Origin of the sequence: Kitasatospora sp. NPDC001261, from assembly GCF_042896795.1 — a bacterium.
GTDB lineage: Bacteria > Actinomycetota > Actinomycetes > Streptomycetales > Streptomycetaceae > Kitasatospora.
Window position 1 is genome coordinate 56,797 of the sequence record NZ_JBIAXP010000011.1, and the last position, 111,358, is coordinate 168,154.

The following is a 111,358-nucleotide window of genomic DNA, read 5'->3' on the forward strand; positions in this document are numbered from 1 at the left end:
GGCCGTCGGTCAAGCCCCCCTAGGGAATCGGCCGACCGTCCCAGCGGGCCCGCTTGAGGTCGACCCGGGGCGGGTCGGCGAGTTCGCGCAGCGGGGTGCCCTCCTCGCCGTAGTGGTCGAGGGCGCGGTGCTCGTGCCCGGGCAGCAGCCGGCCGTCCGCGCGGACGACCCGCCACCAGGGCACCGGGCCGCCGTACAGGGCCATCACCCGGCCGACCTGTCGGGGGCCGCCCTGGCCGAGGTACTCGGCGACGTCGCCGTAGGTCATCACCCGGCCGGGTGGAATCCGCTCGGTCAGGTCGAGCACCAGTTCGGCGAACGGCGGCAGGGCGTCCGGAGGGCCGTCGTGTGTTGCGTCCGTCACCTGCGGCATTCTTCCCTACGGGGGCGCGCCCGCGGCCCCGTCCGTACGATCCGCCGCGCCCGATCCGCCCCCTGTCCCGCACGGGGCGCCGGGGCATGCCACCATCTTCCGGGGCGGTGAGTGGTGATACGAGGACAAGACCAGATGACCGGGACGGCTGACGTGGGCGTGGACAAGGACTCCGACGAGTCCGCTGCCGCCGTGCCGTCGGCGCCCGGGAGCGGGGGCGAGGGCCGGCCCGAACCCGGGCCGACGCCGGAAGTCTCCCTGATCAAGGACCGGACGATCAAGACCCCCGCACCCGCGAAGACCCCCGAGCAGCCCGGCCCGCCCCCGGCCGAGACCACCGGCGCCCCGGCGCCCGCGGCCCCCGCCGCCCCGCCCGGGGAGCCCGAGCCGCCGGACGAGGCCCCGCACCTGGACGTCGACGAGCCGCTGCTCGCCGCCCGCGCGCACCGCCCGTCCGACCTGATCCGCTTCCTGGCCGGCGTCCTCGGGATCGTCGCCGTCTTCGTGCTGGCCGGCATCGCCACCTCGACCACCACCGGCATCGAGCAGGACATCGCCTCCAACGCACCGCACTTCTCCGCGGTGTTCTCCACCATCACCGGCCTGCTCTCCAGCGTCGCGGTGCTCGCCGTGCCGCTGGCCTTCGCGGTCGAGCGGCTGATCAAACGCGACGGCCTGCGGGTCGCCGACGGCGTGCTCGCCTCGGTGCTGGCGTACGGCGTCTCGCTCGGCATCGACTGGTGGGTGGCCGAAGGCGCCTCCGACCACATCCGGGACGCGCTGACCCAGCTGCCGCTGGACAGCACCGGCACCCTCACCGACCCGGTGCACGGCTACCTCGCCCCGGTGATCGCCTACATGACCGCCGTCGGCATGTCGAGCAGACCGCGCTGGCGGGTCGCCCTGTGGGTGGTGGTGGTCTTCAGCGGGGTCACCGAGCTGCTCGGCGGCTACACCACCCCGCTGTCGCTGCTGCTCACCGTGCTGACCGGCTGGTCCGTCGCGTACGGCACGCTGTACGCGATCGGCTCGCCCAACATCCGGCCCACCGGCCAGCACCTGATGATCGGCCTGCGCAAGGTCGGCTTCACCCCGGCCGGTGCCATGCGCGCCCCCGACGCCCCCGGCGGCACCCGCCGCTACCAGGTCACCCAGCAGGGCGGCCCCCCGCTGGACGTGCACATCATCGACCGCGAGCAGCAGGCCTCCGGCTTCTTCTACCGGGCCTGGCGGCGGCTGCGGCTGCGCTCGGTGGCGGTGCGCCGCAGCCCCCAGTCGCTGCGCCAGGCGCTGGAGCAGGAGGCCCTGATCGCGTACGCGGCGGCCGCCTCGGGCGCCCGCGCGCCGCAGCTGGTCGCCACCTCCGAGCTCGGCCCGGACGCCGCGATCCTGGTCTACGAGAACGTCGAGGGCCGCACCCTGGACGAGCTGGCCGACGAGGAGGTCACCGACCCGGTGATGGCCTCGATCTGGCAGTCGGTGACCGCCCTGCACGAGCGCCGGATCGCCCACCGCCGGCTCACCGGCGAGTCCCTGCTGGTGGTGGACGGGCGGACCGGCTGCCTGGTCAACCTCTCCGGCGGCGACATCGCCGCCACCGACCTGACCCTGCGGATCGACGTCGCCCAGCTGCTCACCACCTTCGCCCTGCGGATCGGCCCGGAGCGCGCCGTCGCCACCGCCAACGCGGTGCTCGGCGCCGAGCGGGTGGCGCAGGCGCTGCCGCTGCTCCAGCCGGTCGGGATGAGCCGCTCCACCCGGGTCGACCTCGCCAAGCTCACCAAGGAGCGCAAGGCCGCCGCCCGGGCCAGGGCGCTGGAGCAGGTCGCGGCCGGCGAGCGCACCCAGGAGCAGGCCGAGGAGGACATCGCGGCGGCTGGCGAGGACCTGCTGAGCCGCATCCGCGGCCAGATCCTCCAGATCGCCCCCGAGGCCCCGATGGCCCCGGCCAAGCTGGAACGGCTGAAGCCGAAGAGCCTGATCATGGTGATCGCGCTCACCTTCGCCGCCTACCTGGCCCTGACCACCATCAAGCCGGCCCAGCTGAAGCTCTCCCAGATGAACTGGGCCTGGGCCGCGGCCGCCCTGCTCGCCGCCGCCTTCAGCTACGTCGCCGCCGCGATGAGCCTGACCGGCTTCGTGCCCGAGAAGCTGCCGTTCCGGCGCACCGTCGCCGCCCAGCTGGCCGGCTCCTTCGTCAAGCTGGTCGCCCCGGCCGCGATCGGCGGCATCGCGCTCAACACCCGCTACCTGCAGAAGGCCGGCATCCGCTCCGGCCAGGCGGTGGCCTCGGTCGGCGCCTCCCAGCTGGCCGGCCTGGCCGGGCACCTGCTGCTGCTGTTCAGCTTCGGCCTGATCACCGGCAGCCAGACCAACGGGGACCTCTCCGCCTCCCGCGCGGTGATCATCGGCGTGCTGACCGCCGCCGTGCTCGCCCTGGTGGTGGCCGCCGTCGCGCCGCTGCGCCGGTTCGTGCTGGGCCGGCTGCGCTCGCTGTTCTTCGGCGTGGTGCCGCGGATGCTCGACCTGATGCAGACGCCCAGCAAGCTGGTCACCGGCTTCGGCGGCATCCTGCTGCTGACCCTCTCCTTCACCGCCTGCCTGGACTTCTCGGTGCAGGCCTTCGGCGGCGACGTCAGCTTCTCGGCCGTCGCGGTGGTCTTCCTGACCGCCAACGCGGCCGGCTCGGCGATCCCCACCCCCGGCGGCATCGGCCCGGTCGAGGTCGCCCTGATCGGCGCCCTGACCGTCGCGGACGTCTCCCCCGCGGTCGCCACCCCGGCGGTCTTCCTCTACCGGGCGCTCACCTTCTGGCTACCGGTGCTGCCGGGCTGGATCTCCTACAACGTGCTCCAGCGCAGGAACGCGCTCTGAGCCGCCCCCGGACATGTGGAAGGGCCCGCCGGTCACCTTGGGAATCCAAGGCGCGGCGGGCCCTTCCCCGTGCGCGTCCTAGTAGACCGGCTTGTGCGGCTCGATCTGGTTCACCCAGCCGAGCACGCCGCCGCCCAGGTGGACGGCGTTGCCGAAGCCCGCGGCCTTGACCACGGCCAGCACCTCGGCCGAGCGCACGCCCGACTTGCAGTGCAGCACGATCTTCCGGTCCTGCGGCAGCTTCTCCAGCGCGTCGCCCATCAGGAACTCGTTCTTCGGGATCAGCACCGCGCCGGGGATGTTGACGATCTCGTACTCGCCGGGCTCGCGGACGTCGATGAGGTAGATGTCCTCCTTGTCGTCCTGCCACTGCTTGAGCTGCTGCGAGGTGATGGTCGAACCGGCGGCGGCGGCCTGCGCCTCCTCCGACACGACGCCGCAGAAGGCCTCGTAGTCGATCAGCTCGGTGACCGTCGGGTTCTCGCCGCAGACGGCGCAGTTCGGGTCCTTGCGGACCTTCACCTGGCGGTAGTTCATCTCCAGGGCGTCGTAGATCATCAGCCGGCCGAGCAGCGGCTCGCCGATGCCGGCCAGCAGCTTGATCGCCTCGTTGACCTGGATCGAGCCGATGGACGCGCACAGCACGCCCAGCACGCCGCCCTCGGCGCAGGAGGGGACCATGCCCGGCGGCGGGGCCTCCGGGTACAGGCAGCGGTAGCAGGGGCCGTGCTCGGCCCAGAACACGCTGGCCTGGCCGTCGAAGCGGTAGATCGAGCCCCACACGTACGGCTTGCCCAGCAGCACCGCGGCGTCGTTCACCAGGTAGCGGGTGGCGAAGTTGTCGGTGCCGTCGACGATCAGGTCGTAGCCGGCGAAGATCTCCATGACGTTGGAGTTGTCGAGGCGCTCCTCGTGCAGCACCACGTTCACGTACGGGTTGATCTCCTTGACCGAGTCGCGGGCCGACTCCGCCTTGGAGCGGCCGACGTCCGACTGCCCGTGGATCACCTGGCGCTGCAGGTTCGACTCGTCGACCACGTCGAACTCGACGATGCCCAGCGTGCCGACACCAGCGGCGGCCAGGTACAGCAGGGCCGGCGAGCCGAGTCCGCCGGCGCCGACGCACAGCACCTTGGCGTTCTTCAGCCGCTTCTGCCCCGCCATGCCCACGTCCGGGATGATCAGGTGGCGGGAGTACCGGCGGACCTCGTCAACGGTGAGCTCGGCGGCCGGCTCGACCAGGGGTGGCAACGACACGGGGACTCCGATGGGTCTTGTTCGGGTGGCCAGGGCCAGCCTCGCTGCGGGTTGCTGCTCCGCCACTCGGGTGGCTGTCTAGGCCAACAGTGTCACGCGCCCCCGGTATTCCGAGACAGCCCGTCCGATGGGCGAGACGGGCGGCACCGGATCGTGGAACCCGCGGCCGGACCCCCGGAAGGCGCCCCGAACCCGTGGTTGACGGGCCCGGGGCGCCGCGCGGGAGGCGCTCACACCCGGCAGGCCGTCTCCAGCCAGACGTCGCCCAGCGACTCCTCCAGCGGCACCTGCGTCCGCCATCCGAGACGGTCCCGGGCGGTGCGCACGTCCGCCTGCCGCCACGGCACCGGCTCGCCCGGCACCGCCCGGCCCTCCGGCCGGTGCCCCTCCGGCCGGTGCCCGGGCAGGTGGTGGCCCGGCAGGTGGTCGCCGCCCGCCCCGACGGCCTGCGCGGGCAGCAGGACCGGCCGGTTCTCCTCGACGATCTGCCCCTCGAAGCCCGAGGCCCGCACCAGCAGCTGGGCCGCGTCCCGGGCCCGGACGGCGTGCCCGCTGCCGATGTTGACCACCCCGGTGGCGGCCGACACCGCGGCCGCCTGGATGGCCCGCGCGACGTCCCGGACGTCCACGAAGTCCCGGAACCCGGACAGGTCCGGCATCCGCACCTGGTGCTCGTCCCGCTCCAGCGCCCGCCGCAGGCCCTCGGCCAGCCGCCCGAACAGCGAGGCGGTCGGCGCCCCCGGGCCCACCACGTCGAAGACCCGCAGCACCGCCGCGTCCAGCCCGGAGGCCAGCACCAGCTCCGTCCCGGCCAGCTTGGACACCCCGTACGGGCCGACCGGCCGCGGCTCGGCCTGCTCGGAGACCGGCACCCCGCCGGGCACCGGCCCGTACTCGGCGGCCGAGCCGACGTGCACCAGCCTGGCCGGCTCCCGGCAGCGCCGGATGGCCTCGCAGACCGTCGCGACGGCCAGCGTGTTCGACCGGATCAGGGTGCGCGAGCTGCCGTAGGTGGCGCCCGCGCAGTTGATCACCACCTGCGGCGCGACCGCGTCCAGGAACCGGGCCAGCGCGCCCGGGCTCCCGGTGGTCAGGTCGAAGCGGATGTCGGCCGAGTCGCGTCGGCCGAGCACCGTCACCTGCAACTCCTGGTCCATCAGCAGACGATCGGTGACCCGGCGGCCGATGAAGCCGTCGGCGCCCAGCAGCAGCACCCTCATCGGGGGCGTCCTTCCACGAAGCCAGCTCGGGACGACCTGGCGGAACGGATTCAACGAAGTTCAACGAACGGGACGGGAGCGGGAACCGTGAACCGGGCCCCGACAAACGTCGAACAGGGGGTGGCGAACGGGCGGACGGCGCTCACCGGTGCGAGCCGGCCCGGCCGAGCACCGCCCCGGCGTACGCCAGCAGCGCCGCCGCGACGGTGCCGCCGCCGAGCAGCCAGGCCTCCGGGCCGGAGCGCCCCAGGGCGAGCGGGCCGAGCACCGCGGCGGCCCCGGCCGACGCCCCCGCCGCGGCCGACGCCGGCCGGCCGCACCGCGCCAGCAGCACCGGCAGCACCACCAGCAGGCCCAGCACGCCCTGCGCCGCCCACTGGGCGGGGCCGGCCCGCTCGGCCGCCAGGTGCAGCAGCCCGCCGCCGTGGCCCGGCCCGGGGCGCGGGGCGACGACGGCCAGCACCGCCAGCGCGGCGAAGCTCAGCACCCCGAGCACCGCCAGGTGCAGGGCCAGCGCGACCGGGAGCACCGGCCGCATCCGGGCCCGGAACTCCGCCAGGGTGCCCGCCGCGCCCAGGTGGCCGCGGCCGAGCTGCCGGTACCAGCGGGCCGTCCGCTCGGCCGACCCGGCCGACACCGCCGCCGCCAGCACCAGCGCGACGGCCAGCGGGCGGTCCCCGCCCGGCAGGGCCGGCGGGAGCAGCAGCAGCGCGGCCAGGCCCAGCCCGTGGCCCAGCGCCGCCGGCCGCAGCCGGGAGCCGGGGTACGGCCGGGGCGCCGGCCCGGGCCCCAGCACCCCGGGCCCGGCGCAGGGCGGGCCGGGCTCGGCCGGGGCCGGTGCGGTCAGCGCGGGCAGCAGCACCAGCGGGACGGCGGCGGGCAGCAGCACCGGCCAGCGCGGGCCGAGCGCGGCCGCCCCCGCGCAGGGCAGCGCGGCCAGCGCGGCGGCGGTCAGCGCGGCCCGGGCCGCGGCCCCGCCCGACCGCGGCTGCGCGGGCCCGGGCTGCGGCGGTCGGCGCGGCACCCGGGCGTACAGCTCCTCGGCCAGCGAGAACAGGTCGGCGTGCCGGCAGCGGGCGGCGGCGTCCTGGCCGAGCCCGGCCTCCTCCAGCCCGGCGGTGATCTCCAGCGGGTCGACGGCGCGCTCGCACAGCTCCCGGTGCTCCGCCATCACCTCGCGCACCGGGTCCGCGCTGCCGCCGGGCAGGGGGCCGCCGGACATCAGCGGGCCTCCGCGAGTTCGGCCGGCCGCACGCCCTCGGCCGCCGTGTCCGCGTCCCGCGCGCCGCCGTCCGGCGGGGTGCCGCCGCGCGGGCCGTCGGCCAGCCAGTACTCGGCGGGGCGGGCGAAGGGGCGCGGCGCCGGGACGCCCTCGCCGCCGCCCCCGCCGCCGGGGAAGGCCGGGTACTGCGAGACCAGCTCCAGGTAGATCTCCCGGAAGGCGCCGATCACCGGCTCCACGGCGAAGCGTTCCTGCGCCCGCAGCCGCCCGGCCAGACCGAGCCGGCCCCGCCGCTCCTCGTCGCGCAGCAGTGCCAGGCAGGCGCCGGCCAGGGCGCGCGGATCGCGGGCGGGCACCAGCAGCCCGGTCGGCCCGACCACCTCGCGGGCCACCCCGACGTCGGTGGCGACCACCGCCCGGCCGCTGAGCAGCGCGTCGGCGAGCAGCCGGGGGCTGCGCTGGGAGAGTCCCGAGAAGACCGCCACCGTGCCCGACTCCCAGGCCCCGGCCAGCGAGCGGGGCCGTCCGGCGAACTCCACCGCCGGGGCCACTCCCAGCCGCTCGGCCACCGCCGCGCAGTGCGCCCGGTAGCCGGGCGCCGCTTCCTCCCCGTACACCACCAGCCGGGCGCCGGGCAGGTCGGCGCGGACCCGGGCGAAGGCGTGCAGCGCCAGCTCCGGGTCCCGGCCCGGCTCCAGCGCGCCCGCCCACACCAGGGTCGGCGCCGCGGGTTCCGGCCCGGCGGCCGGGCGGTCCACCGCCGGGGTGCCCTCGTACACCACCCGGGTGCGCGCCGGATCGGCCCCGCAGCGGCGCTGCCACTGCTGGTCGTGGGCGCTGCCCGGGGTGAGTATCGCGGCCCGCCGGTACGTCTCCTCGGTGAGCGCCCGGAAGAAGGACAGCAGCAGGGCGCGGACCGGCCACCGGTACGGCGCCTCGCGGTAGCCGAGGTACTGCTCGCGCAGGTGCAGTCCGTGCTCGGTGACCACGAACGGCACCCCGTGCAGGTGCCGGGCTACCAGGGCGGGCAGCGCGGCCGGGCCGCCGCCGACCACGTGGCACAGGTCGACCGCGCCGAGGCCGCCGGGGCCGGTGCCGTACCAGGGCGCGGACAGCGGGCGCAGGCACTGTTCCAGCAGGTCGGCCGCGACCAGCACGTCGCAGACCAGCGACTGCCCGGCCGAGGTGTCCGCGCCGGGCAGCCGCCAGGTCCGCTCCAGCAGCCGGCGGGCGTGCGCGGAGGCCAGGAAGGCGGGCAGCGTGCCGTCCTCCCGGGCGAGCGCGGCCAGCCGGTACAGCCCGGGCCCGAAGCCCGCTCTCTCCCCGGGCAGCACCAGGGCCCGCACCAGCTGTTCGTACGCCCCGGCGTACCGGCGTCTGCGCGGCGCGCGCGGTGCCCGGCCGCCCGGCCGGCGCCCCCACAGCGCCAGCTCGTACGCGCCGCGCCAGGCGGGCGACAGCCGCTCCGCCGCGCCCGGCTGTTCCGGGCCGGTGAGCAGGTACCGCTCGAACCCGTGCTCCGGCAGGCCCTCGGCGAGCCGGTCGCACCAGCCTCCGGTACCACGGCGGGGATGCGGACGGGCACCCTCGGTGAGCAGGGCAACGCGCACGGGAGACCTCCGGGGCAGAGCGGATTCGCTGGGCGGGACCACGGACGGACCGACGGGTGCCCGGGCGGCCCGGGCAGTGGCCCGGGGTGCCCCCGTACGGCGGCGGGGACGGTCGGGGCCGGGGAGTCCGGTCGGCCGGGGCCGGCGCCGCGGTGCCTCCGGGCGGCCCGGTCGCGGACGCGCCGCGTTCCGTTCCCCCGGGCGCCCGCTCCGGCGGTCGGGCCCGACCCGCCGGGACCTCGGCCGCGACCGCCCTCCGGTTCCTCCGGCGGCCGCGACTCCCCCACACCTGTTCGGTCCGACAGCAGAAAGGTAGGACCGGCCCGGGCCGATCCATCGGTCACATGCCTGCCTGCCACCTGATCGAGTGAACCGACGTGACCTCGACCGGGACCAGGGCGTTACCGGGCGGTATGCGCGGCCGCCCGCGCGGCCCCGCCCGGGCGCGCGGTCGGCCCGCCACGGCACGCGCTCAGCCCCTGGTCCGCGCCCGGCCCGCCGTGTGCGCCCGGGCCGTGGTCCGCGCTCAGCCCGCGGTGTGCGCGATCAGCTCCCGCACCGCGCGGGCGACCTCGTCGGGGTGCTCCATCATCGCCACGTGCCCGGACTCCGGCAGCACCAGCAGCCGGGCGTCCGGGAAGGCCGCGCAGGCGCGGCGGGCCGAGCGGTAGGAGACCAGCTTGTCGCGCAGCCCGTACACCAGCAGCACCGGCGCCTCGACCCGCTCGGCCTGCCGCCACAGCGCCTGGTCGCCGCGCTCGGTGTACGCCGAGACGATGCCGCGGGCCGAGCCGACCAGCGCCTGCATCGCGTGCGGCACCTCCAGCCGGCGCCGGTACTCGGCCACCGCCTCGGCCCGGGCCGCCGGGCTCAGGCTGCCCGGGTCGCCGTAGACCAGCCGCAGCAGGTCCTCGGTGGCCGCCTCGGCGTCGCGCCCGCCCGCGGACAGCCGGCGCAGCACCGCGGGCACCCCGGGCACCGCGAGCAGGGCGGTCGGCCAGGCGGAGTGCTGCGGGGGCAGCTCGGGCAGGGCCGGGGAGACCAGGGTGAGGCTGCGCACCAGGTCCGGGCGCAGCGCCGCCAGCCGGACGGCGACCGCGCCGCCCAGCGAGTTGCCGAACAGGTGGACCGGGCCGCGGCCGGAGGCCTCCAGGTAGCCGATCACCGCGCGGACGTGGCCGGAGACGGTGAGGTTGCCGTCGGTGGGCGGGTGGGAGCGGCCGAAGCCGGGCAGGTCCACGGCCTCGCCGTCGACCTGCTCGCCGAGCCGGTCCATCAGGGCCTCCCAGTTGGCGGCCGAGCCGCCGAGGCCGTGCACGAAGAGCCCGGGCTCGCGCCCGTCGGCGGCGCCGTCGACGGCGGGTCGGTGCACCGCGAGCACCGCGCCGGGGACCTCGACCGTACGTACCTGCTGCTCAGCGCTGCTCATGGTGGACGATGGTAATGAGCCCGCCCCGGGAACCCCGGGGTGGTCCGGCCGCCGGCCGCCTCCGTTCCACCACTGCCGAGGCCGAGGTCAGCGCCGTATTGTGGGCTCCTGACAACCAGGCCGATCGTCTTTTCTCGCCTTCGCCGAACGCGGACGCGGTTACCGAAAAGTAGAATCGGCCATCTTGCCAGCCGCGAACAGACCCCGAAGTGAGGAGCGCCGTGACGGCCATCCAGGAGGCGCAGGAGCGCCCGCGCGGTGCCCGCCTGCCGCGAAGCGCCCGCCGTGAACAACTGCTCGGTGCCGCCCAGGAGGTGTTCGTCGCGCAGGGCTACCACGCGGCCGCCATGGACGACATCGCCGACCGCGCCGGGGTGAGCAAGCCGGTGCTCTACCAGCACTTCCCCGGGAAGCTGGAGCTGTACCTGGCGCTGCTGGACAAGCACTGCGACGCCCTGGTCGAGTCGACCCGCGAGGCGCTGTCGGCGACCACCGACAACAAGCAGCGGGTGGCCAACACCATGGAGGCGTACTTCAACTACGTCTCCAGCGAGTCCGGCGCCTTCCGGCTGGTCTTCGAGTCGGACCTGACCAACGAGCCGGCCGTGCGCGAGCGGGTCGAGCGGGCCTCCGAGGCGAGCGCGACGCTCGTCAGCAAGGTGATCCAGGAGGACACCGACCTGCCGGAGGCGGAGTCCAAGCTGCTCGCCGCCGGGGTCTGCGGCCTGGCCCAGATCACCGCCCGGTACTGGCTGTCGCAGGGCCTGGCGATCCCCCGCGACGAGGCGGTCCGGCTGGTCGCCAGCCTGTCCTGGCGCGGTCTGAAGGGCTTCCCGATGCACCCGGGCGAGCAGTCCGGCGAGGGCACCGCCCACCAGGGCTGATCCGCCGACCTTCGCCGGGCCGGGGATCCGGTGCTCTATGGTGAAGCCGTACGGCACGGTCGCCGCGAACGCTTGTCCCAGGCGGTCCGGTGCCCGTGCGTGGAGGCTGCAACCCCGGAGGGACGGAAGCCGTGGAGGTCAAGATCGGCGTGCAGAACGCGCCCCGCGAGATCGTGATCGAGAGCTCGCAGACTGCCGATGAGGTCCAGAGCGCGGTCGCGAAGGCGCTGGAGGGCTCGGAGAAGATCTTCGCGCTGTCCGACGAGCACGGCCGTCGCATCATCGTCCCGGCCGAGCGCCTGGCGTACGTGGAGATCGGCGAGTCGGCCGCCCGCAAGGTCGGCTTCGGCACCGCCTGAGGCGCCGCAGCACAGCATCGTCCGGTGCCCCGTTCCCGCGAGGGAGCGGGGCACCGTCGTGTCCGGGGGCCGCTGTGGCCCGTGGGGCTCCGTCGCGTGTACGAGCGGGTGGGGCGGGGTACGGCGAGGGTGCGGCGCCGGTGCCGCACGCCCGTCCCCCCGGGAGGCAGCCTTGCTGGTCGAGTCGATCGTCTTCGCCCTCGTCGGCCTGGTCACGGGCGGCACGGCCCTGCTGGCCCGGCCGGCGTACTTCCGGGCCGCCCGGGCCCTGGTCCTGGGCACCGCGCTGGCGGCGGCGCTGGTCGGCGGGGTGGTCGCGCACTTCAGCGTGGACGGCCGCCAGCCCGCGGTGTCCGTCGCGGCCGCGGCGGTGGCCTCGGGCGTGCTCACCTCGGTGCTGGCCCGGCCGGACCTCGCCGCGGGGCGCGCCCCGGCCCACCGGCACCACCCGCACCGGCCCGGCGCCCACCGCGCGGCGCGGCGGCACCGGGCGGCCTGAGCACCCCCGGTAGGTCGCGGGCCGCTAGGAGGCCAGGCCGAGGGCGGCCATCCGCTTGGTGTGCGCCTCGGTGATCCGGTTGAACATCTTGCCGACCTCGACCAGGTCGAAGCCCTGCACCTGGACGCCGCCGACCAGCAGGTTGGACAGCGCGTCGCGCTCGGCGACCACCCGCTGGGCCTGGCTGAGCGCCTCGCCCATCAGCCGCCGGCCCCACAGGGCGAGCCGGCCGCCGGCCCGCGGGTCGGCCTCGATCGCCTGGCGGACCTTGTCGACGGCGAACTGGGCGTGGCCGGTGTCGGACATGACGCTCAGCACCAGGTCGCGGGTGTCGTCGTCCAGCCGGACGGCCACCTCGCGGTAGAAGTCGGTCGCGATGGCGTCGCCGACGTAGGCCTTGACCAGGCCCTCCAGCCAGTCCGAGGGCGCCGTCATCCGGTGGAACAGCTCCAGCGGCTCGACGAACGGCCGCATCGCCTCCTGCGGGTCGGCGCCGACCTCGGCGAGCCGGTCGTGCAGCCGCTGGTAGTGCTGGAACTCGGCGGAGGCCATCCGGGCCAGCGCCGCCTTGTCGGCGAGGTCGGGCGCCAGCTTGGCGTCCTCGGCGAGCCGCTCGAAGGCGCTCAGCTCGCCGTACGCGAGCGCGCCGAGCAGGTCGAGCACCGCCGCCCGGTAGCCGGGGTCGGCCGAGCACGCGGCCCAGTCCCCGATCGAGCCGGCCGCCGCGTCCTGCGTCTCACCATGGGTCTCCATGACCCGCAACTTTAGTCCCGCCCGCCTGTCCGCCCCACCACCAGGCACGCCCGGGTGACCGCCCGGACCGGCCGCTCCGGTGGCAGTTGCCGGGGGCAATGTCAGACGCGTCACGTGTTCGAGTCGTCGCCTGACTGTATGGTGGTACGGAGCCCGTCGTGTTCGCATGGTGTCACCGCCGTCTCGGTACCCCGCGCGAACCCTCCGTAGCGGCACCGTCCAACCGGACGTGTCCGCACCGGTGGCACGGGTACTCACGTACGCGGATGCCCGGTCGGAGAGCCGATCGGCTCCGACCATGGCTTGGACCTCAAGCCTTGGCACCGCATCAGTGGCCGAGCGAGGGCCGCCGAGACCACGCCCCGAGGCGGAGGTCCCGCGCAGGTCCCTCACGGGAATCCTCCCCGACGCCGCCGGCGACGCGCCCCGCACCGGGCAGCGCGCACCGGCCGGCCGCAGGGACCGGCGCGGTTGTGCGTCCGCGCAGCTGTACCAGGGCCGTCCAGGCCCGTAGACAGCCGCGCGGCTGCCCGCCCGCCGCTCGCTCTCGGCCCTTTCGAAAACGGAAGAGGCAGCACCCTGTCCACCACCGCTGAACCCATCAAGACGACCTTCCGGGACCTGGGGATCCTCCCGGAGACCGCCGAGGCACTCGAGTCCGTCGGCATCGTCCACCCCTTCCCCATCCAGGAGATGACCCTCCCGGTCGCGCTGACCGGCCACGACGTCATCGGCCAGGCCAAGACCGGCACCGGCAAGACCCTCGGCTTCGGCCTCCCGCTGATCGAGCGGGCCATCGTGCGCGCCGACGTGGACGCGGGCCGGGCGACCGAGGAGCAGCTCTCCGACTTCCCGCAGGCGCTGATCGTCGTCCCGACGCGCGAGCTCTGCACCCAGGTCACCAACGACCTGCAGACCGCCGGCAAGGTCCGCAACGTCCGCGTGCTCGCGGTCTACGGCGGCCGGGCGTACGAGCCGCAGGTCGAGGCGCTCAACAAGGGCGTCGACATCGTGGTCGGCACCCCGGGCCGTCTGCTGGACCTCGCCGGGCAGAAGAAGCTGAACCTGTCGAAGGTCCGCGCGCTGGTCCTGGACGAGGCCGACGAGATGCTCGACCTGGGCTTCCTGCCCGACGTCGAGAAGATCATCACCATGCTGCCGGCCAAGCGGCAGACCCTGCTGTTCTCGGCCACCATGCCGGGCCAGGTCATCAGCCTCGCCCGCCGGTACATGAGCCAGCCGACCCACATCCGGGCCGCCGCCCCGGACGACACCGGCGCAACCGTCGCCAACATCGAGCAGCACATCTTCCGTGCGCACTCGCTGGACAAGGTCGAGATGGTCTCGCGCATCCTGCAGGCCGACGGCCGCGGGCTGGCGATGATCTTCTGCCGCACCAAGCGCACCGCCGCCGACGTCTCCGACCAGCTGACCCAGCGCGGCTTCGCGGCCGGCGCGGTCCACGGCGACCTCGGCCAGGGCGCCCGCGAGCAGGCCCTGCGGGCCTTCCGCAACGGCAAGGTCGACGTGCTGGTCTGCACCGACGTCGCGGCCCGCGGCATCGACGTCGAGGGCGTCACCCACGTCATCAACTACCAGTGCCCCGAGGACGAGAAGACCTACCTGCACCGGATCGGCCGCACCGGCCGGGCCGGCGCCTCCGGCACCGCCGTCACCCTGGTCGACTGGGACGACATCCCGCGCTGGCAGCTCATCAACAAGGCGCTGGACCTGTCGTTCAACGACCCGGAGGAGACCTACTCCACCTCGGCGCACCTGTACGAGCTGCTGAAGATCGCGCCGGGCACCAAGGGCATCCTGCCGCGCTCGGAGCGCACCCGCGCCGGGCTGAACGCGGAGGAGGTCGAGGACCTCGGCGAGACCGGTGGACGCGGTGCCCGCGCACCCCGCGGCGGTCGCGGTGGACGCGGCGGCCAGGGCGGCTCGGACCGTCCGGGCTCCGGCTCCGACCGTCCGGGCTCCGACCGTCCGGGCTCCGGCGCGGCCGAGGCCGAGGAGCAGAAGCCGCGCCGCAACCGTGAGCGCCGCCGCACCCGTCGGGGCGCGGCGGTCGGCACCGAGGGCGAGGCCGTCGCCGGCGTGACCGAGGCCGCCGCGGCGGCTCCGGCCGTCGAGGGCGCCGAGGGCGAGGCCGCGCCGCGCCGTCGCCGCCGCCGCTCGCGCGGCGGTGCCGCCGCTGCCGAGGCCGTGGCGGCGGTCGAGGCGACTCCGGTCGCCGAGGCCGTCGTGGCCGAGGCCGTGGCGGTCGTGGAGGCCGCCGTCGAGGCGATCGCGGAGGCTCCGGCCCCGGCGAAGAAGGCCACCCGCACCCGGACCCGCAAGCCGAAGGCGGAGGCCGTCGAGGCCGTCGAGACCGCTGCTCCGGTCGTCGAGGCGGCTCCGGTCGCCGAGGCGGTCGTCGAGGCTCCGGCCCCGGCCAAGAAGGCCACCCGGGCCCGCAAGCCGAAGGCGGAGGCCGTCGAGGCCGCCGCCCCGGCCGCCGAGGCCACCGAGGCTCCCGCCCCGGTGAAGAAGGCCACCCGCGCCCGGAAGCCGAAGGCCGAGGCCGTCGAGGCGGCTCCGGTCGCCGAGGCCGCCGCCGAGGCTCCGGCCCCGGCCAAGAAGGCGACCCGGGCCCGCAAGCCGAAGGCCGTCGCCGAGACCGCCCCGGAGGCCCCGGCCGCCGAGGCCGCCACCGAGGTCCCGGCCCCGCGCAAGCGCACCCGCACCCGCAAGGCGGCGGCGCCCGTGGAGGCCACCCCGGAGAGCTGACACCCCCGTGTCTCCCCCGAGGGGGCGGGCCAGGCCACCCGGCCCGGCCCGCCCCCTCGGGCGTTCCGCCCGCCTCCTAAGCTCGGGGGCGTCGGGGAGCGCCGACAGGACAGCAGGGAGAGCAGCCCATGAGCACGCCGCCGTTTCTGACGCTGCCCGGGTGCGCGCGGGCCGAGCGGCTGGTGACCGGGCGCGGGGAGTTCGCGGCGCTGCGGGCGGAGCCGGCCGGGCCGGTGCGCGGCTCGGCGCTGCTGGTGCCGGGGTTCACCGGCAGCAAGGAGGACTTCATCGCGCTGCTGGAGCCGCTGGCGGACGCCGGGTACCGGGTGACGGCCGTGGACCAGCGCGGGCAGTACCAGACCGGCGGTCCGGACGATCCGGCGGCGTACGCCGTCGGGGCGCTCGGCGCGGACGTACGGGCGCTCACCGGGGTGCTGGCGGCCGAGGCCGGGGGCGCCCCGCCGCACCTGCTGGGGCACTCCTTCGGCGGCCAGGTGGTGCGCGAGGCGGTGCTCGCCGCGGCCGCGGAGGGCCCGCTGCCCTGGCGGTCGCTGACCCTGGTGTCCACCGGCCCGGGCGCGATCGACCCGGCCGAGGCGGCCCGCACCGGGCTGCTGCTGGACGCCCTGCGGGGGATGGACCTGGAGCAGATCTGGCAGGTCATGCGGCAGCTGGAGGCGGAGAGCGGGCAGCCGCGGCCGAGCCTGGAGCCGGCCGTCGCGGAGTTCCTGCACCGCCGCTGGCTGGCCAACGTGCCGCGGGCGCTGTCCGTCACCGGCGCTCACCTGGTGGCCGCGCCGGACCGGGTGGCGGAGCTGGCCGCCGCCACCGCCGGGCTGCCGGTGCTGGTGCTGTCCGGGGTGCGGGACCACGCCTGGCCGGTCCCGGAGCAGACCGCGATGGCCGAGCGCCTGGGCGCCCGCCGGGTGGTGGTCGCGGACGCCGGCCACTCCCCCAACGCCGAGCAGCCGGCCGCCACGGCCGGGGCGCTGGCCGCGTTCTGGGCCTGACCGACGCGGTCGGGGCCGCGCCGGTTCCCCCGGTCCGCCGAAAGTGGTCTGTACCACTTCTTCAAGTTCGATCGGCTTCAACACAGGACAAAATTCGTTAGTTACGGTAATCTTTGATTCTGTCCGGGAATCATCGCCGGCCTCCACCGCGGCACCGATCACCCGAAACCTGGGCTTTACGGACGGGCAACGGCCCGGTAGCACCGCCACGACACCGTGGTGCACGAGGCACTGGACGCACCAGGCAAGCAGGGGGAGCCCTTGCCGCAGCAGACCGCCACACGCGCGACGACCCGCCCGATCCGGCCTCACCTCCGGATCCGCAAGACCCCGAGAGAGCTGATACCGACTCAGCCGCCCCCGCCCCGCCCCGCGGGGCCAGGAAAGGAGACGCCCATGACGAAGACCATGCGCTTCGAGATCGTCCGACTCGACGAGACCAACGGCTCCGCCGCCGACCGCCAGATCGCCGACGCCGCCACCGTGCGCGAGGTCGTCCAGGCCGCCGCCCGCACCGGCGAGCGCCTGCTCATCCGTCCGTGCCCGACCGTCTGACCCGGCGCGGCGCCTCCGACCGGGAGGCCTCACCCGCCCCCGACGAGCCGGGAGCGTCCGATCCGGACGTTCCGATACCCGACTGACGCCCCGTCACCGCATTCGCCGATGACGGGGCGTCAGTGTTTCCGGGGTCGGCACCCCGGACGTTTGCCGCCGCCCGGGACGGGACATCCCCCAACGGGAACCGCCCGTGCCACGCCCACCCGGCGCCGGTCCGGGCGCCCGCCACCGACAGGTGCCGCCGAGCCCTCCGTACGGGTGATCGTCCTTGACGCGGCGGTCCGGAGGGAGGAGCGTTGACGGCTATGAGGGGCGAGCCCAGCTGCCCGAGGTGCGCCGGTCGGGTCCGCGCCCCCGGTCTGTTCTCAGACACCTGGCAGTGCGACCGGCACGGAGCCGTGCACCCGATGCAGCCCGTGCTGCCCCCGAGTGTGGAGGCCCTCGGCGTCGCCGTCGCCCGCTCCCAGGTCCCGGTCTGGCTGCCCTGGCCGCTCCCGGTCGGCTGGCTCTACACCGGCATCGCCCACGTCGGCGACGACGTCTCGGGCGCCCGGGCCACCGCCGTCGCCTGCTCCGGGCCCGCGCCGCTCGGCGGCTTCGGCGAGCTGGTGCTGGTCGCCGAAGAGCTGGGGGTCGGCCTCGGCGCCCGCTACGCGGGCCTGTCCGGGCCCGACCCGGGCGACTCCGTCGGCCTCTACAAGCCCGCCGACGCCAAGCTGCTGGCCGCCGGCCGGCCCACCCCGATGTTCCACGTCCCGGACGCCCCGGCCGACCGCGCGGTGTTCGTCGGCGAGGCCCGCGGGCTCTGGCTCTGGGCGGTCGCCTGGCCCGAGCAGTCCGCGCTGGTGATGTACGACGAGCTGGTGCTGACCGACCTGCGCGAGGCCGGCGCCGAACTGGACCTGCTGCCCTGCGGGGCGCTCTCCCCCCGGCTCCTCGGCTGACGACCGGCCCTAGGCCTATCCTGGGCGGCACCCACGAGCCTCCAGGAGCCCGATCCGTGCGCATCGACCTGCACGCCCACAGCAACGCCTCCGACGGCACCGACAGCCCGGCCGAGCTGGTCGCGGCGGCCGTCGCCGCGGGCCTCGACGTGGTGGCGCTGACCGACCACGACACCGTGGCCGGCCACGCCGAGGCCGCCGGGGCGGTGCGCGCACTGCCCGCGGGCAGCCGGCTGACCGTCGTCCCGGGCGCCGAGCTGTCCTGCGCCGTGGACGGGATCAGCCTGCACCTGCTGGCGTACCTGTTCGACCCGGAGGAGCCGGAGTTCGCGCGCGAGCGGGACCTGGTGCGCACCGACCGGTTCCGGCGCGGGCGGGCGATCGTGGAGCGCTGCCGGGAGCTCGGCGCGGAGATCAGCTGGGAGCAGGTGCGGCGGATCGCCGGGGCCGGCTCGGTCGGCCGGCCGCACATCGCCAGCGCGCTGGTCGAGGCCGGCGTGGTCGCCACCGTCTCGGACGCCTTCACCGCCGACTGGCTGGCCAACGGCGGGCGGGCGGACGTCCGCAAGCACGAGACCGACCCGGTCACGGCGGTCCGGCTGGTCCGGGTGGCCGGCGGGGTGCCGGTGTTCGCCCACCCGGGCGCGGTCAAGCGCGGCCGGACGGTCTCCGACCAGGTGATCGCCGACCTCGCGGCGGCCGGACTGGCCGGGCTGGAGGTCGACCACACCGACCACGACGAGGAGACCAGGGAGCGGCTGCGCGGCCTGGCCGGCGAACTCGGCCTGCTGGTCACCGGCTCCAGCGACTACCACGGCACCCGCAAGACCGTACGGCTCGGCGAGCACACCACCGACCCGGAGGTGTACGGGGCGCTGCTGGCGCAGGCGACCGGCGCGAAGCCGATCGAGCGCTGAGCGGACGCGAACGAACGCGAACGCCGGGCCAGGGGATCATGAGTCCCTTGGCCCGGCGTTCGGAGTTCGGAGTACGGCCGGGCGGCGGTCAGTCCAGCCGGACGCCGCGTCGGCCCGGGTCGCGCAGGTCGGCGCCCTGGTCGAGCCAGCGCTCCTGGAGCGCGGCCGCGCCGTGCACCCGCTTCCAGCCCGCCTCGTTGGGCGTCATCGGCAGCAGCGGCAGGAAGCGGACCGGGTCGGCCGGCTCGGCCAGCTCCAGGTCCTCGACCAGGCCGCCCGGTTCGGCCGCGAGCACCGAGGTGAAGGGCGCGCCGTCCCAGAGCGGCGAGCCGAGGTCCAGCGAGCCGCCCGGGGCCACCACCAGGCCCTCGACCTGCGGGGTGGCCGCGAAGGTGGCCAGGGTGCGCAGCACGCTGTCGCGCCCGCCCCGGACCGTCAGCACCAGTTCGACGCGCGGGCCGCGGACCTGGTCGGCGACCGGCGCGGTCGGGTCGGCCATCGGTGCGGCGGACATGCCGAGCGTCGCGTACCGCACCAAGCCTTCGGCGTCCGGGCCGAAGCGCAGCACCTCGATCCGGTCGGCGCCGAGGAAGGTGACCGCGGCGCGGCCGCCCGGTTCGCCGAAGGTGGAGATCAGCCGGGCCTCGACGGCGGCCAGCACCGCCTCCCGGGTGAGCTCCGGGGAGCTGCCGCCGTGGGGGTCGCCGAAGAGCGGGAAGTCGTGCGCCATGCCGGTGAGCGTAACCCCCGGGGGTTCGCGGGCCGCGTGCGGGCGGGCCGGAGGCGGTGCGGCGGGGCGCCGTGGCGGGGCAACGGCCGGGCGGGGCAAGGATCCCGTAAAGCCTTCGGAAACCTCCGGGAACCCCTCGGCCTCGACGCCCGGTCAGATGTTAGGGTGAGCGACTGGCCACCGGGATCGTTCGTCCCGGGGCGGCGGCGCGAAGGAGGTGGTTGCGGTGGATACCGGCCGACCATGCAGTACCGGCAGCTCTGCCCGGCCCCGACTTCCCCGTACCCCGCGCCCCGCAGGCCCAACCGGCTGAATCAGCCGCGGTAGCCCCGGGCACAGGCCCCACGGCGGACGGACCGGCCGGGAGAGCACTTTCATCCCCCGTTTCACCGGTGTTCTCCGCCGTCGTACCGCGGCCGAACGTTTTTCCTTCCGCGCGGCCGCGCGACGGTTCCTGCCTCTGGGAGCCTGCCATGTCGATGATCAACAGCCTGCGCGCCGCCGTCCGCACCAACCGCCGCCGGGGCGCGGCCGGCGTCTACGCCGTCCTGCCCGAGGACGCCGGTTCGGCGGTCGTGGACTGCGCGGTCTACCAGCACGGCAAGCGCAGGGGCGAGACGTGCAGCCCGCGCGAGGCCGCCCACCGGGTCAAGGCCGCCCACCAACTCCCCGAGGGCGAGGGCTCGTTCAGCTGGATCGGGCTGCACGAGCCGACCGAGGCCGAGTTCGAGGGGATCGCCCAGCGCTTCGGCCTGCACCCGCTCGCGGTCGAGGACGCGGTGCACGCGCACCAGCGGCCCAAGGTCGAGCGCTACGACGACGTGCTGTTCGCCGTCTTCAAGACCATCCGCTACGTCGAGCACGACCAGCTGACGCCCACCAGCGAGGTGGTGGAGACCGGCGAGCTGATGGTCTTCGCCGGCCGGGACTTCGTGATCACCGTCCGGCACGGCGGCCACGGCTCGTTGCAGGAGCTGCGCCACCGGCTGGAGGCCGACGCGGACGAGGCCGGGCTGCTCTCCAAGGGCCCGGCGGCGGTGCTGCACGCGATCGCCGACCACGTCGTGGACAACTACCTGCTGGTCGCCGAGCGGCTCCAGAACGACGTGGACGAGATCGAGTACGGCGTCTTCTCGGCCAAGGGCGGGCGCAGCGCCGACGTCGGCCGGGTCTACCAACTCAAGCGCGAGGTCCTGGAGTTCAAGCGTGCCGTGGCGCCGCTGCTGCGCCCGATGCAGCAGCTGTCCGAGCCGCTCCAGCGGCTGGTCGACCCGGACATCCAGAAGTACTTCCGGGACGTCGCCGACCACCTGGCCCGGGTCGCCGAGCAGGTGCACGGCTTCGACGAGCTGCTGAACTCGCTGCTCCAGGCGAACCTGGCGCAGGTCTCGGTGGCGCAGAACGAGGACATGCGCAAGATCACCGCCTGGGCGGCGATCTTCGCGGTGCCCACCATGATCACCGGCGTCTACGGCATGAACTTCGAGTACATGCCGGAGCTGCACCACAAGTACGGCTACCCGACGGTGCTCGGCGCGATCGTGCTGATCTGCTTCGGGATGTACCGGGGCTTCCGCCGCAACGGCTGGCTCTGACCGCGCCGGCGTCGGCACCCGGGCCCCGCCGAGGGCGGTACCCCCGGCCGGGGTCGGCGGTCAGCGCCGCCCGCCGCGGGCCACCAGGACCAGCCCGAGCAGGATCAGCACCACCGCCGGGTAGGCGGCCGCCGGCGGCCACTGGCCCAGCCAGAGGGCGGCGATCAGCGCCGCGCCCGGCGTCTCCAGCAGGATCGCGGTCGAGGTGACGGACGGCCCGAGGCTGCGCACCACGCGGTTGCTCAGCGAGTGGCCGAGCAGCTGGGCGGCGACCATCAGCAGCACGATCTGCCACCACACCCCGGCCGGCCACCCGGCCAGCGGCGTGCCGGCGACCAGGCAGATCCCCAGCAGCACCACGGCCGTGGTGGCGTAGCAGACCAGGGTGTACGCGGTGGTGCTGACGGTCTTGCGGACCTCGGCGCCCAGCAGCATGTACCCGGCCGCGGCCAGGCCGGCGGCGAGCGCGAGCGCGTCGCCGAGCAGCGCGCGCGGGGAGAGCGAGAGGTCGACGCCGGTCAGCACCAGCACGCCGGCGAAGGCGACGACCGTGCCGAGCCAGACCAGCCGCGGCGCCCGGACGCCCATCAGCCGCATCAGCAGGATGGTCCACAGCGGGGTGGTGGTGACCAGGGCGGTGGCCGAGGCCACCGAGGTCATCCGCAGGCTGGGCATCCAGAGCGCGAAGTGCACGGCGAGCAGCGCCCCGGCGGCCACCGCGAGCAGCAGCGCCCGCCGGCCGATCCCGCGCAGTTCGGCGCGGTGGCGCAGCAGCGCGTACGGGCCGAGGACGCCGACCGACATGACGTTGCGCCAGAGGGCGATCGCCAGCGCGGGCGCGGCGGTGGCGCTGATCAGCGGGCCGGACAGCGAGATGCCGCCGATCGAGACGGCGAGCAGCAGCAGGTCGAGGGTGGGCAGCGGGTGCGCCGGCCCCGGGTCGGCGGTCGCGGGGGCGGCGGAGGGGGCGGTCGCGGGCCGGGCGGCGGGCACGGCGCTCCTTGCTGGTCGCGGGGGTGGGGCGGTCATACGGTAAGGCCCGTGGCGGCGCAATGGAACTGTCGCCCGGAGGCTGAGACACCCGGTGGACGCCGAAAGCCGTACGCTGTCCGCCATGGACCGTACGCCCGCCGCCGCGACCGCCGACGACTTCCTCGACCGGGCCCTGCTGGAGGAGGCCGCGAAGAAGTCCGGCCTGCTCTGGGTGCGCGCGGACGGGCAGGAGCAGGCCCGGCCGCTGTGGCACGCCTGGCACGACGGCGCGGTCGTGGTGGTCGGCGGGGGCGCCGAGCAGCCGCTGCACGGCCTGGAGCCCGGCGCCGGGGCCGTGGTCACCGTCCGCAGCAAGGACAAGGGCGGCCGGCTGACCGGCTGGAGCGCCCGGGTGGTCGAACCCGCCCCGGGCAGCGAGGCCTGGCTGGGCGCCGTCGAGGAGCTCAAGGGCAAGCGGCTGAACGCGCCCGACACCGACGCCATCACCGAGCGCTGGGCCCGCGAGTGCCGGGTGCTGCGGCTGGAGCCGACCGGCCCGCTCACCGAGCACCCCGGGGCGATGCCGGACGGCTCGCACGCCGCCCAGCCGATGCCCACCCCGGCCACCACCCGGCTGCCGATCCCGGCCGGCCTGCCCAAACTGCTGTTCAAGCGCCGTTAAAGCCCCCCTAAACCTTTAAGAGATCTGGCGCCCAGGACGTGTCCGGCGGCTACCGTGCCTCCCGGCCGGGCCCGGAGCACGCGGGTAGCCTTGGCCGCGAGTGCGCCCCCGGCGCACCCGGTACGGCGTCGAGCGAGTCGAGGGAGTCCATGGCAGGGCCAGGCACCCGGGTCTTCATCTCCCATCTGTCCGCCATCGCGGTGTTCGACCCGAACGGCGACCAGGTCGGGCGGGTCCGGGACGTGGTCGTGTCGCTGCGGCTCGGCGGCCGCCCGCCGCGCGTCCTCGGCCTGGTGGTCGAGGTGGTCGGCCGGCGCCGGATCTTCCTGCCGATGACCCGGGTGACCAGCCTGGAGTCCGGCCAGGTGCTCACCACCGGCGTGATCAACCTGCGCCGCTTCGAGCAGCGCCCGTCCGAGACCCTGGTGCTCGCCGAGCTGCTGGACCGCACCGTCACCTGGTCCAAGACCGCCGAGGACGTCACCGTGCTGGACGTCGGCATGGTGCAGACCCGGCTGCGCGAGTGGGAGATCAGCAAGGTCTTCGTCCAGGTCGGCCGGGCCGGCCGGCTGCGCAAGGGCAAGGGCGAGCGGCTCACCCTGGACTGGCAGGACGTCACCGGCTTCTCGCTGCCCGAACAGGACCAGGGCGCGGCCAACCTGCTCGCCACCTTCGAGCAGCTGCGCCCCGCCGACCTCGCCAGCGTGCTGCACCACCTGTCCGCCAAGCGCCGGGCCGAGGTCGCCGCCGCCCTCGACGACGAGCGGCTGGCCGACGTCCTGGAGGAGCTGCCCGAGGACGACCAGGTCGAGATCATCGGCAAGCTCCAGGAGGAGCGCGCCGCCGACGTCCTGGAGGCGATGGACCCGGACGACGCCGCCGACCTGCTCTCCGAGCTGCCCGGCGACGAGGCCGAGCGGCTGCTCCAGCTGATGGAGCCGGACGAGGCCGCGCCGGTGCGCCGCCTGCTGACGTACGAGGAGGACACCGCCGGCGGTCTGATGACCACCGAGCCGATCGTGCTGGAGCCGGACGCGACGGTCGCCGAGGCGCTGGCCCGGGTCCGGGTCAGCGACCACAAGCCCGCGCTGGCCGCGCAGGTCTTCGTCTGCCGCCCGCCGAACGAGACCCCGACCGGCCGCTACCTGGGCACCGTGCACTTCCAGCGGCTGCTGCGCGAGCCCCCGTACGTCCTGGTCGGCTCGCTGGTCGACGACGACCTGGACCCGCTGCCGCCGGACACCCCGCTGTCGCTGATCACCAGCTACCTGGCGACCTACAACCTGGTCGCCGCGCCGGTCGTCGACGACGCGGACCACCTGCTCGGCGCGGTGACCGTCGACGACGTGCTCGACCACCTGCTGCCGGACGACTGGCGCGACGCCGCGCTGCACGCCCACGACGAGGTCCGCGACGACGAGACGGAAGGGGTGACCGATGGACGGTGACCGCAGCGGACGGTCGAACGACTCCGCACGCCGGCGCCTCCAGGGCGAACTGCGCCAGCTGCGGCAGCTGCGCGAGCTGCGCACCCGCGAGGGCGCCCGGGACCGGCGCGCGGAGACCGCGCCGATCACCGGCACCGGCCGCGCCCGGCTCGACCAGCCGCGCACCGCCCGGCCCGGCCTGCTCACGCTGCCCTCCTACGACCCGGAGGCCTTCGGCGTCCTGTCCGAGCGGATCGCCCGCTTCCTCGGCACCGGGCGGTTCATCGTCTGGATGACGGTGGTGGTCGTCGTCTGGATAGCGTGGAACACCCTGCTGCCGATGTCCGTGCGCTTCGACGAGTACCCGTTCATCTTCCTGACCCTGGCGCTGTCCCTGCAGGCCTCGTACGCGGCCCCGCTGATCCTGCTGGCGCAGAACCGGCAGGACAACCGGGACCGCGTCAACATGGAGCAGGACCGCGCCCGCAGCGACCGCAACATCGCCGACACCGAGTACCTGACCCGCGAGGTCGCGGCCCTCCGGCACGGGCTCGGCGAGGTCGCCACCCGGGCCTTCATCACTTCTGAACTGGGCAGCATCCGGTCCGAACTCCAGTCCCTGCTCAAGGAGATCGACGAACGCCGGGAAGCCCCCGAGCCGCTGTGACCCGCGGCACGCTACCGACCGGTTAACGACTTCGCCGGGCGCCGTACCATCAAGGCATGGCCAACGAGACAGAGGTCGCGGCCGGCGTCACGGAGGAGTCCGTACGCCAGGCGCTGGCGACCGTCAACGACCCGGAGATCAACCGCCCGATCACCGAGATCGGCATGGTGAAATCGGTCGGGATCGCCGAGGGCGGCGTGGTGAGCGTCGCGGTCTACCTGACGGTCTCCGGCTGCCCGATGCGCGACACCATCGTCACCCGGGTGCGCGAGGCGGTCGGGAAGGTCCCCGGCGTGACCGGCGTCGAGGTCGAGCTCGACGTGATGAGCGACGAGCAGCGCAAGGAACTGTCCCAGCTGCTGCGCGGCGGCGCCCCCGAGCGGGAGATCCCGTTCGCCAAGCCGGGCACGCTGACCCGGGTCTACGCCGTCGCCTCCGGCAAGGGCGGCGTCGGCAAGTCCTCGGTGACCGTCAACCTGGCGGCCGCGATGGCCGCCGACGGCCTGAAGGTCGCCGTGGTGGACGCCGACATCTACGGCCACAGCGTGCCGCGCATGCTGGGCGTCGAGGGCCGGCCGACCCAGGTCCAGGACATGATCATGCCGCCGCAGGCGAACGGCGTGAAGGTCATCTCGATCGGCATGTTCACCCCGGGCAACGCCCCGGTGGTCTGGCGCGGCCCGATGCTGCACCGCGCGCTCCAGCAGTTCCTCGCCGACGTGTACTGGGGCGACCTGGACGTGCTGCTGCTGGACCTGCCGCCCGGCACCGGCGACATCGCCATCTCGGTGGCCCAGCTGGTCCCCAACGCGGAGATCCTGATCGTCACCACCCCGCAGATGGCCGCCGCCGAGGTGGCCGAGCGGGCCGGCACCATCGCGGTGCAGACCCACCAGAAGATCGTCGGCGTGATCGAGAACATGTCCGGCATGCCGTGCCCGCACTGCGACGAGATGATCGACGTCTTCGGCACCGGCGGCGGCCAGACCGTCGCGGACGCGCTCACCCGCACCGTCGGCGCGACCGTCCCGGTGCTCGGCTCGATCCCGATCGACGTGCGGCTGCGCGAGGGCGGCGACGACGGCCGCCCGGTCGTGCTCGCCGCGCCCGACTCCCCGGCCGGCGTCGCCCTGCGCGCGGTGGCCGGCAAGCTCGGCGGCCGCCAGCGCGGGCTGTCCGGGATGTCGCTGGGCCTGACGCCCAGGAACAAGTTCTGAGACGGTGACGACGAAGGGCCGGGTGGTCGGACCAGACCACCCGGCCCTTCGCCGTACCGCCGCGGGCCCTACGGCCGGGTGTAGGCGGTCAGGTCCGGGACGGTGGAGAAGCCGAGGCCGTACGCGCTGACGCCGCGGCCGTAGGCGCCGAGCAGGACGCCGGGGGCCTCGCCGGCCAGCACCCAGCCGTACTCGGACTCGCGGTAGCGGAAGGGCTGCGGCAGGCCGTTGACCGGCAGGCTGAGGGTGGACCAGCCCGGGCCGGCCAGGTCGTCGGCGAGGTCCCAGGCGAGGCTGCTCTGCTGGTCCAGCCAGTCCTGGCGCAGCGCCCGGTCCAGCTGCCCGGGCCAGGTGCCGGCGAGCAGGCCGGAGCCGGCCAGCCAGGCGGCGGAGGAGGCGGAGGTCGCCTCCAGGGTGCCGGTGTTGTCGGCGCTGCGGCGGCTGTCCCGGCGGGCCACGGTGACCACGACGGCGAACTTCCGCACGTCGCGCGGCTCGTACCGCTGGGCCGGCTCCTCGCCGTGGCCGAGCGAGCCGTAGTCGACGCTGCCCGCGGTGCGGGGGCCGGCGCCGGCCTGCACCAGGAAGCGACGGCCGGTCCAGCCCTCGTCCAGCCCGTACCAGGGGAAGTCTGCGGACAGGTAGGGCACCAGCGGGTCCGCCGGGCCCGCCTGTCCGCCGACCACCGGGCCGCCGGCCGTGGCCGTCGCCCCTCCCGCCTGACTCGTCGCGTCCATCCCCGGGCCTCCTCAAACACACGTTTGCCTGCCGTGGCGCGCTCCCATGGTGGCGTACCGCGGCGCTCCCCGGGGCCGTTACCGGTCCGCGACGGGGCGCGGTGTGACGGACGGCTCAGCGGGAGCAATCAGCACAATAGCGGCGCACACGCCACCGCCCCGCTCAGCCGGGTGGCCGGGCGGGGCGGTGGCGCGGCGCCGGGGCGCCGTACGCGGGGTCGGTCAGGTGGCGTCGGGGTCGAACGGGGGGCGCTCGCCGGGGGCCAGCGGGGCGCCGGCGGAGGCGGGGGCCGGCGCGGACTTCTCGAAGCTGACGCTGCCGCTGCGGCCGTTGACCGGGGCCGCGGGCTTGTCGTCCAGGACGGAGCGGATGTCCAGCGAGTCCTTCATCCCCTTGAGGCCCAGCGGGTCCTCCTCGCCGCCCATGAGCTGCTTGCGGACGAAGGTCTTGGGGTTCAGGTCCTCGAACTCGAAGTCCTGGAAATCGGGGCCCAGCTCGCTGCGGATGTCCTCCTTCGCGTTGTCGGCGAAGGAACGGATCTTCCGGACGACGTTCATGGTGTCCTGGATCAGCTTCGGCAGTTTGTCCGGACCGAAGATGATGATGGCCATCACGACGAGGGTCAGCACCTCCAGCCCGCTCACGTCGCTGAACACCTTTGGCTCCCTAGCTCGTCGGACGACGGTTCCTACAGGGTAATGGCCACCGGCGAGTCCCTGGTCCACGCTGGGATGAAGCCGTGGTAAAGACCTGCCGGTGGCCGAGGCCGTCCGGACGGGGGATCGAGCGTGCGTCCCGGGTCCGTCGAGGGTTGTTCTAGCGGGTCTGCTGGCGCTGTGCCACGGCGCCCCCGGGGTAGCGCTCCGGGGAGCCCGGCGGGGTCGCGTCGCGGGTCGCGGCGACCGGGCGGCCGGGGAAGTCCACCGGGACCTGGGCGTTCATCGGGACGAGGCCGCCGCCGCGTCCGGAGCCGGAGCCGGGCGGGCTGACGGTGGTGCCGTGGCGCTCCTCGCCCTGCGTGCTGAGCCCGCCGACACCGCCGAGCGTCACCGCGGCGACGGAGAAGGCGCCCGCGGCGGCGAACACCAGCCGGCGGCCCCGCGCGGGCGGGCGGACGACGGCCGCGGAGGACTGCGGACGGGCGGGGGCGGCGGTGGGCTCGGGGCGGGCGGAGCGCCGGCCCATCAGCGGCCGCAGCACCGCGCCGCGCCCGAAGGCGCGCGGGTCGACCCCGGGCAGCGGCGTGTCCGCGCCGAGCGCGCCGGCGCCGAAGGAGGCCCCGGCACCGCGGCCGAAGGAGCCGCCGTCGAGCCGGCTGCCGCCGAGCGTCCCGGCGGCGGCGACCCCGCCGCCGGGCAGGTCGTCGTCGTCATCGCGGCGGCCGCGGCCGGCCGGCCAGTCGCCGTCCGCCGGGGCGTCCTCGGGAAGGCCGCCGACGGCCATCAGGCGGGCCATCAGCGCGGAGGACGGGCCGGGCGTGCCGGTGCGGGTCAGCATGTGCTTGACGGCGCGGGCCTCGTCGACCTCGGCGAGGCAGTGCGGGCAGGTCGCCAGGTGGGCCTGGACGCGGTCGCGCGAGTCGTGGCCGAGCTCGCCGTCCAGGAAGGCGGAGAGGCGCTCGCCGAGGTGGTGGTCCTCGGCGGGTGCGGCGGGGCGGACGGGAAGCGCGTGCAGCGCCGTGTCCGCGGGCAGTGCCACCGCGGGCAGCACGGGCTCACCGGGTTCGTCGCCTCCGCGACGGCCCGGCAGGGCCCAGCCCCGTCGGTTCGGGGACCGGTCGGAGGCGTCCGACCGACCCGAACCGGACCGGCTGGTTCCGCTCACGACCGCCTCCGTCCGCGCCCACCGGGCGCGACCGCGGCCTCGACCGCGCCGACGCCGACCGGCACCGGCTCCTCCGAGCCGCCGCGGCGCTCCCGGCCGGGGGCCGAGCCGGGGGCGCGGTGCTTGAGCGCGGCGCGCAGGTGCGAGCGGCCGCGGTGGATGCGGCTGCGGACGGTGCCGAGCTTGACGCCCAGCGTGGCGGCGATCTCCTCGTAGGACAGGCCCTCGATGTCGCAGAGCACCACCGCGGCGCGGAACTCCGGCGCCAGGGTGTCCAGCGCCTGCTGCACGTCGGCGTCGAAGTGGGTGTCGCTGAAGTGCTGGGCCGGGCTCGGCTCGCGGGAGGCGAGCCGCTCGGCCGCGTCCTCGCCGAGCGCGTCGAAGCGGATGCGCTGGCGGCGGCGGACCATGTCCAGGAAGAGGTTGGTGGTGATCCGGTGCAGCCAGCCCTCGAACGTGCCGGGGGTGTACGTGGACAGCGAACGGAACACCCGGACGAAGACCTCCTGGGTGAGGTCCTCGGCGTCGTGCTGGTTGCCCGTCAGGCGGTAGGCGAGCCGGTAGACGCGGGCGCTGTGCGCCTCGACGATCTCCTCCCAGCTGGGCGGAGTCCAGGTCTGCGCGTCGGGACCCTCGGTGAAGGTCGCGAGGGCGGGGGCCTCGGTGGCGCCGCCGGCCGGCGTCGCGGCCACGGGCTGGTCCAGGTCGGAGTGCGCAGGCTGGTTCATCACGGGCTTCGGCGTACGGGCTGACGCGGTGCCGCGGGAGTGCCGCCGCACAGGGACGTCGCCCTCGGCCACACCTCCTCGGTCGGCTCTTCTGCCCAGCAGGGCCACCACCATATCCACCTCACCCGTCAAGCCCGGATAAAAGTGCCCGGGAGGTCTTCCGCACCCGGTCCGTCCTGACAACGGCCCGCCGCCGTACGCGGTTCCCGGTCGGCCAGTAATCTGTGCCAGGAAATATCGACATCCTTCGGCACCGGGCCTCGCCCGGGGCTCCGAAAGAGGCAGCCATCAGCGAGTTCGGGCCCGCGCACGCGGCCCTCGCCGACACCTACGTGAGCGAGGACGCCGTGCTGACCTACGCCCGGGCGCAGTCCGCGCGGACCGGGATACGGGCGATCGGACCGAGCGGCGGGGCCTGCCTGCGGCTGCTGGCCGCCGCGCTGGACGCCAAGGCGGTGGCCGAGATCGGCACCGGCACCGGGGTGTCCGGGGTCTACCTGCTGCGCGGAATGCGGCCGGACGGCGTGCTCACCACGGTCGACTCCGAGCCGGTGCGCCAGCAGCTGGCCCGCGAGGCGTACCAGGCGGCCGGGTTCGCGGCCAACCGCTCCCGGTTCATACCGGGCCGGGCGCTGGAGGTGCTGCCCCGGCTCGCCGACGGCCAGTACGACCTGGTGTTCTGCGACGGCGACCCGGTCGAGTCCTGCGAGTACCTGCGGGAGGCGCTGCGGCTGCTGCGGCCGGGCGGGATGGTCTGCTTCGAGGGCGTCTTCCAGGAGGGCCGGCTGGCCGAGCCGGAGCTCCAGGACCCGCAGACCGGCGCGGTCCGGGACCTGGTCCGGGACGTGCGGGAGAGCGAGGCCCTGCTGCCGGCGCTGCTGCCGGTGTCGGACGGGCTGCTCTGCGCCGTCAAGCGCTGAACGTCAAGCGCTGAGCGTCACGCGCCGAGCCCGGCGCCCCTTCGGGCCCGGGCCCGGGAAAACGTGCGGACCCGGGCCGACATGACGTCGAACCCGGGCCCGGCAGCACATCTCCAGGAGATGGCGAGCACCTGCTGCGGTCAGCCGCAGGCCTTCTTCAGGGCCTCGCCGAGGGCCTGGGCCTCGTCCGGCGTGAGCTCCACCACAAGGCGTCCGCCGCCTTCGAGCGGAACGCGCATGATGATGCCCCGTCCCTCTTTGGTGACTTCGAGCGGGCCGTCACCCGTCCGCGGCTTCATGGCCGCCATGCTCGTTCCCCTTCCTGCAACCGCTCAGCTACGCACCGGCAGTCCGTCCACCGCCGGTATCGAACGCATTGATCGGAAGCCATTATCCCGCATGCCACGGGCTGATGACCAACATCACTCTCGGTGCAACCACGACCGGACCGCCCCCAACCGCCGCAAACCACGTCATAAGCCCCGGCGTGGCGGTGGTGCGGACACCGCCCGAAGGTGCGATACCTCACACTCCCCAGGCCCCCGCGTGCTCCGGCATCCTGACACACACGACCGACAACGCCTCGATCCCGGGAGCCCTCACCCATGTCCGATTCCGTGCTGTACGAGCTGGACGGCGGCCTGGCCGTCATCACCATCAACCGCCCGGAGGCGATGAACGCGCTCGACGTCGCCACCAAGGTCGCGCTGCGCGACGCCGTGACCGCCGCGGCCGCGGACCCGGCGGTGCGGGCCGTCCTGCTCACCGGAGCGGGCGAGCGGGCGTTCTGCGTCGGACAGGACCTGAACGAGCACCTGGCCATGCTGAAGCGGGCCGAGGAGACCGGCGAGGGCGCGCTGCGGACCGTCGGCGAGCACTACAACCCGCTGGTGCGGGCGCTGGCCGGGATGCGCAAGCCGACCGTCGCCGCGGTCGGCGGGGTGGCGGCCGGGGCCGGCGCCTCGCTCGCCTTCGCCTGCGACTTCCGCGTCCTGTCCGACCGGGCCGGCTTCAACACCGCCTTCGCCGGGATCGGGCTGACCGCCGACTCGGGCGCCTCCTGGACGCTGCCCCGGCTGGTCGGGCACGCCAGGGCCACCGAGCTGCTGATGCTGCCCCGCACGGTCAAGGCCGCCGAGGCCGCCGAGCTGGGCCTGGCCACCAGGGTGGTGCCGGCCGGGGAACTCGCCGCCACCGCACGGGCCTTCGCCCGTGAGCTGGCCGAGGGCCCGACCGTCGCCTACGGCGCCATCAAGGAGTCGCTGGCGTACGGCGCCTCCCACTCGCTGGACGAACTCCTCGACAAGGAGGACGAGTTGCAGACGCTGGCCGGCGACAGCGAGGACCACCGGATCGCGGTGCGCGCCTTCATCGCCAAGGAGAAGCCGACGTACCTGGGCCGCTAGGGCCGGTGTCCGGGTCCGGGCCGGCCGGCCCGGACCCGCCGGTCAGCCCTTGGCGCCGGTGCGGACGTGGCAGTCCGCCAGGTGGTCGTCGACCAGCCCGCAGGCCTGCATCAGGGCGTACGCGGTGGTCGGGCCGACGAAGCGGAAGCCCGCCTTCTTCAGCGCCTTCGCCAGCGCCGTCGACTCCGGCGTGACGGCCGGCACCTCGCCCATCGTGCGGGGGGCCGGCCGGCCCGGTTCGGCGGCGAACTGCCAGATCAGCGCGTCCAGGCCGCCCGCCAGGTCGCGGGCGACCCGCGCGTTGGCGATCGCCGCCTCGATCTTGGCCCGGTTGCGGATGATGCCGGCGTCGGCGAGCAGGCGCTCCTTGTCCGCCTCGCCGAACTCGGCGACCTCGGCGATCCGGAAGCCCGCGAACGCGGCCCGGAAGCCCTCGCGGCGGCGCAGGATGGTCAGCCAGGACAGGCCGGACTGGAAGGCCTCCAGGCAGACCCGCTCGAACAGCGCGTCGTCGCCGTGCACCGGGCGGCCCCACTCGGTGTCGTGGTAGACCCGGTAGTCGTCGGTGGAGTCGCCCCAGCCGCAGCGGCGCAGGCCGTCCGCGCCGAGCACCGCGCCCCCGGTCGGGTCGGTCACTTCTCCGTCCCCGGCTTCGCGTCCTCGGGGGCGTGCTCCCCGGCCGGCTGCTTGGCGAGCACCACGGCCGGCTCGACCACCTGGGCGAACTGCTCCAGGCCGGGCAGCGGTTCGGCCGCCGGGTCGGGGGCGCTGGTCGCCTCGACGGCGCCGCGCAGGTGGGCGGCGGCCTCCAGCTCGGCGATCCGCGCGTCGCGGTAGGCGAGTTCGGCGCCGAGGCGGTCCAGGACGTCGTCCACCTCGTCCATCCGGTAGCCGCGCAGCGCCATCGGCAGGCGCAGCTCGTCCACGTCCGCCCGGCCCAGCGGGCGGTCCTGCGGCAGCCGCGCGGAGATCCGGTCCGGTGCCGCCTCCGGCATCGAGCCGCCCCCGCCGAGCGCCACCAGGGCGGCACCGCCGACCACCACGGCCATGGCGACCACGATCACCCAGAACACGAGCTGTCCTCCCGAACTCCCGGCCGGTCCGCTATGTGGTGGCAGGCAACCACACTGATCATGACAGCATGGTCCCTTAGTGAGGCCGGGGGCCATCATCGCACCCGCAGGAGCTCTGGAGGAGACATCGGTGGCACTGCGCCTGGGACCGCGGGAATTCGGTGACGACGAGCTGGTGATCATGGCGATCGTCAACCGGACGCCGGACTCGTTCTTCGACAAGGGCGCGACCTTCGCCGACGAGGCCGCCTTCGCCGCCGCGGACCGCGCGATGGCCGAGGGCGCGGCGATCCTGGACATCGGCGGGGTGAAGGCCGGGCCCGGCGACGAGGTCACGGTCGAGGAGGAGCTGCGGCGCACCGTGCCCTTCGTGGCCGAGCTGCGCAAGCGCCACCCCGAGGCGGTGATCAGCGTGGACACCTGGCGGCACGAGGTCGGCGAGGCGGTCTGCGAGGTGGGCGCGGACCTGCTGAACGACGCCTGGGGCGGCGTGGACCCGAGGCTCGCCGAGGTGGCCGCCCGGTACGACGCCGGGCTGGTCTGCACCCACGCGGGCGGCGCCGAGCCCCGTACCCGGCCGCACCGGGTCGGGTACGAGGACGTGATGGCGGACATCCTGCGGGTGACCGTGGGGCTCGCCGAGCGCGCGGTGGAGCTGGGCGTGCGGCGGGACGCGGTGGTCATCGACCCTGGGCACGACTTCGGCAAGAACACCCGGCACTCGCTGGAGGCCACCCGGCGGCTGCCGGAGATGACCGCGACCGGCTTCCCGGTGCTGGTCTCGCTCTCCAACAAGGACTTCGTCGGCGAGACCCTGGACCGGCCGGTGAACGAGCGGCTGCTCGGCACCCTGGCCACCACCGCCGTCTCGGCCTGGCTGGGCGCGCGGGTCTACCGGGTGCACCAGGTCGCGGAGACCCGCCAGGTGCTGGACATGGTCGCCTCGATCCGGGGCACCCGCCCCCCGGCGGTCGCCCGCCGGGGGCTGGCGTGAACCCTCCTGTCGGCGCTCGGCTCGCCTCCGGGGCGCTCGGACCCGGTGCCGACGTTCGTCGCTCCGGCGCTCGTCCCTCGCTTGTCGCTCCTCGCTTTCGGCACCGGCGCGACCCTTCGGCTCGCTCGCGCTAGATCTCGTTCGCGGGCCGGCGGGCGTCGGCGAGGATCTTCATGACCTCGTCGATCTCGTCGGTGATGTGGAACAGCTCCAGGTCGTGCGGGGCCGCCTTGCCCTGCGCGACCAGGGTGTCCTTCAGCCACTCGTAGAGGCCGCCCCAGTAGGCGCTGCCGTAGAGGATCACCGGGAAGCGGGTGACCTTCTTCGTCTGCACCAGGGTGAGCGCCTCGAACAGCTCGTCCAGCGTGCCGAGGCCGCCGGGCAGGACCACGAAGCCCTGCGCGTACTTCACGAACATCGTCTTGCGGACGAAGAAGTAGCGGAAGTTCAGCCCGAGGTCGACGAACTCGTTGAGGCCCTGCTCGAAGGGCAGCTCGATGCCGAGCCCGACGCTGAGGCCGCCCGCCTCGGAGGCGCCGCGGTTGGCGGCCTCCATCGCGCCCGGGCCGCCGCCGGTGATCACCGCGTAGCCGGCCTCGGCGAGGGCCCGGCCGATGGCCACGCCCGCCTGGTACTCGGGCGAGTCGACCGGGGTCCGGGCGGAGCCGAAGACACTGATCGCGGGAGGGAGTTCGGCGAGGGCGCCGAAGCCCTCGACGAACTCCGAGGTGATCCGCAGGACCCGCCACGGGTCGGTGTGCAGCCAGTCGGTCGGACCGGTGGTGTCCAGCAGGCGCTGGTCCGTGGTGCTCGTACCGACCTGGTCCCGGCGCACCAGCACCGGGCCCTTCTGCTTCTCGGGCCAGGCCTTCTTCTTCCGCGGCGCACCGACCTGCTCGGGGCCGTGGCCGTAGTGCTTCTCGTCTCCTGTGCCTGTCATGACGAAACCCTACGCCCGCCCTCCCCCGTTTTCAGGCAACGGGGGAAGGTCGGTTGAGCATCCGGAAGGTGGCGTTCGACTGCTGATCGGACGAGCGTCGCCGGCGTCGGCTCAGCTGGTCAGCCAGGCGCGCATCCGGTCCTCGACCTCGGCGATGGCGCTCAGCGAGCAGTACTCCTCGCGCTTGTGCGCCAGGTTCGGGTCGCCGGGGCCGTAGTTGACCGCCGGGACGCCGAGCGCGCTGAACCGGGCGACGTCGGTCCAGCCGAACTTGGCCCGGGCCTGGCCGCCGGTGGCCTCCAGGAAGGCCTGGGCGGCCGGCTGGGAGAGCCCGGGCAGGGCGCCCACGGCGAAGTCGGTGACGGTCAGCTCGAAGCCGTCGAAGACCTCGCGCACGTGCTTCTCCGCGTCCACCTCGTCGCGGTCCGGCGCGTAGCGGAAGTTGACCGTGACGACGCACTCGTCCGGGATCACGTTGCCGGCCACGCCGCCGTCGACCCGGACCGCGTTCAGGCCCTCGCGGTACTCCAGGCCGTCGATCTCCACCCGGCGCGGCTGGTAGTCCTCCAGCCGGGTGAGCACCTCGGCGGCGTGGTGGATGGCGTTGTCCCCGAGCCAGCTGCGGGCCGAGTGGGCGCGCACGCCGGTCAGCCGCACCTGCGCCCGCAGGGTGCCCTGGCAGCCGCCCTCGACCATGCCGCCGCTGGGCTCCATCAGCACCGCGAAGTCGCCGGCCAGCCACTCCGGGTGGTCCTTGGCCAGGTGGCCGAGGCCGTTGCGGGAGGCCTCCACCTCCTCGCAGTCGTAGAAGACGAAGGTGAGGTCGCGGTTGGGCTCGGGCACCGTGGCGGCGAGGCGCAGCTGCACGGCCACGCCGGACTTCATGTCCGTGGTGCCGCAGCCGTGGAGCAGGTCGCCCTCGACCCACGAGGGGAGGTTGTCGGCGATCGGCACGGTGTCCAGGTGGCCGGCCAGGACGACGCGCTCGGCCCGGCCCAGGTTCGTCCGGGCCACCACGTTGTTGCCGTGGCGGTCCACGGTGAGGTGCGGGTAGCCGCGCAGCGCGGTCTCGATGGCGTCGGCGAGCGCCTGCTCGTCGCCGCTCACCGAGGGGATGTCGACGAGCCGGGCGGTCAGCGTGCCGCCGTCGAGAGTGAGGTCCAGGGGCGTCGGGTTCGAGCTGCTCATGGGAGCCAGCCTAATCCGCGGCCCGGTCCGGTCGGAGGCGGGTGACGGCAACCGGAAGGCGCCGCACATCCGTCCGAGTGGGTACGGTGTCGGATCAAGGTGCAGGCGCGAGAGGGGCGACGGTGGCCAGGAGAAGGAGCAGCGAAGAGCTGGGCGACGAAGAGGAGCCCACTCGCCGCCGCGGGCCGCTTCGCGCCCTGCTGATGGTGATCGTCGGGCTGCTCGGCCTGGCCATGGTCGCCGGCCTGGCCGTGGTCGGGATCTGGTGGTTCGGTTTCAAGCCCGGCGCGTCCGAGGAGTGCTCGGTGAAGACGGCGGCCGGGAACGGCACGCTGGAGCTGCCGCAGGCCGCCAACGCCGCGACGATCGCCGCGGTGGCGCGTTCGCGCGGGCTGCCGGACCGGGCCACCACGATCTCGCTGGCGACCGCCATGCAGGAGTCCAAGCTGCGCAACCTCGCGGGCGGCGACCGGGACTCGATCGGCCTCTTCCAGCAGCGGCCGTCGATGGGCTGGGGCACCCCGGCGCAGATCTCGGACCCGGTGTACGCGACCAACAAGTTCCTGGACGGCCTGGTCAAGGTCCCGGGCTACACCCGGATGCCGCTGACCGACGCCGCGCAGACGGTGCAGAAGAGCGGTTACCCGCAGGCCTACGCCAAGCACGAGACCAAGGCGACCCTGCTCACCTCGGCGCTGGCCGGCCGGGAGCCCGCCTCGTTCTCCTGCGTGGTGCACGACTACGCCAAGCCGGACCCGGCGGACTCCGCCTCGGCCGCGCCGGGCGCCACCCCGGGCGCCACCGCGGCCCCGGCCGCCGCGCCGGACCGGGCCCAGGTGCTGTCCGACCGGGTGCGCCGGGAGTTCGGCCGCACGGTGACCCCGGCGACCGGCTACACCTCGACCATCAAGGGCGCCGAGAACGCCGTCTCGCTGACCCCGGACCCGGCCACCGCCGCCCTGACCTCCTCGCCGGACGCGGGGGCGGCGGACGGCGGGGTGAGCGCCGAGCGGGCGAGCGGCTGGGAGGTCGCCCACTGGGCGGTCGCCCAGGCCCAGCAGCTGGGCATCGCGACGGTCGCCTACGACGGGAAGATCTGGCGCAAGTCCAAGTCCGAGGACGGCTGGCAGAACCAGACCTCGGGCACCTCGACCAAGCTCGTCCAGGTCACGCTGGCCCCGGCCGACAAGAGTTGACGCACTGGTGTTCGGGTTGCCGCCGGACGGGTGATTCCGGTCAACCCCGATGGACCGGCCGGCCGCTCCGGCGAACCCGGTTGGAGAACCGTCACTCCCCTTGACCGGGGCGGTTCGACGGCGTCCGACCGGGCCGGTCGGGCAGCGCTGTTGTGGTCGTACGATCCGATGGTCGGCCAGGAAGATTCCTTGCGTCGGCCGAAACCTTCTGGCTTCTCAAGCGGTAACAACGTCGTCCGCCCGGTCGTCCACGCCCGGTCCTTTGGCGGACGGGACGGACCCAGACCCCTTCGAGGAGCCCCATGTCTCACCCCCTCACGCGCCGGATCGCCCAGGCCGCGCTCGTCGTGGCCGCCGGAGCGACCCCGCTTCTCGCGGCCGGCTCCGCGTCCGCCCTGGGCGGGGACGCCCTGCTGCCCAAGAGCGACCTCGCGGCACCGCTGGGCCAGCTGGCCAACACCGACACCGGTTCCACCCTCCAGCACACCACCCACCAGCTCGGCCAGGCCGCCGGGACCACGGGTGCGGCCACCGTCGCCGCCGGCGTACCGGCCTCCGCCGACGCCGCCGGAAACATCGTCGCCCAGCAGCTGCCCGAGGCCAACGAGAAGGCCGGCTCGCTGACCGCCCCGGTCGACCAGACCGCGGCGACCGCGGGCCAGCTCTCCTCGGTCACCCCGAAGGTCGCCTCGTCCCTGGCCGGCAAGCTCGGCGAGGCCGTCACCGGCAAGAGCGCGGAGACCCGCAGCGCCACCGCCGGCACCGGCCCGCTCGGCGGACTCACCCAGACGGGCTCGGTCACCCAGGCCGTGCCCGGCGCCGAGACGCTCACCGGCGCCGTCCCCGGCGGCACCGCCGTCGCCGACGCGCTGCCGGTCGGCGCGGTGCAGCGCGCGCTGCCGCTCGGCTCGGTCGAGCACGCCCTGCCCGCCGACCTGCCCGCCACCGACGTGCTCGGCCTGGCCGAGCACGGGTCGGCCAACCGCCTCGGCGGTGCCGACCTCGGCGCGAACAGCCCGCTGTCCGGCCTCACCGGCGCGCTCGGCCCGCTCGGCGGCCTGCTGGGCGGCCTGGGCGGCGGCAACCTGAGCGGCGGCAGCCTCAGCGGCCTGCCGCTGTAACCCCCGCCGCCGCACAACCCCCGGCTCGGGGAGAACCCCGAAGGGGGCCGGTGTCCGTGACACCGGCCCCCTTCGCCGTACGGTCGCCCGCTACGGTCGGCGCGCCGAGCTCGGCGCGGTCGCGGTCAGCTCGCCGCGCCCAGCCGCTCCACGGCCGCGGCGACCCGCTCGTCGGTCGCCGTGAACGCGACCCGCACGAAGCGGTCGCCGGCCGGCCCGTAGAAGTCGCCGGGCGCCACCAGGATGCCCAGCCCGGCCAGTTCGGCCACGGTCTCCCAGCACGGGCGGTCCTGGGTCGCCCACAGGTAGAGGCTCGCCTCGGAGTGCTCGATCCGGAAGCCGTACGCCTCCAGCGCCGCCCGCAGCGCCGAGCGCCGGGCCGCGTACCGCTCGCGCTGCTCGGCCACGTGGGCGTCGTCCGCGAGCGCGGCGACCGTCGCCGCCTGGACCGGCGCCGGCACGATCATGCCGCCGTGCTTGCGCACCTCCAGCAGCTCCCTGACCACCACCGGGTCGCCCGCCACGAAGGAGGCGCGGTAGCCGGCCAGGTTGGAGCGCTTGGAGAGCGAGTGGACGGCCAGCAGGCCCTCGTGGCCGTCGCCGCAGACGTCCGGGTGCAGGACGGAGACCGGCTCGGCCTCCCAGCCCAGCTCCAGGTAGCACTCGTCGCTGACCAGCAGCGCCCCGTGCTCCCTGGCCCACTCGACGGCCCGGCGCAGCTCGTCCGCGCCCAGCACCCGGCCGGTCGGGTTGGACGGCGAGTTCACCCAGAGCAGGCGCACCCGGGAGCCGTCCAGCTCGTCCACCGAGTCGTACTCGACCGGCTCGGCGCCGCACAGCCGGGCGCCCACCTCGTAGGTCGGGTAGGCCAGGCGCGGGTAGGCGACCTGGTCGCCGGGGCCGAGGCCGAGCTGGGTCGGCAGCCAGGCCACCAGCTCCTTGGAGCCGACGGTCGGGAGCACGGCCTGCGGGCCGGTCTCCGCGCCGAGGCGGCGGTGCAGCCAGCCGGCGATCGCCTCGCGCAGCTCCAGCGGGCCCCAGACGGTCGGGTAGCCGGGGGTGTCGGTGTGCGCGGCCAGCGCCTTCTGGATCACCTCGGGGACCGGGTCCACCGGGGTGCCGACGGAGAAGTCGCAGAGCCCGCCGGGGTGGGCCAGGGCGGTCGCCTTGTACGGCTCCAGCTTGTCCCAGGGGAAGACGGGGAGCTTGTCCGAAACGCGGCGCGCCGCCCCCGGGTGACCCGGGAACGGCGCGCGCGTGCTGTTGGTACTCACAGCTGTTGTGCCACCGATCGTCAGTGGTCGGCGTTCTGCGGCGGCAGAGCGGCGATGAACGGGTGGTCACGCTCGATCAGACCGAGCTTGGAGGCGCCGCCGGGGGAACCCAGGTCGTCGAAGAACTCGACGTTCGCCTTGTAGTAGTCCTTCCACTCCTCCGGAGTGTCGTCCTCGTAGAAGATCGCCTCGACCGGGCAGACCGGCTCGCACGCGCCACAGTCGACACACTCATCCGGGTGGATGTAGAGCGATCGCTCGCCCTCGTAGATGCAGTCAACCGGGCACTCTTCGATGCACGCCTTGTCCTTCACGTCGACACAAGGCTGCGCGATGACGTAGGTCACGCTGTCGTTCCTCCTCGGAAGGGCCTGGTGGCCCGTTCTGTTCTGCTGCCGTGCGCGGTGAGCGCGGCGTCGTCGATGCCCGCCCCTAGTATCGCGGGTCGGAGACCGCAAATGCACAGGAGGTGGCCAGATGGCGACGCACGACCCGGTCGGCGACCGTCCGGAAGTCCGGATAGACCGCTCTGACGTGGGACGACGCGTGTCCGTCCGCCGCCTCGCGGAGTTCGTGGACGACCGGCCGGTGTTCCGGGATTCGATCGGCGTGCTCACATCGTGGGACGATCATGGGTTGACGATCGCCCCTCGAACCGGCGATCCGGTGTTCTTGCCGGAGAAGCTGCTGGTCGCAGGCAAGACCGTGCCGCCGTTCCCGGCCCGGCGCGTCCCGTTGCCGGTCACAGAGCCGGTCGAACTGCAGCGGATCGCGGGCCGCGGCTGGCCGGCCGTCGAGCAGGAGCCGCTCGGCGAGTGGACGCTGCGCGCCGCCGCCGGGTTCACCCGGCGGGCCAACTCCGTCCAGGCGCTCGGGGACCCGGGACTGCCGCTGCCCCGGGCGCTGGCGGCCGTCCGCGCCTGGTACGCGGCGCGCGGACTGCCCGCGTACGTCGAGGTGATCTCCCCCGGCTCGCCCCCGGCGCTGGTCGCCGAACTCGACCGGCTCGGCGCCGGGTACGCGCCCACCCTGGTCCGCACCGCCCCGCTGGCCGGGCTCGCCCGGGCCGGCGCCGGGCACGACAGGGTGCGCCTCGCGCGGACCGCGGACGACCGGTGGCTGTCGGTGTACCGGCGGGTGAGCGGCGACCCGGCGGTGGAGGAGGCGGCCCGGCGGGTGCTGCACGGCGGGCCCTCGGTCTGGTTCGCCACCGTGCCGGGCGCCCCCGGGCAGCCGCCGCCGGCGATCGGACGCTGCGTCATCGAGGGCGCCTGGGCCTGCTTCGGCGCGATCGAGGTCCAGCCGTACGCCCGGCGGGCCGGACTGGCGACGACGGTCATGGCGGTGCTCGCCTCGCGCGCGGCCGAGGAGGGGGCGAGCGGCGGCTACCTCCAGGTCGAGGCGGAGAACGCGGGGGCGATCGCGCTCTATGACGGACTCGGCTTCACGACCAGTCACACTTACCACTACGCGCTCCTCCCCCAGGGGTAGCCGCCAGGCCGTACCGTCCGTCCGTTCGTCCGATCGCCCGCCCGATCGTCCGTCCGCCGCCTTGTCCGTCCGCCGTACGAAAGCCGTCGCCGTCACCGTGACCGAGCAGAGCAGAGACCGCTTCCGGACCGCCGCCCGCGCCGAGCAGCCCGACCCGGTGCTGCTGTGCCTGCTCGCCGCCGCCGAGCACGGCATGGTGCCCGACCCCGGCGACCCCGGCGAACCGCCGGGCGTGGACGCGCTGCTCGCCGCCTGCGAGGCCGCGTTCGAGCGGCACGCGGCGGCGGTCCGGACGGCCGTCGCCGAGCGGGCGCCGACCGGGCCGGAGGAGACCGCCGCCCTGCTCGCCGCGGTGCTCGGCGGGCGGGAGCGCTTCCACGGGCGGCAGTCGGACTACCGGCGGCTGGAGTCCTCGCTGCTGCCCGAGGTGCTGCGGCGCCGGCGCGGGCTGCCGATCACGCTCTCCCTGGTGTGGATGGCGGTCGGCCGGCGGGCCGGGCTGACCGTCCACGGCATCGCGCTGCCCGGCCACTTCATCGTCGCGGTGGGCGGCCCGGCCGGCGGCGAGGACTACGTCCTGGCCGACCCGTTCCACGGCGGGCGGCTGCTCGACCCGGCGGACGTCGAACGGCTGGTCGCCGCCGCCGGGGCGGAGTTCACCCCCGCCCTGCTCACCCCGGCCCAGCCGCTGGAGGTCGTGCTGCGGGTGCTCGGCAACATCCGGCTCTGGGCCGCCGACCGCCCCGAGCACGCCCGCACCCAGCTCTGGGCCACCGAACTCGCCCTGCTGCTGCCCCGACACCCGGCCCAGCTGCGCCTGGAACGGGCCGAACTCCTCGTCCGCACCGGGGACTTCCTCGGCGGCTCGGCGGAGATGGACGCCTACGCGCAGATCCTCGACGCCTTCGACCCGGACACCGCCGCCAAGGTCCGGCAGGAGGCCCGGGCGGCCCGGCACCGGCTCAACTGACCCCCGTCTGCGGGCCGACGCCGGGGGCTTGAAGACGGGCCCTACAGCCAGCCCTTCTCCCGGGCGATCCGGACCGCCTCGGTGCGGTTGCGGGCCTCGGTCTTCTGGATCGCCATCGACAGGTAGTTGCGCACCGTCCCCTCGGAGAGGTGCAGCCGCCGGGCGATGTCCGCGTTCACCGCGCCGTCGGCCGCCGCGCCCAGCACGTCCCGCTCACGCGGGGTCAGCGGGTTGGCGCCCTCGGCCAGCGCGGCGGCGGCCAGCACCGGGTCGATCACCCGCTCGCCGCGCAGCACCCGGCGGATCGCCTCCGCCAGCTCGGCGGCCGGCGCGTCCTTCACCAGGAACGCGTCCGCGCCCGACTCCATCGCCCGGCGCAGGTAGCCGGGCCGGCCGAAGGTCGTCGCGATGACCACCTTGGTCCGGGGCGCCCGGTCGCGCAGCTCGGCGGCCGCCTCGATACCCGTCATCCCCGGCATCTCGATGTCCAGCACGGCGACCTGCACGTCGTTCGCGAGCACCGCCGCCACCACCTCGTCCCCGCGGCCGACCTGCGCGACGACGTCGATGTCCCCCTCCAGCCCGAGCAGCGCGGCCAGCGCCTCCCGGACCATCCCCTGGTCCTCGGCGAGCAGCACGCGGATCGAGGCCCCGTTGTCAGTGTCGTTCATGGCCACGACCTTAGAGGGCCGCGGGCTTGCGTCTCCGGTAAGGGGAGAGTCCAGAGTGGTCCCCATGGACGGCAGCGAAACGCTCTACCCGATCGGCGACCTCGCCCGGCGCACCGGACTCACCGTCAAGACCATCCGGTTCTACGCCGACACCGGCCTCGTCCCGCCCACCGGGCGCAGCGCCGCCGGCTACCGGCTGTACGACGTGCACGCCCTCGCCCGGCTGGACCTCGTCCGCACCCTGCGCGAACTCGGGCTCGACCTGCCCGCGATCCGCCGGGTGCTGGAACGGGAGGCCCCGCTGCACGAGGTGGCCGCCGCACACGCCGAGGCGCTGGAGGTGCAGATCCGCACCCTCCGGCTGCGCCGGGCCGTGCTGCTCGCCGTCGCCCAACGCGCTTCCACACCCGAGGAGATGGGACTCATGCACAAGCTCGCCAAACTCTCCGACGCCGAACGCCGGCGCCTGGTCCACGACTTCGTCGACGAGGCCTTCGGCGGCCTGGACGCCAACCCCGAGTTCGTCGCCATGATGCGCTCCGCCATGCCCGAACTGCCGGACGAGCCGCGGACGGAGCAGGTCGAGGCCTGGGTCGAACTCGGCGAACTCGTCCAGGACCCGGACTTCCGCGCGGCCGTCCGGCGGATGGCCGAACAGCAGGCCGCCGAACGGGCCGAGGGCGACCGCGGCGGGCTGCACCACGCGCTCACCGAGACCGTACGGTCCCTGGTCGGTGCGGCACTGGCCGCCGGCACCGACCCCGCCTCCCCCGCGGCCGACCCCGTCCTCGACGCCCTCACCGCCGCCTACGCCGAGACCTTCGGCCGCCCCGACGACGCCGGGTTGCGGCGCTGGCTGCTCGACCGCCTGGAGAGCGCCGACGACCCGCGCGCCGAGCGCTACTGGCAGCTGCTGGCGGTCATCAACGGCTGGCCCGTCCCGGAGAGCCTCACCGGGGTATTCCGGTGGTTCACCGGGGCGCTGCGGGCCAGACTGGCGCAATGATCACCCTGGAACCCCTGCGCCCCGACCACGCCGAGGCCCTGCTGGCCTTCGAACGCGCCAACCGCGCGTACTTCGCCCGCAGCATCCCGGACCGCGGCGACGCCTACTTCGCCGGCTTCGCGGACCGCCACGCCGCCCTCCTCGCCGAACAGGCCGAGGGCACCTGCCGGTTCCACGTGGTGCTCGACGCGGCCGGCGGGCTGGTCGGCCGCGCCAACCTCGTCGACCTCGCCGACGGCAGCGCCGAACTCGGCTACCGGATCGCCGAGTCGGCCGCCGGCCGCGGCGTCGCGAAGGCCGCCGTCGCCGAGGCCTGCCGCCTCGCGGCCACCGCCTACGGCCTGACCGTCCTGACCGCCGTCACCACCGTCGACAACCCCGCCTCCCAGGCCGTCCTCGCCCGCAACGGCTTCGCGCTCAGCCACCGGTTCCTCCTCGCCGACCGCCCCGCCCTCGCCTACCGCCGCCCCCTGGGCGACCTCGGCTGAGCGCGGGCCCGGCGCGGGCCCGGCGCGGGCTGAAGGCCGGGCCGGCGCCCCGCTACGGCAGCCAGCGGCGGGCGGCCTCGACGCTGTCGGCGGGGCTGGTGTTGAAGGCGACGGCCGCCTGCGGGGCGTGACGGCGGACCAGGTTGACGACCGCCTCGAAGAACGGCAGCGCCGGTTCGGGCTTGCGGATGCCGCCGCCGATGACGACGACGTCCCAGCGGCGCCCGGCGAGGGCCGCCACGACGGCGGGTTCGGCGGTGTCGTCGGGGGCGACCAGGGTCACGGCGGCGTCGATGCCGTGCTCGGTGAAGCGGGCGAGTTCGGCGTCGAGGAGGGCCCGCACCGCGTCGCCGTCCACGCCGGGGACGGTGTGCGGGTCGAAGCCGAGGATGAGAACGGTGGGCATGCCCGGTACGACGCTCACTCCGGCCGCCCGGGTTCCCCGCCGAGGTAGCGGGCGGCGTCGACGAGGGTGAGCTTGGGGTCGGTCCAGGAGCAGACCTCCAGCCAGGAGAGCCGGCCGTCCTCGGCGAAGAGCAGGATCTCGCCGTCGGAGCCGATCGCCGCCTCGGCGACCACCTCCGAGCGGGCGCCGTCCTGGACGCCGGCGAACAGGGCGGTGCTGCAGCCGCACCGGCAGCGGGACTCGACGCGCAGGTGCGGGACCTGGGCGCGCAGGGGGTGGCCCTCGGGGAGGAGGAAGTCGAGGACCCGGGCGACGTCGCTGGGGAGGAGGGTCATGGGCGCCTGCGCAATCGTGTGGTGAGGACGGACAGTTCTTCGATCCGGAGGAGGTGGGCGAGCAGGAGGTAGCCGACGGCGAGGGCGGCGGCGGCCGGCAGGAGGCCGTACCGGGTGGCCCACCAGGCGCCCGCGGCGGCCGGCAGGGCCGCCAGCAGCGGCTTCCCGTGGGCTCCCAGGACCCGCAGCGGCCCGAGCCGCCGGCGCAGCAGCAGGGCGGCGGCCGCGCAGGTGAGCAGGAACGACGCCCCGTAGCAGCCGGCCATCCCGGTGACGGCCCAGCGCAGCGGCAGCAGCCGGTGGCAGAGCACCGCCCCCAGCGCCGTGGCGGCGACCGGCAGCAGGTTGAGCAGGAAGGGCGTACGGCTGTCGCCGAGCGCGTAGAAGACGCGGGTCAGCGCGTAGCCGGCGGAGTACAGGACCAGGCCGGGCGCGAAGGCGGTCAGCATCCCGGCGATGGCCCGCACGTCGTCGGCGCCGGTGCTCCCGTGTCCGAAGGCGAGCGCGCAGAGCTGCGGTGCGAGGACCGCGAACGCGCAGGCCGCCGGGACGGTGACCACCGCGATGGTGCGGACGGTGCGGGCGAGCAGCGCGCGGACGGCCCGCGGGGAGTCGGCGGCGGCGGTGAGCGCGGGAACGACCGCCGTCACCACCGACACCGTGACCACCCCGTGCGGCACGATCCACAGCAGGTACGCGCTGCTGTACGCGGTGTACCCGACGCCCGGCAGCCCGGCCTCGGCGGCCCGCGCGCCGACGGAGGTCGACAGCCGGGTCACCACCCAGTAGCCCACCTGGTCGCCGAGCACCAGCAGCAGCGTCCACCCGGCGGCCCGCAGCGGCTCGCCGAGCCCGGCCTGCCGCCAGTCCCAGCGCGGCCGGGGCCGCACGCCGGCGGCCCGCAGGCAGGGCAGCAGCACCAGGCTCTGCGCCACCACCCCGGCCGTCGTACCGGCCCCGAGCACGGTCACGTCGGCCGTGGAGAAGGACCGTTGGCCGAGGTACCCGGCGAACACCCCGATCACCACCAGGTTGTTGAGCACCGGCGCCCAGGCCATCGGCGCGAACCGCTGCCGGGCGTTGAGGAGTTGGCCGAGCACGGTGAACAGCCCGTAGAAGAACACCTGCGGCAGGCACAGGTACGCCAGCAGCACCGTCCGGTCCAACTGCGCACCGCCGTAAGCGGTGTAGGCCCGCACGAGGTACGGCGCGCCCGGCACCACCACCGCCGTCAGCACCAGCAGGGTGACCACCAGCACCGTCACCAGCCGGTCGACGTGCGCCGCCCCGCCGTCCGCCGACTCCTTGGCGGCGCGCACCAGGTGGGGCACCAGCGCGGTGTTCAGCGCGCCGCCGATCAGCAGCACGAACAGCAGATTGGGCACCGTGTTGGCCACGTTGTACCCGTCCGCGAGCAGCCCCGAGCCGAGGACCGCCACCAGCAGCGCCGAGCGGACGAAGCCGGTGGCCCGGGAGACCACCGTCCCGGCCGCCATCACCAGGCTGGGCGGCGGCGTGCGGCGCGGCCGCCGGTGGCGGGCGGGCCGCGGCGGACCGGGCAGCGGAGGGCGGGGCAACGGAGGACCCTCCAGTACGGTCATCCGCCGGCACCTCCCGTGTCAGGCACCGACTCGAACTGATCGGCGGAAACGGCGAGAGCATGCACCCGCGCCCCTGAAGCGGGGCTGAGAAAGCTGAAGACGGCTTAAGGAACGGATCCGGCGCCGGTGGCATCCTGATCCGCATGGAGATTCTGGTGGTGGAGGACGACGCCCAGGTCGCGGCGGCCGTACGGCGCGGCCTGGAGGTCGAGGGCTACACCGTCGACCTCGCCCCGGACGGCCTCACCGGCCTGCGGCTGGCCCAGCGGCACGCCTACCGGGCGATCGTGCTCGACATCATGCTGCCCGGCCTGAACGGCTACAAGGTGTGCGAGGCACTGCGCGCCGACGGCGTCACCACCCCGATCCTGATGCTGACCGCCAAGGACGGCGAGTACGACGAGGCCGAGGGCCTGGACACCGGCGCCGACGACTACCTCACCAAGCCGTTCTCCTACCTGGTCTTCCTGGCCCGGCTGCGCGCGCTGATCCGCCGCAGCCAGACGCCGGGCCCGCTGCTGCGGGTCGGCGACCTCTGGCTGGACCCTGCGGGCCGCCGCTGCGGCCGGGGCGGCGCCGAGATCACCCTCACCGAGCGGGAGTTCGCCGTCCTGCGCTGCCTGGCCGAGCACCCCGGCGAGGTGCTGTCCAAGCGCCGGATCGTCGACGAGGTGTGGGACATCGCCTTCGACGGCGAGGAGTCCATCGTCGAGGTGTACGTCAGCATGCTGCGCCGCAAGGTGGACGCGCCGTTCGGCGTCCGTTCGATCACCACCGTGCGCGGCGTCGGCTACCGGCTGGAGGCCTGACCGGTGCCCGGCAGGCTCTCCACCCGGCTGCGCACCTCGCTGGCGGCCGGCCTGGCCGCGCTGCTGCTGCTCGGCGTCGGCGCCTGGTGGCTGCGCGGCCACATGTACGACGCCCAGCTGGAGGCGGCCGAGGCGGACGCCCAGGCCCAGGCCCGCGAGATCAGCAGCGGCTACAAGCACGGCCAGCAGCTGGCGGACTACGGGCGGCTGCCGTACCTCGTGCTGGACAGCGACGGCCGGGTGCTGACCATGGGCGGCCCGCTGACCACCCAGCACCTGGCCGGGGACCCGCCCGCCGCCGTACCGAAGCTCGCGCCGGACGACTGGCAGTCGGTCCAGCGGGTCGCCATCGGCCCGGCCGGGGAGGCCGCCGCCAACCGCTACTCGGGGCGCACCTTCACCGCGCTGGGCAGCTGGAGCCCGCTGCTGCGGCAGAACGACGAGAACGGCCAGCCGGTCAAGCCGGTGGTCGGCCCGTTCACGGTGTACGTGCTGGCCACCCCGTTCGCCGCCGAGGCCTCGCTGCACACCATCGACCCGGTGCTGCAGGTGGGCGTGCCGGCCGCCGCGCTGCTGGTCGCGCTGACGGCCTGGGCGGCGACCAGCCGGGCGCTGCGCCCGGTGGAGGCGATCCGCGCCGAACTGGCCGAGATCGGCGAGCACCGGCTGGACCGCCGCGTCCCGGTGCCGCCCGCCGGCGACGAGCTCACCCGGATGGCCCGGACCACCAACGCCACCCTGGACCGGCTGGAACGCTCGGCCGTGCAGCAGCAGCGCTTCGTCGCGGACGCCTCGCACGAGCTGCGCAGCCCGATCGCCGCGCTGCGCACCAATCTGGAGGTGTCGCTGGCGCACCCCGACCGCACCGACTGGCCGGCCACCACCCGGGAGGCGCTCACCTCGGTCGAGCGGCTCCAGCAGCTCACCGAGGACCTGCTGTTCCTGGCCCGGGGCGCGCACCCGGCGACGGCCGGCCGGCTCACCACCGTCGACCTGTCCGCCGTGCTGCGCGAGCTCGCCGACCAGTACCGCCCCGGCCTCGGCGCCCGGCTCGCCCTGCGGGTGGACGCGCCCGAGGCGGTGCCGGTGCGCGGCAGCCGCATCCGGCTGCACCGGCTGGTGCGCAACCTGCTGGACAACGCCCGGCGGCACGCGTCCGCCGAGGTGGTGCTGTCCGCGCGGCGGACCGCGCACGGCTGCGTCCTGGAGGTCCGGGACGACGGCCCGGGCGTGCCGCCGGAAGACCGCGAGCGGATCTTCGAGCCGTTCACCCGGCTCGACGAGGCCCGCAGCCGGGACTCCGGCGGCAGCGGCCTGGGCCTGGCCATCGCCGCGGACATCGCCACGCGGCACGGCGGCACCCTGCGGGTCGCCCACGCCCCGCGCGGCGCCCGCTTCGTGCTGGAGCTCCCCCTGGCCTGACGGCCTGCGCGGCAGCCCTAAAGAGGCTTCGGCACGGGCGCCGGCGCCGCAGTGGGCGCCGTCCGCAGCGGCACCGAGGCCCGCAGCCGGAAGCCCCGCCCGCGCTCCCCCGGCCCGGTCTCCAGCCGCCCGCCGACCAGCGCCAGCCGCTCCTCCAGCCCGGACAGCCCGTTGCCCGGCTGGGACTTGCCCGGCCCGCGCCCGTTGTCGACGATCTCCAGGACGGCGTAGCGCTCGCCGCTCGCCTCCCAGCTCTCGTCCGCCGTGACCGTGCAGACGGTGGCGCCCTCGCCGTGCCGGACGACGTTGGTCACGGCCTCGCGCAGCGCCCAGGCCAGCGCGCCCGTCTCCTCCTCGGCCAGCGACGGCCAGGCGTCCACCAGCTCCGGCGCGGCCTCCAGCCGGACCTGCGCGGCGGCCAGCGCGGTACGGGCGGCGGCCAGTTCCACCGGCAGGGTCGGCCGGCGGAAGCCGGTCACCGCCTCCCGGACGTCGATCAGCGACTGCCGGGCGACCTGCTCGATGTCGGCGACCTGCGCCCGCGCCGCCTCGTCCTTGCCCGCGTCCATGAACCGCCCGGCCAGCTCGCTCTTCAGGGTGATCAGCGACAGCGAGTGCCCGAGCAGGTCGTGCAGGTCGCGGGCCATCCGCAGCCGCTCCTCGGAGGCGGCCAGGTGCGCGACGGCGGCCCGGGCCTCGCGCAGCTCCTTCATGGTGGCGACCAGCCGCTGCAGCCCGGTCATCGCGACGCCGGAGAGGAAGGCGCTGAGCGCGAAGGTGGTGATGTTGTCGTTGCCCGCCCCGATCGCCGCCCCGACCACGGCGGTGAGCACGGCCATGGCGATCAGCACCCGCAGCGCGTACCGGGCCGGCGTGATGATGGCGACGCACACCGAGGCGTAGATGAACAGCGTCAGGAAGGCGGAGCCGAGGACGACCGAGGTGGCGACGGCCAGCGCGACCATCGTCGTGACGATCGCCAGGCAGGCCCGCGGCCGCATCCCGGCCTGCGAGCGGAAGATCACCAGCAGCACGTAGGCGCCCACGAACCCGGCCAGGCAGCACCAGCCGAGCACCGTCCCGGCCGTGTTGTGGGCGCCGCTCAGCAGGTCGCCGGCCGGGTAGGCCAGGTAGAGCATCCACAACAGCATCCAGGCGACCTTGACCAGCAGCTGCCGCCTGGTCTCCACCGGGGAGCCGGGCACGTTCATGAAGGAGGCGCGCGCCGCTCCCGCCTCCGGCGGTTCGTCGGTGCGGTGGGTCCGGCGCGCGTCACTCATGCCGGTCATCATGCCTGGCGGGTGTCGCGGCGGTACAGCGCCGCCGCGGCGGCGGCGAACACCACGAGGAAGCCGGCCAGACCGGCGACCGCGACGGTGTCCAGGGAGTGCCCGGGCCGGGTGAAGCCGGCCAGTTGGTTGTACAGGTACACCGGGTTGAACCGGGCGAACTTCTCCAGCGAGCCGCTCACCGGGAACCAGGTGCCGCCGAGCAGGGCCATCGCCATGTAGGTGATCATCACGATCGGCTGCACCGCGTCCGGCGCGGCCGCGTACCCGAGCGCCACCCCGAGCGCGGCGAAGACGAAGCTGCCCAGCCAGAGCGCGGCCGTCAGTCCGGCCCACTGCGGCACGGTCAGCGAGACCCCCTGGCTCGCGCCGACCGCGAAGACCACCAGGATCGCCGGCAGCGTGGTGACCGCGGTCGCCGCGATCTTGCCGACGGTGTACGCCCGGCCGGGCAGCGCGGTCAGCCGCAGCTGGCGCACCCAGCCGCTCTTGCGCTCCAGCGAGATCCGCTGCGCGCTGCCGGTCAGCACCGCGCCGACGGCGCCGAAGGTGGCCATCGAGACCATGAAGTAGGTCTTCACCGGCAGGCCGCCGGCCAGCTGGGTGGAGCCGTAGGCGTTGATGAAGAAGAAGTACATCAGCGCCGGGTAGGCGATGGTGAAGAGCAGGTAGCGCCGGTTGCGCAGGGTCCGCAGGATCTCCAGCTTGATCAGGGTGGTCATCGCACGCTCTCCTTGTCGGCGCTCCGCTCGTCGGTGCTCTGCTCGTCGGTGCTCTGCTCGTCGGTGCTCTGCTCGTCGGCGCGCCGGGCGCCGTCCTGGCGGTCCAGTTCGCCGGTGATGGTCAGGAAGGCCTGCTCCAGGCCCACGCCGGCCACCTCCAGCCCGCGCGGGTACAGCCCCGCCCGGTAGATCCCGGCCGCGGTGGCGTCGGCGTCCGCGGTCCGGATCCGCACCGTCCGCACCCCCGGGACCCGCGCGGTGACGTCCAGCGACTGCACGCCGGGCAGGGTGCGCAGCACGGACTCCTCGAACCCGCCGTCCGCGTCGTGGAGTTCGAAGGCGATCCGGCGGGCGCCGGCCCGTGCCTTGATCTCCGCCGAGCTGCCGTCGGCGATCAGCCGGCCGCGGTGCAGTACCAGGACGCGGTCGGCGATCGAGTCGGCCTCCTCCAGGTAGTGGGTGGCGAACAGCACCGTGCGCCCGGCGTCGGCCTGGGCGCGCATGCTCGCCCAGAACGACTGCCGCACGCTGACGTCCATGCCGGTGGTGGGCTCGTCCAGCACGATCAGGTCGTTGTCGCCCGCGATGGCCAGGGCGAAGCGGACCCGCTGCTCCTGGCCGCCGGACAGCTTGTCGACCCGGCGCTCCGCGAACTCGGTGATCCCGGCGTCGGTCAGCACCTCCGTGACCGACCGGCCGCGCGGGTGCACGTCACAGGCGAGCCGGACCAGCTCGCGCACCTTGACGTCGGACATCAGCCCGCCGCTCTGCAGCATCGCGCCGACCCGGCCGTCCTCGATCGCCGCCCGCGGGGCGCCGCCGAACAGGGTCACGCTGCCCCGGTCGGGCTCGCGCAGGCCGAGCAGCAGGTCCAGGCTGGTGGACTTCCCGGCGCCGTTCGGCCCGAGCAGGGCGACGGTCTCGCCCGGTCGGAGCACGAGGTCCAGTCCGTCCACGGCGCGCACCCGCCCGTAGCTCTTGCCCACGCCGCGGAAGGCGGCCACCTCGGTAACCATTGCCCGGCTCCTCTTCCCTGACGGTGTCACGCTCGTGGTGTCACGACCGGTGCTGTTCGCACCACCTCAGAGTCCCGCGCGGGCGGGTGGCGGCGGCAGTGTCCGCCGTCGTGCCTTCGGCATGACGGATGTCATGCCGGCGGCCGGTACCCCCGTCAGGGGCACCGGCCGCCGAAAGCGCTGGTCAGACGGGTGTCACACGCCCAGCGAGCGCTTCACGAAGTCGACCTGGAGCAGCAGCAGGTTCTCCGCGACCTCCTCCTGCGGGGTCATGTGGGTGACGCCGGACAGCGGCAGCACGGTGTGCGGACGCCCGGCGGCGAGCAGCGCCGAGGACAGCCGCAGGGTGTGCGCGGCCACCACGTTGTCGTCCGCCAGCCCGTGGATGATCATCAGCGGGCGCTCCAGCCCGGCCGCGTACCCGCTCAGCGAGTTGGCGGCGTACACCTCGGGCCGCTCGGCCGGGTCGCCCAGGTAGCGCTCGGTGTAGTGGGTGTCGTACAGCTCCCAGTCGGTCACCGGCGCCCCGGCCACCGCCGCGTGGAAGACGTCCGGGCGGCGCAGCACGGCGAGCGCGGAGAGGTAGCCGCCGTACGACCAGCCGCGGACGGCGACCCGGTCGAGGTCCAGCGGGAACTCCTCGGCGAGCGCCCGCAGCGCCTCCACCTGGTCGTCCAGGGTGGCCCCGGCGAAGTCGAAGGCGATCGACTTCTCCCAGGCCGGCCCGCGCCCGGGGGTGCCGCGCCCGTCGGCGACCACCACCGCGAAGCCCTGGTCGGCGAACCACTGCGAGTTGAGGTGCGGGTTGTGCGCCTGGAGGACGCGCTGGCCGTGCGGGCCGCCGTACGGGTCCATCAGGACGGGCAGCAGGCCGTCCCGCTCGCGGTCGTAGCCGGTGGGCAGGAAGACGGCGGACGGGATGCGGCGCTCGCCGGCGAAGCGGAAGACCGGGCGGGCGGTGATGGCCGGGGTCTCGGCGTACGAGGCGATGGTGGCGACGTCGTCGACCGCCAGGCCCTCGGGCAGGTCCCGGGCGACGGTGACCAGGGTGCCGGGCAGGTCGGGCTCGGCGGTGGCCCGGACGGTGATCCCGCCGCCGTGCACCGCGCTGGTGACGGAGGTGAACGGCCGGCCGTTGGCGGACTCCCAGCCCAGCCGCGTGCCGTCGTGGCTGATCCGGCCGACGCCGATCCAGCCCGGCTCGGGGTCGGTCTCCTCGGCGCCGCCGGCGGCGCTGAAGAACACCTCCCGCTCGGTGACCGCGACGACCGAGCGGACGTGCAGGTCGGCCCCGGTCACGGCGCGGTCGCCGATCACCAGCGCCCGCACTCCCCCCTCGTCGGAGATCCGGACCAGCTTGCCGTCCGGGGTCCAGGCCGGTGCGCCCTGGAACAGCTCCAGCCAGGCGCCGTCCTTCTCCTCGTGCAGCACCTCGGTGGCGCCGGTGGCCGTGTCCAGGCCGAGGATCCGCTGGCCGCGCTGGTCGCGGGTCTGGACCAGGAGCAGCGGCACGCCGCCCTTCGACCAGTGCACCCGGCCCAGGTACGGGTAGGCCTCGCGGTCCCAGACCACCTCGGTGCGCCCGCCGTACAGGTCGAGCAGCCAGAGCCCGACCTCGGCGTTGGCGCCGCCGGCCGCCGGGTAGGCGACCTCGGCGGGCTCGCGGTCCGGGTTCGCCGGGTCGGCGATCCACCAGCGGCGCACCGGGCTGTCGTCGGCGCGCTCGACCAGCAGCCGGTCGCTGTCCGGGGACCACCAGAAGCCGCGGTCGCGGTCCATCTCCTCCTGGGCGATGAACTCGGCCTGGCCCCAGGTGACGTTCGGGCCGTCCGGCTCGGCGAGCACCCGGTCGCCGCCGCCGTCGGTGCGGGTCAGCCGCAGCTCGCCGGCCGCGTTGGCGTACGCGACGTGGGCGCCGTCCGGGGCCGGGCGCGGGTCCAACAGCGGTCCCTCGGCGGGCAGTTCGGCGGTGGCGCCGGTGCCGAGGTCGGCGGTGAACAGTCGGCCGGAGAGGGCGAAGGCGGCCAGCGCGCCGGCCGCGTCCAGGGCGTAGCCGACGATGCCGGCCGAGCCCTCGCGGCTGCGCTCGCGGCGGGCCTTCTCGGCCGGCGACAGGTCCTCCCCGCCGCCGCCGAGCAGCGCGGCCGGGTCGGCGGCGACCCGCTCCTCGCCGGTGGCGGTGTCGAGGGTCCAGAGCAGGTTGGCCCGGTCGCGGCCCGAGCCGGAGCGGAGGAAGACGACCCGCGAGCCGTCGGGCGCGACGGAGAAGGAGCGGGGCGCGCCGACGGTGTAGCGCAGGGTCCGCGCGTACTGCCGTGGGAAGGTGTCGGCAGGGGTGTGGGAGGTCATGGCACCAGACCCTATGACGCCGGACCACCACCCCCGGGCGTGCACTGATCACTCGTTCGGAGCATCGTCGGCAAGTACGCCCCAAAGGGGTCCAAACCGCCTCCGACCGGCCCATGCGCCCCTCGGATGCCACGATGCCCCGGCGCGCGTGGCCTCACCGAGGGTAATGCCACCCTTACCCATCGGGTATGACTTGTCGCGCGAGCGGCCGTCCGGCCCCGTCCCGGACCGCGGTCGCCCGCAGCCCCCAGTCCCGCACCGTCCCTCGCCGCCTCCCCGGAGGCGGCGTGCCCGAGAAGGGGTGTGAGCCGACATGGCCATGAACATCTCCGCCGCCGTGCTGATGCTGGTCATCGTGGTGATCCTGATCCGCCGGTCCGGCCTGAAGCTGGCGCACGCGATCGTCTGCGCGCTGCTCGGCTTCTACCTGGCCTCCAGCTCGATCGCCCCGTCGATCAGCCAGGTCACCAGCAACCTCGCCGGAATGATCAACGGCCTGAGGCTCTGACCCCCACCGGCCGGTGGTTAGGCTTCCTCCCATGACCGCGACTACCGGCCGCCGCCTCCTCCTGGTCCACGCGCACCCCGACGACGAGTCGATCGGCAACGGCGCCACCATGGCCCGGTACGCCGCCGAGGGCGCCCGGGTCACGCTGGTGACCTGCACCCTCGGCGAGGGCGGCGAGGTGATCCCCCCGGAGCTGGCCCACCTGACGGCCGATCGGGACGACACCCTCGGCGCGTACCGGATCGGCGAGCTGACCGAGGCGATGAGCGCCCTCGGCGTGTCCGACTTCCGCTTCCTCGGCGGCCCGGGGCGCTACCGCGACTCCGGGATGATGGGCGTGCCCGAGAACGACGTGCCCGGCTGCTTCTGGCAGGCGGACGTCGACGAGGCGGCCGGCCACCTGGTCGCGGTGGTCCGCGAGGTGCGCCCGCAGGTGCTGGTCACGTACGACCCGGACGGCGGCTACGGGCACCCGGACCACATCCAGGCGCACCGGGTCGCGATGCGCGCGTACGAGCTGGCCGCCGACCCGGCGCACCGGCCGGAGCTGGGCCCGGCCTGGCGGATCGCCAAGGTGTACTGGAACCGGATGCCCTGCTCGGTGATCGAGGCCGGGCTCGCCGAGGCCGCCGCCAAGGCGTCCTTCCCGGGTGTCGCGCAGCCCGCCGACGTCCCCGGCGTGGTCGACGACGAGGTGGTCACCACCGTGCTGGACGGCGCCGCGCAGGCGGGGCGCAAGACCGCCGCGATGACCGCCCACGCCACCCAGATCACCGTGGACGGCGCCTTCTTCGCGCTCTCCAACGACCTGGCCCAGCCGCTGTTCACCACCGAGTACTACCAGTTGGTGCGCGGCCAGGCCGGGCCGGGCGAGCCGGAGGACGACCTGTTCGCCGGCCTCGCGCCCGACGCCGCGCCCGCCGAGGAGGGCACCCGATGAGCAAGCCCGCCGCCCGGCCGACCCGCCGCCCGCTCGCCGCCGCCGTGCTCGGCACCCGCGAGGAGCGGCTGGCCGAGCCCCAGCCCCCGCGCGCCGCCCGGATCGCCGCCTACGCCCTGTTCTTCCTGCTGGGCGTCGCGGTGTCGGTCTGCGGATCCTTTGTGCAGGCCCTGTGGCCGCCGGTGGGGGTCCTGTTGGCGCTCGCCGCGACCGCCGCCACCTTCTACGCCGGCCTGCGGGTCACCGGCACCCGGCTCGGCGCGGGCGCGCCCGCGGCCGGCTGGTTCCTGGCGATGCTGCTGCTGATGGTGCCCCGGCCCGAGGGCGACAACGTGCTGTGGTCCAACGCCACCTCGCTGGCCTGGCTGTTCGCCGGCTCGGTGCTGGGCGTGATCTGCGCCACCCTGCCCACCCGCACCAGCTGGTTCCCCGGGGTGCCCGGCCCCCCGCGCTGACCCCGGTCGTGCACGGCGTACCGTACCGCGTACGACGCGCAGTCAGGAGCGTACGGCCTTACTCTCATACCGGAGGAACCGGACGTATCAGGATCTGTCCGAAGCCGTTCGCCGCTCTGTTCTTCCCAGTATGGTGGTCCCGCAGAACGCCGTACCCGACCGCCGCCCGCCCCCGTCAAGGCCCGGCGACCACGAACCGCGGTCGCGCCGCACGGCCCGCCCGCGAACCCGGAGCAGAGCAGCATTGAGCAGCCGCGAATCTGACAACGCCCACCCGACGCCCCGGCGCACGGGTCCGGACGCCTACCCGTCGGGCACCCCGCCCTACGGCACACCGGGGCTCCCCGGCGGCGACCGGGCGGACGCCGGACCGGGCGCCGCGTCGGGCGGCGAGGACGACGGTCCGAAGACCGAGACCACCCTGACCACCCGGGTCCGGATCAACATCCCCGGCTCGCGTCCGATCCCGCCGGTCGTCGTCCGCAGCGCCGTCAAGAACGAGGACGGCCCCGGCGATGACGCCCCGGCGGCGGCCGCCGCCGAACCGGGCGGCCCGCGGCACCGGTCCGCGCCGACCTCGCCCGTCCTCGGTGTGATGGAGGACGGCGGCCGCCAGGCCGCCCCGCCGAACCTGCCGCCGGAGTGGCAGATCCCGCCGATCCCGCCGGCCACCTCCGAGTCGGAGTCCACCGGCGCCTGGTTCCGGCCGCGTCAGAAGAAGGCCACGGTCGCCGAGCCCGCCCCGGCCGCCGTGCCCGCGGCCGTGCCGGCCGGTGCCGCCGGAGCGGCGGAGGCCCTGGCCGTGCCGGGCGCCGTCGCCGAGCCGCGCCCGCAGGGTGCCCACCCGGCCGCGGGCCAGGCCGCCCGCGCCAACGGCGCCCCGAACGGCCGCCCGGTGCCCGCCCAGGGCAAGCAGCCGCGCCCGGCCGCGCCCGCCGCGCCGTTCCAGGCCGAGGCCCCGGTGGAGGAGCCCGGCGTGTACGAGGCCGCCGCCCCCTTCACGCCGGTCGCCGATCCCTTCGCCCCGGTCGCCGACCCGTTCGTCGCACCGGTCGCCGACCCGTTCGGCACCTCCGTCCCCGACGCCGGCCAGCAGGGCGGCCTCCCCCGGCGGGGCGGCGGCCAGCGGAACCGTCAGCAGCCGGGCGGGCAGCAGCTCGACGACCGGGCGGGCGGCCCGCGCCAGTCCGGTCCGCGCAACGACTTCCAGGCGAACGGCCACCCGGCCCCCGCACCGCACCCGCAGGCCGGACCGGCCGGCGAGCCGGGCCCGGAGGACACCTCGGTCGACGGCTTCGCGCCGATCCGCGACACCACCCCGCCGCCCGCCGCGATACCCGGCCTGCCCCGGAACGGCGCCCCGCACGGCGCCGACGGCCGTCCGCAGCCGGGCCTGTTCGCCTCGGCCCCGACCGGCACCGACCCGTTCGCGGCCCAGCGCCCGGCCGCTCCCGGCCAGGACGCCCCCGCCACCCCGGCGGGCCCCGGCGCCCTCTTCCCGGGCGCTCCCGGCGGCGCCCCGCAGCCCGGCGACCCGGAGGCCACCGCGGTCACCCCGCTGCCGGCCCCCGGCCCCCGGCCCGAGGTCGCCACGGACACCAAGGGCGGCAAGGGCAAGGGCGGCAAGGGTGGAAAGGGCAGCAAGGACGCCAAGGGCGACAAGGCCGCCCCCGCGCCGGCCCCCGCCAAGGCGAAGGCCGAGCCCGCCGCCCCCGCCAAGGCCAAGCGCGGCGGAGCCGGCAAGAAGCTGGTCAAGCTGGGCGTCTACGGCGGCGTCGCGGTGCTGTTCCTCGGCGCGGCCGCGTACGGCACCGGCCTGATGCTCAACCAGTCCGACGTCCCCAAGGGCACCGTGGTGCTCGGCGCCGAGATCGGCGGCAGCAGCCGCGACCAGGCGATCCACCAGCTGGACGAGTCGGTCGGCAAGGCCGGCCAGCAGCCGCTCAAGCTGAAGATCGGCGACCAGGCCGTGGACCTCGACCCGGCGGTCGCCGGGCTGAGCTTCGACACCACCGCCACCGTGGACGGCCTGGCCCAGCACAGCTACAACCCGGTCGACGTCATCAAGTCGCTCCAGGGCGGCACCAAGGCCGTCGCCCCGGAGGTCAAGGTCGACAAGGCCAAGCTCCGGGCCGCCCTGGACACCCTCGCGGGCGGCTCCGGCCAGGGCCTCCAGGAGGGCTACATCAAGTTCGGCGACGTCAACGGCGAGCCGATCGTCGTGCCCGGCCGGGCCGGGCAGGCGGTGGACTCGGCGAGCGCCCTGGAGGCGATCGAGCAGGCCTACCGCGACCGCGCCGACGGCAAGCCCGACCAGCCGATCGCCCTCGCCGTCACGGCCGCCCAGCCGAAGATCTCCACCCAGGCCCTCCAGGCCGCCGCCGACAGCCTCGGCAAGCAGATCGCCGCGGGCAAGGTGCACGTCGTGGCCGGCGCGAAGACCTGGGACTTCGGCCCCAAGACCGCGGCCAAGGCGCTCACGCTCGTCCCGGACGCCTCCGGCAAGATCGTGCCCAAGTGGGACCTCGACGCGCTCGCCGCCCAGCTGGGCACCGCGTTCGACAAGGTGAAGGTCAAGAAGAACGGCCAGGTCGCCGCGATCACCCCGCAGGACGTCGCGGACGGCATCACCTCGGTGTTCGACAAGACCGGCGACAAGGACCGCACCTTCAAGTTCGTGGTCTGACCCGTCCGCGATCGGACACCCGCACGGTCGGGCGCGTCCGTCCCCGACGAACCCGCGCCCACGGGGGGCGGGCCCGCATCCGGGCCCGCCCCTCGACAACGCCCCCTCCCGGTCAGCAAGATGTGACGCCACACCATCCGCCACATCCACCCCGGGAGCACGCCGATGCACCGCCGCCTCCAGCGCCACGGGACGGCCCTGCTCGCCGGTCTCACCGCCCTCACGCTCTCGCTGGCGCTCTGCTCCTGCACCGCCGGCCAGGGCGGCGGCGACGCGCTGCCCTCCGGCACCACAGCGCCCAAGCTGACCGCGATCGACATCAACCCGCACGACCGGGCCCGACTGCGCCAGGGCGGCACCCTGAACCTGGCGATCGCCCAGTTCTCCCGCCAGTGGTCGCCGATCCACGCCGACGGCAGCGAGTCCTCGACCGTCATGGTCAGCAAGCCGCTGCTGCCGACCTTCTTCCGCTCGGACGCCGCCGGCACCCAGACGCCCAACCCCGCCTACCTGCAGGAGGCGCACGCCGAGCTCAGGGACGGCCGGCAGGTGGTCACCTGGACGCTCAACCCGAAGGCCCACTGGTCCGACGGCACCCCGATCACCTGGCGCGACATCGAGGCCAACTGGCGTGCCCTGAACGGGAAGGACCCGGCCTACAAGGCCTCCAGCAGCACCGGCTTCGAGCTGGTCTCGGCGGTCGAGCGCGGCAAGGACGACTACCAGGCCGTGATGACCTTCGACCGCCCGTTCTCCGAGTGGCAGTCGATGTTCAACAGCGCCGGCAACGCCCCGCTGCTGCCGGCCAGTAGGGTCTCCACCCCGGAGCTGTTCAACAGCTCCTACCTGGACGGGTTCCCGGTCAGCGCCGGCCCGTTCAAGGTCGAGCAGCTGGACCGCGCCACCCAGACCGTCACGCTGGTCGCCGACCCCTCCTGGTGGGGCGACAAGCCCGTGCTGGACCGGATCGTCTTCCACGCGATGCTGCCCGACGCGATGCCCGCCGCCTTCGCCCAGGGCCGGATCGACCTCGTCAACAACGGCCCGGACGTGGCCGGTTACCAGGTCATCAGGAACACCAAGGGCGCCGTGGTGCGCCGGGCCGGCGGCCCGGACTTCCGCCAGCTCACCCTGAACGCCCGCACCCCGGCGCTCAGCGACGCGACCGTGCGCCAGGCCGTCTTCCAGGCGATCAACCGGGACGTGGTGATCCGCGCCGACCTCAACGGCCTGGACTGGCCCGCCGTCCCGCTCAACAACCACCTGCTGGTCACCAACCAGAACGGCTACCGCGACAACTCCCTGGGCCTGGCCCGCTACGACCCCGCCGAGGCCGCCCGCAAGCTGGACGCGGCCGGCTGGAAGCTGGACGGCGACGTACGGAAGAAGGACGGCCGCGAGCTGAACCTGCGGATGGTCGTCCCGGCCGGCGTCACCCCGGCCCAGAGCGAGGCCGCCAACGCCACCGCCATGCTCAAGGACGTCGGCATCAAGGTGACCACGGTGACCGCCCCCGCCAACGAGTTCTTCGACCGGTACGTCAACCGCGACGACTTCGACATCGCCGCCTACTCGCTGATCGGCACCCCCTTCCCGGCCAGCGGCAACCGCGCCAACTTCGTCCAGAGCGGCGGCACCAACCACGTCGGCGCGGGCAGCCCGGCGGTGGACGCCGCACTCGACCGGGCCGCCGCCGCGGCCGACGCGGGCACCGCCTCCGAGGCGATCAACCAGGCCGACGGCGAGCTCTGGAAGGTGGCCGGCGTCCTGCCGCTCTACCAGCGCCCGCAGCTGTACGGGGCCCGCGCCGACCTCGCCAACATCGGCGCGCAGGGCCTGTCCGACATCGTCTGGGAGAACGTCGGCTTCGTGAAGTAGCGGGTGGACGGGCTCAGCCGTGCAGCGTCTCGCGCCAGTAGTGGCAGGCGCTGCGGCGGCCCGCCAGCTCCGTCCCGTACTCGCTGGTGACCGGCGTCAGCGCCGGGAGTTCGGTGCGGCAGCGGTCCTGCGCCCGGTCGCAGCGCGGGTTGAAGGCGCAGCCCTCCGGCAGGCTCAGCAGGCTCGGCGGCAGGCCCTTGATGGCGTGCAGGTTCTGGCCCTTCTGGTCGAGCCGGGGGATCGAGTCCAGCAGGCCCCTGGTGTACGGGTGCGCGGGCCGGGCGTACAACTCCCTTACGGGGGCGGTCTCCACGATCCGGCCCGCGTACATCACCGCGATCTTGTCCGCGACGTCCGCGACCACGCCCAGGTCGTGGGTGATCAGGATCAGCCCCATGTTGTACTCGGCCTGCAAGTCGGCCAGCAGGTCCATCACCTGCGCCTGAACCGTCACGTCCAGCGCCGTGGTCGGCTCGTCCGCGATGATCAGGTCCGGCTCCAGCGCCAGCGCCATCGCGATCATGATCCGCTGCCGCATCCCGCCGGAGAACTGGTGCGGGAAGTCCCCGACGCGCTGCCTGGCGGCCGGGATGCGCACCCGGTCCATCAGCTCGACGGCCTTCTCCTTCGCCTCCTTGCGGGAGACCCCCCGGTGCGCCCGGAACATCTCGCCGAGCTGGTAGCCCACGCTGAGCACCGGGTTCAGCGCCGACAGCGCGTCCTGGAAGATCATCGCGATGCGCCCGCCCCGGATGGACCGCCGGGCGGCCGTGCCCATGGTCAGCAGGTCCTCGCCGCGGAACAGGATCCGCCCCGCGGTGATCCGCCCCGGCGGCATGTCCAGGATGCCCATGACCGCCTGCGCCGTCACCGACTTGCCCGAGCCGGACTCCCCCAGCACCGCCAGCGTCTCCCCCGCCGCGACGGAGTAGCTCACCCCGTTCACCGCCTTGGCGACCCCGTCCCGGGTGTGGAACTCCACGTGCAGGTCGTCGACCTCCAGCAGTGGCGTCCCGGGCTCCACGCTCCCCCGGCCACCGCCGATCACCTCCACCGCGTCCATCAGAGCCGCCCTCCTCAGCACCGCGGCACCCACCGCTGGGCGCAGAGCAACTATCAGGGAAGGGAGGGTACTTGGCGAGCCCGCGGCAGATCTCTTTTCCGTCACGGGAAAGGGCGCGCCCCCACCTGCGAGGACGCGCCCTGGTAGGGGGCCGGTGTCAGCCGGTCTCCCGCTCGGCACCCCGCTCCGCGGCGAAATGACACGCCGAGTCGTGCCGCGCCGCGTCGCCCAGCCAGGACGGCGCGACCAGCAGCGGCTCCTCGACCTCGCACCGCTGCTGCGCCTTCCAGCAGCGGGTGCGGAAGCGGCAGCCGGACGGCGGGTTGGCCGGCGAGGGCACGTCGCCGGTGAGCACGATCCGGTCCCGTGTCTCGCGCGCCGTCGGGTCCGGCACCGGCACCGCCGAGAGCAGCGCCTGGGTGTACGGGTGGGTCGCGTGGTCGTAGATCTCCGCGTCGCTGCCGATCTCGACCATCTTCCCCAGGTACATCACCCCGACCCGGTCGGAGATGTGCCGGACGATCGAGAGGTCGTGCGCGATGAACATGTACGACAGGTTGAAGTCGCCCTGCAGCTGCTCCAGCAGGTTGATCACCTGCGCCTGCACCGAGACGTCCAGCGCGGAGACCGGCTCGTCGCAGATGATGACCTCCGGCTTGAGCGCCAACCCCCGGGCGATGCCGATGCGTTGGCGCTGCCCGCCGGAGAACTGGTGCGGGTAGCGGTTGATGTACTCGGGGTTGAGCCCGACCACGTCCAGCAGGTCCTGGACGGCCTTGCGGCGGTCCCCCTTGGGCGCCACCTCGGGGTGGATCTCGAACGGTTCGCCGATGATGTCGCCGACCGTCATGCGCGGGTTGAGCGAGGTGTACGGGTCCTGGAACACCATCTGGATGTTCCGCCGGACGGCCTTCAGCCCCGCCCCGGAGAGCCGGGAGATCTCCTCCCCCTTGTAGCGGACCGATCCCGAGGTAGCCGGCTCCAGGTTCATCAGCACCTTGGCCAGCGTGGACTTCCCGCAGCCGGACTCGCCGACGATCCCGAGCGTCTCACCGTGCATCAGGTCGAAGGTGACCCCGTCGACCGCCTTCACCGCCCCGACCTGCCGCCGGAGGATGATGCCCTTGGTGAGCGGGAAGTGCTTGACCAGGTCCCGGACTTCGAGGATCGGCTCGCCGCGCGGCACCTCCCGCGCGAGGGCGACCTCCTCTGGCACCACCGCGCCCAGTGCGCTGGACCCGTTAACGGTCATGGAGGGTCTCCTTCCAGAAGAAGCAGGCGCTGCCGCGCCCCTCCAATGGCGTCCCGTCCTCCTCGGCGACCGGGAACAGCTCCGGCACCTCGGCCCGGCAGACGTCCTGGGCGCGCGGGCAGCGCGGGTTGAAGGCGCAGCCCGGGGGGATGCGCAGCAGGTTGGGCGGCAGGCCCTTGATCGCGTAGAGCTCCTGGCCCTTCTGGTCGAGCCGGGGGATCGAGTCCAGCAGGCCCCTGGTGTACGGGTGCGCGGGCCGGGCGTACAGCTCGTGCACCGGGGCGGTCTCCACGATCCGGCCCGCGTACATCACCGCGATCTTGTCCGCGACGTCCGCGACCACACCGAGGTCGTGGGTGATCAGGATCAGCCCCATGTTGTACTCGGCCTGCAACTCGGCGAGCAGGTCCATCACCTGCGCCTGCACTGTCACGTCCAGTGCCGTGGTCGGCTCGTCCGCGATGATCAGGTCCGGCTCCAGCGCCAGCGCCATCGCGATCATGATCCGCTGCCGCATGCCCCCGGAGAACTGGTGCGGATAGTCGTTCACCCGCTCCTTGGCGGCCGGGATGCGCACCCGGTCCATCAGCTCGACGGCCTTGTCCCGCGCCTCCTTGCGGGACACCCCCCGGTGCGCCCGGAACATCTCGCCGAGCTGGTAGCCCACGCTGAGCACCGGGTTCAGCGCCGACAGCGCGTCCTGGAAGATCATCGCGATCTTCTGGCCTCGGATCCGCCGCCGCTCCTCCTTGCCCATCCTGAGCATGTCCTGGCCCCGGTAGAGGATCTCGCCGCGCGGGATCCGGGCCGGCGGCATGTCCAGGATGCCCATGACCGCCTGCGCCGTCACCGACTTGCCCGAGCCGGACTCCCCCAGCACCGCCAGCGTCTCCCCCGCCGCGACGGAGTAGCTCACCCCGTTCACCGCCTTGGCGACCCCGTCCCGGGTGGCGAACTCGACGTGCAGGTCCCGGACGTCGAGCAGCGGCCCCTGGTACGGCGCCTTCCGCTCGTGCCCGGTGGTGTCCACCGCTGTACTCACGATGCGCTCCCCTCGCTCAGCGAAGCTTCGGATCGAGGGCGTCGCGCACCGCGTCGCCCAGCATGATGAAGGCCAGCACGGTGATCGAGAGCGCCGCGGCCGGGAAGAACAGCACGTACGGCGCCGTCCGGATCACCTTCTGGGCGGAGGAGATGTCGATGCCCCAGGAGATGGTCGGGTCCTGCAGACCGATGCCGAGGAAGCTCAGCGTCGCCTCGGTGGCGATGTAGCCGCCGAGCGCGATCGTGGCCACCACGATCACCGGGGCGATCGCGTTCGGCAGGATGTGCCGGAACATCAGCCGGCCCGTCCCGGCGCCGAGCGCCCGGCCGGCCACCACGTAGTCGGCCTGCTTGACGGTCAGCACCGCCCCGCGCATCACGCGGGCGATCTGGGTCCAGCCGAGCACGCCCAGCGCGATGACCACGCTCCACACCGTGCGGGTGGCGAAGGCGTTCAGCAGCACCAGCGCGCCGAGCAGCAGCGGGATGCCGAAGAAGATGTCGGTGATCCGGGAGAGCAGCGCGTCGACCCAGCCGCCGAAGAAGCCGGCCACCATCCCGGTCAGCCCGCCGAGCAGGGTGACGGCGGCGGTCACGAAGATGCCGACGGTGATCGAGGCGCGGGCGCCGTACACCACCCGGGCGTAGATGGACCGGCCCTGGGCGTCGTACCCGAACCAGCCGGCCCCGAAGACGTCGCCCCAGTTCGGCCGCCTGAGGTAGTCGTTCACCAGGTCGGCCTTGCGCGGGTCCGCGGAGGTGAACGCCCAGGGGAAGACCGCCATCACCACCAGCAGCACGATCAGCACCGCCGAGATCAGGAAGATCGGCCGCCGGCGCAGGTCCCGCCAGGCGTCGGCCCACAGGCTGCGGGCCTCCTCCCGCTTCACCACGTCCGGTTCGACTAACGTCTCCTGCTCGACCGCCATGCCCTGCTCGCCCGCGTAGTCGAGGCGCGAGACCCCGGGCTTGGGGTGCGGCTCGTACGAGTCCTCGTCGTGGATGTCAGGCATAGCGGATCCTCGGGTCCAGGACCGCGTAGAGCAGGTCGACGAGCAGGCTGGCGACCAGGTAGATGATCACCAGGACGGTCACGATGCCGACCACGGTGGGGCCCTCCTTCTGGTTGACCGCCCGGTACAGGACGTTGCCGATGCCCTGCACGTTGAAGACGCCCTCGGTGACGATCGCCCCGCCCATCAGCGCGCCGAGGTCGGTGCCGAGGAAGGTGATCACCGGGATCAGCGAGTTGCGCAGCAGGTGGCGGGAGATGATGGTGCGCCGGGGCAGGCCCTTGGCGACCGCGGTGCGCATGTAGTCGGCCCGCAGGTTCTCGCCGATCGACGTCCGGGTGAGCCGGGCCACGTACGCGAGCGAGAGCGAGCCCAGGACGACGGCCGGCAGCACCAGTTGGGTCAGGTCGTAGCTGTCCTGCACCGTCGGGGTGACCCAGCCCAGGTTGGTGGCGAACACCGTCTGGGCGATGTAGGCCAGCACGAAGACCGGGATCGAGATCACCACCAGGGTGAAGACCAGCACCAGGGTGTCCGCGACGCTGCCGCGCCGCAGGCCGGAGACCAGGCCGAGGGCCAGGCCCGCGATCATCTCGAAGACGAAGGCCATCAGGGCGAGCCGGATGGTGACCGGGAAGGCGTCCGCCATGATGTCGGTGACCGGACGGCCGGTGAAGCTGGTGCCGAAGTCCCCCTGGAAGAGGTTCCCCATGTAGTGCAGGTACTGCTTCCAGAGCGGCTGGTCCAGGTAGTACGTGTGCTTGATGCTGGCGACCACGGCCGGGTCGGCGGCCTTCTCCCCGAACAGCGCCGCCACCGGGTCGCCGGGCAGCGTGTAGACCATCAGGAAGATCAGCAGCGTGGTGCCGAAGAACACCGGGATCATCTGCAGCACCCGACGCAGCACGTAACTGCCCATCCGAGCCTCCTTCCTAGGTGTCCGACTGGGTGCCCGGCCGACCGGACCGGTCGGCCGAGAGACCGCGCCCCGCCCTCCGTGCGGGGAGGGCGGGGCCGGCGCGAGGGCTCGGGGCTCAGCCCTTGACCTCGACCTGGGTCCAGGCCGGGTTGCCGAAGGAGTCGAACTTCACGTTCTGCACCTTGGTCGAGTAGCCCGAGTTGGTGCGGTAGTACCAGAGCGGGATGGCGGGCATCCCGCTCGGCAGCACCGCCTCGGCCTGCTGGTAGCCGGTCACCGTGTCGGCGACGCTGGCGGCCTCGTCGGCCCTGGTGGCCGCGTCGTCGAACTGCGGGTTGCTGTAGCCGAAGTCGTTGGACGCGGCACCGGTGCGGTAGACGTCGGCCAGGAAGTTGGCGTTCAGCGGGTAGTCCTGCACCCAGCCGGTGCGGAAGGCGCCGTTGAGGGTGTGCCCGGTGATCGCGGCCCGCGCGGTCTTGAAGTCGGGCTTCGGGTCGCCCAGGCAGTCGACCCCGGTGTTCTGCCGGATCGAGTTGCAGACCGCGTCGACCCACTCCTTGTGGCCGCCGTCCGCGTTGTAGGTGATCAGCAGCTTGTTGCCGGGGACGCCGCCGCCCTCCTGGATCAGCTGCTTGGCCTTGGCCGCGTCGAACGTGCAGAACTCGCCGCAGGCGCCGTCCTTGTAACCCTCGACGCCCTCGGCCACCCAGGCGGTGGCGGGCTTGCGGGAGCCCTGGAGCACCGTCTTGGTGATGGTGGCGCGGTCGATCGCCATCGACAGGCCCTGGCGCACCTTCGCCTTGTCCGGCGACGCCCAGTCGGCCTGGTAGAGCGTGAAGCCGATGTTCTGGATGGCGCCCTGCGGCGCGTCCACCGCCCGGTCCCCGAGGTCGCTCTTGTAGGTGGCCAGCGCGGACGGCGGCACCTGGTCCATCACGTCCAGGTTGTTGGACTGGAGGTCCGCGTAGGCGGCCTCGGACGTGGTGTACATCTTGAAGACGATGCCGCCGTTCTTCGGCTTGTCCACGCCCTGGTAGTCCGGGAAGGACTTGGTCACCACGTTGTTGTTGTGCGACCAGCTGACGAACTGGTACGGGCCGTTGCCCACCGGCTTCTGCCCGTACCCGGCCGGGTCCTTGAAGAAGCCCTCGGGCAGCGGCGAGAAGGCGATGTAGCCGAGCTTGTACTCGAAGTACGAGACCTTGTGGCTCAGCTTGACGGTGAAGTGCAGCTCGTCGGTGACGGTCAGCCCGGACATCTTGTCCGCGGTGGGCTGGCCGGAGGTCGGGTGGACGTCCTGGTAGCCCTCGATGTCGGAGAACCAGGAGCTGTTGATCTGGTTGTTGGCCGGGCTGGCGCCCCAGTTCCAGGCGTCGACGAAGTTCTGGGCGTGCACCGGGGTGCCGTCGTGGAACTTCCAGCCGTCCTTCAGCGTGATGTCGAAGGTCTGCGAGTCACTGGTGTCGATCTTGTCGGCGACCTGCATCCGGATCTTGGCGTTGCTCGGGTCGTAGTCGACCAGCCCCTTGAAGAGGTTCTGGATGATGCGACCGCCGCCGACCTCGTTCGCGTTGGCCGGCTGCAACGGGTTCTGCGGCTCGTTGCTCTGGTAGCTGAAGGACTTGCCGGCGTCCGACGAACCGCTGCCCCCTCCGCCGCTACTGCTGCTGCAGCCGGTGGCCACCAGGGCCACGGAGGTCGCAACGGCGAGGACCCAACGAGCACGGGCGGCTACGGGCATGGAGGTCCCTCCTCAGGGTGTGTTTCGCATCACACCCCATGAGAAGCGCGCCCCGGCGACGGCGCGCGTCAGGTGCACCCGGACGGGTGCGGTGACCCCCTGTCGAGTTGACGCGGCGCCGGATCGACGCGGCGTGGGACCGGCGGAACGCGGAAAGGGCCCGCGGCGCGAACGCCACGGGCCCTTCCTGCGACTACCGGGGGATCAGGCCGCGGCCTGCTCCCGGACCTCGGGGAAGTGGCAGGCCGACTCGTGGGCGGCCGCGCCCTCCAGCAGCGAGGGGACCGCGAGCAGCGGGACCTCCTCGGAGCACCGCTCCTCCGCCTTCCAGCAGCGGGTGCGGAAGCGGCAGCCGGACGGCGGGTTGGCCGGCGAGGGGATGTCCCCGGTGAGGATGATCCGCTCGCGGGACTCGCGCGCCGTCGGGTCCGGCACCGGCACCGCGGAGAGCAGCGCCTGGGTGTACGGGTGGGTGGCGTTCTCGTAGATCTCCTCGTCCGAGCCGATCTCGACCATCTTGCCCAGGTACATCACGCCGACGCGGTCGGAGATGTGCCGGACGATGGAGAGGTCGTGCGCGATGAACATGTAGGAGAGGCCGAACTCGCCCTGCAGCTGCTCCAGCAGGTTGATCACCTGCGCCTGGACGGACACGTCCAGCGCGGAAACCGGCTCGTCGCAGATGATGATCTCGGGCTTGAGCGCGAGGCCGCGGGCGATGCCGATGCGCTGGCGCTGGCCGCCGGAGAACTGGTGCGGGTACCGGTTGATGTACTCCGGGTTCAGACCCACGACGTCCAGCAGGTCCTGGACGGCCTTGCGGCGGTCGCCCTTGGGCGCCACCTCGGGGTGGATCTCGAACGGCTCGCCGATGATGTCGCCGACCGTCATGCGCGGGTTGAGCGAGGTGTAGGGGTCCTGGAACACCATCTGGATGTTCCGGCGGACGGCCTTCAGGGCGGCGCCCTGCAGGGTGGAGATGTCCTCGCCCTTGAACAGCACCTGGCCGGAGGTGGCCCGCTCCAGGTTCATCAGCACCTTGGCCAGCGTGGACTTGCCACAGCCGGACTCGCCGACGATCCCGAGCGTCTCGCCCTTCTTCAGCTCGAAGGAGATGCCGTCGACCGCCTTGACCGCGCCGACCTGCTTCTTGAAGAGGATGCCCTGGCTCAGCGGGTAGTGCTTGACCAGGTCCTTGACCTCCAGGATGTTCTCAGCCATGGAGGGTCTCCTTCCAGAGGTGGCACGCGCTGCGGCGGCCGGTGAGCTCCTTGCCGTCCTTGTCCGTGACGTGGTGCAGCGCCGGGATCTCGGTGCGGCACAGGTCGGTGGCGACGTCGCAGCGGGGGTTGAACGCGCAGCCGGTCGGAACCTTCAGCAGGTTCGGGGGCAGGCCCTTGATCGCGTACAGCTCCTGGCCCTTCTGGTCCAGGCGCGGGATGGAGCGGAGCAGGCCCTTGGTGTACGGGTGCGCGGGGTTCGCGTACAGCTCGTGCACCGGGGCGGTCTCCACGATCCGGCCCGCGTACATCACGGCGATCTTGTCCGCGACGTCGGCGACCACGCCGAGGTCGTGGGTGATCAGGATCAGGCCCATGTTGTACTCGGCCTGCAGCTCGGCCAGCAGGTCCATCACCTGGGCCTGGACGGTCACGTCCAGGGCGGTGGTGGGCTCGTCCGCGATGATCAGGTCGGGCTGGAGCGACAGCGCCATCGCGATCATGATGCGCTGGCGCATGCCGCCGGAGAACTGGTGCGGGTAGTCGTTCACCCGCTGCCGGGCGGCGGGGATGCGCACCCGGTCCATCAGCTCGATGGCCTTCTCCTTCGCCTCCTTGCGGGAGGCGCCCTGGTGCACGCGGAACATCTCGCCGAGCTGGTAGCCGACGGAGAGCACCGGGTTCAGCGCGGACAGCGCGTCCTGGAAGATCATCGCGATCTTCTGGCCGCGGATCCGCCGCCGCTCCTCGTTGCTCATCGTGAGCATGTCCTGGCCGCGGTACAGGATCTCGCCCTGGGTCACCTTGCCCGGGGGCATGTCCAGGATGCCCATGATGGTCTGCGCCGTCACGGACTTGCCGGAGCCGGACTCGCCGAGCACGGCGAGCGTCTCGCCGGCCGCGACGGAGTAGTTGACGCCGTTCACGGCCTTGGCGACACCGTCCCGGGTGTGGAACTCCACGTGGAGGTCCTTCACCTCGAGAAGAGGAGTGCCAACTTCGAGACGGTCGTTCTTCTGGTCGTTCTCGATCACGGTGGTCATCGGGGTCGTCACCTCTTCTCTCAACGGAGCTTCGGGTCGAGGGCGTCGCGCACCGCGTCGCCGAGCATGATGAACGCCAGAACGGTGAGGCTCAGCATTCCGGCGGGGAAGAACAGCGCGAACGGCGCCGTCCGGATCACCTTCTGGGCGGAGGAGATGTCGATGCCCCAGGAGATGGTCGGGTCCTGCAGACCGATGCCGAGGAAGCTCAGCGTCGCCTCGGCGGCGATGTAGCCGCCGAGCGCGATGGTGGCGACGACGATCACCGGGGCGACCGCGTTCGGCAGGATGTGCTTGAACATGATCCGCCAGGTGCCGGCGCCGAGCGCCTTGGCGGCCGTCACGAAGTCGGCCTGCTTGACCGTGATCACCGAACCGCGCATGACACGGGTCATCTGGGTCCAGCCCAGGGCGACCAGCGCGAAGACCACGCTCCAGACGGTGCGCGAGGTGAAGGCGTTCAGGACCACCAGCGAGCCGAGCAGCAGCGGGATGCCGAAGAAGATGTCGGTGATCCGGGAGATGATCGTGTCGACCCAGCCGCCGAAGTAGCCGGCCAGCATGCCGGTGAGGCCGCCGATGATGGTCACACCGGCGGTGACGCAGATGCCGACGATGATCGAGGCGCGGGCGCCGTGGACGACGCGGGCGTAGATGCTGCGGCCCTGGAGGTCGTAGCCGAACCAGTCCGCCTGGAAGAGGTGGCCGTAGTTCGGCTTCGTCAGGTAGTGGTTGCGCAGGTCGCCGGCCCGCGGGTCCACCGAGGTGAACAGACCGGGCGCGATCGCGATGACGATCAGCAGCAGGATCAGCAGCGCGGAGATCACGAAGATCGGCTTGCGCCGCAGGTCGTGCCAGGCGTCGGAGCCGAGGCTGCGGGGCTTCTCGGGCTTGGCGGCCGCGGTGGCGGCGCCGCCCTGGGCCGGGATCTTCCCGGCGGTCTTCTTCTCGGTCAGGTCAGGCATAACGGATCCTCGGGTCCAGGACCGCGTAAAGCAGGTCGACGATCAGGCCGGCGGCCAGGTAGACGATCACCAGGAAGGCCACGAAGCCGGAGACCGTCGAGCCCTCCTTCATGTTGATCGCTTGGTAGAGCGCGTGGCCCACACCCTGGACGTTGAAGATGCCCTCGGTGACGATGGCGCCGCCCATCAGGGCGCCGAGGTCGGTACCGAGGAAGGTGACCACCGGGATCATCGAGTTGCGCAGCAGGTGGGTGCCGATCACCTTGCGCCGCGGCAGGCCCTTGGCCACCGCGGTGCGGACGTAGTCGGCCTTGATGTTCTCGGCGATGGAGGTGCGGGTGAGGCGCGCGACGTAGGCCAGCGAGAGCGAGCCGAGCACGACGGCCGGCAGCACCATCTGGGTGATGTCGTTGCTGTCCTGGACGGTCGGGGTGACCCACTTCAGGTTCTGCCCGAAGACCGTCTGAACGATGAAGCCCAGCACCGGGACCGGGATCGAGATCAGCAGCAGGGTCATGACCAGGGCGCCCTTGTCGAAGAGCTTGCCGCGGCGCAGACCGGCGTACAGGCCGATCCCGATGCCGAGCACGATCTCGATGGCGAACGCGAACAGCGCCAGCTGGACCGTGACCGGCAGCGCCTCGGTGATCTTGTCGAGCACCGGGCGTCCGTCCAGGCCGGTGCCGAAGTCACCGGTGAACAGCTTCCCCATGTAGTCGAGGTACTGCTGGACCAGCGGCTTGTCGAAGCCTTGCTGGTGCCTCAGCGCGGCGAGCTGCACCGGGTCCGGCGCCTTGTCGCCCCACAGCGCTGCCAGCGGGTCACCGGGCAGCAAGTGCACCATGAAAAAGATGAGTGCGGTCGTTCCGAGGAACACCGGGATCATCTGGAGCAGTCGCCTTGCGACAAAGCGCCCCATCGTGCCTCCATGTATGACTCTGCCGGGCCCGTCAACCCGGCAAGAGATAAGTCGGCGTGCCAACGGCCGGTGCCAGTCCTCGCCCTTGTGGGGATGGACGGGCACCGGCCGTTGTCACCGGGTCAGGCGGTGCCGACCGATTACTTCTTCTTCTTGACCTCGACGTCGGTGTAGACCGGGTCGCCGAAGGAGTTGAACTTCACGTTCTGGACGTTCTTGGAGTAGCCGGAGCTGGTCTTGTAGTACCAGAGCGGGATGGCCGGCATGTCCTTGGCCAGAACGGCCTCGGCCTGCTGGTAGTACTCCGCGGTCTTCTCGACCGTGGTGGCGGCGTCCGCCTCCTTCGACAGCTTGTCGAACTCGGAGCTGGAGTAGCTGCCGTCGTTGGCCGCGGCACCGGTGCCGTAGACGTCGCGCAGGAAGTTGGCGTTCAGCGGGTAGTCCTGCACCCAGCCGGTACGCATCATGCTCTGGACCTGCTTGCTGGTGACCAGGTCACGCGAGGTCTTGAAGTCCGGCTTCGGGTCACCGAGGCACTCGACGCCGACCGACTGGCGGATCGAGTTGCAGACCGCGTCCACCCACTCCTTGTGGCTGCCGTCGGAGTTGTACAGGATGGTGATCTTGCCGCCGGGAACGCCGCCGCCCTCGGTGATGAGCTGCTTGGCCTTCTCCGGGTTGAACTTGCAGGCGTCGCCGCAGGTGCCGGCCTTGTAGCCCATGACGCCGGGCGCCACGAACGAGTCGGCGGGGATGCGGTTGCCGTTCAGCACGGTCTTGGTGATGGTGTCGCGGTCGATCGCCATCGAGAGGCCCTGACGGACCTTCTCCTTGCCCGGGGCGTTCCAGTCGCCCTGGTACAGCGCGAAGGAGATGTTCTGGATGGCGCCCTGCGGCTGGTCGACCGCGCGCTTGCCCAGGTCGTCCTTGTACTTCGGCAGGTCGGTCGAGTCGACCTGGTCCAGGACGTCCAGGGTGTCGGACATCAGGTCCTTGTACGCGGCCTCACCGGCGGTGTAGTTCCGGAAGACGACGCCGCCGTTCTTCGGCTTGTCGATGCCCGTGTACTTGTCGTAGGCGGCCAGCGTGATGGCCTTGTTGTGCTCCCACGAGACGAACTTGTAGGGGCCGTTGCCGACCGGCTTCTGGCCGTAGCCGGCCGGGTCGGTGAAGAAGCCCTCGGGCAGCGGGAAGAAGGCCGAGTAGCCGAGCTTGTACGTGAAGTACGAGACCGGGGTGGACAGTTCGATCGTGAAGTGGGTGTCGTCGACGACCTTCAGACCGGACATCTCGGTGGCCGTCGGGTCACCCTTGTCCTTGTCCGGGTGGACCGCGTCGTAGCCGACGATGTCGGAGAACCAGTCCGAGTTGATCTGGTTGTTCTTCGGGTTGGCCGACCAGTTCCAGGAGCTCACGAAGGACTTGGCGGTGACCGGGGTGCCGTCGTGGAAGGTCCAGCCGGACTTCAGCGTGACGGTGTAGTTCTTGGCGTCGGTGGTCTCGATCTTGTCGGCCACCTGGTTGCGCAGCGCACCGGTCGCGGGGTCGTAGTCGACGAGGCCCTTGAAGAGCTGCTTGACGATACGGCCGCCCTGGTTCTCCATGGCGTTGGCCGGCTGGAGCGGGCGCTGCGGCTCCGCGCTCTGGTAGCTGAAGCTGGCGCCCGGGTCGACCGCAGCGCTGTCGGAGCTGCCCCCGGAGGAGTCGCTGCTGCTGCACGCAGTCGCAGCGAGGGCGACAGCAACAGCTGCGACAACCCACTTGGCCTGGCTCGCACCGCGCATCGGTGTGCCTCCTGAATTCGACGTTGCAACGAGGAGGGCACTGCGGAACGGTTCCCACCGGACCCGCTGTGCCGTCCGCGCTCGTGGTTTCGGCGCGCACCCCTGCGCGTTCACCCTTGACCCGAGCCTGACTGCACCCACTATCCGTCACGCACGGACACGAAAGTGACCAGTGACGATCTCAATTAGGTCACATGAACAGTCGGTAAGTTTCGAAAACCGGACATTTGAGACATAGCCAGACAGGCACCAAACGGACAGTCGTCACGGATGACGAACTGTCACGTCCGCTCAGCGGACACCTGGGTGTGATGAGCGCTATTCCGTGAATAGCGGCCCCGACAACTTGGAGTAGTTGAAAAAGTTCGCCCCCCTCTCCATGGGAAAGGGGGGCGAATCATTCCGGCCAATGGCCGTTCAGTGCGTCCGGATCACGCCTTCTTGGCGCGCGAGGCGGTGCGACCGCGGTCCTTCTGGTCGAGGACGACCTTACGGATGCGAACCGTCTCCGGGGTCACCTCGATGCACTCGTCCTCGCGGCAGAACTCCAGCGACTGCTCCAGCGAGAGCTTGCGCGGCGGGACGATCGACTCGGCCACGTCGGCGTTCGCCGAGCGCATGTTGGTGAGCTTCTTCTCCTTGGTGATGTTCACGTCCATGTCGTCGGCACGCGAGTTCTCACCGACGATCATGCCCTCGTACACCTCGGTGCCCGGCTCGCAGAAGAGCACGCCGCGCTCCTGCAGGTTGGTCATCGCGAAGGCGGTGACCACACCGGCCCGGTCGGCGACCAGCGAACCGTTGTTGCGGGTGGTCAGGTTGCCGAACCACGGCTCGTGACCCTCGTGGATCGAGTGCGCGATGCCGGTGCCGCGGGTGTTGGTGAGGAACTCGGTACGGAAGCCGATCAGGCCGCGGGACGGCACGACGAACTCCATCCGGACCCAGCCCGAGCCGTGGTTGGACATGTTGTCCATCCGGCCCTTGCGGATGCCCATGAGCTGGGTGACGGCACCCATGTGCTCCTCGGGCACGTCCACCGTGAGGCGCTCGACGGGCTCGTGGGTCTTGCCGTTGACCTGCTTGGTGACCACCTGCGGCTTGCCGACGGTCAGCTCGAAGCCCTCGCGGCGCATGGTCTCGATCAGGATGGCCAGCGCCAGCTCACCGCGGCCCTGCACCTCCCAGGCGTCCGGACGCTCGGTGTCGAGCACGCGCAGCGAGACGTTACCGATCAGCTCGCGGTCCAGGCGGTCCTTCACCTGGCGGGCGGTGACCTTGCGGTCCACCTTGACGCCGGCCTTGGCGTCCGCGCCCTTGCCGCTGCCGCCACGGCCGACCAGCGGCGAGGTGTTGGTGCCGATGGTCATCGAGATGGCCGGCTCGTCCACCGTGATCAGCGGCAGCGCGATCGGGTTCTCCGGGTCGGCCAGGGTCTCGCCGATCATGATCTCGCCGATGCCGGCGACGGCGCAGATGTCACCGGGGCCGGCCACCTCGGCCGGCTTGCGGGTGAGCGCCTCGGTCATCAGCAGCTCGGAGATGCGGACGTTCTGGATCGAGCCGTCACGCTTGATCCAGGCCACGGTCTGGCCCTTGCGCAGCTCACCCTGCTCGACGCGGAGCAGCGCGATGCGGCCGAGGAAGTTGTCGGCGTCCAGGTTGGTGACGTGGGCCTGGAGCGGGGCGTCCTCGTCGTAGCCGGGGGCCGGGACGTGCTCCAGCAGGGTGGAGAAGAACGGCTCCAGGCTGGTGCTGTCGGCCGGGACGGTGCCGTTCTCCGGCTTGGTCAGCGAGGCGACGCCGTCACGGGCGCAGGCGTAGACGATCGGGAACTCGATCTGGTCCTCGTCCGCGTCCAGGTCCAGGAACAGGTCGTAGGTCTCGTTGATGACCTCGTCGATCCGGGAGTCCGGACGGTCGGTCTTGTTGATGCAGAGGATGACGGGCAGGCGGGCGGTGAGCGCCTTGCGGAGCACGAACCGGGTCTGCGGCAGCGGGCCTTCGGAGGCGTCGACCAGGAGGACGACCGCGTCCACCATCGACAGACCGCGCTCGACCTCGCCACCGAAGTCGGCGTGGCCCGGGGTGTCGATGATGTTGATGGTGATCGGCGCGCCACCATCCTTGGGGTGGTACTTGACCGCGGTGTTCTTCGCGAGAATGGTGATGCCCTTCTCGCGCTCCAGGTCGTTGGAGTCCATCATCCGGTCATCGAGCTGCTGGTGGGCTGCGAAGGCGCCGGCCTGCTTGAGCATGGCGTCGACCAGCGTGGTCTTGCCGTGGTCGACGTGGGCGACGATGGCGACGTTACGGATGTCGTTGCGCGTGGGCATGCCTAGCGGATTCTCCCGGAATCGTGGGTTACGGCGCCCGGCCGCGAGACGCGCACTTGCGGCCCTTTCGGCCGCTGCCACCCGTTCCGCCTGCTACTACCGGTCCACCCGCCGGGCATATCGACATGCCTCGGCTTCCTCCTATCGTACGGGGAAGCGCCCAGGTGAGCAGAAACGAGCAGGTCGCAGGGGATCAAGATCACAGGCGGATCACACGGCGGCCACCCGGCGACCGGGCTCCGGCCCCCTTCCGTTCGTGCTCCGACGGCCCGGCCGACGCACCGGGCGGACGCCCCCGGAGCGGTCTCCGGGAGGCGTCCGCCGACGCCGTGCGCCGCCCCGCCGGGGAAGCCCTACCCGCCCCAGCCCACGTCCTGGAAGCGCGGCCACCCGAAGCCGTACGCGCCGGCGCCGACCACCCCGGTCCGGACCCCGACCAGCTCCGGCCGCTGGTAGAGCGGCACCGAGTGCCCGAGCTGCCAGATCCGTACGTCCGCCTCCTGGAGCAGGTCGAGCCGGGCCGCCGGGTCCGGTTCGGCGGCCGCCCGGTCGAACAGCCGGTCGATCTCCTCGGTGCCGCCGCGGCCGAAGTTGCCGCCCGGGTCCGGCACGCCGTCGGGGTCCGGCCGGGGCTTGGCGTAGGCGGGGCGCTGTTCGCTCGCCGGGCTGGGGCCGACCGGCCGGGAGAAGAGCGCGAGGTCGTAGTCCCCGGCCGCCAGGTGCTCCCCGACGAAGGACTCGGCGGGCACGGGCACCTGCCGCACCGCGATCCCGGCGTCCCCGAGGCCGGCGGTGAGCGCGTCGGCGGTGCGCTTGGCGGTCGCCGAACCGGCCGGGAGCAGCAGCGAGAGGGAGAGCGGCTTGCCGCCCCTGCTCCGGACGCCCCCGCCGGTGGGCCGCATCCAGCCCGCCTCGTCCAGCAGCAGGCCCGGGTCCGCCTGGTCGACCGCGCCGCTGTTGTCCCGGTAGCCCTCCTGGTCGCCGGCGAGCAGGTGGCTGCCGAGCGGTGCGGCGGGCAGGCCGAGCGGGGTGAGCGCGGCGGCGGCGATCCGCTGCCGGTCGACGGCCCGGGTGAGGGCCCGGCGCACCAGCGGGTCGGTCAGCGGGGCGCGCTCGGCGTTGAGGGTGAGCTGGGTGAGCGAGGCCGCGGCGGCCCGGTGCACGGTGACGCCGGGCAGCGACTCGGCCCGCCGCAGCGCCAGCGCCGCCGACTCGGGCGCGGCCTCGGGCGGCGGCGCGACGGAGGGTGAGGCGGAGGCGGGAGCGGAGGAGGCATCGGCGGCCGGGGCCGGCACCGCCCGGTCCACCGCCGCGGTGAGCGGGGCGACGTCCAGCCGGTCCTGGTCCAGCGCGTCCAGCCGCTGCTCGGGCGGCGAGGCGAGGAAGTCGATCCGGTCGGCCTTCGCCGGCTCGCCCCACCAGAGCGGGTTGCGCACCACGGTGACCGTCCCGCCCTCGGCGTCGTACCGGGAGAGGGTGTACGGCCCGGCGCTCGGCCGGTCGCCGCCGGTCAGCGCCCGGTCGAAGTCGGCCGGGGTGGCCGTCTCGGCGGCCGGGTAGAGCGGCCCGAACAACGAGCGCCACTCCGCGTACGGCCGCCGGAAGGTCACCCGCACCTCGTGCGGGTCGGCGCCCGGGGCGACCGACTCGACGGCGTCGTACCCGGCCGCCCGCCCGCCCCGGTACGCGGGGTCCAGGCCGGACAGCGCGGTCCGCTGGGCGTCGAGGTCGGCGGCCGAGACCGGGGTGCCGTCGCTCCAGACGGCGCGCGGGTTCAGCCGGTACGTCACCACCTGCGGCGACTGCCCGGGCGGGGTGGACTCGGCGCCCTCCAGGTAGTCCGGGTCGGGGGCGAGCCGGCCGTGCTCGTCGGGCCGGAACAGCGAGGGGTACAGCGCGTGGGCGAGCAGCGCCGAGTCGGCGGTCGCCGCGCCCTGGTAGACGTTCAGCGTGGCCGGGACGCGGTCGAGGGCCCAGCGCAGCGTGCCGCCGTCCCGGACGGCGGCGCGGTCGACCGGCCCGACGTCCCCGGTGGTGGCGGTGGGCTCGGCCGGGGCGGGCACGGCGGCGGGGGTGCGGGCGGGGCCCGGGTCGTCGGAGCAGCCGCCGAGACCGGCGGCGAGCAGCAGCGCGGCGGCTGCGGCGGTGAGCTGGCGGACGCGCATGGCGGCCATCGAACGCCGCCCCGGGCGCCCGGCCCGTGCCGACACGGCGGGCGGCCGGACGACTGCACCCGTCCGGCCCACCGATCCGGGCCGTTACAGCCCGAGTTCGAACCAGACGATCTTGCCCTTGGGCGTGCGCCGGCTGCCCCAGCGCTCGGCCAGCAGGCTGACCAGCTGCAGGCCGCGCCCGCCCTCGTCGGTCTCCTGCGCGCGCCGCTGCCGGGGCTGCGCGTAGCCGTCGTCCCAGACCTCGCAGACCAGGCCGCGCTCGCGCAGCAGCCGCAGCCGGATCTCGCCCCGCCCGTGCTTGAGCGCGTTGGTGACCAGCTCGCTGACCAGCAGCTCGGTGGTGTCGACCAGCTCGTCCAGCCCCCGGGCGAGCAGCCAGCTGCACGCCAGCTCGCGGGCCTTGGCCACCGAGGTGGGCTCGGGCGGCAGGAACCAGTTGCCGACGGCGTCCTCGGGGAAGGCGTGCACCTTGGCCATCAGCAGGGCGATGTCGTCCTCGCCGTGGTGCGGGTTGAGCTCGCCGAGCACGTGGTCGCAGAGGTCCTCCAGCCCCTTGCCCCCGTCGGAGAGCGCGGAGCGGAAGGCCCGCAGGCCCTCGTCCAGCTGGTGCTTGCGGCTCTCCACCAGGCCGTCGGTGTAGAGCGCGAGCACGGCGCCGTCCGGGAGGGTCAGCTCGACCTCCTCGAAGGGCTCGCCGCCGACGCCGAGCGGCAGGCCGGGCGGCACGTCGAGCATCCGGGAGCTCTCGCCGGGGCTGAGCAGGACGGGCGGCAGGTGGCCGGCGTTGGCGAAGACGCAGCGGCGGGTGACGGCGTCGTAGACCGCGTAGACGCAGGTCGCCAGGTAGACCTCGCGGGCCTCCTCGTCGGCCGTCGAGGTGAGCCGCCCGTACGGGGTGGGCGGGCCGGCCGGCACCGAGTCGTCGCCGAGGCCGCGGGCGATCTCGTCCAGGGCGCCGAGCACCTCGGCGGGGTCGAGGTCGAGCATCGCCAGGGTGCGGACGGCGGTGCGCAGCTGGCCCATCGCGACGGCGGCGCGCAGTCCGCGGCCCATCACGTCGCCGATGACCAGCGCGGTGCGGTTGCCGGGCAGCGGGATGACGTCGAACCAGTCGCCGCCGACCTCGGTGTTGTTGTTGCTGGGCAGGTAGCGGCAGGCGATCTCCAGGCCGCTGGCGGCCGGGTTGCCCGGGGGCAGCAGGCTGCGCTGGAGGATCAGCGCCCGCTCGTGCTCGCGCCGGTAGAGCCGGGCGTTGTCGATGCAGACGGCGGCGCGGGCGACCAGTTCCTCCGCGATCGCGACGTCGCGGGCGTCGAAGGGCTCGCTGCCGATCGCCCGGGAGAGCTGGACGAGGCCGAGCACCTGGTCGCGGGCGACCAGCGGGACGATCAGGGTGGAGCGCAGCAGCGGGTCGCGCCCGGGCTCGGGGACGACGCTGCGGCCGGTGCGCAGCGCCCGGGCGTGCGGGGAGCGGCGCGGGTAGCAGAGGGTGCCGCCGGCCTCGGCGATCGGCAGGCCGGTGACCGAGCCGAGCACCGAGGAGGCGCCGCCGACGACGCTGGAGACGGCGACCCGGCGCAGTTCGCCGCTGCCGTCGGTGAGCACGGTGTCGCCGAGCCGGCCGGCGCTGGGCACGGTCTCGCCGGAGAGCAGCGCGGTGTAGAGGTCGACGGTCGCGAGGTCGCAGAACGGCGGGACGACGACGTCCAGCAGTTCCTTGGCGGTGGTCTCCAGGTCGAGCGTGGAGCCGATGTGCGCGCTGGCCTCGTTGAGCAGGGCCAGGTTGCGGCGCACCCCGTCGGCCTCGCGCTCGGCGACGTGCCGGCTGGTGACGTCGGAGACCTGCCCGGCGACGCCCATGGTCTGCCCGGCGGAGCCGTTCAGGCGGTACAGCGAGACGGCCCAGAGCCGGTTGCCCTCGCGGGTCGGGACGGCGCCGTGGAAGCGCAGGTCGAAGACGGGCTCGCCGGTGGCCACGACCTTGCGCAGGGCGGCGGTGAGCCGGTCCGCCTCGGACGGCGGGAAGAGGTCGTGCGGGGTGAGGCCCTCCAGGTCGGTGGGGACCAGTCCCATCCCGGAGGCGAAGGCGTCGTTGACCCGCTGCAGCCGCAGCCGGTCGTCGAACAGCACGAAGCCGGTGGGCGTCTGCCCGAAGACGGCCTCGGAGGCGGCCAGGTCGGTCTCGATCCGGCGCAGCCGCCCGAGGTCGACGGCCAGGCAGGTGGCGCCCGCGGTGGGCAGGGCGCTGTCGGGCATCAGGTAGAGCTCGGCGAGGCCCTCGCCGCCGTCGGCGTCCCGGTACGGGGTGGTGCCGACCCACTCCTCGCCCGCCAGGGTGCGCTCCAGCCGGGCCCGGCCGCGCTGCCAGAGCTCGCGGGGGACGAAGGTGGTGACCGGGTCGGCGCCGACGGCCTCGGCGGCCGGGATGCCGAAGAACTCGGCGGCGCGCTCGCTCCACTGGCTGATCCGCCCGTCGGGGCCGATCGCGAAGGTGGCGACCCGGATGTAGTCGTAGATCGAGCCGGGGTCGCCGGCGCCCCAGGCGCGGTCCTCGGCGACGGGGTGGTGGCCGCGCCCGGCGACCGCGCCGTCCGGTACGGACAGGTGCGCGGAACCGGCCTGCCCGGGTACAGCGGCATGACCGCTGCTGCTCGGCGACACGCTCCGCGCCGGAGTGCTGTTCAACGGACCGACCCCTCCAACCCGCGACCGTCCGGATGTCGAGAAGACCGAGTATTCATCATCGAGGGGTACGTTCACACGCCCTCAACATCACAACATCAGATCGGGCGAAGGTTTTTGTCCTACCGCCCGCGCAACCACAATGCCACGCTCGCGCCCCCTTCCGGAGCGCGCGCTCCCCCTGAGCGCCCGATGGCATATGCGACCCCGCTCCCCTGCTGTTCGTTCCGCTCACGATCCATCGGGCTCACTACCCGGCAGCGCCTGCTCGAACCAGACCACCTTGCCGATGCCCTCGGCCCGGGCGCCCCAGCGCAGTGCCAGCCGGTGGACCAGCTCCAGACCGCGCCCGCCCTCGTCGGCCTCGGCCGCGTGCCGCTCCCGGGGCGGGTCGGGCAGCGGGTCGGAGATCTCGACCAGCAGCGTCTCACCGAGCGTCAGCCGCACCCCGATGGGGGCGCTGGCGTACCGGATGGCGTTCGTGACCAGCTCGCTGACCAGCAGCTCGGCGGTGTCGGTGAGCTCCTCGACGCCCCACTCGACGAGGGTGGCGCGGACCAGCCGGCGGGCCCGGGAGACGGCGGTGGGCTCGGCCGGCAGGGTCCAGCCCACCGTCGGGGTGCCGGCCTGGCCGTGGCCGAGCCGGGCCAGCAGCAGCGCGACGTCGTCCGGCTCCCGGCCCTGCTCCATGGTGTCCAGCACCGCCTCGCAGGCGGCCTGGATGGAGGCGTGCGGCCCCTGGAGCACGGTGACCAGCCGGCCGAGGCCGACGTCCAGGTCCTTGTCCCGGGACTCGACCAGGCCGTCGGTGCACAGCGCCAGCAGGCTGCCCTCGGGGATCTTCAGTTCGACCGACTCGAACGGGACTCCGCCCACCCCGAGCGGGGCGCCGGAGGGCAGGTCGAGGATGCGGCCGGCGCCGCCGGGCAGCGGGCCGCCGGTGCGGGTCGGCTCCGCGGCGTCCTCGCCCGGCACCACCAGCACCGGCGGGATGTGCCCGGCCTTCGCGACGGTGAGCCGGGCCGTCGCCGGGTCGAAGACCGCGTAGACGCAGGTGGCCAGCAGCGCCTCGTCCGGGCCCTGGGCGAGGTCGTCGGCCAGCTCGTGGACGTGCCGCAGCAGGACGTCCGGCGGCAGGTCGAGGGCGGCCAGCACCCGGACGGCGGTGCGCAGCCGTCCCATCGTGGCGGCGGCCCGCAGGCCGTGGCCCATCACGTCGCCGACCACCAGCGCGGTGCGGTCGCCGGGCAGCGGGATGACGTCGAACCAGTCGCCGCCGACCTCGGTGCCGCTGCTGCCGGGCACGTACCGGTAGGCGACCTCGACGCCGGTGGGCTGCGGGACCTGCTGCGGGAGCAGGGTGCGCTGGAGGGTGAGCGCGGCGGTGCGCTCGCGGGCGTAGAGGCGGGCGTTGTCCAGCGAGCTGCCGGCCCGGTCGGCCAGTTCGACGGTGAAGGCCAGGTCGTCCCGGTCGAAGCCCTCGCGGTAGCCGGCCCGGCTGACCAGCAGCAGGCCGATCACGATGCCGCGGGCGCGCAGCGGCACGACCAGCATCGAGTGCACGCCCAGGTCCCGGGCGGCCTGCATCTTCGGGTCTCCGGGGTAGGTGACGTCGTCCAGCTGGTCGGCGCCGGACAGCAGCTCGGGCACGCCGGTGCGCAGCACCCGGCCGCAGACCGACTCCTCGGCGAAGGTGATCCGGGCGCCGCGGCGCAGCATCACGTCCACCTCGGGGCCGTCCTGGACGGAGGCGGTGCCGAGCTGGAGCAGCGAGGTGCGCCGGTCGTGGCCGTGCCGGGGCAGGTCGTCACCGTGCGCGACGGCCTGGAGCAGGACCACCGCCGAGTGGTCGGTCAGCCGGGGGACGACCGAGCCGGCCAGCTCCTGGGCGATCCGGGAGGCGTCCAGCAGGTCGCCGACCCGGGAGCCGAACTCGTTGAGCAGCGAGAGCCGGCGCCGGGCGTGCTCGACCTTGGCGACCGCCCGGTAGCGCTCGGTCACGTCCATCACGGTGCCGGAGATGCCGAGCACCCGGCCGGAGCGGTCCGTCATCCGGCTGTAGGAGATCGAGCGGTAGCCGGCCCGGGTGGTGACCGGGGAGGCCAGGGTGACGTCGATGACCGGCTCGCCGGTGGCCAGCACCTGGCGCTGGATGGCGGTGATCTCGTCGGCGGCCCGCTCCGGCAGGGTCTCGCCGGTGGTGCGGCCGACGTGGTCGTCCGGGGCGACGCCGTTCATCTCGGCGAGGGTCCGGTTGACGGCCGTGTAGCGCAGGCCGGTGTCCATGATGGCGATGCCCAGCGGGGACTGCTCGAACAGCGCGTCGCGCACCGCGAGGTCCCGTTCGACGGCCTGGACGGCGGCCGCCTCGGCCATGTTGACCTGGAGGAACGGGGTGCCGTCGCCGTCCACCAGGAGGGAGATCCGGGCGTCCACGGCGACCGGGGCGCCGTCCCGGTCGCGCAGCTCGGCGTAGCCGGCCCAGCGGCCGTGCCGCAGGGTGTCCTGGATCGCGCCCCGGATCCGGGCGACCTGCTCCCGGTCGGGGATCAGCTCGTCGATCCGGCGGCCGACCAACAGCTCGTTCGGCCAGCCGAGCAGCTCCTCGGCGGCGGGGCTCCAGAGCACCACCCGGCCCGCGGTGTCCAGGATCGCGATGGCGACCTTGAGCATGTCCAGCAGGCTGCCGCCGGCGGGCGTGCCGGGGGTGCCCGTGGCATCGGCCGGACCGCCGGGGAAGGGCCGGGCGGGGCGTCCGCGCAGGCCGCCCCGGGTACCCGGTTCGGCCACCGCCAGGGTCGGCGCCAGCTGGTCGGGCCGCGCGGTGTCGGGCCGCGCGGTGTCGGGGGCCTCGACGGTGCCCCGGCGGCGGGCGGCCGGCGACTGGGGGGCGGCCTGACGGGCGGCGCGGCGCAGTCGGGCGCGGGCGGCGGCGCTCCCCGCGGAGCCTGCCCGCCGCTCTCCCCCGCCGCCGTTCCCGGTACTCGACACCGACGGGGCCTCCGGCTCTGGTCGGGATCGGCGTCGCCGGCTGGGGACGGCTCACCGATGGTGACGAATAGTGCCGAAAAGTGACATACCCAGCAGCATCCAGGCTATCCCGGCCCCCGGGTCGTCTTGTCCGATTGACCTACCCGGCGGACTGCGCGTCGCCCACCGCCGACGCGCTGTCGGCGGCGCCCGCCGGGGCGCCCGCGAGCAGCCGGGCGACGTGCGGCAGCACGTCACGGTCGTGGTCGATCCAGTCCACGGCGTCCAGCTCGTCCGGGCCCAGCCAGCGCAGCGCGTCGTGGTCCTGCAGTGCGCGCGGCTCGCCGGACAGCAATTCGGCGGCCCAGAAGCGCAGCTCCAGGCCGGGGCGCACGGCCCACGCGCCCGGCAGCCGGACCAGCGCACGCGCCCGGACGCCGAGCTCCTCCAGCAGCTCCCGCTCCAGCGCCTGCGCCTCGGTCTCCCCCGGCTCGGCCTTCCCGCCGGGGAACTCCCACCGGCCGGCCACCGCCTCGGGCGCGCTGCGCCGGGCGGCGAGCACCCGGCCGCGGTGGACCAGCGCACCGCCGACCACGATCCGGGGCGGAGCGGCGGGGGCGTCGGGGGCGGGGTCGTGGGTCGCGTCCATGGGCCCGACCCTACGGTCTGCCGTCGGGCCCGGGCGTCCGCGGAGGGCCCAGGTGTTGCGGAGGGTTCGGGGCCGCGGAGGGCTCAGGCGCTGCGGAGGGCTCGGGGCCGCAGAGGCTCAGGCGTTGCGGACCGTCCCGTCCTCCGGTTCGGGCCGGGCCGCCTCCCCGTCCTCCTCGACCCAGTACAGCTGCTTGTGGCCGCGGGCCTCGAACTCGGCGGCCAGCCGCCGGGCCTCCGCCCGGTCGAGGTCCTTGGCGACCAGGAAGCGGTTGCCGTTGTCGTCCTGCCGCATCACCCGGTGGGTACCCATGGCCGGAGGGTACCGGGGGCTCCCGCGGGTCGGCCCGCCCCGGGGCGGACGGGCTGGTCCCCGGCTCGCGTGGGGGTCGGGCCGGGGACGTGCCCACGACCGTACGGCCGGCGGGTTACCGGCAGGTACGGGCCCGGTCAACGGCCGGTAACCGCGCCTCCGGACGGCTCAGACCCGCAGGTCGGGCGCCTGCTCCCCGGTCGACAGGTCCAGCCCGCGGCGGATCTCCAGAGCCGTCGGCGTCGTCCTGGCCTCCAGGGCCCTGGCCTTGCGGAGGTCGCCCGCCAGGTCGGCGCCGGAGGCCGCGGCGTCCCAGGCGGCGGCCGCCTGCGACTTGGCCTCGGCCAGCTTGGCGATCCTCGGCTGGACGTCGGCCGGCCAGGCCACCCCCGTCCTGGCCAGCACCGCCGCCTGGGTCCGGGAGGCGGAGGCCACCCGGCGCGCCCAGGCCCGGTAGTCGGCCTCGGCCTCGGCGACCTCCCGCTCCGGCTGGTCCAGGTAGTCGTCGTTGAAGGTCCGGGCGGCCTCCAGGTAGGCCAGCTGGGGCGCGGTCAGGTGGCTGCGGTCGGTGCGGACGGTGCCCCGGTGCCGGTCCTCGCGGTCCTCGTAGGCGCAGGTCACGTACCGCGAGCCGGACGCCCAGTTCTTCTCGGTCGGGTAGAGGTAGACGTCCTCCATGCCGTCGGGGACGGCCCACTGGTCGAGCGCGTAGCCGCTCAGCACCTGGCGGCACAGCCGGCCGGCCGACTCGCGGGCCGCGCGCTCGCCCGGGTAGGCGCCGGCGCCGAGCAGGAGGTCGGCGGTGCCCGCCACCTCGCCGTGGTGCGGCTCGGTGCAGGCCACCCGGTGCACCCAGTACACCGTCTCGTCGCCGCCCCCGTCCGCCGTCGACCCGCCCTGGGGGGAGTCGTAGCAGTCGCCGGCCTTGAGGTCGGACCAGTGCACCGAACCGGCCGGCGCCTTCGGGGGCAGGCCGGAGCGGCCGGCCCGCGCCGAGCTGAAGTCGGCCGCGCCGAGCAGCAGGGCCATCAGCACCGTGCCGATCGTGCCGAGCACCAGGCCGGTCACCGCCATGCCGGAGCCGCGCTCCTTGCGGCGGTTGATCTGGACCAGCGCGAGGACGCCGAACACCAGGGCCACCGGGGCCACCAAGAGCAGGCCGGTGACCAGGGAGCCGACGGCGAAGCCGTTGGTGGGGGCGGGGCCGGGGACGAACCCGGGGCCGACGAACCCGGGGCCGGGCGCGCCGGCCGGGCCCTGGCCGGGGGCCGGGGCGTACGGGTGGCCGGGCTGGAAGCCGGACTGGGCGGCGGGGGTGACGGAGGCCCAGCCCCCGGCGGGCAGCGGGTGCGGCGGCTGGGGCGGGGCGGCCGACGGCGGGACGGCCTGCGGGGCCGGGGCCGGGGCGGCGGACGGGCCGGCGGAGAGGTCGGGGGCGGCCCAGGGGTCTGTGGGGGCGGTGGGGGCCACCGGCTCGGCGGCGCTCGCGGGCTCGGCCGGGTTCGTCGGCTCGGCCGGGCTCGTGGGCTCGACCGGCCCCGCTGGCTCGGCGGCGGCCTTGCGGAAGTCCACCCGGGGGTCCTGACCGGCCGTCGGCGCCTCCGTCGCGTCCGTACCACCCGCGCCAGCATCCGCGCCCGTACCCGCGTCGGTTCCCGTGGCCGCGGACGGCTCCGGCTCCGGCCCCGGGACGGGCGGCTCGGACTCAGGCTTGGACACGTGGACTCCCCCAACCCACCGGGGCGGGCATCGGCTCGGCGCTCGGCACCATGGCTCCGCGCCACGGCTCGGACCCGAACGGACCCTCACGGGCCCGATCTGAACGGTCGCGCGACTTTACCCGATCTTTCCGAACACCTGCCCGACCTTTCCGGGCCGCCCTCCGCCCGCTCAGCCGCGGGCCAGCACCTCCCCGTGCAGCATCGAGAACCAGCCGTCCCCGGCGGCGCTCCACTCCCGCCAGCCGTCCGCGATCCGCTCCGGCTCGTCCTGCTCCGCGAAGCCCAGCCCGACCGCCGTCCGGCCCAGCGCGGTGCCCGTCACCCGGTCCGCCCACATCCCGCCCCACCAGGCGCGCTGCTCGGGCGTCGCGAACGTCCAGGTGGAGGAGCTCGCGGTGACCTCGGTGAAGCCGGCCGCGCGGGCCCAGGACAGCAGCCGCCGGCCGGCGTCCGGCTCGCCGCCGTTGGCGCGGGCGGTCCGCCGGTACAGCTCCAGCCACCGGTCCAGCGCGGGCGCCTCCGGGAACCAGGTCATGGAGGCGTAGTCGACATCGCGGACCGCGACCACGCCGCCCGGCGCCGTCACCCTCCGCAGCTCGCGCAGCGCGGCCACCGGGTCGGCCACGTGCTGGAGCACCTGGTGGGCGTGCACCACGTCGAACTCGCCGTCCCGGTACGGCAGCCGGTGCACGTCGGCGCACTCGAAGGCGACGTTGGACAGCCCCCGCCCGGCGACGTGTCCGGCGGCCTGCTCCAGCACCTCGGCGGAGGCGTCCACCGCGACCACCCGCCCCTGCGGGCCGACCAGCGCGGCCAGGTCCGCGGTGATCGTGCCGGGACCGCAGCCGACGTCCAACAGGGCCTGGCCGGGCCGCAGTTCGGGCAGCAGGTAGCCGGCCGAGTCGGCGGCGGTGCGGGAGCGGTGCGAGCGCAGCACGGCCTCCTGGTGGCCGTGGGTGTAGACGGCGGCGGGCTGCGGTCCGGTCATGAGGTCCCCCTGGGCGCGGTCGGCCGCGGTGCTCCGCGACACCCCCGACGCTACTCCTCGTCCCGGATGGCGAGAAGATCCGTCTCGCATTCCGGTCGCCGTGGGCCGGGGCCGCACCCGGCCGCCGTACCGTGGAGGCGCCCCCGACAGAACGGTCCCCGCCCATGCCCGGCCCGCGCCCCTACGTCCTGCTGAGCGCTGCCGTCTCGCTCGACGGCCACCTCGACGACGCCTCCCCCGACCGGCTGCTGCTCTCCAACGCCGCCGACTTCGACCGGGTCGACGAGGAGCGCGCCGCCGCCGACGCCGTCCTGGTCGGCGGCAACACGCTGCGCGCCGACAACCCCCGGCTGCTGGTCAACGACCCCGGGCGCCGGGCCGCCCGGCTGGCGGCCGGCCGGCCCGAGTACCCGCTGAAGGTGACGCTCAGCGCGAGCGGCGAACTCGACGCCGGCCTGCGGTTCTGGCACACCGGCGGCGCCCGGCTCGCCTACACCACGGAGGCCGGGGCGGCGGTGCTGCGCCCCCGGCTGGACGGGCTGGCCGAGGTGGTCGCGCTGGGCGACGCGGTGGACCTCGGCGCGGTGCTGGACGACTTGGGCGCCCGCGGGGTGCGCCGGCTGATGGTCGAGGGCGGCGGGGGCGTGCACACCCAGTTCCTGGCCCAGGGCCTGGCGGACGAGCTCCAGCTGGCCGTCGCCCCGCTGCTTGTCGGCCAGGCCGACGCGCCCCGGTTCGTCCGCCCGGCCGCGTTCCCGGGCGGTCCGGCCCGACGGATGCGACTGCTGGAGGCACGTACCGTGGGCGACGTCGTCCTGCTCAGGTACGCCCCGAAGGAGCCCGCGCCGTGACCCAGTCCGCCCCCACCGACCTCGACCACCTGCGCCGGGCCGTCGAGCTCTCCCGCCGCTGCCCGCCGTCCGAGACGGCCTTCTCGGTCGGCGCGGTGATCGTCGGCGCCGACGGCACGGTGCTGGCGGAGGGCTACAGCCGGGAGGCGGACCCGCACGACCACGCCGAGGAGGCGGCACTGGCCAAGCTCCCGGCGGGCGACCCGCGGCTGCGCGGGGCGACCGTCTACAGCTCGCTGGAGCCCTGCGGGCAGCGCGCCTCGCGGCCGATGCCGTGCGCCCGGCTGCTCCTCGCGGCGGGCGTGCCGCGGGTGGTGGTCGCCTGGCGCGAGCCGGACCTGTTCGTCACCGACTGCCAGGGCACCGCGCTGCTGACGGCGGCCGGGGTCGAGGTGGTGGAGCTGTCGGAGCTGGCCGAGGAGGCCCGGGCGGTCAATGCCCACCTGCTCGGATGATCTTTTGTATCATCGAGAAACAAAGAGCTCGCATTCTCCGGCTCTCCCGTCGCCACACTCCCCGAGGAGCCGCCCCATGACCGCTGCCCCCGTCCGGCTGACCGCCCGCGCCCTCCTCCTGGACATGGACGGCACCCTCGTCAACTCCGACGCCGTGGTCGAGCGCTGCTTCAGCCGCTGGGCCGAGCGGAACGGCCTGGACCCCGCCGAGGTGCTCGCCGTCGCCCACGGCCGCCAGGGCCACGCGACCATGGCCCTCCTGCTGCCCGACCGCCCGGCCGAGCTCAACCTGGCCGACAACGAGCGGATCCTCGCCGAGGAGCGCGCCGACACCGAGGGCGTCGTCCCGGTGCCCGGCGCCGCCGCCTTCCTCGCCTCACTGACCGGCCTCCCGCACGCCCTGGTCACCTCCGCCGACCTGCCGCTCGCCCGGATCCGGATGACCGCCGCCGGGCTCCCGATGCCGTCCGTCCTGGTCACCGCCGAGTCCGTCGGCGCCAGCAAGCCCGACCCCGAGGGATTCCTCAAGGGCGCCGCCGACCTCGGCTTCGCCCCCGCCGACTGCCTCGCCTTCGAGGACTCCGGCGCCGGCATCGCCGCCGCCAAGGCCGCCGGCGTCCGCGTCGTCGGCGTCGGCCCGCGCGCCCTCCCCCACCACCCGGACGCCCACGCCGACACCCTCACCACCGTCACCGTCACCGCCGCCCCCGACGGCCTCCTCACCGTCACCGTCGGCTGACCCCGGAAACACCGCACCGCCCGGGCCCCGTACGAACACGGGGCCCGGGCGGTCCGGGTACGCGGCGACGGCCGGCCGTCAGACATTGAAGCGGAATGCTCACCATGCGGCTGTGACCTGCGAAGATGCTGATCCCGGCGACCCAAGTCAGCACAGAATCAGCACGGTGACTCGAACTCGACGCCGGCCATCAGTAGTGGTAGCGGGCGGCCAGAACGATGATCTCCCGGTCCGTCACCAGGTAGACGAGGCGGTGCTCGTCGTCGATCCGCCGCGACCAGGCCCCGGGCAAGTGGTACTTCAGTGGCTCGGGCTTGCCGATGCCAGTGAACGGGTCGCGCAACACGTCCTCGATGAGCTTGTTGATCCGGGCAAGCATCTTGCGGTCGCTCTTGAGCCAGGAGGTGTAGTCCTCCCAGCCGGTCTCCTCGAAGACGAGCCTCACGCGGCACCCTTCTCGGGACCCGCCACATCCGGGTCGATCAGCTCCCGCTCGGAAAGCCCCGCGCCGCCGAGGGCGTTCTCGTAGGCCTTGAGCAGCCGCCGGGCGTTGGCGGGTGAGCGCAGCAGGTACGAGCCTTCGCGCAGGGCCGCGTAGTCCTCGGCCGAGACGAGTACGGCATTCCCGTGCCTGGAGACGATCTCGATGGCGTCGTGGTCCTCGTTGACCTTCTTGATCAACGGGAAGAGGTCCCGGCGGGCCTCGCTCGCGGTGATGGACATGATGGGAACCCCTTCCGCAAGTGGTACGAAAAAGCGTACCACTCGGGGGCATCGTCGAGCCGGACGGACACATGCCGAAGGGGTCGGACTTCCCCTGGAAGTCCGACCCCTTGTGCGGGAGTTGCGCTACCCGGTCAGACGTTGAAGCGGAACTCCACGACGTCGCCGTCCTGCATGACGTACTCCTTGCCCTCGATGCGGGCCTTGCCCTTGGCGCGGGCCTCGGCGATGGAGCCGGTCTCGACCAGGTCGGCGAAGGAGATCACCTCGGCCTTGATGAAGCCCTTCTGGAAGTCGGTGTGGATGACTCCGGCGGCCTCGGGGGCGGTGGCGCCCTTCTTGATGGTCCAGGCGCGGGTTTCCTTGGGGCCGGCCGTCAGGTAGGTCTGGAGGCCGAGGGTGTTGAAGCCGACCCGGGCGAGGGTGGCGAGGCCGGGCTCCTCCTGGCCCATGGACTGGAGCAGCTCCAGGGCCTCGGCGTCGTCCAGCTCGATCAGCTCGGACTCGATCTTGGCGTTCAGGAAGATCGCCTCGGCCGGGGCGACCAGCTCGCGCTGGGCGTCCTTGAAGTCCTCGTCGGCCAGCTCGGCCTCGTCCACGTTGAAGACGTAGAGGAAGGGCTTGGCGGTCAGCAGGTGGAGGTCGCGGATCGGGGCGGTGTCGAAGCCGGCCTCGAAGAGGGTCTTGCCGGTCTCCAGGATCGCCTGCGCGGCCTCGGCGGCGGCCAGCACGGGGGCGGTGTCCTTCTTGAGGCGCGCCTCCTTCTGGAGCCGCGGCAGGACCTTCTCGATGGTCTGGAGGTCGGCCAGGATCAGCTCGGTGTGGATGGTCTCGATGTCGTCCTTGGGCGACACCTTGCCGTCCACGTGCACCACGTCCGGGTCGGTGAAGGCGCGCACGACCTGGCAGATCGCGTCGGACTCGCGGATGTTGGCGAGGAACTTGTTGCCCAGGCCCTCGCCCTCGCTGGCGCCGCGCACGATGCCGGCGATGTCGACGAAGTCGACGGTGGCCGGGAGGATGCGCTGGGAGCCGAAGATCTCGGCGAGCTTGGCCAGCCGAGCGTCCGGGACGCCCACCACGCCGACGTTCGGCTCGATGGTGGCGAACGGGTAGTTGGCCGCCAGCACGTCGTTCTTGGTCAGGGCGTTGAACAGGGTCGACTTGCCGACGTTCGGCAGGCCGACGATTCCGATCGTGAGCGACATGAAGCGCAGTCCCGTGGGCTTGGAGGAGTTGGGTCGGCACCGTACGGGCCGACCCCCAAGTCTACGGGCAGCCCCCGCTCCGCCTCACTCCTCGGTCGGCGCCGCCCGGGGCTCCAGGAACTCCAGCCGGTTGCCCAGCTTGTCGTCGGCGTAGAAGCGCCGGTGGCCGGGCAGGTTGTCGTCCCAGGTCACCGGGTGGCCGTGCGCGGCGAGGCGGTCGGCGAGGGCGTCCAGCGAACGGACCAGGATGCCCGGGTGCCCCTTGCGGGACGGGCGGAAGTCCGGGGCCACGCCCAGGTGCACCTCGACCCCGCCGCCGCGGAACCAGCAGCCGCCGCGGGCGGCCAGCACCGGCGGCTTCGCCAGCTCGGTCATGCCGAGCACTCCGGACCAGAAGGCGCGGCACTCGTCCTCGGCGCCGGCCGGGATGTCGAGCTGGACGTGGTCGAGCCGTTCGAAGGTGAAATCGGTCATGCTGTTCCCCCGTGGAGAGACCCGTGAACGGATCCGGTGGTCGTCGTGTGCCGACTCGATCGGGCAGGTCAGCCGACCTGCGTGACGACCTGAGTGACGATCACATCAGTACTCCGTCCGGAGACACGGGACAAGACCTGAACGGTCCATTACACAGTGTGGCGATGATCGGACCGTACGTTGGGCGGGTGGAGCAGAGCATCCGTACCCAGCCGCCAGGGCCCAGACGCCGTCCGCCGACCGGCGCGGCCGCAGCCGCCGTCCCCGGTCCAGGCCGGGCTCCCGAGACCGCCGGAGCCCCCTCCGGACCCGCCCCCGGCTCCCGCCCCCGCCCTTCGGCCGGCCCGTCCGCCGGGCGCCCGGCCGCCCGCCCGGCCGCCCCCCGGCTGCGCCTGCCGCTGCGCGGGCGCGGCGACGAGCCGCTGTACGGGCGACGGCGCACCGGCCGGCCGACCCGGCTGACGGCCATCGGCACCGGGCTGGTCGCCGTCCTGGCGACGCTCGCGGTGGCGGGCGTGGACCGGCTGCTGTTCGACGGCCTGGGCTGGCTGTTCGGCCTCGGCTACCTGGTGGTCTGCTTCCAGCTCGCCGTCCGGGTGCGCTACGCCGACCTGCTGGCCGCACCGATCAGCGGGCCGATCGCCTTCGCCCTCGCGCTGCTGCTGCTCGAACCGGTGGGCTCCCCGGGCGTCACCGCCCAGGTGGTCTCGCTGGCGACCGGGCTGGCGCTGCGGGCCGGCTGGCTGTTCTCCGGCACCGGGCTGGCCGCGCTGATCGTGCTCGCCCGGTTCGTCGCCCAGCGCCGGATCCAGCGCTCCCGCTGAGCGGCGGCGCCGCGCGAGCGCCCCTCAGCCCCCGGCCCGGGCCGCCGCCATGGCGGCCCCGACGATGCCCGCGTCGTTGCGCAGCTCCGCCGGCACCACCCGTGCCCGGCGGTCCTTCAGCAGCGGCAGGAACTTCTCGTGCTTGCGGCTCACCCCGCCGCCGATCACGATCAGCCCCGGCGAGAAGAGCATCTCCACCAGGTCCAGGTACTCGTCGACCCGCCCGGCCCACTGCTCCCAGTCCAGCCCATGCCGCTCCTTGGCGGCCGAGGAGGCCCGGCGCTCGGCGTCCTTGCCACGCAGCTCCAGGTGGCCCAGCTCGGTGTTGGGCACCAGCGTCCCGTCGACGAACAGGGCGCTGCCGATGCCGGTGCCGAAGGTGAGCACCAGGACCACGCCCGACTCGCCCCGCCCGGCACCGTGGGTCAGCTCGGCCAGCCCGGCCGCGTCCGCGTCGTTCAGGACGGTCGCGGGCATGCCGAGCGCCTGGCGGAAGAGGCCCGCCGCGTCCAGGCCGATCCAGCCCTTGTCCACGTTGGCGGCCGTCCTGGTGTGACCGTCGACGACCACGCCGGGGAAGGTCAGCCCGACCGGGCCCTGGTGGTCGAAGTGGCGGACCACCTCGCAGACGGCGGCGACCACGGCCTCGGGGGCGGACGGCTGCGGGGTGAGCACCTTCCGGCGCTCCTCGGCGAGCACGCCCCGGGCGAGGTCGACGGGCGCGCCCTTGATCCCCGAGCCGCCGATGTCCACGCCGAATACCGCCGTCATCACGTCCGCCCTCCGCCGTCGGCCGCGGACGGGCGTCCGCGGCCGGTGCCTTGTCCACAGCCTGTGCACAAAGCTACGAGAGCGCGCCCGGGCGCGCACAGCGGAAGGCCCGGCGCCCCGTGCGGGGTGCCGGGCCTTCCGGGTGGGGTCAGAGCTTGCCCGCCGCCTCGGCGCGCAGGTCACGGCGCAGTTCCTTGGGCAGCGAGAAGGTCAGGTGCTCCTCGGCGGTCTTGACCGTCTCGACCGTGTCGTAACCGCGCGTGGCCAGGAACTCCAGCACGCCGTCGACCAGGATCTCCGGCACCGAGGCGCCGCTGGTCAGGCCGACCGTGGTGACGCCCTCCAGCCACTCCTCGCGGATCTCCTCGGCGAAGTCCACCAGGTGGGCGGCCTTGGCGCCGTACTCCAGGCCGACCTCGACCAGGCGGACGGAGTTGGAGGAGTTCTTGGAGCCGACCACGATCAGCAGGTCGGTCTCCGGGGCCAGCTGCTTGACCGCGACCTGGCGGTTCTGGGTGGCGTAGCAGATGTCGTCGCTGGGCGGGCTGACCAGCCCCGGGAAGCGCTTCTTCAGCTCGCCGACGGTGGCCATGGTCTCGTCCACGGACAGGGTGGTCTGGGACAGCCAGACGACCTTGGACTCGTCCCGGACCTGCACGTTGGCGACGTCCTCGGCACCGTCCACCAGGTGGATCCGGTCCGGGGCCTCGCCCATGGTGCCGATGACCTCCTCGTGGCCCTCGTGGCCCACCAGCAGGATGTCGAAGCCCTCGTCGGCGAAGCGCACGGCCTCCTTGTGCACCTTGGTGACCAGCGGGCAGGTCGCGTCGATGGTGGCCAGCCGGCCGGCCCGCGCCTCGTCGTGGACGGCCGGGGCGACGCCGTGCGCGGAGAAGACGACGATCGAGCCCTCGGGCACCTCCTCCGTCTCGTCGACGAAGATCGCGCCCTTCTTCTCCAGGGTCTGCACCACGTACTTGTTGTGGACGATCTGCTTGCGGACGTAGATGGGCGCCCCGTACTGCTCCAGGGCCTTCTCCACGGCGATCACGGCGCGGTCGACTCCCGCGCAGTAGCCCCGGGGGGCGGCGAGCAGGACACGGCGCTGCGCGGTCTTGGACATGGCTCCATCGTACGGGCGGCCGCGAGCGGCGCCCGCCCGCCGGGCCCCCGGCGCGAAGCCGCGCCGACGGCGGACACATTCCGTGCAGACCCGGTCAACAGCACTCAAAATATGGTGTCTATGAGCTCTGTGAGCGAGCAGGTGACGCCGAGCGGCCTGCGCCGCAGCCTGGGCGTCCGCGATCTGATGGTCTACGGACTGCTGTTCATCGCCCCGATGGCCCCGGTCGGCGTCTTCGGCGTGCTGGACGCCAAGAGCCACGGCGCCGTCGCCACGGTGTACCTGGCCGCGACGGTGGCGATGGGCTTCACCGCCTTCTCGTACGCCCAGATGGTGCGCGCGGTGCCGCAGACCGGCTCGGTGTTCGCCTACGCCCGGGCCGGGCTGGGCGAGGGACCGGGCTTCATCGCCGGGTGGATGGCGATGCTCGACTACCTCCTGATCCCCGCCGTGGCCTACCTGTTCTCCGGGATCGCGCTGAACTCCCTGGTGCCGGACGTCTCGCGCTGGGTCTGGACGGCGCTCGCGGTGGTGGTGACCACCGCGCTCAACCTGGTCGGGGTGCGGACGGCGGCGGTGGTCGGCTTCGCGGTGCTCGCGATGGAGATCGCGGTGCTGGCGGTGTTCGTGGCCGCGGCCGTGGTGGCGCTGGCCCAGGGCGGGGCCCAGCGCGGCTGGGACACCCCGTTCACCGCCGTCGGGGCCTTCTCGATGACCGCGGTGGTCTCCGCGGTGTCCGTCGCGGTGCTCTCCTACCTGGGCTTCGACGCCATCGCCACCTTCGTGGAGGAGGCGGTCGGCGCCTCGGCGGCGGTGGCCCGGGCGGTGCTCTGGTGCCTGGCGCTGGCCGGGGTGCTGTTCGTCGCCCAGACCTACCTGGCGGCACTGCTGGAGCCGCTGGGCCCGCAGCAGCTGGCCGCCGACCCGGCGGCGCAGGGCTCGGCCTTCTACGACACCGTGGAGAGCGGCGTCGGGCACTGGCTGCACGTGCTGGTGGCGGCCAGCAAGGCGATCGGCGCGGCCTTCGCGGCCCTGGCCGGGCAGGCCGCGGCCGGGCGGCTGGTCTTCGCGATGGGCCGGGAGGGCCGGCTGCCGCGGCTGCTCGGCTCGGTCGACCCGGGCAGCGCGGTGCCGCGCCGGGCGCTGCTGGCGGCCGCGGTGATCACGATGGCGGCGGCGGTCTGGGCGGCCGACCGGGACGACGGGCTGGACCAGCTCACCTCGGTGGTCAACGTGGGCGCGCTGACCGCCTTCGCGCTGCTGCACGCCTCGGTGATCGGCTGGTACGCGGTGCGGCACGGCTCGCGGCGGTGGCTGCGGCACGTGGTCGTCCCGGCGCTGGGGATCGCGGTGATCGGGGCGGTGGTGTACGAGGCCTCGCCCACCGCGCAGATCGTCGGGCTGGTCTGGCTGGCGGTCGGCCTGGTGGTGCTCGCCGTCCAGGGCGCCGCCCGCGGCGGGGCCGACGGGCGCCGGCCGCCCCGGCTTCCCCGGTGACCGCCGTCGGGCCGCGCGGGGCCGGGCGCGGTCTCGGCCGTGTCGGCCCGCGCCGCTAGCCTCGTACGCATGGCCAACACCAGCTCCCCCGAAGCGCCGCTCCCGGTCGGCAAGGTCTCCGCGCTGATCGGCGGCTGGGTCGACCGGCTCGGCGCGGTCTGGGTGGAGGGGCAGATCACCCAGCTCAGCCGGCGCCCCGGCGCGGGCGTGGTGTTCCTGACCCTGCGCGACCCGCAGGCCGACGTGTCGCTCACGGTGACCTGCTTCCGCTCGGTGTTCGACCAGGTCGCGGAGGTGGTGCAGGAGGGCGCGCGGGTCGTCGTGCACGCCAAGCCGGAGTGGTACGCGGCGCGCGGGCAGCTGTCGCTGCGCGCCTCGGAGATCCGCCCGGTGGGCCTCGGCGAGCTGCTGGCCCGGCTGGAGCAGCTGAAGCGGCGGCTCGCCGGGGAGGGCCTGTTCGCGGCCGAGCGCAAGCGGCCGCTGCCGTTCCTGCCGCAGTGCGTCGGGCTGGTCACCGGGCGCGGCTCGGCCGCCGAGCGCGACGTGCTGGAGAACGCCCGGCGGCGCTGGCCGGCCGTCCGCTTCGAGGTGCGCAACGTCCCGGTGCAGGGGGTCAGCGCGGTGGAGCGGGTGAGCGCGGCGGTGCGGGAGCTGGACGAGCACCCCGAGGTGGACGTGATCATCGTGGCCCGCGGCGGCGGCAGCGTGGAGGACCTGCTGCCGTTCTCGGACGAGGGGCTGGTGCGGCTGGTCGCGGCCGCCCGTACGCCGGTGGTGAGCGCGATCGGGCACGAGCCCGACCAGCCGCTGCTGGACTTCGTGGCCGACCTGCGCGCCTCCACCCCGACCGATGCGGCCAAACGGGTGGTTCCGGACGTCGGCGAGGAGCTGGCCAAGGTCCGTCAGCTGCGCGACCGCGCCCGCCGGCACGTGCTGTCCCGGGTCGACCGCGAGCAGCACGGGCTGGACGGGGTGCGCAGCCGCCCGGCGCTGGCCGCCCCGCACCGGATGCTGGACGGGCGCGGGCAGGAGGTGGACGGCCTGCTGGAGCGGGCCCGGCGCACCCTGCGGCACCGACTGGACCACGCGCAGAGCGACCTCGGCCACACCCTGGCCCGGGTGGTGGCGCTCTCCCCGGCGGCCACCCTGGAGCGCGGCTACGCGGTGCTCCAGCGGGCGGACGGCACGGTGGTGACCGACCCGGCGCAGGTCGCGCCCGGCGAGGGGCTGCACGCCCGGGTGGCGGGCGGCGGCTTCGACGTCACCGCGGCCGACGCGGGCTGACGCTGTCACCCGCACCCCCTACGCTGGCACGCATGGCAGAGCAGCAGGAGCAGCAGGACGCGGCGGCGCCGAACCCGGACGACGCGCTGGGCTACGAGCACGCCCGGGACGCGCTGCTGGACGTCGTCCGGCAGCTGGAGAACGGCGGGACGTCGCTGGAGGAGTCGCTGGCCCTGTGGGAGCGCGGCGAGCAGCTGGCGAAGGTGTGCCAGCGCTGGCTGGACGGCGCCCGGGCCCGGCTGGACGCCGCCCTGGCCGCCGAGGAGGGCGCGGGCCCGGGCGGGGAGTGAGGCAGGTCACATTCGCTTGGGGAATCGTTGAAACTTCACCTATGTTGGATGAAGTGACCGGCTGCGGCCGATCATACCGACGAACCCCCTTTCGCATGAGGTGCAGAAGCATGACCACCGACGCCCTGGTACTCGACGCCGCCGCCCAGGACCTGCTGTTCCGCGAGGCCCGCACCGCGAACACCTTCACCGACGAGCCGGTCACCGAGGAGCAGGTCCAGGCCATCTACGAGCTGGTCAAGTACGGCCCGACCGCCTTCAACCAGCAGCCGCTGCGCGTCGTCCTGGTCCGCTCGGCCGAGGGCCGCGAGCGCCTCGTCCAGCACCTCGCGGACGGCAACAAGGCCAAGACCGCCGCCGCCCCGCTGGTCGCCGTCCTCGCCGCGGACAACGAGTTCCACGAGGAGCTGCCGACCCAGTTCCCGCACTTCCCGCAGGCCAAGGACGTCTTCTTCTCGGAGCGCAGCGTCCGTGAGCAGTCCGCCACGCTGAACGGCGCCCTGCAGGCCGCGTACTTCATCATCGGCGTGCGCGCCGCCGGCCTGGCCGCCGGCCCGATGACCGGCTACGACGCCGAGGGCATCAACAAGGAGTTCTTCGGCGACGGCGAGCACTCGGTGCTGGCCGTGGTCAACATCGGCAAGCCGGGCGACGACGCCTGGTTCCCGCGTTCGCCGCGCCTGGCCTACGACGAGGTCGTCACCACCGTCTGATCCGCCCCGCGCGCAAGGGCCCCGCACCGGTTCGTCCGGTGCGGGGCCCTTCGGCGTCGTCCAGGGTGCTCCGGCGCGTGCCGGGCGGGGTGGAACGGGGGCGGGCTACTTGAGCGCCTGCGCCAGTTCGGTCAGCTCCTCGTAGGAGGCGGTGCCGGTGAGCAGGGTGGTCCCGGGGCCGGTCTGCACGGTCAGCGCGCGGGCCTTCTCGCCCTGCACGCGCTCCCAGGCGCGGCCGGCCACCTCGGCGGTGCCGTCCGGCTTGGCGCCCGTCACGTAGGCGGCCAGCAGGGAGTCGCGCGGCACGTCGCTCTGCTCGACCGCCGCGTACTGGCCGGAGGGGGTCACGAAGCCCAGGTGCCAGGCGTTGCCCCTGCCGTTGTTCTGGTCGGCCGGCTTGTAGCTGACCGAGGTGGCCCGCCACTTGTCGGACAGCCCCTCCGGGGAGAGCACCGGGTACGGCGCCGCACGCCTGGCGGTGGAGGTCTCCACCTTGTACGCGACCTCGTGCACCGGGTCGCCGTTGGCGTCGTGCGGGAGGAACAGGTACCCGATCCAGACGACGAAACCGACCACCAGCATCGACAGGACCATGTCCCGTACGGTCTGCCGGCCCCTCATGCCCTTGTTGTCTGCTGCCACCCCCACATGGTGACTCATCCACATCCCGGGGCGGTCACCAGGGGTATTCACGTCCGGGTGAAACGGGATGAACAGGCGTTTTCCGCCACAGAGCAGCGACCCGCGCCACAGACAGTCATCTCGTGGGCAGATACGATCGCAATACCCTCACCACGGCGTTCGACCTGGCAGTAGTCGGGCGCTCACTGGTCGTCGCGTACAGAGAGGTAACGACGATGTCCACGCAGTACCCGCACCAGCTTCCCAGTGCCCTGGAGGTCGCGCCCGAGGCTCCGGACCGGAACCTCGCGCTCGAACTCGTCCGGGTCACCGAGGCGGCCGCGATGGCCGCCGGCCGGTGGGTCGGCCGGGGTGACAAGAACGGCGCGGACGGCGCCGCCGTGAAGGCGATGCGCACCCTCGTCTCGACCGTCTCGATGAACGGCGTCGTCGTCATCGGCGAGGGCGAGAAGGACGAAGCCCCGATGCTCTACAACGGCGAGCGGGTCGGCGACGGCACCGGCGCCGAGTGCGACGTCGCGGTCGACCCGGTGGACGGCACCACGCTGACCGCCAAGGGCATGAACAACGCGGTGGCCGTACTGGCCGTCGCCGACCGCGGCACCATGTTCGACCCCAGCGCCGTGTTCTACATGGACAAGCTGGTGGCCGGGCCGGAGGCGGCCGAGTTCGTCGACATCACCGCCCCGGCGGCGGTCAACATCCGCCGGGTCGCCAAGGCCAAGGGCAGCGCCGTCGAGGACGTCACCGTCGTGGTGCTCGACCGCCCGCGCCACGACGGCCTGGTCCGGGAGATCCGCGAGGCGGGCGCCCGGATCAAGTTCATCTCGGACGGCGACGTGGCCGGCGCCATCATGGCCGCCCGCGAGGGCACCGGCGTCGACCTGCTGATGGGCGTCGGCGGCACCCCGGAGGGCATCATCGCGGCCTGCGCGATGAAGTGCATGGGCGGCGTGATCCAGGGCCGGCTGTGGCCCAAGGACGACGCCGAGCGGCAGAAGGCCCTGGACGCCGGCCACGACCTGGACCGGGTGCTCACCACGGACGACCTGGTCAGCGGCGAGAACGTGTTCTTCGTCGCCACCGGCATCACCGACGGCGAGCTGCTGCGCGGCGTGCACTACCGCTCGGAGACCGCCACCACCAGCTCGCTGGTGATGCGCTCCAAGAGCGGCACCATCCGCGAGATCAACTCCACCCACAAGCTCTCGAAGCTGCGGGCGTACAGCGCGATCGACTTCGACCGCGCCAACTGAGCCCGGGCAGGCGGCAGCCCGGTCCGCCGGGCTACCGCCTACCGGGCCCCGCGGCGACGCGCTTCGCGGCCCCGGCGGAATCCCCCTCCGCCGGGGCCGCGGCGCACCGTCCTCCCGCTCTCGGGCCCGCCCTCACCCGGCTATCCGGCGCCGACCGGCCGCCGTCACCCGGGCCGCCTCGCGCAGCTCCGCGTCCCGGCGGCGGCGCCGGGCCAGCACCACCCGCCGCTCGGCGGCCGTCAGCCCGCCCCAGACCCCGTACGGCTCCGGCTGGGCCAGCGCGTGCTCGCGGCACTCCAGCAGCACCGGGCAGCGGGCGCAGACCTGCTTGGCCTGCTCCTCGCGCGACAGCCGGGCCGCCGTCGGCTCCTTGGAGGGCGCGAAGAACAGCCCCACCTCGTCCCGCCGACACGCGGCACCGGTGTGCCAGGGATTGTCCTCGCCCGCGGGGGAACCCGCCGGGCCGCCCGGGGGCTGCGGCTGCGGCCGGACGCCGGGGCGGCGCTCCAGGACCTGCGCGGCGGCGACTGGCGAGGTGGTGCGGGACTCGATCGGATGCAGCACGGCCGTACTCCTGACGAGGCTCTCGGACACGGGGACCCCTCGCTCCCCCGCCGGCTGCGAGCCCCCGCTGTCCAACCCCGGCACGGCCGCTCGGCCGCCTCCGGTGCGCAGCCGTCCAAGAAGCGATGTGCGGAAGGAACTACCCCGCTCGGCCGCGATTCATGCACACTGCACGCAATCGACTACGCAGAGCACTGGCCGCAACGCCGAGTGCCCGGCCGGGAGTTGGCTCCCGGCCGGGCACTGTGCAGGTCAACGACGGTCAGTCGGTGCCGAGTTGACGGCGCACCCACTCCTTCAGCTTCTTGCCGCGGCGCGGCTTGGCCTCGCAACCGCCGAACAGCGCAAGGCCCTTGACCCGGACAACCGGAGCGTACGGGTCCGCCGCGGTCTGCTCGCGGACGTCGAAACCGCCGAAGATGCCGATGCCGGACCCCTGGAGGCTCACGTTCTCCGGGACCCGGATCTGGACCCCGCCGAAGATCGCCGTCACCGTGATCTCCACCTCGGGGGACTCGAACACGGCGTCGCTCAGGTCGATGTCCACGCCACCGAACGCGGTGAAGGCGCTCAGGTGCGAGCCCACCCGCCAGCGGCCCTTGCGGGACGCGCCGCCGAAGATCGCCACCACCGTCGGGGCCTCCTGGCGCGCCGGCTGCTGCGGCGGCGGCCCCTGCGGGGCGCTCAACGGCTGCTTCTCGAAGGACAGCGGGCGGGCCGGCAGGTCCCGGGTCAGCGGCGCGAGGTCGCCGAAAGTCTTCGAGGCGTACGCGGCCTCGATCCGCTCGGCGTGCTCGTCCGCGTCCAGGCGCCCCTCGGCGTAGGCGTCGCGCAGCAGCTCCGCGACCTTCTCGCGGTCGGCGTCGGAGACGCGCAGCTCCGCCTCCGCGGCCGGCGCGTGCGGCCGCGCCGCGGCCCCGGCCTCGGGCCTGAGTTCGGGTCTGCTCTCTGACTTGGGTTCGGGTTTGGTCATCGGTACGGGCGCCGGCACCGGCGGCTGCCCCGAATCGTCGTGCGACGGCGAGTTGTCCACGGGGTCAGCCTAGTCGCTCGCACTCCTGCGCGAGTGAGCCCGGTCACGCAAGGCTGCCCTGTCCGCATGCCGACTTCCGGCGGGTCCTACCCTGGATGGTGCTTCGCCGACGCAGCCGCACCACTGGACCCCTAAGGACCGCCCCGATGGCTCCCACGCCAGACTTCGAGTACAGCGACCTGCTCCCCCTGGGCGCTGACCCGACCCCGTACCGCAAGCTCACCTCCGAGGGCGTCTCCACCTTCGAGGCCGGCGGTCGCACCTTCCTCCAGGTCGAGCCCGAGGCGCTGCGGCTGCTGACGGCCGAGGCGATGCACGACATCTCGCACTACCTGCGCCCCGCCCACCTCGCCCAGCTGCGCCGCATCCTGGACGACCCGGAGGCCAGCCCCAACGACCGCTTCGTCGCGCTCGACCTGCTGAAGAACGTCAACATCTCGGCCGGCGGCATCCTCCCGATGTGCCAGGACACCGGCACCGCGATCGTCATGGGCAAGCGCGGCCAGAACGTGCTGACCTCCGGCGGCGACGACTCCGCCATCGCGCGCGGCGTGTACGACGCCTACACCAAGCTCAACCTGCGGTACTCCCAGATGGCCCCGGTGACCATGTGGGACGAGAAGAACACCGGCAACAACCTGCCGGCCCAGATCGAGCTGTACGCCACCGACGGCGACGCGTACAAGTTCCTGTTCATGGCCAAGGGCGGCGGCTCCGCCAACAAGTCGTACCTGTACCAGGAGACCAAGGCCATCCTGAACGAGGCGAGCATGCTCTCGTTCCTGGAGCAGAAGATCCGCTCACTGGGCACCGCGGCCTGCCCGCCGTACCACCTGGCCATCGTGATCGGCGGCACCAGCGCCGAGTTCGCGCTGAAGACCGCCAAGTACGCCTCGGCGCACTACCTGGACAACCTGCCGACCTCGGGCGACGCCAAGACCGGCCACGGCTTCCGCGACCTGGAGCTGGAGGCCAAGGTCACCGAGCTGACCCAGAAGATCGGCATCGGCGCCCAGTTCGGCGGCAAGTACTTCTGCCACGACGTGCGCGTGGTCCGCCTGCCCCGCCACGGCGCCTCGCTGCCGGTCGCGATGGCGGTCTCCTGCTCCGCCGACCGCCAGGCGCTCGGCAAGATCACCGCCGAGGGCGTCTTCCTGGAGCAGCTGGAGACCGACCCGGCGAAGTACCTGCCGGACACCACCGACGAGCACCTGGACGACGACGTGGTGCGCGTCGACCTCGACCAGCCGATGTCCGCGATCCGCGCCGAACTCTCCAAGTACCCGGTGAAGACCCGGCTCTCGCTCACCGGCACCCTGGTGGTCGCCCGCGACATCGCCCACGCCAAGATCAAGGAGCGCCTGGACGCCGGCCAGGGCATGCCCAAGTACCTCCAGGACCACCCGGTCTACTACGCGGGCCCGGCCAAGACCCCCGAGGGCTACGCCTCCGGCTCCTTCGGCCCCACCACGGCCGGCCGGATGGACTCCTACGTCGACCAGTTCCAGGCGGCCGGCGGCTCGATGGTCATGCTCGCCAAGGGCAACCGCAGCAAGCAGGTCACCGACGCCTGCGCCCAGCACGGCGGCTTCTACCTCGGCTCGATCGGCGGCCCGGCCGCCCGCCTCGCCCAGGACTGCATCAAGAAGGTCGAGGTGCTGGAGTACGCCGAGCTCGGCATGGAGGCGGTCTGGCGCATCGAGGTCGAGGACTTCCCGGCCTTCATCGTCGTCGACGACAAGGGCAACGACTTCTTCCGCGAGACCACCGAGGGCCCGCTGATCACCAGCCTGCGCGTCCGCTCCAAGGAGTAACCCCGCGCGGGACCAACCCCGCACGCCCCCGAACCGCCCCGGCCGCCCCGCGCCCGGGGCGGTCTTCGTTCGCCTGTCGCATGGCATCCGGTACCGGAGACTCGTACCATTGCGGTACGGACATCCGGTACCCGAGTGGAAGGCCGTCCCATGGCGATCAGTGCGAGCGAGGCGCGCACGCAGCTCTTCCCGTTGATCAAGAAGGTCAACGACGACCACGCGCCGATAAGGATCACCTCCAAGGGCGGGGACGCCGTGCTGATGTCCGCGGAGGACTACGACTCCTGGCAGGAGACGATCTACCTCCTGCGCTCCCCCGCCAACGCGCAGCGGCTCATGGAGGCCGTCGCCCGCGACAGGGCCGGCCACCCCGGCGTCACCAGGACCATGGAGGAACTGGAAGCGCTGGCGGGTGAGGTGTGAGGAGCGTCCATTTCGACCCCGACGGCTGGGAGGACTTCCTGTTCTGGCTCGGGTCCAACCGGAAGATGGCTCAGCGGATCACCCGCCTGATCGACGAGATCCAGCGGGACCCCTTCGACGGCATCGGGAAGCCCGAGCCGCTGAAGGGCGACCTGGCGGGCTACTGGTCGCGGCGGATCGACGACGAACACCGGCTGGTGTACCGGGCGGACGAGAAGGAGGTGAAGATCCTCAAGGCCCGCTACCACTACCAGTAGCAACCGCGGGCCGACCCACCCGGCTCAGGCGTCGAAGTCGTACTCCAGGACGTAGGAGGCGGCGTCCAGGATCATCTCGTTGAGCTCGACGACCTGGCCCTCGTCGGCGAAGGCGGTGCGGCAGATCAGGATGACCGGGGTGCCGGCGGACAGCTCCAGGCGGGCGGACTCGTCGGCGCCGGGCATCCGGGAGCGGACCTCCTCGCGGAAGTGCACGGGCTTGGCGCCGATCTCGGCGAGCCGGGCGTAGGTGCCGCCGGGGCCGGTGTCCTCGCGGGTGATGGCGGTGCCGGAGACCAGCACGGCGGGCAGGTAGGAGGTCGAGAGCAGCACCGGCTTGCCGTCCAGGACGAAGCGGCGGTGCCGCACGCACATCGGGGCGCCCGGGTCGACCCCGAGCACCCGGGCCACGTGCTCGGGCGCGCCCCGCTCGGCGACGGACACCTGGTCGACCACCAGGCTGCGGTTGTCGATGTCCGCCGACCATATCGACCGGCCGGACCCCCACTGCCCCTGCGCCAGCCGCTGGATGCCGCGCCGGCGCAGCGGCCGGAAGTCCCGGACGAACACCCCGGCGCCGCGCCGCGCCTCTGCGATGCCCTCGCTCTGCAGCACGCCCAGCGCCTGGCGGGCGGTCATCCGGGCCACGCCGTACTCGTCCATGAGGTCGTTCTCGCCGGGCAGGCGGTCGCCCGCGCGGTACCGGCCGGTGTCGATGGCCTCCTTCAGCGCTTCGGCGATCCGCTGGTACTTGGGCTGCTTGTCGCCATTGCTGCCGGTCATCGCCGCTCCCTCTGCCTGGGACAAATCGTAGGCGTGCCCGCGGTCGCCGGTAAGGAGATACGACCGTTGACATCTCTAGAGATATTAGCTTCTCTAGAGATGCTGGCCAGTCGCCGACCAGAGCGAGGAGCAGCACGGTGAGCACCCGACAGCGCAACGCCCCGGCCTACCGGCCCCACGTGGGTGAACTCGTCCTCGACCGGAGGACCGGACGCACCGGCATCTACATGGACACCATCGGCGGCGAGCACTACCTGCGCCCCGAGGGCGGCGGCCGGGAATGGGCCGCGGAACCGCACCACGTCGCCCCCGCCCCCGAGACCCGCGATTCGGCTGATTGAGATCGGCATCGGGAATTGCGGAAAAATCCACGCAAACCACAACAATCAGGACCGGGCAATCCCCCTGGTGAATCCGGAATTCCGGAACGCGCGGCGCCCGACGCCGGGCACGTTACGGATAACGCCGGTCACCATGCGTGCACCATGGGCGGGAATCGGCCACCGCGATGCACCCGCACACGAATTGGCGCGCGCATAACCAACAGCGCCCCCGCGCCCGGACGGGGGCACGGGGGCGCACGGTCGGAACGGCTTACGGGTGGCCGCCGACGAGGGTCTCCGGCTCGTACGGGCCGCCCGGCTTGCCACCGGCCCGGTGGTCGGGCTCCTCGATGTACTGGCCCTCGTCACCGAAGGCGGCGTTCTCGAACGCGTCCTTCTCCGCGTCGGTCGGCGCCGTGTACTCGGTCGGGTTCGAGGACGCGGTCACCGCGCCCTCCACAGCCTTGCCCGCCTCCACAGCGGCGGCCGGGGCCTCGGTCTTCGCCGCGTTCTCGGGCGTGGACGGCGCCGGGGTCTCGCTCTGGTCGTTGGCCATTGGGAGGCCGCCTTTCGGTCATCAATTGTCTTCAGCCCGACCTCTGTGGCACGGGCGCGCGGACAGTATCGTAGGGTTGATTAAATGTCCGATAAACATCGTGCGGCTTGCGGCACCGTCCGGCAGAGTCGGGCGTCCGCCTAAGCTGAACCACCGCGGCGGACCGCCGAGCGCCCTTTCACGGAATCGACACCACAGGCCATCGGGGGACTTCATGGAGTTTCTGGAGACGCCGCAGAACCCTGCGCTGCGCTTCCAAGTCCTCGGTCCGGTCCAGGCCTGGCTCGACGGGAAACCCCTGTCCCTCGGATCCCCCCAGCAACAAGCCGTTCTGACCACGCTCCTGCTGCACTCCGGACGCCCGGTCACCACCCAGGACCTCGTGAACGCGCTCTGGGGCGAGCGGCCCCCGGCCCAGGCGGTGGCGGCGCTGCGCACGTACGTCTCCCGCCTGCGCTCCGTCATCGAGCCCCGGCGCGAGGTGCGCCGGCCCGCCGAGCTGCTGGTCTCGGTCGCCGACGGCTACGCGCTGCGCATCCCGGGCGAGGCCCTCGACCTGACGGTCTTCGAGCGGCTCGCCGGCGAGGCCGCGGCCGCCCGGACCGCCGGCGACAAGCGCGAGGCGCACCGTCTGCTGGTGCGGGCGCTGGACCTGTTCAGCGGCCGTCCGCTCACCGGCATCCCGGGCCCCTACGCCGACGCCCAGCGGCTCCGGCTGGCCGAACGCCAGGTGGCCGCCGCGGAGGAGCTGTGCGCCGCCGCGCTCGACATCGGCCTGCACGCCGAGATCGTCGGCGAGCTCAACAACCTGACGGCCGAGCACCCGCTGCGCGAGCGACTGCGCGAACTGCTGATGCTGGCGCTGTACCGCTGCGGCCGCCAGGCCGAGGCGCTCGGTGTCTACACCGACACCCGCAAGCTGCTGATCGAGGAGCTCGGGGTCGAACCCGGCGCGGGGCTGTCCGCGATGCACACCCGCATCCTCGCCGCCGATCCCGACCTGGCCCCTCCCGCGGTGTCCGCTCCGGCCGCCCGCGAGGAGGGTCCGGCCGCGCCTCCGGCCCAACTCCCGGCGGACGTCTCGGACTTCAGCGGTCGCACCGAGCTGGTGGGCGACCTCTCGACGGTCCTGATGAACGCCACCGGCCAGGCCGTGGTGGTGACCTCGCTGGCCGGGATCGGCGGGGTCGGCAAGACCACCCTCGCCGTGCACGTCGCCCACCGCGTCCGCGCCGAGTTCCCGGACGGGCAGCTGTACGTCGACCTGCGCGGAGCCGGTGCCTCGCCCGCCGACCCGGTGGGCGTCCTGGGCGACTTCCTGCACGCGCTCGGCGTCGCCGAGAGCCCCGACTCGCTGGAGCAGCGCGCCGCCCTCTACCGCTCGCTGCTCGCCAGCCGGCGGATGCTAATCCTGCTGGACAACGCGCGCGACGCCGACCAGATCCGACCGCTCATCCCCGGGGTCTCCGGCTGCGCGGTGCTCGCCACCAGCCGGTCCCGGCTGGCCGGCATCCCCGGCGCCCAGCTGTTCGACGTCGAGGAGCTGACCCCGCAGGAGGCGCTGGCGCTGTTCTCGGCCATCGTCGGGGAGCAGCGGGTCGCCGCCGAGCCGGAGGCGGCCATGGCGGTCGTCACCGCCTGCGGCTTCCTGCCGCTGGCGGTCCGCATCGCCGCCGCCCGGCTGGCCAGCCGGCCGCGGTGGAGCGTCTCCGACCTGGCCAGTCGGTTAGCCGACCAGCGCCGTCGCCTGGACGAGCTCCAGCTCGGCAACCTCGCCGTCGAGACCACCATCGGGCTCGGGTACGGACAGCTGTCCGTGCCCGAGGCCCGCGCCTTTCGGCTGCTCGCCCTGATCGACTCCCCCGACATCCCGCTGGCGTCCGCCGCCGCGCTGCTCGGGGTGGACGAGTACACCGCCGAGGACCTCGCCGAGGCGCTGGTCGAGGCGAACATGCTGGAGTGCTTCACGCCCGGCCGCTACCGGTACCACGACCTGCTCCGGCTCTACGCCCAGCGGCAGAACGAGCGGATCGGCGACACCGAGGAGCAGGAGCGCGCCGTCCGACGGCTGCTCGACCTGCTGATCCCGACCCTCCGCACCGCGACCCAGCTCATCGAGCCGGACGACCCGCTGCCCGAGCTGCTCACCACCCCCGTCTCGGCCGGGATCGGCCTGCCGACCAGCGGCTCCGCCCAGGACTGGCTCCGGACCGAGGGCGCCCTGCTGCTCAGCGCCGCGGCCGCGGCGGCGGACGGCCCCCGCGCCTCACGGCACGCGGCGATGGACCTGATGATCCTGTTGTACGGTCTCGGCCCGGACCCCACCCACGGCCCTCAGGGGCGGCAGATCCTGGAGACCATCGGCGGCGAGGCGGAGCGCTGCGGCGACCGCGCCGCGCTCGCCCGGGTCCACGTCGCCCTCGGCACCCTGCAGTCCGTCACCAGCGACTTCCAGGGGTCCGAGCAGTCCTTCCGCCGGAGCCTGGAGCACCAGGCCCCGGACGAGCCGACCTTCCTGCTGCTGGCCACCGCCAACATGCTGGGCGTGATCCTGAACCTCGGCAACCGGCCGGCCGAGGCCCTGCAGTTCCTCGAACAGGCCCGTGCCACCAGCCGGGCCGTGGCCGCGCCGATCCTGGAGGCCCGGGTCGTCAGCAACATGGCCCGGGTGCAGCACCGGCTCGGCATGACCGAGACGGCGATCCGGTCGGCCGGCGAGGGCGTCGCCGCCGCGCGGCAGTCCAACAGCGGCCCGCTGCTCGCCCAGACCCTCTACCAGCTGGGCGTGGTGCTCGCCGGCGGCGAGGCCGTCCCGCACCTGCGGGAGGCGCACCGGCTCTACCGGTCGCAGCAGAACCCCCTCTGGGAGGGCTTCACCCTGGCCCGGCTGGCCTCCGCCCTGCTCGTCGCCGACCAGCACGCCGAGGCGGCCTCGGCGGCCGGCGAGTCGCTGGCGCTCGGGCAGGAGATGGACTCCGCCTACTGCCAGGGCCTGGCGAACGCCGCACTGGGCGAGGCCCTGTTGGCGCTCGCCCAGCCGGCTCGTGGACTCGCCTGCCTCCAAGAGGCCCATGCGATCTTCACACGGCTCGGTGTGCCTGAGGCCTCCCCCGTGGCGGACCTCATCTCCCAGCAGCACACCGAGCCCTTCTCTCCCCCCGCGCCGTAAGGCTTCCGCTCCCCCACGGACAACCTCCCCCGTTCCGCGCGTCGGCGCCCCCGCAGCCCCCCGGCTGCGGGAGCGCCCTCAACGCTTCCCCGGCGCTGGACTCCACTGTGCACCGCGCCGATTGACGTTCGATAAACGTCCGATAGTCAGCCCGCGGATGGACAAAACCGCAGGTCATCGACCTTCCCCGGGCGCATCGTCCGGCGTGCGGGGCCGCGCGCACAACCCCGTCCGCACCCTCGTGCTTCCGCAACCCGGGCCACAACGGCCCAAGCACGGCGAGTTGGCCGGAAACGGACCCCATGGCGCAGTGATCACGCATATTCTCAGATGCCAGTACGCACACGAGTGTCGGCCGGAAACGCGTCGGGGTGCAGTCCGTCCGTGTGGTGCGGAGAGCGTGACGTACCGCCACCGGCAGCGGCCCCCGGGGCCGCGGAGGAGCCACCGGAGGCCACGGGTGGAAGGGTGCCTCGCAACGTGACGACCGGACAGATATCCGACCCGTTCCCCGTCGGCGAGGACGCCGGCGACGACGAGCCCGAGGTACGGCGGCGGCGGGCGGCCCGGGCGCTGCAGGCGGTCGCCTTCGACACCATCGGCGCCGGGTACGGCGAGGCCTTCCCGGCCAAGGACGGCCAGCTGGCCTGCGGCCGGCGGCTGCTCGCCGAGCTCGAACCGGGCGCCCGGGTGCTGGACGTCGGCTGCGGCACCGGTGACCCGACCGTCCGCCAGCTGGCCGCGGCCGGTCTGCGGGTGACCGGCGCGGACCTCTCCGACGGGATGCTCACGCTGGCCCGGCGGACCGTCTTCCCGGGCGGGTTTGCGCCAGTGTTCCATCGGATCGACCTGTACGATCTGGCCACCGAGCGGGCGGACCGGGTCTGGAACGCCCCCGACCTGGGGTCGGAGGGCCGGGGCCGCTTCGCCGCGATCACCGCGTTCTTCTCGCTGATCCTGCTGCCACAGGACGAGATCCCGACCGTGCTGGGGCAGCTGCGCGAACTCCTGCGGCCGGCCGGACTGCTGGCGCTCGGTATGGTCGAGGCGGACCTGGATCACGTTCCGCTTCCGTTCCTTGGCAGAGAGCTGCGGATCAGTGGGTATCTGAGGGAGGATCTGGAGCGGGTTCTGGTCTCGGCCGGCTTCGCCGTCGAGGAGTGCTCGGGGCATCCGTACGCACCGGCCAGTACCTCGCTGCCGCCGGAGGAACAGCTGTTCCTGTGCTGTCGACGCGTCGGCTGATCGAACCGGGACAGGACCGGCCGCACCCGTGGCCGACGCAACAGAACAGCTCACCGACCACACCGAATCCAGGACAGGCAGCCGTGCGCGACCAGCTCAAGACCGAGGCGGAGCAGCCGCCCGCCGTCCCGGGCCAGCGCCGCCAGGTCCCGGCCGCGACAGCGGGCCCGACACCGCCGGCCCCGGGCCTGACGGCGGCCCCGGTCCCGGCCCTGGCAGCGGCCCCGGCCGCCGCGCGACGGACGGGCGCACGACCGGAGCGCACCGAGATGGCGGACCGCCTGGCGTACCTCGACTCGGCGACCCGGCGGATCAACAGCGCCCTCGACCTCGCCGCGACGCTGCGCAACATCGGCCGGGTGCTGGTCCCGACGCTCGCCGACGCCGCCGTCATCCACCTGCGCGACCCGCTGCCCAACGTCGAACGCGAGCCCGGGTTCCCGGAGGAGCTGCGGATACACCACAGCACCGGCACCCGGATCGGCCGCCGCGGCCGCCCGAGCGGCATGGACGACCGGCGCCGCTCCCGCTACGGCGCCCGCTCGACCGCCGACGGCGGCCCGGCCACCCCGGTGACCCGCGGCGGGGCGCTCGCCCACGCCCTGCTGAGCCGCCGCCCCGCCGACCCCGCCGTCCTCGGCACCCCCTCCGCCGAGCGCGCCGAGACGCTGCTGCGCGAGCTGTACGGCACCCGCGGGGTGGCCCGGCTGGCCGCCGGCACCTCCGTCCTCGCCCTGCCGCTGCGCGGCCGCAAGGCCGTGCTCGGGCTGCTGATACTGATCCGCCGCCCTCCCGAACGCACCGGCCGCCCGGTCTTCGACGCCGCGGACACCGCGACCGCGGCGCACCTCGCCACCCAGGCCGGGCTGGCCGTGGACACCGCGCTGCGCTACGCCCGCGAGTGGGAGATCGCCAACGAGCTCCAGCGCAGCATGCTGCCGCTGCGCCTGCCGCAGTCGCACGGCGTCCGGATCGCCCAGCGCTACCTGCCCGGTGAGCGCGGCGCGCAGGTCGGCGGGGACTGGTACGACGCCGTCCCGCTGCCCGGCAACCGGGTCGCCCTGATCGTCGGCGACGTGATGGGCCACTCGCTCACCTCGGCCGCCATCATGGGCCAGCTGCGCACCAGCG

The 111,358-nt window shown here is 73.7% G+C and carries 102 protein-coding genes and 1 pseudogene (1 of these 103 cut by a window edge); 45 read left to right on the forward strand and 58 right to left on the reverse strand.

The features are described from left to right. Nucleotides 1-19: 19 nt before the first annotated feature. Nucleotides 20-373 carry an MGMT family protein gene (locus ACFY4B_RS16510; RefSeq protein ID WP_049657293.1) on the reverse strand — a complete coding sequence of 118 codons (354 nt, stop codon included), beginning with the start codon at nt 371-373 and terminating at the stop codon, nt 20-22. Between the two features lie 135 nt (nt 374-508). On the opposite strand from ACFY4B_RS16510, the gene ACFY4B_RS16515 reads away from it, so the two are divergent. Next, nucleotides 509-3,247 (forward strand): lysylphosphatidylglycerol synthase transmembrane domain-containing protein, encoded by a 2,739-nt coding sequence (locus tag ACFY4B_RS16515; RefSeq protein WP_234348593.1) that lies wholly within the window; start codon nt 509-511, stop codon nt 3,245-3,247. A 78-nt stretch (nt 3,248-3,325) separates the two neighbouring features. Here the strand turns inward: ACFY4B_RS16515 and moeZ are convergent, their stop codons facing one another. The 5 genes from moeZ to ACFY4B_RS16540 form a co-directional block, all read right to left on the reverse strand. After that, complete coding sequence (gene moeZ / locus ACFY4B_RS16520) at nt 3,326-4,504, reverse strand: adenylyltransferase/sulfurtransferase MoeZ (protein ID WP_074001386.1); 1,179 nt, start codon at nt 4,502-4,504, stop codon at nt 3,326-3,328. 230 nt (nt 4,505-4,734) lie between these two features. Next, nucleotides 4,735-5,724, reverse strand: a complete 990-nt coding sequence (locus tag ACFY4B_RS16525; RefSeq protein WP_049657289.1) for an NAD(P)-dependent oxidoreductase — start codon at nt 5,722-5,724, stop codon at nt 4,735-4,737. Between the two features lie 142 nt (nt 5,725-5,866). Continuing rightward, nucleotides 5,867-6,946: a hypothetical protein gene (locus ACFY4B_RS16530; protein WP_387968405.1), complete on the reverse strand. Its 1,080-nt coding sequence runs from the start codon at nt 6,944-6,946 to the stop codon at nt 5,867-5,869. Next, nucleotides 6,946-8,556 (reverse strand): DUF3492 domain-containing protein, encoded by a 1,611-nt coding sequence (locus ACFY4B_RS16535; protein WP_387968407.1) that lies wholly within the window; start codon nt 8,554-8,556, stop codon nt 6,946-6,948. The genes ACFY4B_RS16530 and ACFY4B_RS16535 overlap by 1 nt, the downstream gene beginning before the upstream one ends. A gap of 526 nt (nt 8,557-9,082) precedes the next feature. Beyond that, the gene (locus ACFY4B_RS16540; RefSeq protein ID WP_387968409.1) at nt 9,083-9,985 is read right to left on the reverse strand and encodes an alpha/beta fold hydrolase; all 903 of its coding nucleotides are present in this window, start codon (nt 9,983-9,985) and stop codon (nt 9,083-9,085) included. 221 nt (nt 9,986-10,206) lie between these two features. Between ACFY4B_RS16540 and ACFY4B_RS16545 the strand changes: the two genes are divergently transcribed. The 3 genes from ACFY4B_RS16545 to ACFY4B_RS16555 all read left to right on the forward strand — a co-directional run bounded on the left by ACFY4B_RS16545 (nt 10,207) and on the right by ACFY4B_RS16555 (nt 11,727). Next, complete coding sequence (locus ACFY4B_RS16545) at nt 10,207-10,869, forward strand: TetR/AcrR family transcriptional regulator (RefSeq protein WP_049660673.1); 663 nt, start codon at nt 10,207-10,209, stop codon at nt 10,867-10,869. A 131-nt stretch (nt 10,870-11,000) separates the two neighbouring features. Further along, nucleotides 11,001-11,228: a DUF3107 domain-containing protein gene (locus tag ACFY4B_RS16550; RefSeq protein WP_049660675.1), complete on the forward strand. Its 228-nt coding sequence runs from the start codon at nt 11,001-11,003 to the stop codon at nt 11,226-11,228. A gap of 172 nt (nt 11,229-11,400) precedes the next feature. Beyond that, entirely contained in the window at nt 11,401-11,727 is a 327-nt protein-coding gene (locus ACFY4B_RS16555) for a hypothetical protein (RefSeq protein ID WP_387968411.1), read from the forward strand. 24 nt (nt 11,728-11,751) lie between these two features. Here the strand turns inward: ACFY4B_RS16555 and ACFY4B_RS16560 are convergent, their stop codons facing one another. Beyond that, nucleotides 11,752-12,480 (reverse strand): ferritin-like fold-containing protein, encoded by a 729-nt coding sequence (locus ACFY4B_RS16560; RefSeq protein WP_049660234.1) that lies wholly within the window; start codon nt 12,478-12,480, stop codon nt 11,752-11,754. Nucleotides 12,481-13,173: 693 nt separating this feature from the next. Between ACFY4B_RS16560 and ACFY4B_RS16565 the strand changes: the two genes are divergently transcribed. The 5 genes from ACFY4B_RS16565 (at nt 13,174) to ACFY4B_RS16585 (ending at nt 18,681) form a co-directional block, all read left to right on the forward strand. Beyond that, a complete protein-coding gene (locus tag ACFY4B_RS16565) occupies nt 13,174-15,252 on the forward strand; it encodes a DEAD/DEAH box helicase (RefSeq protein WP_387968413.1) in 2,079 nt (692 codons plus the stop codon). 128 nt (nt 15,253-15,380) lie between these two features. Beyond that, entirely contained in the window at nt 15,381-16,262 is an 882-nt protein-coding gene (locus ACFY4B_RS16570; protein WP_387968415.1) for an alpha/beta fold hydrolase, read from the forward strand. 396 nt (nt 16,263-16,658) lie between these two features. Continuing rightward, nucleotides 16,659-16,817: a hypothetical protein gene (locus ACFY4B_RS16575; RefSeq protein WP_158077673.1), complete on the forward strand. Its 159-nt coding sequence runs from the start codon at nt 16,659-16,661 to the stop codon at nt 16,815-16,817. Nucleotides 16,818-17,125: 308 nt separating this feature from the next. Further along, entirely contained in the window at nt 17,126-17,764 is a 639-nt protein-coding gene (locus ACFY4B_RS16580) for a DUF6758 family protein (protein ID WP_063780222.1), read from the forward strand. Nucleotides 17,765-17,820: 56 nt separating this feature from the next. Next, on the forward strand, nt 17,821-18,681 hold the full coding sequence (locus tag ACFY4B_RS16585) for a PHP domain-containing protein (protein WP_387968417.1): 861 nt from the start codon (nt 17,821-17,823) through the stop codon (nt 18,679-18,681). Nucleotides 18,682-18,769: 88 nt separating this feature from the next. On the opposite strand, the gene ACFY4B_RS16590 is transcribed toward ACFY4B_RS16585, so the two are convergent. Next, the gene (locus ACFY4B_RS16590; protein WP_079271871.1) at nt 18,770-19,411 is read right to left on the reverse strand and encodes a suppressor of fused domain protein; all 642 of its coding nucleotides are present in this window, start codon (nt 19,409-19,411) and stop codon (nt 18,770-18,772) included. A gap of 473 nt (nt 19,412-19,884) precedes the next feature. Here ACFY4B_RS16590 and corA point away from each other — a divergent pair, with 473 nt between their 5' ends. After that, entirely contained in the window at nt 19,885-21,006 is a 1,122-nt protein-coding gene (gene corA, locus ACFY4B_RS16595) for a magnesium/cobalt transporter CorA (protein WP_049654109.1), read from the forward strand. 60 nt (nt 21,007-21,066) lie between these two features. Here the strand turns inward: corA and ACFY4B_RS16600 are convergent, their stop codons facing one another. Further along, nucleotides 21,067-22,035, reverse strand: coding sequence for a DMT family transporter (locus tag ACFY4B_RS16600; RefSeq protein ID WP_049654111.1), 969 nt, complete (start codon nt 22,033-22,035; stop codon nt 21,067-21,069). 85 nt (nt 22,036-22,120) lie between these two features. Between ACFY4B_RS16600 and ACFY4B_RS16605 the strand changes: the two genes are divergently transcribed. From ACFY4B_RS16605 to ACFY4B_RS16620, 4 genes are all read left to right on the forward strand, one after another. Continuing rightward, nucleotides 22,121-22,660, forward strand: coding sequence for a hypothetical protein (locus ACFY4B_RS16605; RefSeq protein WP_049654123.1), 540 nt, complete (start codon nt 22,121-22,123; stop codon nt 22,658-22,660). Between the two features lie 149 nt (nt 22,661-22,809). Next, nucleotides 22,810-24,108 carry a magnesium transporter MgtE N-terminal domain-containing protein gene (locus tag ACFY4B_RS16610; RefSeq protein WP_049654112.1) on the forward strand — a complete coding sequence of 433 codons (1,299 nt, stop codon included), beginning with the start codon at nt 22,810-22,812 and terminating at the stop codon, nt 24,106-24,108. Then, nucleotides 24,098-24,754: a DUF1003 domain-containing protein gene (locus tag ACFY4B_RS16615; protein WP_375874133.1), complete on the forward strand. Its 657-nt coding sequence runs from the start codon at nt 24,098-24,100 to the stop codon at nt 24,752-24,754. The genes ACFY4B_RS16610 and ACFY4B_RS16615 overlap by 11 nt, the downstream gene beginning before the upstream one ends. Before the next feature lie 56 nt (nt 24,755-24,810). Further along, nucleotides 24,811-25,971, forward strand: a complete 1,161-nt coding sequence (locus tag ACFY4B_RS16620) for an Mrp/NBP35 family ATP-binding protein (RefSeq protein ID WP_049654113.1) — start codon at nt 24,811-24,813, stop codon at nt 25,969-25,971. Nucleotides 25,972-26,039: 68 nt separating this feature from the next. Here the strand turns inward: ACFY4B_RS16620 and ACFY4B_RS16625 are convergent, their stop codons facing one another. From ACFY4B_RS16625 to sigE, 4 genes are all read right to left on the reverse strand, one after another. Beyond that, a complete protein-coding gene (locus ACFY4B_RS16625) occupies nt 26,040-26,708 on the reverse strand; it encodes a hypothetical protein (protein ID WP_049654115.1) in 669 nt (222 codons plus the stop codon). A gap of 222 nt (nt 26,709-26,930) precedes the next feature. After that, the gene (locus ACFY4B_RS16630) at nt 26,931-27,365 is read right to left on the reverse strand and encodes a sec-independent translocase (RefSeq protein WP_380670980.1); all 435 of its coding nucleotides are present in this window, start codon (nt 27,363-27,365) and stop codon (nt 26,931-26,933) included. A gap of 160 nt (nt 27,366-27,525) precedes the next feature. Continuing rightward, nucleotides 27,526-28,407 (reverse strand): zf-HC2 domain-containing protein, encoded by an 882-nt coding sequence (locus tag ACFY4B_RS16635; RefSeq protein WP_387968419.1) that lies wholly within the window; start codon nt 28,405-28,407, stop codon nt 27,526-27,528. Nucleotides 28,408-28,529: 122 nt separating this feature from the next. Next, on the reverse strand, nt 28,530-29,261 hold the full coding sequence (gene sigE / locus ACFY4B_RS16640) for an RNA polymerase sigma factor SigE (RefSeq protein ID WP_049655634.1): 732 nt from the start codon (nt 29,259-29,261) through the stop codon (nt 28,530-28,532). Between the two features lie 287 nt (nt 29,262-29,548). Here sigE and ACFY4B_RS16645 point away from each other — a divergent pair, with 287 nt between their 5' ends. Next, entirely contained in the window at nt 29,549-30,181 is a 633-nt protein-coding gene (locus ACFY4B_RS16645) for an O-methyltransferase (protein ID WP_049655642.1), read from the forward strand. A gap of 140 nt (nt 30,182-30,321) precedes the next feature. On the opposite strand, the gene ACFY4B_RS16650 is transcribed toward ACFY4B_RS16645, so the two are convergent. Further along, on the reverse strand, nt 30,322-30,489 hold the full coding sequence (locus ACFY4B_RS16650; protein ID WP_074001376.1) for a DUF3117 domain-containing protein: 168 nt from the start codon (nt 30,487-30,489) through the stop codon (nt 30,322-30,324). Nucleotides 30,490-30,786: 297 nt separating this feature from the next. On the opposite strand from ACFY4B_RS16650, the gene ACFY4B_RS16655 reads away from it, so the two are divergent. Then, entirely contained in the window at nt 30,787-31,587 is an 801-nt protein-coding gene (locus ACFY4B_RS16655) for an enoyl-CoA hydratase-related protein (RefSeq protein WP_074001375.1), read from the forward strand. Between the two features lie 42 nt (nt 31,588-31,629). Here the strand turns inward: ACFY4B_RS16655 and ACFY4B_RS16660 are convergent, their stop codons facing one another. Beyond that, nucleotides 31,630-32,223 carry a DNA-3-methyladenine glycosylase I gene (locus tag ACFY4B_RS16660; protein ID WP_074001374.1) on the reverse strand — a complete coding sequence of 198 codons (594 nt, stop codon included), beginning with the start codon at nt 32,221-32,223 and terminating at the stop codon, nt 31,630-31,632. After that, on the reverse strand, nt 32,220-32,660 hold the full coding sequence (locus tag ACFY4B_RS16665; protein WP_063780265.1) for a DivIVA domain-containing protein: 441 nt from the start codon (nt 32,658-32,660) through the stop codon (nt 32,220-32,222). Before ACFY4B_RS16665 ends, ACFY4B_RS16660 begins: the two co-directional genes overlap by 4 nt. Before the next feature lie 181 nt (nt 32,661-32,841). Here ACFY4B_RS16665 and folP point away from each other — a divergent pair, with 181 nt between their 5' ends. Beyond that, nucleotides 32,842-33,654, forward strand: coding sequence for a dihydropteroate synthase (gene folP / locus ACFY4B_RS16670; RefSeq protein ID WP_074001558.1), 813 nt, complete (start codon nt 32,842-32,844; stop codon nt 33,652-33,654). Nucleotides 33,655-33,784: 130 nt separating this feature from the next. Here the strand turns inward: folP and ACFY4B_RS16675 are convergent, their stop codons facing one another. Continuing rightward, the gene (locus ACFY4B_RS16675) at nt 33,785-34,594 is read right to left on the reverse strand and encodes a TIGR00730 family Rossman fold protein (RefSeq protein ID WP_049655631.1); all 810 of its coding nucleotides are present in this window, start codon (nt 34,592-34,594) and stop codon (nt 33,785-33,787) included. A 111-nt stretch (nt 34,595-34,705) separates the two neighbouring features. Next, a complete protein-coding gene (gene dapE / locus ACFY4B_RS16680; RefSeq protein WP_387968422.1) occupies nt 34,706-35,782 on the reverse strand; it encodes a succinyl-diaminopimelate desuccinylase in 1,077 nt (358 codons plus the stop codon). A gap of 122 nt (nt 35,783-35,904) precedes the next feature. On the opposite strand from dapE, the gene ACFY4B_RS16685 reads away from it, so the two are divergent. Beyond that, on the forward strand, nt 35,905-36,978 hold the full coding sequence (locus ACFY4B_RS16685; protein ID WP_181970669.1) for a hypothetical protein: 1,074 nt from the start codon (nt 35,905-35,907) through the stop codon (nt 36,976-36,978). Nucleotides 36,979-37,280: 302 nt separating this feature from the next. Then, the gene (locus ACFY4B_RS16690; RefSeq protein ID WP_387968424.1) at nt 37,281-38,099 is read left to right on the forward strand and encodes a hypothetical protein; all 819 of its coding nucleotides are present in this window, start codon (nt 37,281-37,283) and stop codon (nt 38,097-38,099) included. A gap of 125 nt (nt 38,100-38,224) precedes the next feature. Here the strand turns inward: ACFY4B_RS16690 and dapC are convergent, their stop codons facing one another. Both dapC and fdxA read right to left on the reverse strand, forming a co-directional pair. After that, nucleotides 38,225-39,373: a succinyldiaminopimelate transaminase gene (gene dapC / locus ACFY4B_RS16695; protein ID WP_074001371.1), complete on the reverse strand. Its 1,149-nt coding sequence runs from the start codon at nt 39,371-39,373 to the stop codon at nt 38,225-38,227. Nucleotides 39,374-39,393: 20 nt separating this feature from the next. Next, the gene (gene fdxA / locus ACFY4B_RS16700; protein WP_030061559.1) at nt 39,394-39,720 is read right to left on the reverse strand and encodes a ferredoxin; all 327 of its coding nucleotides are present in this window, start codon (nt 39,718-39,720) and stop codon (nt 39,394-39,396) included. A gap of 289 nt (nt 39,721-40,009) precedes the next feature. Here fdxA and ACFY4B_RS16705 point away from each other — a divergent pair, with 289 nt between their 5' ends. Both ACFY4B_RS16705 and ACFY4B_RS16710 read left to right on the forward strand, forming a co-directional pair. Next, nucleotides 40,010-40,864, forward strand: a complete 855-nt coding sequence (locus ACFY4B_RS16705; protein ID WP_387968426.1) for a GNAT family N-acetyltransferase — start codon at nt 40,010-40,012, stop codon at nt 40,862-40,864. A 97-nt stretch (nt 40,865-40,961) separates the two neighbouring features. Further along, nucleotides 40,962-41,834, forward strand: coding sequence for a transglutaminase-like domain-containing protein (locus tag ACFY4B_RS16710; protein ID WP_074001369.1), 873 nt, complete (start codon nt 40,962-40,964; stop codon nt 41,832-41,834). Nucleotides 41,835-41,875: 41 nt separating this feature from the next. Here the strand turns inward: ACFY4B_RS16710 and ACFY4B_RS16715 are convergent, their stop codons facing one another. Further along, nucleotides 41,876-42,505 (reverse strand): response regulator, encoded by a 630-nt coding sequence (locus ACFY4B_RS16715; RefSeq protein WP_380741170.1) that lies wholly within the window; start codon nt 42,503-42,505, stop codon nt 41,876-41,878. Nucleotides 42,506-42,569: 64 nt separating this feature from the next. On the opposite strand from ACFY4B_RS16715, the gene ACFY4B_RS16720 reads away from it, so the two are divergent. Then, a complete protein-coding gene (locus ACFY4B_RS16720; protein ID WP_387968427.1) occupies nt 42,570-43,511 on the forward strand; it encodes a MerR family transcriptional regulator in 942 nt (313 codons plus the stop codon). Continuing rightward, nucleotides 43,508-43,999, forward strand: coding sequence for a GNAT family N-acetyltransferase (locus tag ACFY4B_RS16725; RefSeq protein WP_074001366.1), 492 nt, complete (start codon nt 43,508-43,510; stop codon nt 43,997-43,999). The genes ACFY4B_RS16720 and ACFY4B_RS16725 overlap by 4 nt, the downstream gene beginning before the upstream one ends. A gap of 52 nt (nt 44,000-44,051) precedes the next feature. Here ACFY4B_RS16725 and ACFY4B_RS16730 read toward each other — a convergent pair whose 3' ends face one another. From ACFY4B_RS16730 to murJ, 3 genes are read right to left on the reverse strand one after another with little or no spacing between them, the layout of a single operon-like run. After that, a complete protein-coding gene (locus ACFY4B_RS16730) occupies nt 44,052-44,405 on the reverse strand; it encodes a hypothetical protein (protein WP_117489428.1) in 354 nt (117 codons plus the stop codon). A 14-nt stretch (nt 44,406-44,419) separates the two neighbouring features. Continuing rightward, nucleotides 44,420-44,740, reverse strand: a complete 321-nt coding sequence (locus ACFY4B_RS16735) for a hypothetical protein (RefSeq protein ID WP_049657348.1) — start codon at nt 44,738-44,740, stop codon at nt 44,420-44,422. Beyond that, nucleotides 44,737-46,341, reverse strand: coding sequence for a murein biosynthesis integral membrane protein MurJ (murJ, locus tag ACFY4B_RS16740; protein WP_117489426.1), 1,605 nt, complete (start codon nt 46,339-46,341; stop codon nt 44,737-44,739). Before murJ ends, ACFY4B_RS16735 begins: the two co-directional genes overlap by 4 nt. 143 nt (nt 46,342-46,484) lie before the next feature. On the opposite strand from murJ, the gene ACFY4B_RS16745 reads away from it, so the two are divergent. Both ACFY4B_RS16745 and ACFY4B_RS16750 read left to right on the forward strand, forming a co-directional pair. Then, nucleotides 46,485-47,150 (forward strand): response regulator transcription factor, encoded by a 666-nt coding sequence (locus tag ACFY4B_RS16745; protein ID WP_049657347.1) that lies wholly within the window; start codon nt 46,485-46,487, stop codon nt 47,148-47,150. Between the two features lie 3 nt (nt 47,151-47,153). Further along, entirely contained in the window at nt 47,154-48,572 is a 1,419-nt protein-coding gene (locus ACFY4B_RS16750) for a sensor histidine kinase (protein ID WP_387968430.1), read from the forward strand. 17 nt (nt 48,573-48,589) lie between these two features. Here ACFY4B_RS16750 and ACFY4B_RS16755 read toward each other — a convergent pair whose 3' ends face one another. The 4 genes from ACFY4B_RS16755 to ACFY4B_RS16770 all read right to left on the reverse strand — a co-directional run bounded on the left by ACFY4B_RS16755 (nt 48,590) and on the right by ACFY4B_RS16770 (nt 53,948). Then, a complete protein-coding gene (locus ACFY4B_RS16755) occupies nt 48,590-49,852 on the reverse strand; it encodes a sensor histidine kinase (RefSeq protein WP_387968432.1) in 1,263 nt (420 codons plus the stop codon). 8 nt (nt 49,853-49,860) lie between these two features. After that, a complete protein-coding gene (locus ACFY4B_RS16760; RefSeq protein WP_049658004.1) occupies nt 49,861-50,583 on the reverse strand; it encodes an ABC transporter permease in 723 nt (240 codons plus the stop codon). Continuing rightward, nucleotides 50,580-51,599 carry an ABC transporter ATP-binding protein gene (locus ACFY4B_RS16765; protein ID WP_387968434.1) on the reverse strand — a complete coding sequence of 340 codons (1,020 nt, stop codon included), beginning with the start codon at nt 51,597-51,599 and terminating at the stop codon, nt 50,580-50,582. The genes ACFY4B_RS16760 and ACFY4B_RS16765 overlap by 4 nt, the downstream gene beginning before the upstream one ends. Nucleotides 51,600-51,794: 195 nt before the next feature. Next, the gene (locus tag ACFY4B_RS16770) at nt 51,795-53,948 is read right to left on the reverse strand and encodes a prolyl oligopeptidase family serine peptidase (protein ID WP_387968436.1); all 2,154 of its coding nucleotides are present in this window, start codon (nt 53,946-53,948) and stop codon (nt 51,795-51,797) included. A 313-nt stretch (nt 53,949-54,261) separates the two neighbouring features. Between ACFY4B_RS16770 and ACFY4B_RS16775 the strand changes: the two genes are divergently transcribed. The 5 genes from ACFY4B_RS16775 (at nt 54,262) to ACFY4B_RS16795 (ending at nt 60,415) form a co-directional block, all read left to right on the forward strand. Continuing rightward, complete coding sequence (locus ACFY4B_RS16775) at nt 54,262-54,456, forward strand: DUF2304 family protein (protein WP_049658010.1); 195 nt, start codon at nt 54,262-54,264, stop codon at nt 54,454-54,456. A 31-nt stretch (nt 54,457-54,487) separates the two neighbouring features. Then, entirely contained in the window at nt 54,488-55,396 is a 909-nt protein-coding gene (gene mshB / locus ACFY4B_RS16780) for an N-acetyl-1-D-myo-inositol-2-amino-2-deoxy-alpha-D-glucopyranoside deacetylase (protein WP_049658011.1), read from the forward strand. Further along, nucleotides 55,393-55,851, forward strand: coding sequence for a DUF6113 family protein (locus tag ACFY4B_RS16785; RefSeq protein WP_220450057.1), 459 nt, complete (start codon nt 55,393-55,395; stop codon nt 55,849-55,851). Before mshB ends, ACFY4B_RS16785 begins: the two co-directional genes overlap by 4 nt. 244 nt (nt 55,852-56,095) lie before the next feature. After that, nucleotides 56,096-58,537, forward strand: a complete 2,442-nt coding sequence (locus ACFY4B_RS16790; protein WP_387968438.1) for a peptidoglycan binding domain-containing protein — start codon at nt 56,096-56,098, stop codon at nt 58,535-58,537. A 165-nt stretch (nt 58,538-58,702) separates the two neighbouring features. Next, nucleotides 58,703-60,415, forward strand: coding sequence for an ABC transporter family substrate-binding protein (locus ACFY4B_RS16795; protein ID WP_117489416.1), 1,713 nt, complete (start codon nt 58,703-58,705; stop codon nt 60,413-60,415). Between the two features lie 13 nt (nt 60,416-60,428). Here ACFY4B_RS16795 and ACFY4B_RS16800 read toward each other — a convergent pair whose 3' ends face one another. The 19 genes from ACFY4B_RS16800 to ACFY4B_RS16890 form a co-directional block, all read right to left on the reverse strand. Then, a complete protein-coding gene (locus ACFY4B_RS16800; protein ID WP_387968440.1) occupies nt 60,429-61,478 on the reverse strand; it encodes an ABC transporter ATP-binding protein in 1,050 nt (349 codons plus the stop codon). Nucleotides 61,479-61,635: 157 nt separating this feature from the next. Then, complete coding sequence (locus ACFY4B_RS16805) at nt 61,636-62,730, reverse strand: ABC transporter ATP-binding protein (protein WP_387968442.1); 1,095 nt, start codon at nt 62,728-62,730, stop codon at nt 61,636-61,638. Beyond that, nucleotides 62,720-63,772 carry an ABC transporter ATP-binding protein gene (locus tag ACFY4B_RS16810; RefSeq protein ID WP_074001355.1) on the reverse strand — a complete coding sequence of 351 codons (1,053 nt, stop codon included), beginning with the start codon at nt 63,770-63,772 and terminating at the stop codon, nt 62,720-62,722. The genes ACFY4B_RS16805 and ACFY4B_RS16810 overlap by 11 nt, the downstream gene beginning before the upstream one ends. A 16-nt stretch (nt 63,773-63,788) precedes the next feature. Then, a complete protein-coding gene (locus tag ACFY4B_RS16815; RefSeq protein WP_074001556.1) occupies nt 63,789-64,703 on the reverse strand; it encodes an ABC transporter permease in 915 nt (304 codons plus the stop codon). A gap of 76 nt (nt 64,704-64,779) precedes the next feature. Continuing rightward, nucleotides 64,780-65,706 carry an ABC transporter permease gene (locus tag ACFY4B_RS16820; protein WP_049654864.1) on the reverse strand — a complete coding sequence of 309 codons (927 nt, stop codon included), beginning with the start codon at nt 65,704-65,706 and terminating at the stop codon, nt 64,780-64,782. 115 nt (nt 65,707-65,821) lie between these two features. Continuing rightward, a complete protein-coding gene (locus ACFY4B_RS16825) occupies nt 65,822-67,447 on the reverse strand; it encodes an ABC transporter substrate-binding protein (RefSeq protein ID WP_049654867.1) in 1,626 nt (541 codons plus the stop codon). 204 nt (nt 67,448-67,651) lie between these two features. Next, nucleotides 67,652-68,668 (reverse strand): ABC transporter ATP-binding protein, encoded by a 1,017-nt coding sequence (locus ACFY4B_RS16830; RefSeq protein ID WP_049654872.1) that lies wholly within the window; start codon nt 68,666-68,668, stop codon nt 67,652-67,654. Then, nucleotides 68,661-69,710, reverse strand: coding sequence for an ABC transporter ATP-binding protein (locus ACFY4B_RS16835; protein WP_049654875.1), 1,050 nt, complete (start codon nt 69,708-69,710; stop codon nt 68,661-68,663). The genes ACFY4B_RS16830 and ACFY4B_RS16835 overlap by 8 nt, the downstream gene beginning before the upstream one ends. 20 nt (nt 69,711-69,730) lie before the next feature. Beyond that, the gene (locus ACFY4B_RS16840) at nt 69,731-70,675 is read right to left on the reverse strand and encodes an ABC transporter permease (protein ID WP_117489407.1); all 945 of its coding nucleotides are present in this window, start codon (nt 70,673-70,675) and stop codon (nt 69,731-69,733) included. Then, nucleotides 70,668-71,594: an ABC transporter permease gene (locus tag ACFY4B_RS16845; protein ID WP_049654878.1), complete on the reverse strand. Its 927-nt coding sequence runs from the start codon at nt 71,592-71,594 to the stop codon at nt 70,668-70,670. The genes ACFY4B_RS16840 and ACFY4B_RS16845 overlap by 8 nt, the downstream gene beginning before the upstream one ends. A 140-nt stretch (nt 71,595-71,734) precedes the next feature. Further along, entirely contained in the window at nt 71,735-73,378 is a 1,644-nt protein-coding gene (locus tag ACFY4B_RS16850) for an ABC transporter substrate-binding protein (protein WP_380777417.1), read from the reverse strand. Nucleotides 73,379-73,809: 431 nt separating this feature from the next. Beyond that, nucleotides 73,810-75,714, reverse strand: coding sequence for a translational GTPase TypA (typA, locus tag ACFY4B_RS16855; RefSeq protein ID WP_117489405.1), 1,905 nt, complete (start codon nt 75,712-75,714; stop codon nt 73,810-73,812). A 353-nt stretch (nt 75,715-76,067) separates the two neighbouring features. Then, nucleotides 76,068-77,879 carry an ABC transporter family substrate-binding protein gene (locus ACFY4B_RS16860; protein WP_387968446.1) on the reverse strand — a complete coding sequence of 604 codons (1,812 nt, stop codon included), beginning with the start codon at nt 77,877-77,879 and terminating at the stop codon, nt 76,068-76,070. Nucleotides 77,880-77,972: 93 nt separating this feature from the next. Continuing rightward, nucleotides 77,973-80,573: a SpoIIE family protein phosphatase gene (locus ACFY4B_RS16865; protein WP_375874154.1), complete on the reverse strand. Its 2,601-nt coding sequence runs from the start codon at nt 80,571-80,573 to the stop codon at nt 77,973-77,975. Nucleotides 80,574-80,801: 228 nt separating this feature from the next. Continuing rightward, entirely contained in the window at nt 80,802-83,561 is a 2,760-nt protein-coding gene (locus tag ACFY4B_RS16870; protein WP_387968448.1) for a SpoIIE family protein phosphatase, read from the reverse strand. A 139-nt stretch (nt 83,562-83,700) separates the two neighbouring features. Next, nucleotides 83,701-84,189: an NUDIX domain-containing protein gene (locus ACFY4B_RS16875; protein WP_074001347.1), complete on the reverse strand. Its 489-nt coding sequence runs from the start codon at nt 84,187-84,189 to the stop codon at nt 83,701-83,703. Nucleotides 84,190-84,306: 117 nt separating this feature from the next. Further along, the gene (locus ACFY4B_RS16880) at nt 84,307-84,501 is read right to left on the reverse strand and encodes an SPOR domain-containing protein (RefSeq protein WP_387968451.1); all 195 of its coding nucleotides are present in this window, start codon (nt 84,499-84,501) and stop codon (nt 84,307-84,309) included. Nucleotides 84,502-84,669: 168 nt separating this feature from the next. Next, nucleotides 84,670-86,220 carry a DUF4190 domain-containing protein gene (locus tag ACFY4B_RS16885; protein WP_387968453.1) on the reverse strand — a complete coding sequence of 517 codons (1,551 nt, stop codon included), beginning with the start codon at nt 86,218-86,220 and terminating at the stop codon, nt 84,670-84,672. A 171-nt stretch (nt 86,221-86,391) separates the two neighbouring features. Beyond that, entirely contained in the window at nt 86,392-87,210 is an 819-nt protein-coding gene (locus ACFY4B_RS16890) for a methyltransferase domain-containing protein (protein WP_375874158.1), read from the reverse strand. A 164-nt stretch (nt 87,211-87,374) separates the two neighbouring features. Between ACFY4B_RS16890 and ACFY4B_RS16895 the strand changes: the two are divergent. Together ACFY4B_RS16895 and ACFY4B_RS16900 are read left to right on the forward strand one after the other, a co-directional pair. Continuing rightward, nucleotides 87,375-88,516: pseudogene (locus ACFY4B_RS16895) on the forward strand (dihydrofolate reductase family protein). A 76-nt stretch (nt 88,517-88,592) separates the two neighbouring features. Next, a complete protein-coding gene (locus tag ACFY4B_RS16900; RefSeq protein ID WP_074001343.1) occupies nt 88,593-89,255 on the forward strand; it encodes an HAD-IA family hydrolase in 663 nt (220 codons plus the stop codon). A gap of 190 nt (nt 89,256-89,445) precedes the next feature. Here ACFY4B_RS16900 and ACFY4B_RS16905 read toward each other — a convergent pair whose 3' ends face one another. From ACFY4B_RS16905 to ACFY4B_RS16920, 4 genes are all read right to left on the reverse strand, one after another. Then, the gene (locus tag ACFY4B_RS16905) at nt 89,446-89,700 is read right to left on the reverse strand and encodes a Txe/YoeB family addiction module toxin (protein ID WP_030236528.1); all 255 of its coding nucleotides are present in this window, start codon (nt 89,698-89,700) and stop codon (nt 89,446-89,448) included. Continuing rightward, nucleotides 89,697-89,978 carry a type II toxin-antitoxin system Phd/YefM family antitoxin gene (locus ACFY4B_RS16910; protein ID WP_380782042.1) on the reverse strand — a complete coding sequence of 94 codons (282 nt, stop codon included), beginning with the start codon at nt 89,976-89,978 and terminating at the stop codon, nt 89,697-89,699. The genes ACFY4B_RS16905 and ACFY4B_RS16910 overlap by 4 nt, the downstream gene beginning before the upstream one ends. 134 nt (nt 89,979-90,112) lie before the next feature. Continuing rightward, nucleotides 90,113-91,186: a redox-regulated ATPase YchF gene (ychF, locus tag ACFY4B_RS16915; protein ID WP_049658400.1), complete on the reverse strand. Its 1,074-nt coding sequence runs from the start codon at nt 91,184-91,186 to the stop codon at nt 90,113-90,115. Between the two features lie 84 nt (nt 91,187-91,270). Beyond that, entirely contained in the window at nt 91,271-91,660 is a 390-nt protein-coding gene (locus tag ACFY4B_RS16920) for a VOC family protein (protein ID WP_375874162.1), read from the reverse strand. A gap of 188 nt (nt 91,661-91,848) precedes the next feature. Between ACFY4B_RS16920 and ACFY4B_RS16925 the strand changes: the two genes are divergently transcribed. Next, the gene (locus ACFY4B_RS16925) at nt 91,849-92,484 is read left to right on the forward strand and encodes a DUF6542 domain-containing protein (protein WP_387968456.1); all 636 of its coding nucleotides are present in this window, start codon (nt 91,849-91,851) and stop codon (nt 92,482-92,484) included. Between the two features lie 24 nt (nt 92,485-92,508). On the opposite strand, the gene ppgK is transcribed toward ACFY4B_RS16925, so the two are convergent. Both ppgK and ACFY4B_RS16935 read right to left on the reverse strand, forming a co-directional pair. Next, a complete protein-coding gene (gene ppgK / locus ACFY4B_RS16930) occupies nt 92,509-93,255 on the reverse strand; it encodes a polyphosphate--glucose phosphotransferase (protein ID WP_049651727.1) in 747 nt (248 codons plus the stop codon). Between the two features lie 148 nt (nt 93,256-93,403). Next, entirely contained in the window at nt 93,404-94,378 is a 975-nt protein-coding gene (locus tag ACFY4B_RS16935) for a 4-hydroxy-3-methylbut-2-enyl diphosphate reductase (protein ID WP_049651726.1), read from the reverse strand. A gap of 120 nt (nt 94,379-94,498) precedes the next feature. On the opposite strand from ACFY4B_RS16935, the gene ACFY4B_RS16940 reads away from it, so the two are divergent. The 4 genes from ACFY4B_RS16940 (at nt 94,499) to ACFY4B_RS16955 (ending at nt 98,162) form a co-directional block, all read left to right on the forward strand. Further along, nucleotides 94,499-95,875: an APC family permease gene (locus ACFY4B_RS16940; protein ID WP_387968458.1), complete on the forward strand. Its 1,377-nt coding sequence runs from the start codon at nt 94,499-94,501 to the stop codon at nt 95,873-95,875. A 69-nt stretch (nt 95,876-95,944) separates the two neighbouring features. After that, complete coding sequence (gene xseA / locus ACFY4B_RS16945; RefSeq protein WP_387968459.1) at nt 95,945-97,159, forward strand: exodeoxyribonuclease VII large subunit; 1,215 nt, start codon at nt 95,945-95,947, stop codon at nt 97,157-97,159. A gap of 32 nt (nt 97,160-97,191) precedes the next feature. Then, the gene (locus ACFY4B_RS16950) at nt 97,192-97,449 is read left to right on the forward strand and encodes an exodeoxyribonuclease VII small subunit (RefSeq protein ID WP_049651723.1); all 258 of its coding nucleotides are present in this window, start codon (nt 97,192-97,194) and stop codon (nt 97,447-97,449) included. 110 nt (nt 97,450-97,559) lie between these two features. Then, the gene (locus ACFY4B_RS16955; RefSeq protein ID WP_049651722.1) at nt 97,560-98,162 is read left to right on the forward strand and encodes a malonic semialdehyde reductase; all 603 of its coding nucleotides are present in this window, start codon (nt 97,560-97,562) and stop codon (nt 98,160-98,162) included. Nucleotides 98,163-98,267: 105 nt separating this feature from the next. Here the strand turns inward: ACFY4B_RS16955 and ACFY4B_RS16960 are convergent, their stop codons facing one another. Then, complete coding sequence (locus ACFY4B_RS16960; protein ID WP_369808295.1) at nt 98,268-98,804, reverse strand: DUF4245 domain-containing protein; 537 nt, start codon at nt 98,802-98,804, stop codon at nt 98,268-98,270. Nucleotides 98,805-99,019: 215 nt separating this feature from the next. On the opposite strand from ACFY4B_RS16960, the gene glpX reads away from it, so the two are divergent. After that, nucleotides 99,020-100,060, forward strand: a complete 1,041-nt coding sequence (gene glpX / locus ACFY4B_RS16965; protein ID WP_049651720.1) for a class II fructose-bisphosphatase — start codon at nt 99,020-99,022, stop codon at nt 100,058-100,060. A gap of 132 nt (nt 100,061-100,192) precedes the next feature. Here the strand turns inward: glpX and ACFY4B_RS16970 are convergent, their stop codons facing one another. Then, nucleotides 100,193-100,570, reverse strand: coding sequence for a WhiB family transcriptional regulator (locus tag ACFY4B_RS16970; protein ID WP_049651731.1), 378 nt, complete (start codon nt 100,568-100,570; stop codon nt 100,193-100,195). A 316-nt stretch (nt 100,571-100,886) separates the two neighbouring features. After that, complete coding sequence (locus tag ACFY4B_RS16975; protein WP_234348375.1) at nt 100,887-101,657, reverse strand: DUF1707 domain-containing protein; 771 nt, start codon at nt 101,655-101,657, stop codon at nt 100,887-100,889. Between the two features lie 146 nt (nt 101,658-101,803). Here ACFY4B_RS16975 and ACFY4B_RS16980 point away from each other — a divergent pair, with 146 nt between their 5' ends. From ACFY4B_RS16980 to ACFY4B_RS16990, 3 genes are all read left to right on the forward strand, one after another. Then, complete coding sequence (locus ACFY4B_RS16980; protein WP_049651719.1) at nt 101,804-103,471, forward strand: fumarate hydratase; 1,668 nt, start codon at nt 101,804-101,806, stop codon at nt 103,469-103,471. Between the two features lie 150 nt (nt 103,472-103,621). Further along, nucleotides 103,622-103,894 (forward strand): type II toxin-antitoxin system Phd/YefM family antitoxin, encoded by a 273-nt coding sequence (locus ACFY4B_RS16985; RefSeq protein ID WP_387968461.1) that lies wholly within the window; start codon nt 103,622-103,624, stop codon nt 103,892-103,894. Next, the gene (locus ACFY4B_RS16990; RefSeq protein ID WP_387968463.1) at nt 103,891-104,151 is read left to right on the forward strand and encodes a Txe/YoeB family addiction module toxin; all 261 of its coding nucleotides are present in this window, start codon (nt 103,891-103,893) and stop codon (nt 104,149-104,151) included. The genes ACFY4B_RS16985 and ACFY4B_RS16990 overlap by 4 nt, the downstream gene beginning before the upstream one ends. Nucleotides 104,152-104,175: 24 nt before the next feature. Here the strand turns inward: ACFY4B_RS16990 and ACFY4B_RS16995 are convergent, their stop codons facing one another. Next, nucleotides 104,176-104,934, reverse strand: coding sequence for a GntR family transcriptional regulator (locus tag ACFY4B_RS16995; protein ID WP_387968465.1), 759 nt, complete (start codon nt 104,932-104,934; stop codon nt 104,176-104,178). A gap of 137 nt (nt 104,935-105,071) precedes the next feature. On the opposite strand from ACFY4B_RS16995, the gene ACFY4B_RS17000 reads away from it, so the two are divergent. Continuing rightward, nucleotides 105,072-105,275: a hypothetical protein gene (locus ACFY4B_RS17000; protein WP_049651715.1), complete on the forward strand. Its 204-nt coding sequence runs from the start codon at nt 105,072-105,074 to the stop codon at nt 105,273-105,275. A 253-nt stretch (nt 105,276-105,528) separates the two neighbouring features. On the opposite strand, the gene ACFY4B_RS17005 is transcribed toward ACFY4B_RS17000, so the two are convergent. Further along, the gene (locus ACFY4B_RS17005; protein ID WP_117489375.1) at nt 105,529-105,813 is read right to left on the reverse strand and encodes a hypothetical protein; all 285 of its coding nucleotides are present in this window, start codon (nt 105,811-105,813) and stop codon (nt 105,529-105,531) included. Nucleotides 105,814-106,027: 214 nt separating this feature from the next. Between ACFY4B_RS17005 and ACFY4B_RS17010 the strand changes: the two genes are divergently transcribed. The 3 genes from ACFY4B_RS17010 to ACFY4B_RS17020 all read left to right on the forward strand — a co-directional run. Beyond that, entirely contained in the window at nt 106,028-108,982 is a 2,955-nt protein-coding gene (locus ACFY4B_RS17010) for a BTAD domain-containing putative transcriptional regulator (RefSeq protein ID WP_387968467.1), read from the forward strand. Between the two features lie 573 nt (nt 108,983-109,555). Beyond that, nucleotides 109,556-110,227 (forward strand): class I SAM-dependent methyltransferase, encoded by a 672-nt coding sequence (locus ACFY4B_RS17015; protein ID WP_234348376.1) that lies wholly within the window; start codon nt 109,556-109,558, stop codon nt 110,225-110,227. Nucleotides 110,228-110,310: 83 nt separating this feature from the next. Next, nucleotides 110,311-111,358, forward strand: the 5' portion of a protein-coding gene (locus tag ACFY4B_RS17020) for an ATP-binding SpoIIE family protein phosphatase (protein WP_107418672.1). The gene runs 863 nt beyond the window's last position; 1,048 of the gene's 1,911 nt are visible here — the first part of the coding sequence; its start codon is at nt 110,311-110,313; its stop codon lies beyond the right edge, outside the window.

Excerpts from the sequence above, each read along its gene's own strand:
- ACFY4B_RS16510 (WP_049657293.1), bottom strand. The coding sequence starts at position 373 with ATGCCGCAGGTGACGGACGCAACACACGACGGCCCTCCGGACGCCCTG.
- ACFY4B_RS16515 (WP_234348593.1), top strand. The coding sequence starts at position 509 with ATGACCGGGACGGCTGACGTGGGCGTGGACAAGGACTCCGACGAGTCC.
- ACFY4B_RS16525 (WP_049657289.1), bottom strand. The coding sequence starts at position 5,724 with ATGAGGGTGCTGCTGCTGGGCGCCGACGGCTTCATCGGCCGCCGGGTC.
- ACFY4B_RS16530 (WP_387968405.1), bottom strand. The coding sequence starts at position 6,946 with ATGTCCGGCGGCCCCCTGCCCGGCGGCAGCGCGGACCCGGTGCGCGAG.
- ACFY4B_RS16540 (WP_387968409.1), bottom strand. The coding sequence starts at position 9,985 with ATGAGCAGCGCTGAGCAGCAGGTACGTACGGTCGAGGTCCCCGGCGCG.
- ACFY4B_RS16560 (WP_049660234.1), bottom strand. The coding sequence starts at position 12,480 with ATGGAGACCCATGGTGAGACGCAGGACGCGGCGGCCGGCTCGATCGGG.
- ACFY4B_RS16565 (WP_387968413.1), top strand. The coding sequence starts at position 13,174 with ATGACCCTCCCGGTCGCGCTGACCGGCCACGACGTCATCGGCCAGGCC.
- ACFY4B_RS16570 (WP_387968415.1), top strand. The coding sequence starts at position 15,381 with ATGAGCACGCCGCCGTTTCTGACGCTGCCCGGGTGCGCGCGGGCCGAG.
- ACFY4B_RS16575 (WP_158077673.1), top strand. The coding sequence starts at position 16,659 with ATGACGAAGACCATGCGCTTCGAGATCGTCCGACTCGACGAGACCAAC.
- ACFY4B_RS16580 (WP_063780222.1), top strand. The coding sequence starts at position 17,126 with ATGAGGGGCGAGCCCAGCTGCCCGAGGTGCGCCGGTCGGGTCCGCGCC.
- ACFY4B_RS16590 (WP_079271871.1), bottom strand. The coding sequence starts at position 19,411 with ATGGCGCACGACTTCCCGCTCTTCGGCGACCCCCACGGCGGCAGCTCC.
- corA (WP_049654109.1), top strand. The coding sequence starts at position 19,885 with ATGTCGATGATCAACAGCCTGCGCGCCGCCGTCCGCACCAACCGCCGC.
- ACFY4B_RS16600 (WP_049654111.1), bottom strand. The coding sequence starts at position 22,035 with ATGACCGCCCCACCCCCGCGACCAGCAAGGAGCGCCGTGCCCGCCGCC.
- ACFY4B_RS16605 (WP_049654123.1), top strand. The coding sequence starts at position 22,121 with ATGGACCGTACGCCCGCCGCCGCGACCGCCGACGACTTCCTCGACCGG.
- ACFY4B_RS16610 (WP_049654112.1), top strand. The coding sequence starts at position 22,810 with ATGGCAGGGCCAGGCACCCGGGTCTTCATCTCCCATCTGTCCGCCATC.
- ACFY4B_RS16615 (WP_375874133.1), top strand. The coding sequence starts at position 24,098 with ATGGACGGTGACCGCAGCGGACGGTCGAACGACTCCGCACGCCGGCGC.
- ACFY4B_RS16620 (WP_049654113.1), top strand. The coding sequence starts at position 24,811 with ATGGCCAACGAGACAGAGGTCGCGGCCGGCGTCACGGAGGAGTCCGTA.
- ACFY4B_RS16625 (WP_049654115.1), bottom strand. The coding sequence starts at position 26,708 with ATGGACGCGACGAGTCAGGCGGGAGGGGCGACGGCCACGGCCGGCGGC.
- sigE (WP_049655634.1), bottom strand. The coding sequence starts at position 29,261 with ATGAACCAGCCTGCGCACTCCGACCTGGACCAGCCCGTGGCCGCGACG.
- ACFY4B_RS16650 (WP_074001376.1), bottom strand. The coding sequence starts at position 30,489 with ATGGCGGCCATGAAGCCGCGGACGGGTGACGGCCCGCTCGAAGTCACC.
- ACFY4B_RS16655 (WP_074001375.1), top strand. The coding sequence starts at position 30,787 with ATGTCCGATTCCGTGCTGTACGAGCTGGACGGCGGCCTGGCCGTCATC.
- folP (WP_074001558.1), top strand. The coding sequence starts at position 32,842 with ATGGCGATCGTCAACCGGACGCCGGACTCGTTCTTCGACAAGGGCGCG.
- ACFY4B_RS16675 (WP_049655631.1), bottom strand. The coding sequence starts at position 34,594 with ATGACAGGCACAGGAGACGAGAAGCACTACGGCCACGGCCCCGAGCAG.
- dapE (WP_387968422.1), bottom strand. The coding sequence starts at position 35,782 with ATGAGCAGCTCGAACCCGACGCCCCTGGACCTCACTCTCGACGGCGGC.
- ACFY4B_RS16690 (WP_387968424.1), top strand. The coding sequence starts at position 37,281 with ATGTCTCACCCCCTCACGCGCCGGATCGCCCAGGCCGCGCTCGTCGTG.
- ACFY4B_RS16715 (WP_380741170.1), bottom strand. The coding sequence starts at position 42,505 with ATGAACGACACTGACAACGGGGCCTCGATCCGCGTGCTGCTCGCCGAG.
- ACFY4B_RS16720 (WP_387968427.1), top strand. The coding sequence starts at position 42,570 with ATGGACGGCAGCGAAACGCTCTACCCGATCGGCGACCTCGCCCGGCGC.
- ACFY4B_RS16725 (WP_074001366.1), top strand. The coding sequence starts at position 43,508 with ATGATCACCCTGGAACCCCTGCGCCCCGACCACGCCGAGGCCCTGCTG.
- ACFY4B_RS16730 (WP_117489428.1), bottom strand. The coding sequence starts at position 44,405 with ATGCCCACCGTTCTCATCCTCGGCTTCGACCCGCACACCGTCCCCGGC.
- ACFY4B_RS16735 (WP_049657348.1), bottom strand. The coding sequence starts at position 44,740 with ATGACCCTCCTCCCCAGCGACGTCGCCCGGGTCCTCGACTTCCTCCTC.
- murJ (WP_117489426.1), bottom strand. The coding sequence starts at position 46,341 with ATGACCGTACTGGAGGGTCCTCCGTTGCCCCGCCCTCCGCTGCCCGGT.
- ACFY4B_RS16745 (WP_049657347.1), top strand. The coding sequence starts at position 46,485 with ATGGAGATTCTGGTGGTGGAGGACGACGCCCAGGTCGCGGCGGCCGTA.
- ACFY4B_RS16755 (WP_387968432.1), bottom strand. The coding sequence starts at position 49,852 with ATGAGTGACGCGCGCCGGACCCACCGCACCGACGAACCGCCGGAGGCG.
- ACFY4B_RS16760 (WP_049658004.1), bottom strand. The coding sequence starts at position 50,583 with ATGACCACCCTGATCAAGCTGGAGATCCTGCGGACCCTGCGCAACCGG.
- ACFY4B_RS16765 (WP_387968434.1), bottom strand. The coding sequence starts at position 51,599 with ATGGTTACCGAGGTGGCCGCCTTCCGCGGCGTGGGCAAGAGCTACGGG.
- ACFY4B_RS16770 (WP_387968436.1), bottom strand. The coding sequence starts at position 53,948 with ATGACCTCCCACACCCCTGCCGACACCTTCCCACGGCAGTACGCGCGG.
- ACFY4B_RS16775 (WP_049658010.1), top strand. The coding sequence starts at position 54,262 with ATGGCCATGAACATCTCCGCCGCCGTGCTGATGCTGGTCATCGTGGTG.
- mshB (WP_049658011.1), top strand. The coding sequence starts at position 54,488 with ATGACCGCGACTACCGGCCGCCGCCTCCTCCTGGTCCACGCGCACCCC.
- ACFY4B_RS16785 (WP_220450057.1), top strand. The coding sequence starts at position 55,393 with ATGAGCAAGCCCGCCGCCCGGCCGACCCGCCGCCCGCTCGCCGCCGCC.
- ACFY4B_RS16795 (WP_117489416.1), top strand. The coding sequence starts at position 58,703 with ATGCACCGCCGCCTCCAGCGCCACGGGACGGCCCTGCTCGCCGGTCTC.
- ACFY4B_RS16800 (WP_387968440.1), bottom strand. The coding sequence starts at position 61,478 with ATGGACGCGGTGGAGGTGATCGGCGGTGGCCGGGGGAGCGTGGAGCCC.
- ACFY4B_RS16805 (WP_387968442.1), bottom strand. The coding sequence starts at position 62,730 with ATGACCGTTAACGGGTCCAGCGCACTGGGCGCGGTGGTGCCAGAGGAG.
- ACFY4B_RS16815 (WP_074001556.1), bottom strand. The coding sequence starts at position 64,703 with ATGGCGGTCGAGCAGGAGACGTTAGTCGAACCGGACGTGGTGAAGCGG.
- ACFY4B_RS16820 (WP_049654864.1), bottom strand. The coding sequence starts at position 65,706 with ATGGGCAGTTACGTGCTGCGTCGGGTGCTGCAGATGATCCCGGTGTTC.
- ACFY4B_RS16825 (WP_049654867.1), bottom strand. The coding sequence starts at position 67,447 with ATGCCCGTAGCCGCCCGTGCTCGTTGGGTCCTCGCCGTTGCGACCTCC.
- ACFY4B_RS16830 (WP_049654872.1), bottom strand. The coding sequence starts at position 68,668 with ATGGCTGAGAACATCCTGGAGGTCAAGGACCTGGTCAAGCACTACCCG.
- ACFY4B_RS16835 (WP_049654875.1), bottom strand. The coding sequence starts at position 69,710 with ATGACCACCGTGATCGAGAACGACCAGAAGAACGACCGTCTCGAAGTT.
- ACFY4B_RS16840 (WP_117489407.1), bottom strand. The coding sequence starts at position 70,675 with ATGCCTGACCTGACCGAGAAGAAGACCGCCGGGAAGATCCCGGCCCAG.
- ACFY4B_RS16845 (WP_049654878.1), bottom strand. The coding sequence starts at position 71,594 with ATGGGGCGCTTTGTCGCAAGGCGACTGCTCCAGATGATCCCGGTGTTC.
- ACFY4B_RS16850 (WP_380777417.1), bottom strand. The coding sequence starts at position 73,378 with ATGCGCGGTGCGAGCCAGGCCAAGTGGGTTGTCGCAGCTGTTGCTGTC.
- typA (WP_117489405.1), bottom strand. The coding sequence starts at position 75,714 with ATGCCCACGCGCAACGACATCCGTAACGTCGCCATCGTCGCCCACGTC.
- ACFY4B_RS16860 (WP_387968446.1), bottom strand. The coding sequence starts at position 77,879 with ATGCGCGTCCGCCAGCTCACCGCCGCAGCCGCCGCGCTGCTGCTCGCC.
- ACFY4B_RS16875 (WP_074001347.1), bottom strand. The coding sequence starts at position 84,189 with ATGGACGCGACCCACGACCCCGCCCCCGACGCCCCCGCCGCTCCGCCC.
- ACFY4B_RS16880 (WP_387968451.1), bottom strand. The coding sequence starts at position 84,501 with ATGGGTACCCACCGGGTGATGCGGCAGGACGACAACGGCAACCGCTTC.
- ACFY4B_RS16890 (WP_375874158.1), bottom strand. The coding sequence starts at position 87,210 with ATGACCGGACCGCAGCCCGCCGCCGTCTACACCCACGGCCACCAGGAG.
- ACFY4B_RS16900 (WP_074001343.1), top strand. The coding sequence starts at position 88,593 with ATGACCGCTGCCCCCGTCCGGCTGACCGCCCGCGCCCTCCTCCTGGAC.
- ACFY4B_RS16910 (WP_380782042.1), bottom strand. The coding sequence starts at position 89,978 with ATGTCCATCACCGCGAGCGAGGCCCGCCGGGACCTCTTCCCGTTGATC.
- ychF (WP_049658400.1), bottom strand. The coding sequence starts at position 91,186 with ATGTCGCTCACGATCGGAATCGTCGGCCTGCCGAACGTCGGCAAGTCG.
- ACFY4B_RS16920 (WP_375874162.1), bottom strand. The coding sequence starts at position 91,660 with ATGACCGATTTCACCTTCGAACGGCTCGACCACGTCCAGCTCGACATC.
- ppgK (WP_049651727.1), bottom strand. The coding sequence starts at position 93,255 with ATGACGGCGGTATTCGGCGTGGACATCGGCGGCTCGGGGATCAAGGGC.
- ACFY4B_RS16935 (WP_049651726.1), bottom strand. The coding sequence starts at position 94,378 with ATGTCCAAGACCGCGCAGCGCCGTGTCCTGCTCGCCGCCCCCCGGGGC.
- ACFY4B_RS16940 (WP_387968458.1), top strand. The coding sequence starts at position 94,499 with ATGAGCTCTGTGAGCGAGCAGGTGACGCCGAGCGGCCTGCGCCGCAGC.
- xseA (WP_387968459.1), top strand. The coding sequence starts at position 95,945 with ATGGCCAACACCAGCTCCCCCGAAGCGCCGCTCCCGGTCGGCAAGGTC.
- ACFY4B_RS16950 (WP_049651723.1), top strand. The coding sequence starts at position 97,192 with ATGGCAGAGCAGCAGGAGCAGCAGGACGCGGCGGCGCCGAACCCGGAC.
- ACFY4B_RS16955 (WP_049651722.1), top strand. The coding sequence starts at position 97,560 with ATGACCACCGACGCCCTGGTACTCGACGCCGCCGCCCAGGACCTGCTG.
- glpX (WP_049651720.1), top strand. The coding sequence starts at position 99,020 with ATGTCCACGCAGTACCCGCACCAGCTTCCCAGTGCCCTGGAGGTCGCG.
- ACFY4B_RS16980 (WP_049651719.1), top strand. The coding sequence starts at position 101,804 with ATGGCTCCCACGCCAGACTTCGAGTACAGCGACCTGCTCCCCCTGGGC.
- ACFY4B_RS16985 (WP_387968461.1), top strand. The coding sequence starts at position 103,622 with ATGGCGATCAGTGCGAGCGAGGCGCGCACGCAGCTCTTCCCGTTGATC.
- ACFY4B_RS16995 (WP_387968465.1), bottom strand. The coding sequence starts at position 104,934 with ATGACCGGCAGCAATGGCGACAAGCAGCCCAAGTACCAGCGGATCGCC.
- ACFY4B_RS17005 (WP_117489375.1), bottom strand. The coding sequence starts at position 105,813 with ATGGCCAACGACCAGAGCGAGACCCCGGCGCCGTCCACGCCCGAGAAC.
- ACFY4B_RS17010 (WP_387968467.1), top strand. The coding sequence starts at position 106,028 with ATGGAGTTTCTGGAGACGCCGCAGAACCCTGCGCTGCGCTTCCAAGTC.